The following is an 87,501-nucleotide window of genomic DNA, read 5'->3' as shown; positions in this document are numbered from 1 at the left end:
CGAATTCCCTGTAGGAGCGAGCGCAGCTCGCGATGGGGCGCGCAGCGGCCCCAACGTCTCAGCTTCGCGGCGCTTACCGCCGGGGCTGCTCTGCAGCCCATCGCGAGCTACGCTCGCTCCTACCGGGCGGCGTTGGCCTGGCGTGCGCTGTCTACCCCGACGACCCCCACAACCCGGCGCCACAGCCTGGGGTCGACAGCACCCTGAACCCGATCGAAAAGCCCATGCCACGGGACACCGACCCGCGCATACAGGGTGGAATCCGCCGGCCAAGCTGAACGATGACCGCGACCTGCCGGGAATGGATGGCAGCGGCTCGGAGGGCATGGGCCGTCAGGGTAGCGGCGACACACAGCGCTGATAGCCTACCCCCTCGCCGCGCCAGCCTAACTGCATCGCGAATTCCCTGTAGGAGCGAGCGCAGCTCGCGATGGGGCGCGCAGCGGCCCCAACGTCTCAGCTTCGCGGCGCTTACCGCCGGGGCTGCTCTGCAGCCCATCGCGAGCTACGCTCGCTCCTACCGGGGGATTGCGCGACCCGCAGGGCTGGGCAATGTCCTAGCGGGGCGGGGTTGGTTGCTGCCCAGGCATTCACCACTGCCGCTTGTCGGGCCGGCTCAACCCGAGCTTTTCAATCCGGTAACGCAGCATATCCCGCGAAAGCCCCAAAATCCGTGCCGACTTGGTCACGTTCCAGTCGGTGCGGTCCAGGGTCTTGCACACCAGGTCCCGCTCCATGTCCGGCAAGCTGGTGCACGCTTGCGGCTCGTAGCGGGGCATCTCGTACACGGTCGCCGTGGGCTGCGCCAGCGGCTCGTCAACCAGCGTCATGCACAGGTTGAGCTGGTGCGCCTGCACCACCTCGTTGGGCGCCAACAGCACCGTTTGCTCCAGCATGTTGCGCAGTTCACGCACATTGCCGGGCCAGGTGTAACTGAGCATCAGCGCTTCGGCCTCGGCACTGAAGCGCAAGTTCGGCTTGCCGTAACGGCGCCCGTGGTGGGCCAGGAAATGCCGGGCCAGCAACAGCACATCCTGCCCACGCGCATGCAGGCGCGGCACCTTCAGGGCAATGATGCGCAGGCGGAAGAACAAGTCGCGGCGAAACTTGCCCTGCTGCACCATCTGCTCCAGGTTGCAGTTGGTGGCACTGATGACCCGCAGGTCGACCTTGCGCTCCTTCACCGCACCAATCCGGCGAATGCTGCGGTCTTCCAGCAACTTGAGCAGCTTGGCCTGGAGCACCAGGTCCATCTCGCCGATTTCATCGAGGAACAAGGTGCCACCATCGGCCGCCTCCACCAGCCCGACGCGACGCTCCTTGGCATCGGTAAAGGCGCCCTTCTCATGGCCGAACAGCTCGGCTTCCAGCAGGTTGGCCGGGATCGACGCACAGTTGAACTCGATGAACGGCCCCTTGGCGCGCGAGCCATCGAAATGCAGGGCCCGGGCGACCAGCTCCTTGCCGGTGCCGGTTTCACCCTCCACCAGCACCGGCGGCAAGTCGTCGCTGGCCATGCGCCGCTCGGCGTCGAGCACCTGCCGCAGGGTGTGCTTGAGACTGACCATCGCCGGCGACTCGCCAATCAACGCCTGCAAGCCCGACTTCTGCGCCTCGCGCTCCTGGTAGAACGACAAGGTCCGTTCCATGCGCTCGGTGGCCAGCGCTTTGTCCAGGGTCAGCTTGAGCTCGGCCAGCACCACCGGCTTGGTCAGGTAGTGAAAGGCGCCCTCCTTCATGGCCTGCACGGCATCCTCGACGTTGCCGTAGCCGGTCATCATGATCACCTTCAACTCCGGCGCCTGCGCCACCAGTGTACGCAGCAGGTCATGGCCGCTCATGCCGGGCAGCGAGTTGTCGGTGAGCACCGCGTCGGGCTGCGCCCGCTTGATCTGCTCCAAGGCAAGTTCCGCGGTGTCGCAGAGCACCACTTCGTAGCCCTTGAGGCTCAGGTAGGTGCGAATGTTCTCGCCGAGAACCTCATCGTCCTCAACGACCAGAATGCTGTGGTCCATGGTCCCCTCCCGCTGCAATATTGAAAGTGAGGCTGACGCGGGTTCCTTCCTCTTCACGGCTGCTCAGGCTGACCGAGCCGCCGAAACGTTCCATGATGCGTTTGACCAGGGCAAGGCCCACGCCCAGGCCGCCCTGCTTGGTGGTGAAGAACGGCTTGAACACCATCCGCTCCTGTTGCTGGGTCATGCCCTTGCCGGTGTCGCTCAACAGCAGCTGCGCGCGCCCACCGTCCTGCACAGTCACCTGGGCACGCAGCTCGCCGCCCTTGGGCATGGCTTCCAGGGCGTTGGAGAACAAGCTGTTGAGAATCTGCGTAAGCTGCAGCGACTGGCTGGCCACCCATTGCACCTGCGGCCCTTCGAAGGCAAACCGCACGCCATTGCGCTCGATCTGCTGGGCGAACGCCAGGTAGGTGTCTTCGATGGCCGCCACCAGGTCCACCACTTCGGGGTTGTCGCTGGTCGGGCGCAGCGACACCAGCAGCTCGCGCACCCAGCGCGACATGCGGTCGACCTGGCTGATGATGTCGGTGATGTTCTTCTGCGCCAGCGGGCTGGCGATTTCCTGCGCCAGCTCGGCGCTGGAGCGAATGTTGGCCAGCGGGTTGCGCAGGCTGTGGGCCACCGCCGAGGACATTTCCCCCAGCGCCACATAGGTTTCGCTGGCGACCAACCGCTCCTGCTGGTGCTGCAGCATCAGCGATGCCCGGCGCACGATCCAGAACAGGCCGAAGTAGATCAGCGCCCCGCCCACCAGGGACGAGGCCCAGATCAGCACATAGCCGCGCTGGATGCGGCGAATCAGGTCCTGGGGCTCTTTATAGATCTCGACCATGGCCAGCACCTGCTCGCCCTGGCTGTCGAACAGCGGAATGTAGTTCTCGATGAACAGGTGGCGCGGCTCACGCTCGAACTGCTGCTCCTCGCGGTCTTCCTCAGGCTTGTGGTAACTGGCGGAAACCGACTTGCGCGAGCGGAAGGCGTGCTCCAGGTCATCGTCATCGCTGATGCGCTTGCCCACCAGTGACGGGTTGGTCGACCAGACGATACTGCGGTCCCTGGCATAGACATTGGCCAGCAAGGCGTCGGGCAGGTGCGCGACATGGTCGAGGAATTCCTCCCGTGTCGACTCGGCCAAGGCCGGGCTGAACTGCAAGTGCTGCTGGTCGAAGCGCGCGTCGATCAGCTCGCCCATGGTAGTGCCTGGCGGCAACTGCGAGTGGCGCACCTCGGCCTGGGCCATGGCCTGGATGAACTGGGCGGTGAGCATGGCGTCGCGCTGCACGCTGTCGCGCACGACGAAACGGGTGGAAACATAGCCCAGGCCACCGGCCACCGCCGTGATGATCAGCAGGCTGATCAGCGAAAACCAGCGCAGCAGGTTGAACGGCTGAAACGGCGCGGCAAGGCCACTGGCAGGCAGGCTTGCCGTTTTGCCTGGAAGGTCGTTTCCCAGCATCTGCATCGCATGGCTCCCGCTTGGGGATGTTATTCAGAAGGCCCCCACTCACTACTACGACTGGTAGCGATAGGGTGGCGCTGTCCCTGACTGACGTAACGGCCGTGTGTCGCACATGGGTAAAAGCAAAAAATCAGCCAACGGTAAACAAAATTTAAATATCCATAAATATCAATGTATTACGACTACATCCTAGATTCCTTATCATGAAAATTCCCCACATTTGGGTATTTTTCACCCAAAAACCATAAACCTTTATTTATCAGTTATTTACAAGAAATACTTGATGCAAATTATCCTGTATTCGCCAAGCGAAAGGTCAGCGATACCCGAGTGCCGTGCCCCTGGCTGCTGCTCAACCTGACCGAGCCGCCGAAGCGCTCCATGATCCGCCGCACCAGCACCAGCCCCACACCCAGGCCGCCCTGCTTGGTACTGAAAAATGGCCTGAAGGCCATGCGTTGCTGCTGCTCGCTCATGCCCTTGCCGCTGTCGGACAGGCGCAGGGTAACGCTGCGCCGGTCGCGCTTCACCAGCTCCACCTTCAGCCGCCCGCCCTCGCCCATCGACTCCAGCGCGTTGTCGATCAAGCTGCTGAACACCTGCGCGAGCAACGCCGGCTGGGCCAGCACCTGAACCGCCGGCAACGCGGGAACATCCAGGGCCACACCCGCACGGGCCAACGGCACGGCGAAGGCCTGCAGGCTTTCCTGCAGGGCCTGGGACAACTCCACCGGCACCGTCTCGTCATTGAGCGGGCGCAGCGACTGCAACAGCTGGCGAATCCACTGCGACATGCGGTCGACCTGGCTGATGATTTCGTTGATGTTGCGTTGCGCCGGGCCCTCGTCGAAGGCCTGGGCCAGCTCTGCGCTGGAGCGAATGCTGGCCAGCGGGTTGCGCAGGCTGTGGGCCACGGCCGACGACACCTCGCCCAGGGCCACATAGGTTTCACTGCCGATCAAGCGTTTCTGTTGCACCGCCATCAACCGCACGGCCCGGCGCATGATGGTGTACAGGCCGACATACACCAGCGCAGCACCAACGGCGATGGCCACCCAAAGCAGGATCAGGCCATGCTCGATACGCACGATCAGGTCGTGGGGCTCCTTGTAGATCTCCACCATGGCCATGACCTCGTCGGCGTCGGCATCGAGCAGCGGTATGTAGTTTTCGATGAACAATTGCTCGGGGGGCGTGATGAACTTCTGCTCGCTGCGCGCCTGCTCGACAGAGTGGTAGCTCGCCGACACCCGCAGGCGATACTCGAAGGCCCGGTCCAGGTCCTCGTCGCCTTCGATCAGCTTGCCCATCAACGCCGGGTTGCTCGACCAGATCACCGTGCGGTCCGGGGCATAGATGTTCACCAGCAGCATGTCGGGCAGATGGGCGATATGGTCCAGGAACTCGCCACGGGCCTTGCGCCGCGCCTGGGGGTCGACACCCGGCATGGCCACATGGTCGGTGCGCGGGTCGAGCAGTTCGCCCATGGTGCGTATATTGGGGATCGACACATGGCGCACCTCGGCATCGGCAATCGAGGTGATGAACTGCGCCGTGAGCAAGGCGTCGCGCTCGATGCTCTCATCGATGATGAAGCGGCTGGAGATCAGCCCCAGCCCTGCCGCCACCGACAGGATGAATGCCAGGCTGACCCAGGCGTACCAGCGCAGCAGGTCGAATGGCTTGCGCGCGGCGCTGGCCTCGCTGCCGGCAGGCGGCGCTGGCATGGCGTGACGGGGGGCGATGTCCATGTCGGACTCCACGGCTGGGCACCTGTTGAAGGTTATAGCCCAGTGCTGGGGAAACCCCGCGTGGTTCAGGACGAAATGCGCGCTTTATGCAGCCCTCCCCGGTTACAGCGGTGAATCGTCGGCCAGCCCCTGCAGCTTGCGGTACTCGCGCAACACCGCCGGCACGTAGCGCCGGGTTTCGGCGAACGGCGGCACCGCGCCGCGGCGCAGCACCGCGTCGGGGCCTGCGTTGTAGGCGGCCACGGCCAGGGTAATGTCATTGTCGAACAAGGTCAGCATGCGCTTGAGGTAGCGCGCACCGCCCTGCACGTTGTCCTCGGGGTCGAGGATATCCTCCACGCCCATTTCCCGGGCCGTGTCGGGCATCAGTTGCATCAGGCCCACGGCGCCGGCCCGTGAGCGGGCCTTGGGGTTGTAGCCGGACTCAGCCTTGATCAACGCATGCAACAGCGCCTGGGGCACATTGTGCGCACGTGCCGCCGCCGCCACCAGGTCGGCATAGGGCCGGCCGGTGATCAGCTGCGCATCGCGGGGGCCGGCCTGGGCCACAGGTTCGCTGATTACCCGGTCGTAATGGCGCCCCGGCCGGTGAACGTTGCTCAGTACGTAGCCGCCCTTGGCATCGATGGAAATGTACACATCGGCCTGGGCGCTTGCCGCCGCCAGCCACAGCATCACCAGGATCATCGCGCGCATGTCGGTCGCCTCCCCGCCGTGCCCCCGTTGTGGGGGAAATGCCCCGGAAAACCCGGGCTTTGCTGATACACCGCAAGCACTGTGCCGCTTGCCATGGCGCATGGCGCAAGGCCCCGAGGCAGACGTGCACGGCTGTTGCATGGGGCTGTGAAAAGCCTGTCCCCAGCAGCGGAGGTCTACACCATGCAGCGCAAACCCAACCCCCAACGCGGCTTTACCCTGCTCGAACTTCTGGTGGTGCTGGTGGTGCTCGGCCTGTTGGCCGGCATCGTCGCCCCCAAGTACTTCAGCCAGCTCGGCCGTTCCGAAGCCAAGGTGGCGCGGGCGCAGATCGAGGGCCTGGGCAAGGCCCTGGACCTGTACCGCCTGGAAGTGGGGCATTACCCCAACAGTGAGCAAGGCCTGCAGGCCCTGGTGGCCGCCCCCAGTGGCGAGCCACGCTGGACCGGGCCGTACCTGCAGAAGGCGGTGCCCCAGGACCCTTGGGGCCGCCCGTACATCTACCGGCAACCCGGCGAGAACGGCGGCGAGTACGACTTGCTGTCGCTGGGCAAGGATGGCCAACCCGGCGGCGAAGGCGAAAACGCCGAAATCACCAGCTGGCAATAAGGAGAACGACCATGCGCTATAGCCTCAAGGCCCTGGGCAGACAGGGCGTGGTGCAGATCCAGATCGACGCTGAAGACGCCGAGCAGGCCCGCCGCCAGGCCCAGGACCAGGGCTTGCGGGTGGTCAGCGTGCGCGGCCAGGGCCGCAACTGGCGGGCATTGGCCTGGCGCCGGGCAACGGTGTTCGACCTGGTGCTGTTCAGCCAGGAACTGACCACCTTGCTGCGCGCCGGCCTGCCTTTGATCGACGCGCTGGAAAGCCTGGCGGAAAAGGCCCCCCTGGGCACGCCGCGCAAGGTACTGAGCGAGCTGGTGCGCCAGCTGTACGAAGGCCGTTCGCTGTCGCAGGCATTGGCCCAGCAGCCACGGGTATTTCCCCCCTTGTATGTGGCGCTGGTGCAATCGAGCGAGCGCACCGGCGCGCTGGGCGATGCCCTGGCCCGCTACATCGGCTACCGCCAGCGCCTGGACCTGGTGCGGCAGAAACTGCTGGGCGCCTCGGTCTACCCCCTGCTGCTGTTGCTGGTAGGCGGCGGCGTGGTGCTGTTTCTGCTGGGCTACGTGGTGCCGCGCTTCAGCCTGGTGTTCGAGGGCATGGGCAGCGAACTGCCCTGGCTGTCGCGGGTTTTGATGGATATCGGCCTGTTCCTGCATGCCCAACAGCTACCCCTGGCCCTGGCCACGGCAGGCGGCATTGGCGCCTTGGTGGTGTTGCGGCGCAACCCCCAACTGCGGCGCTTTGGCTCGCGCCAGTTGCGGCGCCTGCCGGCCCTGCACCAGCGGCTGGTGATGTATGAGCTGGCACGCTTCTACCGCTCCCTGGGCATCCTGCTGCAGGGCGGCATTCCGATCCTCACCGCCATGGGCATGGCCCGCGGCCTGCTCGGCAGCACCTCGGCCCAGGGCCTGGAGCAGGCCAGCCGGCGGGTGGGCGAAGGGCTCTCGTTGTCCGATGCGTTGGAACAGGGGCAATTGGTGACCCCGGTGTCGCTACGGCTGCTGCGCGCCGGCGAGCAGTCGGGGAACCTGGGCGAGATGCTTGAGCGCTGCGCGGATTTCCACGACCAGGAAATCGGCCGCTGGGTAGAGTGGTTCGTCAAGCTGTTCGAACCCCTGCTGATGACCTTCATTGGCTTGCTGATCGGCTTTATCGTGATTTTGATGTACATGCCGATCTTCGAGCTGGCGTCGAGCATCCACTAGCCTGTGGCCGTAAGCTCAATAGTCGAAGCGGTCCACCGCCCGCCGCCGCTCATTGTCATCGCGCCGGTCATAGCTGGCCGTGGTCTGGATATTGGCATGGTGGGCCAGTTTCTGTGCAATCGACAGGTCGTGCTCCTCGATCACCCGGGTGATGAACGCCCGGCGAAAATCGTGGGGCATGATTTTCACCCCCACCTGCGCCCCGCGCTGGCGGGCGATGTAGTAGATCGCATGCTTGGTGATGCGCGCGCGGGTGATGTGGCTGCCACGGCGGATCCGGTTGAACAGGAACGGGTCGTCCGATGCGCCTTCGGGCAGGTCCTGGCGGCGCAGGTCGAGCCAGGCTTGCAGCTTGTCGAAGGCCCAGGGCGGCGCGTACTTGATCAACTGCCGGTTGCCCTTGCCGGTAACCTGCAGGCTACGGGCCTGGAAATCCACTTGGCTCAGGTCGATGTCCACCGATTCGGACTTGCGCATGCCGGTGCCATACAGCAACGCGATGATCGCCGCATCGCGAACGCCCTGGGGCCTTGGGTCGGCCGCGCAGACGTCCATCAGCTCGCGAATCAGGCTACGGCGCAGGTTGCGCCCAGGCGGCAGGCGGCTACCGCTGGCCGGCTTGACCTCGCGGATGCGCAACAGGCGCTCGTGGTCGATCAGGCCCATGCGCCAGGCTTCGTTCATCACCCCGCGCACCGCATTGACATACAACGACGAGCTGTTGGGCGCATAGCCATCGGTGCGCAAGGCTGCCACCAGGCCGATCAGGTGGCCGGGTTCCAGCAGGTGCCAGGGCATATCGGCCAGGTTGCATTCGACGAAGCCGAGCCGGTCGGCGGCGTCCTGGAGCACGTAGCGCATGGTTTGCTGGCTGGAGGGGGCCAGGCGGGCGAGGTATTGCAGCAAGGGGCTGTGCGAAAGATCGGACAAAACGTGAATCCTGAAGCGAAACGACTGCGCGCAATGGTACCGCAAAGCGCGGCGGTTGATCGAACCCGCACTGCCTGGGCGATCTGTGGTCTAGAGTTCAAGCCAAGCAAACGCCAGCGAGCCCCTATGGTTCTTCATCGCCTCACCCGTACCCACCCCCGCCTGAGCATTGCCGCCCTCGCCGGCGTGATCGGCGCCTGGTTGATACCCGCCGACGACACCGTGCAGCGTGTGCTGAGTGGCTGGAACGTCGGCGTCTGGCTCTATTTGTTGCTGGTACTGTGGTTGACCTGCCGGGCGAGCCCGGAAACCGTGCGCAAGGTGGCCCGGGTCGAGGACGAGAACGCGGGGTTGGTGTTGTTCACCGTGTGCATCGCTGCCATCGCCAGCCTTGCCGCCGTCACCTTGCAGTTGGTGTCCAGCCGCGGCCTGCAGGGTGGTGCGCTGGCGCTGCACTACCTGTATACCGGGTTGACGGTCGCCGGCTCATGGTTGCTGATCGGCTGCATCTTCAGCCTGCATTACGCCCGGCTGTTCTATACCGGCGACCGCCATGAGCCGGCACTGCGCTTCGCCGACGGTGAACGCAACCCTGATTATTGGGATTTCCACTACTTCTCGTTCACCATCAGCGTTGCCGTGCAAACGTCCGACATCGGCGTGGGTGGGCGTGGCATGCGCCGGGTGGTGTTGGCCCATTCGTTGGTGGGGTTCGTGTTCAATACAGCGATTCTGGGGTTTACCATCAATATTGCGGCTGGGTTGTTGGGGTGAGCGGTTGGGCGCCTCAACCCCTTGTAGGAGCGGGCTTGCCCCGCGAAACAGGCACCGCGGTGCATGGCACCGGCTTCGCCGGTGTTCGCGGGGCAAGCCCGCTCCTACAGGGAATTTTGGCGCCTTGCGCACGCTCTAGCCGTTCGTCCGAAACAGCCCAACCCGCCCGCTTGCGATCAGATAGCCAGCTAAGCACCTTTTCCGCCGGTAACCACCATGGAAAACGTTTGCCTGCGCACATGCCGCCCAAGCGCCTTGCATGACAAGCCTGTGAACACCGTCATGCATTAGTACATTTGTCTTATTCGCCCATCATTCTCAACGGCGCCGAGTGCTATGTTTACTATCCCGGTGCCGCGCTGTGGCCCCGATCACCCTGCCCAGGACGGGCAAGGAGGCTGGCATGAACAAACTGACGTTCCCCAACGCCTGCCAGGTGATGCGCTGGCATTTCCACCCGCTGGGTTTCGAAGCCAGCATGGATGCGCCGCGCAGCATGGTCGCACGCCTGTTCGACCGGGCCACCGGTGAAACCCTGCTGGCCATTGCCGGCATTCCCTGCACGGCGATCATGGCCGCGGCGGATGTGGAACGCATCATCGAAGCCGTCGAGGCCGAAATGGAAACCTTCGCCCCGGCCTTCAGCCTGCGCGATGCAGGCTAGACAGCCGACTCGCTTTGCACGCGCAACGCCTGCAAATTAGCCATGAACGCCTCCGCAGGTACCGGCTGCCCAAGCAAGTAGCCTTGTAGCGAATCGCAGCCCAGCCGTGTCAGAAATGCCTGCTGGCGGTCGGTTTCCACCCCTTCGGCAACAATTCGCAGGCCCAGCGCCTGGCCTAGGGCGACAATCGCCGAAACGATCGCCGCATCGTCGCTGTCCTGCTCCAGGTCGCGCACGAAGCCGCGGTCGATCTTCAGCTCGTTGGCCGGCAGGCGCTTGAGGTACATCAGGCTCGAATACCCGGTGCCAAAATCATCGATCGACAGGTCCACACCCATGTCGGACAAACGCTGCAGCACCATCAGGCTGGCATCGGCGTCATGCATGGCAGTGGTTTCGGTAATTTCCAGGGTCAGCCGGTTGGCCGGCAGGCCGTTATCGGCAAGGGCGCGGGCAACGCTGTCGACCAGGCTGGCATGGCAGAACTGGATGGCCGACAGGTTAACCGCCATGCGCCATTCGGCGTGGCCTTGGTCCACCCACTGGCGCATCTGCCGGCAGGCTTCATCCAGTACCCACTCACCAATCGGGATGATCAGGCCGGTCTTTTCCGCAAGGCCGATGAAACGGTCGGGCAACAGCAACCCATGCTGGGGGTGCTCCCAGCGCAGCAAGGCCTCGGCACCGATTGGCTGGCAGGCCTGGGCGTCGAACTTGGGCTGGTAGTGCAAGCGGAACTGCTTGTGCTCCAGGGCCTGGCGCAAGTCCTGCAGCAGTTGCAGTTGCTGGCGCGCGTTGCTGTTCATCGAGGCGTCGAAGAAGCTGTAGCCGTTCTTGCCCGCGCTCTTGGCGTGGTACATGGCGGCGTCGGCATTGCGCAGCAACTCAAGCTGGTCCTGGCCATTACCGGGGTACAGGACGATGCCCAGGCTCGCGGTCAGCTGCAGGTCGTGCTCGGCAACGCGGAAGGTACGCGACACCAGGTTCACCTGCTTGACCGCCACATCCATGGCATCGTCCGGTTCCTGCAACTCCACCAGCAGCACGAACTCATCGCCGCCGATGCGCGCCAGGGTATCCTGGCTGTGCAGGTGGCCCCGCAGGCGCGCCGCCACGGCCTTGAGCAGCAGGTCGCCGACATGGTGGCCGAAGGCATCGTTGACCGGCTTGAAGCCATCCAGGTCGATGAACATCAGGGCAAAACAGCCACCCTGCTCCGCCACCTTGCCAATGGCCTGGTCGATCCGGTCGGACAGCAACGTACGGTTGGGCAACCCGGTGAGGGTGTCGTGCAGGGCCAATTGGGTCAGTTCCTGGTTGGCCAGGGTCAGCGAATGGGCAAGCTCGGCGGTGCGCGCCTCCAGGCGTGCATCCAGCACCGAGGTCAGCAGCGCCACCGCCAACACCGCCAGGGTGGTGATCAGCACCAGGTAGACCAGGCCCTCGCCTTGCACGCCGCCGGCCAGCGCGCCGCAGAAGCTGCCTTCGGGGAAATTCGCCGCGGCCATGCCGGTGTAGTGCATGCCGACGATGGCAACCCCCATCAACATCGCCGCCAGGCCGCGGATCTGCCGCACGTAAGGCGTATGCTGGCGCAGGCGGAAGGCGATCCACAAGGCAGCGGCCGAAGCCCCAACCGCTATGGCCAGCGAGGCACCGAACAGGGTGGGGTCGTAGTCGATGCCAGGCAGCATGCGCATGGCGGCCATGCCGGTGTAGTGCATACAGGCAATGCCTGCGCCCATGATCAACGCGCCCAGGCCCAGTTGCAGGCTGGGCAGGCTCGGCTGGCTGACCAACCAGAGGGCAAAGCCTGAGGACAAGACGGCGATCAGCAACGAAAACGCCGTCAGGCCGATGTCGTAGCCCAGGCTGATGGGCAGGCTGAAGGCGAGCATGCCGATGAAATGCATCGACCAGACGCCAATCCCCATGGCCAGCGCGCCGCCGCCCATCCATAGGTACACGGCGCGTCCCTTCGCCGTGGCGATGCGGCCCGTGAGATCCAGGGCGGTATAGGACGCCAGGATGGCCACACACAGTGAGATCAACACCAGCGAGGAAGAGTAGCTACCGGTCAGCATTGGCAGTTCCAACATCGGGACAGGGGGCCCAGGAAAAACTGACGATTGTACTCAAGCTTTGGCGAAACGCACGGGGTTTCTGCGAATGGGAATGGATCCAACCGGTGTACCTGGGCGCTGTGGCGCTTGGGCTAGAGCCCGTGCAGCGGCGAATGGCGGCACATTGCCACTTGTCGCCTGACAGCAGAACGACACCGAGTTGGTAGGAGCGAGCAAAGCTCGCGATGGGGCGCGCCGCGGCCCCAGGTTTCAGCTTCGCGGCTGATAACGCCGGGGCTGCTTTGCAGCCCATCGCGAGCTGCGCTCGCTCCTACGGGTGCAGCGTGTGCGCTGCGGCTGTCACTCTTGCTGGGCAAACGCCTGCTCGGCCTGCCAACCACCGCCCAGGGCGGCAATCAGCTGCACGCTGGCCACCAGGCGCCCTTGCAGCAGGTTCAACACGCTGCGCTCATTGCTAAGCGCCGTGGTTTGCACGTTCACCACATCGAGGTAGCCGATCAGCCCTGCCCGGTACTGGTTCTCGGTCAGGCGCAACGAGTCCCGCGCAGCGTCCAGCGCTTCCTGGCGCACCACCGCTTCGTCGCCGTACACCTTCAGTTGCACCAGGTAGTTCTCCACTTCCTTGAAACCGTCCAGCACGGTCTGGCGGTACTTCGCCACCGTCTGGTCATACACCGCCCGGGTACGGTCCACCTCGGCGCTGCGCTTGCCGGCATCGAACAAGGTCAGCGCCAGTTGCGGCCCCACCGACCAATAGCGGTTGGGCAACTCGATCCAGTTGCTGAAACTGCTGCTGGAATAGCCGCCGTTCATGCTCAGGCTCAAATCCGGGAAATAGGCGGCGCGGGCCACACCGATATTGGCGTTGGCAGCCATCACGTTGCGCTCGGCCGAGGCGATGTCGGGGCGCCGCTCAAGCAGTTGCGAGGGCAGCATCACCGGCACCTGCGGCAGCGCCGGCACCTGCTTGCTGTCGGCCAGGGAGAACTCGGCCGGCGCCTTGCCCAACAACACCGCAATGGCGTTCTCGAATTGCGCCCGCTGCCAGGCCAGGTCGATCAGGTCGGCCTGGGTGCTTTTGAGCTGGGTGCGTGCCTGGGCCACCGCATCCGGGCCAGCCACCCCGGCCTGGTACTGGTTCTGGTTCATCTGCAGCGAACGCTCGTAGGTGGCCACGGTGCGTTCCAGCAGGCGCTTCTGTTCATCGATAACCCGCAGCTGCAGGTAGTTCTGCACCAATTCCGACTGTTGGCTCAGGCGAATCGCGGCCAGGTCGGCAAAGCTTGCCTCGGCGCTGGCCTGGTTGGCGTTCATGGCTTCGCGCAACTTGCCCCACAGGTCGATTTCCCAACTCACGCCAAGCTGGGCGTTATAGGTGTCGCGGATACCGCTGCTGTTGTTCGACAGGCTGGAACTGGAGCTGCCGGTTCCCTGCGCCGAACGGTTCCTGCTGGTGGTCAGGTCCAGGCTTGGAAACAGCGAAGCGCGGCTGCTGCGCACCAGCGCCTGGGCCTGGCGGTACTGGGCTTCGGACTGGGCGACGGTCTGGTTGCTGCGGTTAAGCTGCTCGACCAGCGCATTGAGCTCGCTGTCCCCATAGATTTCCCACCAGGCGCCACGGGCGATGGCGTCGGACGGGTTGGCCTGGGTCCAGCCTTCGGCCTGCTTGAACTGCGCCGGGCTGCTCAACTCAGGCCGGTGGTAGTCCGGGCTCAGGGTACAGGCGCTGAGCATCACCGCGCACAGCCCGGCACCGACCAGGCGCGAGCCACGCCCGCGGGTCAGCTGCTGCAAGGCACGGTGAAGTGGAGTCTGGGCAAAGGTCATAGCGGGGTTTCCAGGGCGGCGTCGGTGCGCACACCGCGCCAACGGTTGAATCGATGGCGCAGGCGGTCGAGGTACAGGTACACCACCGGCGTCGTGTAAAGGGTCAGGACCTGGCTGAACACCAGGCCGCCAATAATGGTAATGCCCAACGGCCGGCGCATTTCCGCCCCCTCGGCGCTGCTGATCAGCAGCGGCAAGGCACCGAGCATGGCGGCCAGCGTGGTCATCAGGATCGGCCGCAGGCGCAGCAGGCAGGCTCGGCGAATCGACTCCTCCGGGGTCAGCCCCTGGTGACGCTCCAACTGCAGCGCCAGGTCGATCATCAGGATCGCGTTCTTCTTCACCACACCAATCAGCAGGAACAGCCCCAGCAGCGAAATCAGGCTGAACTCACCGCCCGTGGCGTACAGCGCCAGCAACGCGCCGACCCCGGCCGACGGCAAGGTCGAGAGGATGGTCAGGGGGTGAATGTAGCTTTCGTACAGAATACCCAGCACCAGGTACACCAGCACCAGCGCGCCGAGAATCATGAACGGCTGGCCTTCCTGGGTCTTGGCGAAGGCACTGGCGGTGCCGCCCAGCTTGGCGATCACTTCCTCGGGCAGGCCGAGCTTGGCGACTTCGCGCTCCACCGCGGCCATGGCCTGGTCAGGGCTGTAGCCTTCGGCAACATCGAAGGCGATGTCCTCGGAAGCGAATTGGCCTTCATGGCTGACGCGGTCGTTGGCCAGGCTGTTCTCGTAATGGGCGATGGTCGACAGCGGCACCCGCGCACCGTCACTGGTAATCACCTGCACCTGCTCCAGGGTGCTGGGGTCCCAGGCGTATTTCGGGTTGATTTCCAGCACTACCTGGTACTGGTTGAGGCTGTCGTAGATGGTCGAGATCTGCCGCTGGCTGTAGGCGTTGTTGAGCACCGCCGTGACCATGTCCATGTCGATGCCCAGGCGCTTGGCCTGGTCGCGGTCGACCACCAGGGTCACCTGCTGGGTGCCGGAGCCGTCGCGGGCGTCGATGGCCGTCAGCTCGGGCAGCGCACGCATGGCCGCCACCACTTTCGGGAACCACTGGCGCAAGGCCGCCAGGTCACCGCTCTGCAGGGTGTACAGGTATTGCGAAGAGGTCTGGTCGCGGCCACCGCCGCCCAGCTGCAGGTCCTGGTCGGCCTGCAGGAACAGCCTGCCGCCAGGGACCTTGGGCATTTCCTTGCGCAGGCGCTCGATCACTTTCTGCGCATCGAGCTTGCGCTCGCTGATCGGCTTCAGGCGTACCAGCACCATGGCGTTGTTGGTGCCGCTGTTGCCGCCGATGAAGCCCGCCACGCTCTGCACCGCTGGGTCGGCGAGCAAGGCACGGCGGTAGATGTCCATCTTCGGCTGCATCACGCCGAACGACAAGCCATCGTCGCCGCGGATAAAGCCCATCAACTGGCCGGTGTCCTGCTGCGGCATCAGGGTCTTGGGCACCAGCACGTACAGGGCAATGTTCAAGGCAATGGTCGCCAGCAGGCTGACCAGGGTCAGGCGCCGATGACGCAAGGCCCAGCCCAGGCTGCGGTCATAGGCATTGACCAGGCGCTGGTGCTGCCTGTCGCTCCAGCGCTGCAGGCGCGACGGCTCGGCACGGTGTGGCTGCAGCCAACGCGCGCAGAGCATGGGCGTGAGGGTCAGCGACACCACCAGGGAGACGATGATCGCCGCCGCCAGGGTGATCGAGAACTCCTGGAACAGGTTGCGCACGATGCCGCCCATGAACAGGATCGAGACGAACACCGCCACCAGCGAAACGTTCATCGACAGCAGGGTGAAGCCGACCTCCTTGGCCCCCAGGAAGGCTGCGCGCATGGGCGGCTGGCCATCCTCGATATGCCGCGAGATGTTTTCAAGCACCACGATGGCATCGTCCACCACCAGCCCCGTGGCCAGGATCAGCGCCATCAGCGACAGGTTGTTCAGCGAGAAGCCGCACAGGTACATCACCGCAAAGGTGCCCACCAGCGACACCGGCACCGCCAGGCTGGGGATCAGCGAGGCGCGCAGGCTGCCCAGGAACAGGTAGACCACCAGGATCACCAGCCCCACGGCGATCAGCAGGGTGTGCTCGGCCTCCTTGAGGGTGGCCTTGATCACCGGCGAACGGTCCATGGCCACGTTCAATTGCACATTGGCCGGCAGCAGCGACTCCAGGGCCGGCAATTGCGCCTTGATCTGGTCGACGGTTTCGATGATGTTGGCGCCGGTTTGCCGGTTGACCACCAGCAACACGGCATTCTGGTCGTTGAAGAAGCCGCTGTTGTAGCGGTTCTCCACGCCATCGGTGATGGTTGCAACGTCCGACAGGCGCAGGATGGTGCCGTTTTCCTGGCGGATCACGATCGGCTGGTAGTCCTTGGCTTTTTCCAGCTGGTCGTTGGCCCGTACCTGCCAGTTGCGTTCGGCGTCCTCGACGAAGCCCATGGGCCGGCGCTGGTTGGCGTTGGCCACCGCGGTGCGCACATCGTCCAGCGACACACCGTACTGGTTGAGCAACTGCGGCTCCACCGCGATGCGCACCGCTGGCAGCGAACTGCCACCGATCTGCACTTCCCCTACCCCGCTGACCTGGGCCAGGCTCTGCGACAGGATGGTGTCGGCCAGGTCGTAGAGCTGGCCTTTCTGCAGCACGTCGGAGGTCAAAGACAGCACCATGATCGGTGCCTGCGCCGGGTTGATCTTGCGGTAGGTGGGCATGCTGCGCATGCCGCTGGGCAGCAGGTTGCGGGTGGCGTTGATCGCCGCCTGCACCTCGCGCGCGGCGCCGTCGATGTCGCGCCCCATCTCGAAGCCGATCACCACCCGGGTCGAGCCCTGGTTGGAACTGCTGGTCAGGGTAGTGACGCCAGCGATGCTGCCCAGCTTGCGCTCCAGCGGCGTGGCCACGGTAGCGGCCATGACCTCGGGGCTTGCCCCGGACAGGTTGGCCGACACCACGATCACCGGGAAGTCCATTTGCGGCAGCGGCGACACCGGCAGCAGGCCGAAGCTGACCCCACCCAGCAACATGATCGCCAGGCTCAGCAGCATGGTCGCCACCGGGCGGCGAATGAACGGTGCGGACAGGTTCATGCCTCGGCCTGCCGTGCGTCAGTGGCCGGGCGCCAGCGGCGGCTCAAGCGGTCGAAGTACAGGTAGATGACCGGCGTGGTGAACAGCGTCAGCACCTGGCTCACCAGCAGCCCACCGACCATCACCAGGCCCAGTGGCTGGCGCAACTCGGCACCGGAACCGGTGGCAAGCATCAGCGGCACGGCGCCGAACAGCGCGGCCAGGGTGGTCATCAGGATTGGCCGGAAGCGCAGCAACGCCGCCTGGTAGATGGCCTCGCGCGGGCTCATGCCTTGGTGGCGCTCGGCTTCCAGGGCGAAGTCGATCATCATGATCGCGTTCTTCTTGACGATGCCGATCAGCAGGATGATGCCGATGATCGCGATCATGCCCAGGTCGTTGCCGCTGAGGATCAGCGCCAGCAAGGCGCCGACCGCCGCCGACGGCAGGGTCGAGAGGATGGTCACCGGGTGAATGTAGCTCTCGTAGAGCACACCCAGCACGATGTACATGGTCACCACGGCGGCAAGAATCAGCAGCAAGGTGCTCGACAGCGACGCCTGGAAGGCGTCGGCCGCACCCTGGAAGCGGGTTTGCACGCCCAACGGCATGCCGATGTCCTGCTGCACCTGTTCGATCACCTTCACCGCCTCGCCCAGGGAGGCGCCATGGGCCAGGTTGAACGACAGGGTCACTGCCGGGAACTGGCCGATATGGGAGATGGCCAACTGGGCCTGGCGCTGCTCGATGCGCGCCAGCGCCGACAAGCGCACCTGGCTGCCGTCGGTGGCCTTGACGTGGATTGACTCCAGCGCCGCCGGGCCAATCACCGCGGCATCCCGCGCCTGCAGCACCACGCGGTATTGGCTGGCCTGGGTATAGATGGTGGAAATCTGCCGCTGGCCGAAGGCGTCGTACAGGGCGTTGGTGATCTGCGACACGCTGATGCCCAGGCGGCTGGCCATGTCGCGATCGATCACCAGGTACACCTGCAGGCCTTTGTCCTGCAGGTCACTGGCCACATCCTGCAGTTCGGGGCGCGCCTGCAGGGCCCGCACCAGCGTGCCACTCCATTGCGCCAGCAGGTCGGCGTCGGGCGACGACAGGCTGAACTGGTATTGGGTGCGGCTGACCCGGTCCTCGATGCTCAGGTCCTGCACCGGCTGCATGTACAGGCGGATGCCCACCAGTTTATCGAGCTGCGGCTGCAGGCGGCTGATGACTTCGCTGGCGGTGACGTCGCGTTCGCCGTGTGGCTTGAGGTTTATCAGCAAACGGCCGCTGTTGAGCGTGGCGTTATCGCCGTCCACGCCAATGTACGACGACAGGCTCTGCACCGCCGGGTCCTTGAGAATCAGCTGGCTCAGCGCCTGCTGGCGCTCGCTCATGGCGGCGAACGAGGTCGACTGCGGGGCCTCGGAAATGCCCTGGATCACCCCGGTGTCCTGCACCGGGAAGAAGCCTTTGGGCACCGCCATGTACAGCACCACGGTCAGCGCCAGGCTGGCCACGGCCACCAGCAGGGTCAGCGGCTGGTGCCGGAGCACCCACTGCAGGCCGCGGCCATAGTGTTCGATCAGCCAGTCGATCCAGGCACCGCTGGCGCGGTAGAAGCGGCCCTGCTCGTGGGCCTCGGGCTCGCGCTTGAGCAGGCGCGCGCACATCATCGGCGTCAGGGTCAGCGACACCACCAGGGAAATCAGGATCGCCACCGCCAAGGTGATGGCGAACTCGCGGAACAGGCGCCCGACCACATCGGCCATGAACAGCAGCGGGATCAGTACCGCGATCAGCGAGAAGGTCAGCGAGATCAGGGTGAAGCCGATCTGCCGGGCGCCCTTGAGCGCGGCCTGCATCGGCGTCTCGCCCTCCTCGATGTGCCGCGAGATGTTCTCCAGCATGACGATGGCGTCGTCGACCACGAAGCCGGTGGCGATGGTCAGCGCCATCAGGGTCAGGTTGTTGATCGAGAAACCGGCCAGGTACATCACGCCGAAGGTGCCGATCAGTGACAGCGGCACGGCAATCGACGGAATCAGGGTAGCGCTGAAGCGGCGCAGGAATACGAAGGTGACCATCACCACCAGCACGATGGCGATCAGCAGTTCATGCTGGACATCCTTGACCGCCGCGCGAATGGTCTGGGTGCGGTCGGTGAGCACCGACACGTCAAGGCCTGCCGGCAGGTTGTCGGTGATCGACGGCAGCAGCTGCTTGATGCGGTCGACCACCTCGATCACGTTGGCACCGGGCTGGCGCTGGATATTCAACAGTACTGCCTGGTTCTGGTTGGCCCAGGCCGCCAGGCGCTCGTTCTCGGCGCCATCGACGATCTCGGCCACATCCTTCAGGCGCAGGGGCGCACCGTTGGTGTAGGCCAGGATCAGGTTGGCGTACTCTTCGGGGGACCGCAGCTGGTCATTGGCATCGAGCATCGACACCCGGGTCGGGCCGTCGAAGTTGCCCTTGGGCTGGTTGACGTTGGAAGCGCCGATCAGGGTGCGCACGTCGTCAAGGTTCAGGCCATTGGCCGCCAGGGCATCGACATTGACCTTGATCCGCACCGCCTGGCGCTGGCCACCGGCAATGCTGACCATGCCCACGCCGCTGATCTGCGCAAGCTTCTGCGCCACGCGCGTGTCGACCAGGTCGTTGAGCTTGGGCAGCGGCATGGTCTTGCTGGAAATCGCCAGGGTCAGCACCGGGGTGTCGGCCGGGTTGACCTTGTTGTACACCGGCGGCGCCGGCAGGTCGCTGGGCAGCAAGTTGCTGGCGGCGTTGATGGCCGCCTGCACCTGCTGCTCGGCAACGTCCATGTTCATGTCCAGGCTGAAGCGCAGGGTCAGCACCGAGGCGCCGCCGGAGCTGGTCGAAGCCATCTGCTCCAGGCCCGGCATCTGGCCGAACTGGCGCTCCAGCGGGGCGGTGACGGCGCTGGTCATCACCTGTGGGCTGGCGCCGGGGTACAGGGTCATGACCCGGATGGTCGGGTAGTCGACCTGGGGCAAGGCCGACACCGGCAGCAGCTTGTAGGCGATCAGGCCGGCCAGGACGATGGCCAGCATGGTCAGCGTGGTGGCGACCGGGCGCAGGATGAACAGGCGGGACAGGTTCATGCGCCCGCCTTGGCTGCCGCTTTAGCCGAAGGCCGCTCATCGGCCTGGGCCGAGCCCTTGGCGTCCTGGCCCTGCAAGTGCTGGCCAGGGGTGGTGGGCACCTGCGAGCTGTCTTCGACCACTTCGACCTTGGTGCCTTCGCGCAGGCGGTCGGTGCCTTCGAGCACCAGGCGGTCGCCGGCCTTGAGGCCGTCGAGGATCACGCTGTTCTGGCCGTCGCTGGCGCCGACCTTGAGCTTGCGAACGTTGACGGTGTTCTGCGCGTTCACCACATAGGCGAAGGTGCCGTCGTTGCCGAACTGTACGGCCGCCGCCGGGGCCAGCACCACTTGCTTGAGGGTGTCGGCCAGCAGGCGCACGTTGACGAACTGGTTGGGGAACAGGGCCAGGTCCTTGTTCTCGAAGCGGCCCTTGAACTTCAGGGTGCCGGTGGTGGTGTCGATCTGGTTGTCGATGCTGCCCAGCACGCCGCTGGCCTGCAGCTTGCTGTCACTGCGGTCCCAGGCTTCGACCGGCAGGCTGGCGCCGCTGCGGTAGCGCTCAAGCACGGTGCTCAGCTCGGTTTCCGGCAAGGTGAAGGCCACGTTGATCGGCTCGGTCTGGGTGATTATCACCAGCGCGGTGGTGTCGTTGGCTGCCACCAGGTTGCCCAGGTCGAGCTGGCGCAGGCCCACACGGCCGCTGATGGGCGCGCGGATCTGGGTGAAATCGAGGTTCAGGCGGGCATCGTTGACCTGCGCCTGGTTGGTCTTGACCAGCCCCTGGAACTGCCCTACCTGGGCTTCGGCGGTGTCGAGGGTCTGCTTGGCGATGCTGTCCTGGGCGAACAGGCCTTTATAGCGCGCCAGGTCGACTTGGGCGTTCTTCAGCTGCGCCTGGTTCTGCGCCAGCGTGCCTTCGGCCTGCTGCAGGGCGATACGGTAGGAACGCGGGTCGATTTCGGCGAGCAGGTCGCCGGCCTTGACCTGCTGGCCTTCCTTGAAGTGGATCTTGACCAGCTCACCGGCCACGCGGCTACGCACGTTGACCGTATTGGTGGCGGTGACCGTACCCAGGGCCTTGTAGTAAAGCGGGAAGTCACCCACTTTCACAGGTTCCACACGCACCGGCACCGGGTCCGTGGAGCCGCCAAAGCCCGGGCGCCCGCCCATGCCCATGCCTGCGCCCTTGCCGCCACGCCCGCCACCGGCGGCCTTGTGCTCGGGCGCTGTTGCTGCGGGCCACAACCACCAGGCGAGCAACGCCACCAGAAGCAGGATCAGCAGGCCGACGAGCCAGCGACGAGGGGATCGGGAATTGGACACTTGCATGGGTTGAACGAACCTTGTTCAGAAATGGCGGCTGGGGGATGTGAACGATAAGCACTGGCACCGTTATAGCAAAGTCCCTTTACCAGAGGTTTACCTTTGCCTGACGTTGCCAAGACGCTGAACTTTAAATGAAAACGGCCCGGAAAAGGTTCCGGGCCGTTACAGGGTGTTGCTTGGAGCGATAGTGAGCTGACGAGTTCCTTGACCTGCACCGGCCTCTTCGCGGGCACAGGCTGAAGCCAATCAACCGGCCCCGATGCAATCCTTACTTCAGCACCGCCAGGGCTGCCTCGTAGTTCGGCTCGTGGGCGATTTCGCCAACCAGTTCGCTGTGCAGCACCTTGTCGTTCTCGTCCAGCACCACCACGGCACGGGCAGCCAGGCCAGCCAGCGGGCCGTCGGCAATGGCAACGCCGTAGTTCTGCAGGAACTCGGCACCGCGCAGGGTCGACAGGTTCTTCACGTTCTCCAGGCCTTCAGCACCGCAGAAGCGCGCCTGGGCGAACGGCAGGTCGGCCGAGATGCACAGCACCACGGTGTTGGCCACGTCGTTGGCCTGGGCGTTGAACTTGCGCACGGAGGTGGCGCAGGTTGGGGTGTCAACGCTTGGGAAGATGTTCAGCACCTTGCGCTTGCCAGCGAAGCTTTCCAGCGTGGTGTCGGCCAGGTCGCCGGCTACCAGGGAGAAAGCAGGTGCCTGGGCGCCAGCCTTCGGCAGCTCGCCCTTGACCTGTACCGGGTTGCCTTTGAGAGTCACTTGAGCCATGGCGGAAATCCTTATGCGGGGTTTGAAAAGGACCCTGAGTTAAGCATGAAGCAGCGCAAGTGCCTATAAGCAAACGTGAAATTGTTTTATTGCCGGACAATTATTGTGGACAAAAAAATGTCCGGGTGGCGACAGCCGACCCGGACATTGCTCATCTGGCGCGGTGTATCACGGGATCAGGCCGTACACCACCGAGGTCAGCGCCACGACGCCGATCACGACCACGAACACATTGGACAGCGCACCGCTGTACTTGCGCATCGACGGCACGCGACGAATGGCGTACATCGGCATCAGGAACAGCAGCACGGCGAGAATCGGGCCGCCCAGCGACTCGATCATGCCCAGGATGCTTGGGTTGAGCGTGGCAACCACCCAGCACACCACCAGCATCAGCGCGGCAACCACACGGTCCAAGGCCTTGGCGCCCGGGCGCGCGCCGGTCTTGGCGATGATGCCCTTGAGGCCTTCGCTGGCGCCGATGTAGTGGCCCAGGAACGACTTGGCAATGGCCACGAACGCGATCAACGGTGCGGCGAAGGCGATGGTCGGGTTGCTGAAGTGGTTGGCCAGGTACGACAGGATCGACAGGTTCTGCGCCTTGGCTTCCGCCAGTTGGGCGCTGTCGAGGGTCAGTACGCAGCTGAACACGAAGAACAGCACCATCACCACCATCAGCAGGTGGGCACGGCGCAGGATCTGGCCGCTGCGCTGGTCGGCGTGCTCGCCGTAGCTGCGCTTCTGGTCCACCGCGAAGGCCGAGATGATCGGCGAATGGTTGAACGAGAACACCATCACCGGAATCGCCAGCCACAGGGTATGCAGGAAGGCCGAGCCCGACGGCACCTGGGCGGCGCTGTCGAGGATGCCGCCGGTCCAGTGCGGCACCAGGTACAGGCCCAGCAGCGCCAGGGCAACGATGAACGGGTAGACCAGCAGGCTCATCACCTTGACCGTGGCTTGCTCGCCGCAGCGCACGATCGCCAGCAGGCCGAGGATCAGCACGAACGACAGGATCGCCCGTGGCGGTGGCGCCATGTGCAACTGGTGCTCCATGAAGCTGCTGACGGTGTTGGTCAGTGCCACGCTGTAGATCAGCAGGATCGGGAAGATGGCGAAGAAGTACAGCACCGTGATCAGCGCACCGGCCTTGATGCCGAAATGCTCCTCGACCACTTGGGTGATGTCGCCACCGCTGCGCCCGGACAGCACGAAACGGGTCAGTGCACGGTGGGAGAAGTAGGTCATGGGGAAGGCCAGCGCCGCCAGGATAAGCAGCGGCCAGAAGCCGCCGAGGCCGGCGTTGATCGGCAGGAACAGGGTTCCGGCGCCAATGGCTGTGCCAAACAGGCCCAGCATCCAGGTAGTGTCGTGACGCGACCAGCTGCCGAGGGTGGCGGGGGTCGATTCTGCAAAGCGTTGTTCAACGCTTGGGGCCTGCTCATTCATTCCGGGTGAAGCTCCACTCGCAAGACTGCAACAGGCTGAGAATGGCGAAACAGTGCGCTCGCCCAACTCAACCGGAAAAGAGGGGCGCGATTGTGCACGGAAAGGTTGCACTTGCGAAGCCCCAATCCGAGGGGCGGTTGCACTTGTCTTTACAAGCAGGTTGTGCCTGGGCCCAATTGCGTAGGAGCGGGCTTGCCCCGCGAACACGGGCCAAGCCCGTGTCAGGCACCGAGGCGCCTGCTTCGCGGGGCAAGCCCGCTCCTACACATGGCGCCTGGGTTATCGTTGAACAGCGGCGAACGCTTCGGCGACCTGCTTGAGGTTGTCAGGGCGCAGGCCCGACATGCACACCCGGCCGCTGTCGATCAGGTAAACGCCGAACTCGTCACGCAGGCGACGCACCTGCTCGACGCTGAACCCGGTGTAGCTGAACATGCCGCGCTGGCGCAGGAAGAACTGGAAGTCCTGGCCCGGCAGCAGCACCGCCAGGGCGTCGACCAGCGCCTGGCGCATGTCGAGGATACGCTTGCGCATCACTTCCACTTCCGCCGCCCACTGGGCGTTCAGGGCCGCATCGCCGAGCACGCCGGCAACCAGTTGGGCACCGAAGTTGGGCGGGCTGGAGTAGTTGCGGCGCACGGTCGCCTTGAGCTGGCCGAGCACGCTCTGGGTGGTGGCTTCGTCGTCGCAGACCACCGACAGGCCTCCTACCCGCTCGCCGTACAGCGAGAAGATCTTGGAGAACGAGTTGCTGACCAGGCACGGCACGCCGGCACGGGCCATTTCGCGAATGGCATAGGCGTCTTCGACCAGGCCTTCGCCGAAGCCCTGGTAGGCGATGTCGAGGAACGGAATCAGCTGGCGCGCCTTGACCACTTCCACCACTTGCTGCCACTGCTGCGGTTCCAGGTCGGCACCGGTGGGGTTATGGCAGCACGGGTGCAGCAGCACGATGCTGTTGGCCGGCAGGCCCTGCAGGGCTTGCAGCATGCCGGCAAAGTCGACGCCACGGCTGGCCTGGTCGAAGTACGGGTAGTTGTGCACCTTGAACCCGGCACCTTCGAAGATCGCGCGGTGGTTGTCCCAGGTCGGGTTGCTGACCCAGACTTCCGACTGCGGGAAGTAACGCTTGAGGAAATCGGCACCCACCTTCAGCGCGCCGGAGCCGCCAACGGTCTGCACGGTGGCCACGCGCTTGCCGGTCACGGCCGGGTGGTCATTGCCGAACAGCAGCGCCTGGATGGCCTGGCGGTAGCTGGCCAGGCCTTCCATGGGCAGGTACAGCGAGGCTTCGTGGGCTTGGCCGGCGATGCGTTTTTCCACCGCATCCACCGCCGCCAACTGCGGCACCACGCCAGCCTCATCGTAATACAGGCCAATACTCAGGTTGACCTTGTTGGCGCGCGGGTCGGCCTTGAAGGTTTCCATCAACGAGAGGATCGGGTCGCCGGCATAGGCATCGACATGTTTGAACACAGCGTGCAGCTCCTTGGATCAGGACAGTTCGGAAAGGCTGCCCCGAGGATACCCGCAGTTGCGCCCGAGGAACATCACATAAGTGCAAGGTTGTCTATGCAACATTGCACGCGGCGATCCTCTTGTAGGAGCGGGCTTGCCCCGCGAACACCGGCAGAGCCGGTGCCATGCATCGCGGTGCCTGCTTCGCGGGTCAAGCCCGCTCCTACAGAAATATCATTTCAATTAGTGGGCCCGTTCAGCCAAGCAACGCCCGCAACCCTTGCAACTCCCCTTCACTCACCGCCACCCCCTCGCGCCCCGCCACTTCACGCTCACGATAGCGCCGTTCTCCTGGCATCCGCGACAGCCCCGCCGCCTGCATCTGCTCAACCAGCTCCCGGCTGCGCTGGGCAAACCGATCCCCTTCGGCCTTGCTCGGGTCGATGACGATAATCAGCTGCCCGGTCCACGGCGTCTTCGCCCCGGGATGCCCCGACCAGTCGAATTCCCAGGAGAAATGCCCGCCGGTCAGCGCCGCCGCCAGCAGCTCGACCATCATCGACAGCGCCGAGCCCTTGTGCTCGCCAAACGGCAACAATGCGCCGCCTTCCAGAATGGCCTTGGGGTCGGTGGTGGGTTGCCCATCGGCATCCACGCCCATGCCTGCGGGCAGTTGCTGGCCCTCGCGCGCCGCAATCTGCACATCGCCGTGGGCCATGGCGCTGGTGGCCATGTCGAAGACGAGCGGCTCATGCCCCGCGCACGGCGCGGCAAAGGCAATCGGGTTGGTGCCGAACAGCGGCTTGCGTGCACCGTGGGGCACCACGCAGGTCATGCTGTTGACCACGCTCAGGGCCACCAGCCCCTGCTCGGCGAACGGCTCGACATCCGGCCACAGCGCGGCGAAATGGTGCGAGTTGTGAATCGCCAGCACAGCGATGCCGGCGTTGCGGGCTTTTTCCACCAGCAAGGCGCGCGCCGCCGCCAGCGCCGGCTGGGCAAAGCCGCCGCGTGCATCCACACGCACGAACCCCGGCGCCACATCGCTCACCTGGGGTACAGCGCGGCCATCGACCCAGCCGCTGGCCAGGGTCGACACGTAGCCGGGCATGCGAAACACCCCGTGGCTGTGGGCGCCATCGCGCTGGGCGCTGGCGCAGTTGTCGGCCAGCACCGCGGCCACCGCCTCGCTGCAGCCGTGGCGCTGGAAAATGGCCTGCAACAACCCTTGCAACTCAGCCAGGGGCATGCGCAAGGACGGGCCGGAAGACGATGCAGACATCTGTAGCTCCTTTATTGGAATTGGACTGGCGACAGGTGAGGCAAGCAAACCTTTGCATGACCTGGCCTGCCCAGCAAGGGCTGCCCGATCATTGCGCGGCTGCAATGAGCCGCTTGCATCGTTAAATATTATTGACCAAGCCCCCTGCCAAACCCTTGCCGGCTGAGGCTCGCAAGGGTTTAAGCCCCGTATTTAGGCGCCCGGAGGCGTTTTTGCTCGTTTGACATATCGAACGGCTCTGGCAAGCTATCCACAAGCCCCGACCGGCATCGCCCACTGACGAGCCGGCAGTGCTCGGGACTTCAGGTAGCACATCGAGGCCAAGGCCGTGCACCTGCACAACAACGACAGGCAGAGCCCTGTCATAAGGTGACATATGTCCAACAGCAACATTGGCAACAAGCAACCTTCCCTGCGCAAACCCGTCGTCCTGATGACCATGGGCAGCCAAGAGCGCAAAGGCCATGACTACCAGGTCATGACCCACAAATACATCACTCCGCTGGTCGACTTCGCCGATTGCGTGCCGGTTCTGGTGCCCACCTGCTGTGGCATCGACGACCTGGACACCTACCTGGACATGGCCGACGGCGTGTACCTGACCGGCGCTGGCAGCAACATCGACCCGGCCCTGTACGGCCAGGAGAATCAAACCCCCGGCAAGGGCCAGGACCAGAACCGCGACCTGTTCGACATTCCGCTGGTCAAGGCGGCGATCAAGCGTGGCCTGCCGATCTTCGGCATCTGCCGCGGCATGCAGGAAATCAACGTGGCCCTGGGCGGTGATATCTACCAGAAGGTGTATGCCGAGCCAGGCTTCAACGACCACCGGGAAAACCCGGAAGATCCGGTTGAGGTGCAGTACGCGCAGGTGCATGGCGTGAAGATCAAGCCGGGCAGCTGGCTGCGCGACACCCTGGGCACCGACGAAATTCGCGTCAACTCGCTGCATGGCCAGGGCCTGCGTAACCTGGGCGCCGGCATCGAGCCAATCGCCCATGCCGAGGACGGCCTGGTCGAGGCGATTCATGCGCCAAGCATTTCGCCGTTCCTGTTTGCCGTGCAGTGGCACCCGGAATGGCAAGCGGCGAAGAACCCGGACTCGATCAAGATGTTCCAGGCCTTCGGCGACGCCTGCCGCGCCCAGGTGCGCAAAGCCCAGATCAAGCGCCAACAGGCAGCCTGATCGCCCGGTTTCAGCTTCGTTAGTTTTGATCGCGGGGCGGCGCAAGGCCGCCCCCGTTTTCCCGGTCACCCTCTGCTGGTCCCAGAACACCTCCCGTGGAAGCGGGCGGCGGGCTTGTGCCTGTCTCCGCGATCGTTTTTTTATTTCCCCTTGTTAGAGATACGATGACTGCTCAGGTGGTTGTCGTGGGATTTTCTGCGCCTGCGAGATCGAGCGCCGCCCGCGCGGCGCTTCGCGAGCTGCGCTCGCTCCTACGTTTTTTTCGGGCCAATTATTCCTGCCGGAAACAAACGTAGGCGCGACCGTAGGTCGCGATGCGCCGCGCGGGCGGCGCTCGATATCCGCACCACCGCAAAACTCAAACCGATCACCCGCCCACCCAGACACCCACACAAAAATTTTCTGCCAAGGGGGACTAGCCATCGAGCAGGTTGTACGATAACTTACCTCCAACACAGAGCAACACCCTTCACCCCAAGCGCCACAGGATGCCAACAACAATGACTCCACAAGAACTGAAATCCATCCTCTCCCACGGCCTGCTGTCTTTCCCGGTCACCGACTTCAACGCCCAGGGCGACTTCCACCAGGCCGGCTACATCAAGCGCCTGGAATGGCTGGCCCCCTACGGCGCCAGCGCGCTGTTCGCCGCCGGTGGCACCGGTGAGTTCTTCTCCCTGGCCGCCAGCGAGTACAGCCAGGTAATCAAGACCGCCGTCGACACCTGCGCCAAGTCGGTTCCGATCCTCGCCGGCGTGGGCGGCTCCACTCGCCAGGCCATCGAATACGCGCAAGAAGCCGAGCGCCTGGGGGCCAAGGGCCTGCTGCTGCTGCCACACTACCTGACCGAAGCCAGCCAGGACGGCGTTGCCGCCCACGTCGAAGCCGTGTGCAAATCGGTGAAAATCGGCGTAGTGGTGTACAACCGCAACGTCTGCCGCCTGAACGCCAACCTGCTCGAACAACTGGCCGAACGCTGCCCGAACCTGATCGGCTACAAGGACGGCCTGGGCGACATCGAACTGATGGTGTCGATCCGTCGCCGCCTGGGTGACCGTTTCAGCTACCTGGGTGGCCTGCCGACCGCCGAGGTGTATGCTGCCGCTTACAAGGCCCTCGGTGTGCCGGTGTACTCCTCGGCGGTGTTCAACTTCATTCCCAAGACCGCGATGGACTTCTACCACGCCATCGCCCGCGACGATCACGCCACCGTGGCCAAGCTGATCGACGATTTCTTCCTGCCGTACCTGGACATCCGCAACCGCAAGGCAGGCTACGCCGTGAGCATCGTCAAGGCCGGCGCCAAGATTGCCGGTTACGATGCAGGCCCGGTTCGCACGCCGCTGACCGACCTCACCGCCGAAGAATATGAAATGCTCGCCGCCCTGATGGACAAGATGGGCCCGCAATAAGCGCACCCCGCGGCCTGCCAATGCCGCCTCCGGAGTGGGCCTGCCCCACTCCGGCTACAACTCGTGAGCCCGCACAAAAATAACTAGTGGGAGTATTACCAGCATGCAAGCGACTAAAAAGACGCATGTGCGCTACCTGATCCTGTTCATGCTGTTCCTGGTGACCACGATCAACTACGCAGACCGAGCCACCATCGCCATCGCAGGCTCCAGCCTGCAGAAAGACCTCGGCATAGACGCCGTTACCCTCGGTTATATCTTCTCCGCCTTCGGATGGGCTTACGTGGCCGGGCAAATTCCCGGCGGCTGGTTGCTGGACCGCTTCGGTTCGAAGAACGTCTACGCCTTCAGCATCTTCACCTGGTCACTGTTCACCCTGCTGCAGGGCTTTGTCGGCGGCCTGCCAGTGGCCTGGGCCGTGGTCACCCTGTTCACCCTGCGCTTTCTGGTCGGGTTCGCCGAAGCCCCGTCGTTCCCGGGCAACGCCCGTGTGGTTGCAGCCTGGTTCCCAACCCAGGAGCGCGGCACTGCCTCGGCGATCTTCAACTCGGCGCAATACTTTGCCACCGCCCTGTTCGCCCCGATCATGGGCTGGATCGTGTTCAGCTTCGGCTGGGAACACGTGTTCGTGGTGATGGGTGGCCTGGGGATCGTGTTCTCCATGGTGTGGCTCAAGACCATCTACAACCCGCGCCAACACCCGCGCATCAGCCAAAGCGAACTCGACCACATCGAGCAGAACGGCGGCCTGGTCGACATGGACCAGAAACGCGGCAACGACGGCCCGAAATGGGGCTACATCAAGCAACTGCTGACCAGCCGCATGCTCCTGGGCGTGTACCTGGGCCAGTATTGCATCAACGCCATCACCTACTTCTTCCTCACCTGGTTCCCGGTGTACCTGGTGCAGGAGCGCGGCATGACCATCCTCAAGGCAGGCTTCATCGCCTCGCTGCCGGCGGTGTGCGGCTTCATCGGTGGCGTGCTGGGCGGGGTGATCTCGGACTGGCTGCTGCGCCGTGGCAACTCGCTGACCTTCTCGCGCAAGCTGCCGATCGTCTGCGGCCTGTTGCTGTCGACCACCATGGTCTTCTGCAACTACGTGGATGCCGAATGGATGGTGGTCGGCTTCATGACCCTGGCCTTCTTCGGCAAAGGCATCGGCGCGCTGGGCTGGGCGGTGGTGGCAGACACCTCGCCCAAGCAGATCGCCGGGCTGTCGGGCGGCCTGTTCAACACCTTCGGCAACATCGCCTCGATCACCACGCCCATCGTCATCGGCTACATCATCAGCGCCACCGGCTCGTTCAAGTGGGCCCTGGTGTACGTGGGCGCCAACGCCTTGGTGGCGGTGTTCAGCTACCTGGTGATCGTCGGCCCGATCAAGCGAATCGAGCTGCTCGAAGACGCCCCCAAGCCACAGGCTGAGCCCGTCGCCCCAGGCGAACTGGCCAGCTCGCGCCACTGAGTGAACACGCCCGCGCGGGCCACAGCCTGCGCGGGCGGATGTACAAAAAGCCTGAGAACCTGACAAGTAGGGCCAAACCATGCAGTTGATCGAACATTCCGACTCGCCCCGCTACGTCCGCCTGCACGATGACGACAATGTCGTGGTGGTGGTCAACGACGGCGGCCTGGGCGAAGGCGCCCGCTTCGCCGACGGCCTGACCTTGGTCGAAGGCGTGCCGCAAAGCCACAAGGTGGCCACCGTTGCGATTGCCAAGGGCGAGCCCGTGCGCCGCTATGGGCAGATCATCGGTTACGCACTCGAAAACCTGCGCCAGGGCAGCTGGGTGCAGGAAACCCAACTGGCCATGCCAGCCGCCCCGGAGCTGGACAGCCTGCCACGCTGCGACGCAGTGCCAGCCCCCCTGCCGCCGCTGGAGGGCTTCACCTTCGAAGGCTACCGCAACGCCGATGGCACCGTCGGCACGCGCAACATCCTTGGCATCACCACCACCGTGCAATGCGTAACCGGCGTGCTGGAGCATGCGGTCAAGCGCATCCGCAGCGAACTGCTGCCCCAATACCCCAACGTCGACGACGTGGTCGCCCTCACCCACAGCTACGGTTGCGGCGTGGCGATCAACGCCCGTGACGCCTATATCCCGATCCGTACCGTACGCAACCTGGCGCGCAACCCGAACCTCGGTGGCGAAGCGCTGGTGATCAGCCTGGGCTGCGAAAAACTCCAGGCCGGCCAGGTGATGCACGAAGGCGACCCCTCGGTGGACCTCAGCGAACCCTGGCTGTACCGCCTGCAGGACGCAAGCCTGGGCTTTGCCGAAATGATCGAGCAGATCATGGGCCTGGCCGATACACGCCTGAAGAAACTCAACCAGCGCCGCCGCGAAACGGTGCCGGCCAGCGAACTGATCCTGGGCATGCAGTGCGGTGGCAGCGACGCCTTCTCCGGCATCACCGCCAACCCGGCGCTGGGCTATGCCGCCGACCTGCTGGTGCGCGCCGGCGCCACCGTGTTGTTCTCGGAAGTGACCGAGGTGCGCGACGCCATCTACATGCTCACCTCCCGCGCCGAAAACCAGGACGTGGCAGGCGCCCTGGTGCGCGAGATGGACTGGTACGACCGCTACCTGCAGCAAGGCGCCGCCGACCGTAGCGCCAACACCACGCCTGGCAACAAGAAAGGCGGGTTGTCCAATATCGTCGAGAAGTCCCTGGGCTCGATCGTCAAGTCCGGCAGTGGCGCCATCCAGGGCGTGCTCGGGCCTGGCGAGCGGGTCGACCGCAAGGGCCTGATCTTCTGCGCCACCCCGGCCAGCGACTTCGTCTGCGGCACGCTGCAACTGGCCGCCGGCATGAACCTGCATGTGTTCACCACTGGCCGCGGCACCCCCTATGGCCTGGCCATGGCCCCGGTGGTCAAGGTGTGCACCCGCAGCGAACTGGCCCAGCGCTGGCCCGACCTGATCGACATCGACGCCGGGCGCATCGCCAGTGGCCGTTCGAGCATCGAGGAGCTGGGCTGGGAGCTGTTCCACTACTACCTGGACGTGGCCAGCGGCCGCAAGCAGACCTGGGCCGAACGGCACCGCCTGCACAACGACATCACCCTGTTCAACCCGGCACCGATTACCTGATGACCAAGGCCAGCTCGATCTTCACGCCCATGGCAACTCCCTGTAGGAGCGGGCTTGCCCGCGAACACCGGCAAAGCCGGTGCCATGCACCGCGTCGCCTGCTTCGCGGCACAAGGCCGCTCCTACAGGGGCCAATCGAGCCGGCCGGATCACTTTTTTATTCACCCCTCTCTACAGGAGCACCCCATGCCTGAGATCCTCGGCCACAACTTCATCGCCGGCCAGCGCAGCGCCGCCGGCCCACAGCGCCTGCAGAGCCTGGACGCCAGCACCGGCGAGGCCCTGCCCTACAGCTTCGCCCAGGCCACCGAGGCCGAAGTGGACCAGGCCGCCAAGGCCGCCGCCGCCGCCTTCGCCGAGTTCCGCCAACTGGCCCCGGCGCGGCGCGCCGAATTCCTCGACGCCATTGCCGCCGAACTGGACGAACTGGACGACGCCTTCGTCGCCATCGTCTGCCGTGAAACCGCCCTGCCCGCCGCACGCATCCAGGGCGAGCGTGGCCGCACCAGCGGCCAGATGCGCCTGTTCGCCCAGGTGCTGCGCCGGGGTGACTTCCTCGGCGCACGCATCGACCTGGCCCTGCCCGAACGCCAGCCGCTGCCGCGCGTCGACCTGCGCCAGATGCGCATCGGCGTTGGCCCGGTGGCCGTGTTCGGCGCCAGCAATTTCCCGCTGGCCTTCTCCACCGCCGGTGGCGACACCGCTGCCGCCCTGGCCGCTGGCTGCCCGGTGGTGTTCAAGGCGCACAGCGGCCACATGGCCACCGCCGACCTGGTCGGTTGCGCCATCGTTCGCGCTGCCGAGCGCACCGGCATGCCCAAGGGCGTGTTCAACATGGTGTTCGGCGGTGGCGTGGGCGAGCCGCTGGTCAAGCACCCGGCCATCCAGGCCGTTGGCTTCACCGGTTCGCTCAAGGGCGGCGACGCCCTGTGCCGCATGGCCGCCGAGCGGCCACAGCCGATCCCGGTGTTCGCCGAGATGTCCAGCATCAACCCGGTAATCATCCTGCCGGGCGCCCTGGCCAAGCGTGGCGAAGCCATTGCCCGCGAACTGGCCGGTTCCGTGTGCCTGGGTGCCGGGCAATTCTGTACCAACCCGGGCCTGGTCATCGGCCTGCAGTCAGCATCGTTCAGCCAACTGCTCGCCGACCTCGGCCAGCACCTGGACCAGCAAGCCGGCCAAACCCTGCTCAACGCGGGCGGCCTGCGCAGCTACGTGGGTGGGCTTGAGCACCTGCACGCCCATGCGGGCATCGAGCACCTGGCCGGCCAGGCCCAGCAAGGCAGCCAGGCCCGCGCCCAGCTGTTCAAGGCCGACGCCCGGCTGCTGGTAGACGCCGACCCGCTGTTGCAGGAAGAAGTGTTCGGCCCGACTACCGTTGCCGTGGAAGTGGCAGACACCGCACAACTGCGCGCCGCCCTGCTCGGCCTGCGCGGCCAGCTGACGGCCACGCTGATTGGCGAGCCAGAGGACTTCCAGGCCTTCGCCTGGCTGGTGCCGTTGCTGGAAGAGAAAGTCGGCCGGATTCTGGTCAATGGCTACCCGACCGGTGTGGAAGTGTGTGACGCCATGGTTCACGGCGGGCCGTATCCAGCCACCTCCGATGCCCGTGGCACCTCGGTCGGCACCCTGGCCATCGACCGTTTCCTGCGCCCGGTGTGCTACCAGAACTACCCGCAGGCGCTGTTGCCCGAGGCACTGCGTGACAGCAACCCACTGGGCCTGCGCCGCCTGGTCAACGGGCAGTGGAGCGAAGGGACGGTCTGATTGCCCTGAAACAACAAAGCCCCGCATCTGCGGGGCTTTTCTTTGGTGCAGCTTGTGCCTACGGCGGTTACACCAACCTGGTAGGAGCGAGCGTAGCTCGCGAAGGGCCGCGCAGCGGACCCAGGGGTTTCAGCTTCGCGGCACATGATGCTGGGGCTGCCTTGCAGCCCATCGCGAGCTACGCTCGCTCCTACCAGGCCATCGGCAACGGGTGAAACGGTAAAGGGCCAGCCCTGCCTACACAGGCCTCAGGCCCCCAGCGCCTCGGCCTCTTCATGGGCCTGGCGCAGACGCTCGCGGCTGTTGCTCAGGTGCATGCGCATGGCCATCTTCGCCCCTTCGCTGTCGCGCCGGGCAATGGCTTCGTAGATGGCCTCGTGCTCGTGCATCAGCCGGCTCATGTAATGCGCCTGGTCATCATGGGCCAGGCGCGCCGAATTCAACCGGGTACGCGGAATGATGCTGGTGCCCAGGTGGTTGATGATATCGGCGAAGTAATGGTTGCCGCTGGCCTGGGCGATGCGCAGGTGGAACTGAAAATCCGCCGACACCGCATCCAGGGCATGGGCGGCCCCTTCGTTGAGCTCATCGAGCGCGGCACGCATGCCCGCCAGCTCCTCGTCACTGCGCCGCTGCGCGGCAAGGCCTGCCGACTCGATCTCCAAGGCAATGCGCAGCTCCAGCACCGCCAGCACTTCGCGCAGCGTCACCACCGTGGCCGGGTCGATACGGAACCCCCCGGTTGCCGGGGCGTCGAGCACGAAGGTGCCGATGCCATGGCGCGTCTCGACCTGCCCGGCAGCCTGCAGCCGCGAGATCGCCTCACGCACCACGGTGCGGCTGACGCCCTCCTCGGCCATGATCTGCGACTCGGTCGGCAGTTTGTCGCCGCGCTTGAGCTGGCCGCTGCGAATCCGCTCGGTCAATACCGTGACCAGTTCCTGGGCCAGACTGCGTGGCTTGCGCCGGGTCTTTGCCTGTACCTGCTGCTCTGTCATGCCCTGTGTTTCACCTTGAAAGACAGCCGTCATGATAGCGCAAGCAGTTGTACGATCACATACACCCGGCGCGCTATTTATTACAAAGCCGCCGTCGGCGCACGCCCCAGCACCCGGGCGTATTCGTCACGTGCATGCTGCTCGGTGAACTCCCCTGCCCACTTGGCCACCACCACAGTGGCCACGCTGTTGCCGATGGTGTTGCACGCAGCCATGGCCATGGACATGAACCGGTACACGCCAAACAGCAATGCCAGGCCCTCCACCGGCAGCACGCCAATGGCCGTGACGGTGGCGGCGAACACCACGAAACTGCCGCCCGACACCGCCGCAGCGCCCTTGGAAGTCACCAGCATGATGGCCAGGATGCCCAACTGCTGCTCCCAACCCAACGGCACGCCGTAGGCATTGGCAATGAACAGCACACTCAGCGACATGTACAGCGACGTGCCATCGAGGTTGAAGGCATAACCGGTTGGCAGCACCAGCCCCACGCTCTGCTTCGAGCAGCCGAACCGCTCCAGCTTCTGCAGCAGGCGCGGCAAGGCGCTTTCCGACGACGCCGTGCCCAGCACGATGAATATCTCGTCCTTGATGTACGCCAGAAAGCGCAGGAAGCTGAAGCCCGACAGGCGGCACACCGCGCCCAGCACCACGAACAGGAAGAACGCCACCGCCACGTAGAACATCAGCACCAGGTTGGCCAGCGACATCAGCACCGCCGAGCCGTTGCTGCCCACGGCATAGGCCACCGAACCGAAGGCGCCCAGCGGGGCGAACTTCATGATCAGGTTGATGAACTCGAAGAAGCATTCCGAAACACGGTTGAGGCCGTCCTCGATCACCTCCCGGCGTTCCTGCTTCAACGCCAGCAAGGCGAAGCCGAACAGCACGGCAATCACCAGCACCTGCAACAGCTGGCCACCCGCGAAGGCGCCGACGAAATTGTCCGGGAAGATGCCGTAGATGAAGTCCATGGTCGACGTCGGCGCATGGCCCTTGGCAACCGCAGCCGATGCCGCTGCCGAGGCGGCGCTGCTGGCGTGGGCACCGTGCATGCCCGAGCCGATGCCGATCAGGTTGCCCCACAGCAGGCCAATGGCCAGGGCCAGGGTCGACAGCACCTCGAAGTACACCAGGGCACGCCAACCAACCTTGCCCACCCGCTTGATGTCACCGGCCGAGGCAATGCCGTGCACCACGGTGAAGAACACCAGCGGCGCAACGGCCGTCTTGATCAGCTTGAGAAAGATATCCCCGAGCACCTTGAACGTGGCAGCGAGCTCGGGGGCGATGAAACCAAAGGCGATGCCCAGCAGCATCGCCGCCACAACCTGGAAGGTCAGGTCCTTGTAGAGCGGTTTTTTCAACGTGGAAGACATGGCTGCATTCTCATTGTTCTTGTAGAAAAACACGCCGTGGCCCGGCCATTCGCCGGGCCGCGGTGCACATCAGCGGGCGACGGCGCCCGGGCGGGCCAGGGCCAGGTCGACCATCTGCGGCGCCATGCCCAGGTAGTTGGCCGGGTCGCACAACCCCTGGAGGGTGGCCAGGTCCAGGCTTGCGGTGGCTTCACCCTGGGCCTGCAGCGCTTCGAGCAGGCTGATGCCCTGGTCGTTGGCCACGCGGCAGGCGGCGTAAACCACGTCGTGGGCCACCTGACGGCCCAAGGCCGGTGCCAGGCCCATCATCACCGCCTCGGCAACGATCAGGCCCTGGGTCATGTCGAGGTTCTTGCGCATGCGCTCGGTGCGCACGTCCAGCCCGGCGAGCATGAAGCGCGCCTGGCCCAGCGAGGCGGCAGTGAGGGCGAAGGCCTCGGGAATGGCGATCCACTCTGCCTGCCAGGGGCCAGTGGAGCGCTCGAAGTCCTGGATCATCGCATCGAGCATCAGCCCGGCTTGCTGGCGCACGCCCTTGGCAGCGGCATACATCAGCTCGCAGGAGATCGGGTTGCGCTTCTGCGGCATGGTGCTGCTGGCACCACGGCCCTTGACGAATGGCTCGTAGGCTTCGCCCAGCTCGCTGGTCATCATCATCATGATGTCCAGCGCCACCTTGCCCAGCGAGGCGCTGACCAGACCCAGGAAATTCAGGGTTTCGGCCAGGCCGTCACGGGCCACGTGCCAGGTCGCCTGGGGTACGCCCAGGCCCAGTTCGGCCATCAACGCCGCCTGCACCTCCAGGCCCTTGTCACCCAGTGATGCCAGGGTGCCGGCGGCCCCGGCGAACTGCCCCACTTCCACCCGCGGGCGCAACTCGACCAGGCGCTCGGCGTGGCGGTCGAACATGCTCAGCCACACCGCGCACTTGTAGCCGAAGGTGATTGGCAGCGCGTGCTGCAGGTGGGTACGGCCGGCCATCGGCGTGTCGCGGTAGCGCTGCGCCAGTTCGGCCAGCAGGCCACGCACGGCCTGCACGTCGCGCTCGACGATGGCCAGGGCGGCGCGCACCTGCAGCACCACGGCGGTGTCCATGATGTCCTGGGTGGTAGCCCCCCAGTGCACGTAGCGGCCAGCCTCGCCGCACAGCTTGGACAGCTGCTCGACCAGCGGCAGGATCGGGTAGCCGACGATCTCGGTTTCGTGCTGCATCAGCGCCAGGTCCAGCGCGTCGTAGCGCGACAGCTCGGCAATCTGCGCCGCAGCCTCGGCCGGAATCACCCCGCAGCGGGCCTCGGCCCTGGCCAGGGCCACTTCAACTTCGATATAGCGCTCGATCAGCGCCTGGTCAGAGAACACCGCACGCATTTCGGCGGTGCCGAACATGTCGCGGAACAGGGTGGAGTCGAAAACGGTGGTGGACATGGGCGGCCATCCTGAAATGTTGTTATTGAGCGTACATATTTTATATGTCCGTACATAATTCTTGCCCCAGCGCTGATACACTGTCAACCGGTGCATTTGACGGGACAGACCGAAGGCATGAACGAAACGCGATACGCCGTGGTGGCCAAGGACTTGATGGAAGGCATCGCCAGTGGCCGTTACCCCGTGGGCAGCCTGCTGCCTACCGAGTTCGAGCTGTGCGATTTGTACGACGTGAGCCGCCACACGGTGCGGGCGGCCATCAACCAGCTGCTCAACCAGGGCCTGGTGTCACGCCGCAAGCGGGTCGGTACGCGGGTCGAGGCCAGCAGCCCACGGGGTGGCTACTCCCAGTCGCTGGCAACGGTGGCGGACCTTGCCCACCTGGCGGAAACCCAGCAGCGGGAAATTCAGGACGTGCGCCATTTCGTGGCCGACCTGGGCGAGGCGGCGCGCCTGGGGCTGGTGCCGGGCGAGCATTACTTCTGCGTGTCGAGCATCCGGGTCGACCGCCAGCACAATGCCGCCCCGCTGTGCTGGACGGATGTCTACGCCCAGCGTGACTACGCCGAGGTCATCGACCTCGCCCGCGCGCAGCCGGGCCAATTGATCGCCAGCCTGATCGAGCAGCATTACGGGCGCGCCATTGCCGTGGTCGACCAGCAGGTACGGGCGGTGTTGCTGCCGGTGGAGTTGGCGCGTGTGTTGAAGGCCGAGGCAGGTTCGCCTGGGTTGAAGATTCTGCGTCATTACCGCGACGACAGCGGCGAGTTGATGGCCGTGTCCGAGACGGTGCACCCGGATGACCGCTTCACCCTGGTAACCCAGATGCGCCGGGACAAAGCCCCCGCCTGACCCGAAAACGGTGGTAGGAGCGAGCGTAGCTCGCGATGCGATCTACCAGGCGCCACATGCCTTGAGGTATGGGCCCGTCTGTGAGATCGCATCGCGAGCTACGCTCGCTCCTACCAAGGTTGCGTTATCGCTCGGGGTAACAATGCCAGCAAGATACTGGCCCCCAGGCCTGCGAAGCGCGGGCAAACTTCGTTCATCTTCAGATGCTTAGGACAGCAACATGCGAACATTTCTAGCAGCGATGGCCGGCTGCCTGCTTGCCACCGTCGCCTTCGCCGCCCAGGCTCGGGCACTGGACCAGAACGACCGCAACGTCTGTGGCTGGGGCTCGCAGATCGCCGCCGAGGCCCAGCACGCCAAGCTTTCCGGGGTCACCCTGTACGCCACCCGCAAGAAGCTGCAAGTGCGGCGCTTCCCCAAGCCGTGGATGCGCATGACCGCCTTCGGCATCACCGAGCAAACCTACAACAGCCGCTCGCGGCTGCAGCCTGCGGCGATCAAGCAGACGTACTACGAGCAGTGCGTTCAGCATGCCATTGCGAAAAAATAATCCATACAGAACAATAAGTTAGATCACATATGTGATCTAACTTATTTAAGATATCACTTGAGCTTTCTCCCAGCTCAAGCCACCCGGCTGTCAGCAGCCGCTGAGCGTCGCAGCCCGGCGTTCACCGGCAAAGAACAGCGGGCGCAGGCGCACGCCGATCAGGTTGCCGCCATACGCCGCCACCAGCCACAGCCAGCCATGCAGGCTGCCCGAGGCGATGCCGCTGAAGTAGGCGCCGATGTTGCAACCGTAGGCCAGGCGCGAGCCATACCCCAGCAGCAGACCACCGATCACCGCGGCAATCAGCGACGGCAGCGGAATTTTCAGGCTGGGTGCGAAGCGCCCGGCCAGGCCCGCTGCCAGCAACGCACCGAGAACGATGCCCAGGTCCATCACCGTGGTAATGTCCTGCCACAGCGGAGCGGCCAGGGCCTTGGCGTTGGCCGGGGCTTGCCAGAACACCCAGCTGCCCACGTCCACGCCGAAGCTGGCCAGGGTCTTGGCTCCCCACAGGGCAAATGCCGAGGTGATGCCCCACGGGCGCCCCGCCAGGGCCAAGGTGGCGTAGTTCAGCAGGGCCAGGGCAATGGCGCCCCACAGCAGCGGCCACGGGCCACGCAGGAAACGGCGCAGGCCTTGGTGCTCGCTGCTCACGGGAGCCTCCAGGGTGCCATGGCGGCGCTTTTCCAGCACCACGCTGGCCCAGGCGATGACCGCGAACAGCGCAACGCTCGCCAGCAACGCCGGGGCCACGCCCCAGGCCTGGACGATCGACGTCGCCGGGAACGACGGCAAGGCAAACCACCAGTCGGCGTGATGGGTGGCCGTCACCGAGCCAATGATGAAGAACAGCAAGGTCACCAGCATCCGCGCATTACCGCCACCCACCGTGAACAGCGTGCCCGACGCGCAGCCGCCGCCCAGTTGCATGCCAATGCCGAAGATGAAGGCGCCGAACACCACCGACACACCGGCAGGTGCGACCAGCCCGGTGACCGGCGTGCCGAACAGGCTGCCCGCCGACAACGCCGGGAAGAACAGCAGCACGGCCAGGGTCAGCATGACCATCTGCGCGCGCAGGCCCGCGCCCCGGCGTTCGTTGATGAACACACGCCAGGCCGAGGTAAAGCCGAAGGCGGCGTGGTACAGGGTCAGGCCCAGGGCGGCGCCGACGATCAGCAGCAACATCTGCTTGAAGCCGGCATTGAGGTTGAGGAACCAGGCCCCGGCCAGCAACAGGGCCAGGGCGATCAACGGCGCGCCGAGGCGGCGCGGTTCGGGTGTGGCGGTAACGGAAAGACCCATCGGAATACTCGGATTACAGTGAAACGGGCCCCGAGTATACCCCTGCGCCAGGCATCATGCTGCACGCAGGCCTAGCTTCAATAAGCCTGCTTGCCGGTAAAGGCATTGAGCGTTCGCACCAGGATCACGAAGTCGAGCCACAACGACCAGTTGTTGATGTACTCGATGTCCGAATCGACCCGCTGGATCATCTGCGCAACCGACTTGGTTTCACCCCTGAACCCGCGCACCTGGGCAAGGCCGGTCATGCCCGGCTTGATGTTGTGGCGGGCGAAGTACTCGACGATGTCCTGGGAGTACAACGAGTCATGTTGCAGTGCATGCGGGCGTGGGCCGACCAGGGACATTTCCCCGGTCAGCACATTGAACAGCTGCGGCAGTTCATCCAGGCTGGTGCGGCGAATGAAGGCGCCAACCTTGGTCAAGCGCGGGTCGTTCTTCTCGGCCTGCTTGACCACGCCGTTTTCCGGCTGATGAACATGCATGCTTCTGAACTTCCAGATGCGGAACGATTCGCCCGTCCAGCCAGTACGCTCCTGGCGAAAGAACACTGGCCCCGGGCTGTCGAGCTTGATGGCCAGGGCAACGGCCAGCAACACCGGTGACGCGCACAATACGATCAGCGCCGCCAGCACCCGGTCTTCGAGGTTCTTGAGGAACAGGCTCATGCCGGTCAGCGGCGTTTCCGACAGGGTCAGTACCGGAATCCCGGCAATTTCCCGCACACTGTGGTTGATCAGGCGCAGCGAGAAGATGTCCGGCACCCAGTTCACCGCAATGCACTTGTCGAGCAGCTTCAGGTAGACATCGTTGATCAGCTCAGAGCCGCCCAGTGGGGTCACCAGGTAGACCGTGCGAATGGCATGTTGCGCGACAATTTCGTCCAACTTCTTAATAGAACCCAATATGGCCAAATGCGTTTTACCGTCTGCACTTTCCTGTTCCGAACCGGGAACTTCATCGAGGCTGACACAACCGACTACGCGCTCGCCAAACCACGGGTTATTACTGATCTTCTGATACAGAAAGTTGGCCAGGTCGCCTTCCCCGATAATCAGCGCATTGTCCAGCCGGGCATGGGCGGTAAAACGCTTCTGTACTTCACGCACGGCGAAGTGCAGAAACAACTGGGCAATGTAACCAAATATAAATAACTGCCCGACCACCATCCGCGAATAGGTTTCGCTCTGCTTGGTCAGGAACGCCAGCACCACCAGGAAGCAGAACGTCGCCGACCACGCCTTGAACAGCCGGAACGCCTTGATCGAGAGCCCCACGTTGGTCCGGTAGATCGCGTAATGGTCGTAGATCACCGCCAGGGCGCCGATCAACAGCAGCAGCATGATGACGTAGTCGGAGGTGATGTAGCCGATCTGGTCGTAGATCAGGTACCAGGCCACACCGGTCACCGCGATGCCGTCGAGGCCGGCCTGGATGGCGTTGCTGACGCTGCTCCGGCGCTGAAGTAAGGAACGACTGCTTCTGGGTTCGAACACCATTGTCAGGCCTCATCAAAGTTAGCGCAGCAATTGTTTTTCACCTGGCTGGAACAATTAACTCACACACTTTTCACACTAAGCTCAACAAGGCCCGGGCCTGTTCATGCCCTCGCGGCGTTGATATCACTGTAGCAGCCATGAGTCAGCACGGCGGCGTAATTTAGCGCTGCCGCTGTTTCTGTCGCCCGCCCTGCGACGTATTACTGGCGGTTTGGCCAGCGGCGCGTCCCAGTCGCCAGGTGCGCAGCAGAAACAGCGGGTTGCCCACCACATAACGCATGAACAACCGCCGCGGCTCCTTCAACAAGCGGTAGGCCCATTCGCCGCCCAGGCGCCGTAGCCAGCGCGGCGCCCGGCTCACTTTGCCGCCGAGAAAATCCAGCACCGCCCCACCGCAGACGATCAGGCACGGCCCGGTCGTTGCCTGCAGCCGCGCGGCCACGGCTTCCTGCTTGGGCATGCCCATGCCCAGCACGATCAGTTCCGGTTGTACGGCCTGGGCCAGCGCCACGTAGCGGTCAACCTCGGCAAAGCCGTCGTGCACCGACACCGGCGCAACACCGTACAGCGCCTCGCAACGCCGGGCAGCTTCGCCAAGCACCGGCTCGCGTGTGCCCCAGAACGCCACGCGCCGGCCTTTGTAGGCTGCCAGCAGGCGCGGAATGAAATCGGTGCCGTTCATGTTCAGCCCTGGGTCGAGCCCCAGGCGCCGACACAGAATCGCCACCCCCGAACCATCGCGCAGCAGCAAGTCGGCGTTTGCCAGGGTATGGCTGAAGGCCGCATGCCCGGTGGCCATGTTGAAGCCATGGGCATTGACGAACGCCAGCACCGTCGCTTGCTTGGGCGCGCCGAGCAGCGCCAGCAGGCGCTGCTCCTCGGCCGGGTCACTGACCACATGCATGTTGCCGATCACGCTGTGCCAGCGGGCCTGCCAGGTTTGCTCTGCCATCATTGGTCATCCCGCTTGGAACGCACCCACTGCACCTGGCGGCGGATCAGGAAGCCCAGGTACAGGGGAATTTTCTTGGCCGCATACAACGGTGCATAGATCAGCACCGAGAACGGGATCACTTCCCGGGAGAAACGCCCCCAGGCCAGCAGCACCGCAGCCACCAGCAAGGCCATGCCAATACTGGCCAGCACCGCCGCGCCCCACACACCCAGCCACAGGCCGGCCAGCCAGGCCACCACGAACAGCGCCGACAGCGCCAGGGTCAGCAGCGCCAGCGGTGGCACCAGCAAATCGAGCGCCATGGCCAGCAGCGGCAGCTGGCGCCGCGCCAGGGCACTGCCGAGCAGTTTCGGCCCGTCGCTGACCAGCACCCCCAGGTGGCCATGTTCCCATCGGGTGCGCTGGTTGCTCAGGCCTTCGGGGTTAAGCGGAAACAGGCTGGTCACCTCAGCCTCTGGGCAGAACAGTGGCGGCTTGCCTTGGCGGCAGAACTCCAGGCCCAGCTTGAGGTCTTCGGCCAGGTGCCCGGTGGCCAGGTTGGCCGTGGCCAGCTCTTCCCAGCGAAACGCCATGCCCGTCCCCATCAGCTGGCAGGGCAACCCGGCGCGCGCCATACCCCGTGGCCGCACCAGGTTCTTCATGCGCCAGGCAAACTCGGCCACCTGGATTTTCAGCCCGGCGCCGGCTGGCGCACGCATCAGGTCCAGGGCCTGCACCGGGCGCGCGGTGGCAACGCACAGGTGCGCCAGGTGATCGAGCGAGCCTGCGGTAAGCTTGCAATCGGCATCGATGATAACCACCACCTGCGGCGGTGAAGCGGCCAGGTGCCGAACGCCATGGTCCAACGCATAGCCCTTGCCGCGCAGTTCAGCGTGCTGGCGTTCGGTGACCTGGGCGCCCGCCGCGCGGGCCAGGGCAGCGGTGTCGTCGCTGCAGTTGTCGGCCACCACAAGCAGTTGGTCGCCCTCCCCCAATTGCTCCTGGATGCTGGCCAGCGTCGCGCCGAGCACCGTCGCTTCATTGTGCGCCGGCACCAGCACCGCCAGGCGCGGGCGTGGCCCACGCGGCACAGGCAAGGGGCGTGCGGCCAGGCAGGCCAGCAGCACCTCGGTGAACAGCACCAGCACCGGCACCAGCATCAGCAGGGCCAGCGCGGTCAATAGCCAAGCCAGGAGCGTAATCATGCGCAAGCCTCGAAGTAGCGCGCCAGCTTGGCCGCTTCGGTGTCGATATCGTGGCGTTCCAGCACCCGCTGGCGGGCCGCCTCGCCCATGCGTTGCAGCACCTCCAGCGGCTGCGCCAGGCAGTCGGCCATGGCGGCCGCCAGCTCGTCCACCGCTCCGGCGGGGAACAGCCAGCCGTTTTCGCTCGGCCGCACCAGCTCGGGAATGCCCGCCACATAGGTGGTCAATACCGGGCGGCGCAGGGCCATGGCCTCCATGATCACCACCGGCAAGCCTTCAGCGAAGCTCGGCAGCACCAGCGCGCGGGCCGCGAGTATTTCCTCGCGCACCTGGGCGCTGCTGATCCAGCCGGTGATGCGCACCTGGGCCTGCAGCCCATGGCGGCTGACCAAGGCCTCGATCTGCGGGCGCATCTCGCCGTCGCCGGCCAGCACCAGCTCGAAGGCAATGCCTTGCACGGCCAGCCTGCGCGCCGCCTCCAGCAGCAGCAACTGGCCCTTCTGCTCGCACAACCTGCCCACGCACACCAGCCGTGGCGCCGAGGGAATGGCAACCGCCGGGATCTCATGGAAGGCCCGCTCCAGGCCGCAATGCACGACCTTGACCTTGGGCCAATGCTCGTGGTCCACCCAGCGGTACAGCTGGCTGCGCCCGTAGGAGCTTACCGCCGCGACGAACGCGGCCCGCCGCACCTTCTCGCCCACCTGCAGGAATTGCGGCTTGTCGAACTCCTCAGGCCCATGCACGGTAAAGCTGAAGGCCGGGCCACCCAGGGCGTTGGCCAGCATCACCACCTCGGCGGAATTGGTGCCGAAATGGGCATGCACGTGTTCGGCGCCAAACGCCTGCAACCACTGCACCACCTGGCACGCCTCGGCCAGGTAGACCAGGTGGTACGGCAACGGCCGGTCGGCCCGCAGGCCCAGGCGCATGGCCAGCCACAAGGCCGCGCCAAAGCGCCGGGGCTGGGCGCGCAGCAGCTGCCACAGCGGCGTGAGCAGGCCCTTGATGCCGGCTTGCAGCACGTATTGGGTCTTGTCGCGCTCGGCAAGGTCTTCGCTGTCCTGCAACTCGCCGTCCCAGCCGCGCAAGGCGATGCGTTGCACCACCACGCCCTGGCGTTCCAGGGCGAGTATTTCGCGGCGGATGAAGCTGTGGCTGACTTTCGGGTACTGATTGATGAAGTAAGCAATGCGCATTGGAAATCCATTCAAAGCTTGCTTGAGAGAGGGCCTGGCGGCCTGTTCGCGGCTCAATCCGCCTGCACAGGGTCAGTCACCCACCTGTGGCATCGAGTTGGCCCGCGAACAGGGCGCTGGGCCCTCTTGCGAAAGGGCATGAATTGCAGGGGCATTGGGCGTCGTTGTGCCAAGCACCTCCTCATAGATCCCCAGCAACTCCAGGGCCTGGTCACTGCACAAGGTGATGCCTTGCTTGAAGCTGTTGCGGTGCTGCTGGTAGCGCGCCGGGTGTTCGAGAATGTCCAGCAGCGCCTCGCGCAGGTAGGCTTCGTCTGCACTCAAGGGAATCAGCGTGCCGTTCACCCCATCGACGATGTCCTCGACCGTGCCGCCAGCGTGGGTGCTGATGACCCAGACGTCGCGTACCAGTGCCTCGCGCACCGCAAGGCCAAAGGTTTCCTTCGACTGGGTGGGGAACAGCAACACATCGATGCCGGCGAAGAACTCGTCGATGTTCGCCTGGGTATAGCCCGGCACAATGCTCACCGTACCGGGGATTTTCAGGCTGTGCCGGTTGAACGAGCGAAACCCCAGGTGCAGCAGGTTGTCGACCACCTTCAGCTCGTAGTCCGAGCGGGCCAGCGAGGCAAATGCCCGGGCGATCACGTCGATGCCCTTGATCGCGGCATTGCCGCCCACGAAGCCAAAGCGCAGGGTCTTGCCAGGGTGGCGGTGATAGCCCGCGGCAGGCGGCAGGATGCCGTTGCGGTTGACGCGAATCCTGGCGGCCTCGAAGCCATTGGCGATGTACAGGTTGCGGCAGAACGCACTGGGTGCCAGCAGCAGGCTGGCCTGCTCCAGGGTGTTGGCCAAGAGCGCCTGGCGATAGGTGTTCAGCGCCGGGTCATCGACGCACTGGGCGCACACCTGCAGGTCGACGGTGGTCTGCCCGCAGTAGTGGCCATCTCGGTCGATCATGAACTGGCGCCCGCACACCCACCAGGTGTCGTGCAGGGTCACCACGAAGGGTATCTGCGCCTGCCGGCAGCGTTCGGCCAGCTGTACGCCCAGGCCCTGAATCGAGTGCAGGTGCACAAGGTCTGGCGCCACGCGCGCCAGCACGGCGTCGAACACTGCCACTGTGGCCGGGTTGTCGAAGTCCTCCTGGGCCGAGCGCTGGTCTGGCAAGCCCATGCCCAGCACCACCGCGCCATGGGCTTCATAACGGTACAGGCTGTAGGGCTCGGCATCGGCTTGCGGCAGCGAGGTGAGAATGAACTGCTGGAACGGCGACGCCGCCACCACCAGCCGCGCCATCTGCTCGGCCACCACGGTTGCGCCACCGAAACTGCGCGGGGCGAAGAAAATATTGGCCGCCAATACCCGTCGCCCACGCTCGATGCTCAAGGCCGGCAGCACCTTGCCAAGCTGTTCGCGGGCCTGGGCGTCACCGTCTGCCTGGCTGCCCACCACGCAGACATGCGCCGTGCCCAGGTCGCTCATGGCCATGGCCAAGTTGGGCGTGGACGCGATCGCACGCTCGCACGACAGCATCGCCAGCTGGTACTGGGCCACGGCCATCATCACCGCCAGCACGGCGTCGTCACCCAGCTCGCTCATGTCGTCGCGTTGCCGGTAGGCCTGCGGGTCGAACACCAGTTCGTCGCAATCCCAGAACGAGGTCACCTTCAGCCGCCTGGCCTCCTCCACCAGCTGCACCACCCTGGCAACACCCGGCACCCGGTGCAGTATCAGCGTGCCGCACACCTGCAAGGCACTCAGGCACGCACTGTGCTCGCGCCAGTCGACTACCTGGCACCCGTAGCCCAGCGCGCACACCTGCTGCTGCAGCCAGCCCAGGCGCCCATCCAGGGGCTGTGCGGGGTCGAATTCGCCAATCAACAGCACCTCACGGGGAAACACCTCGCTGGCCGGCACCCCGGGGCTTATCAGTGGCAAGCTTTTGCGCTTGCTGTCGCCAGGCTTGAGGAACAGCCCAGGGCCATGCTTGAGCAGTTCGCGGCAGGCCTTTTTCAGGGTCGGGTACAACCCGGCCTTGCGCAGGTAGGCCCTGAACCGCTGGTCTGCCCGCGGCTCGGTCAACAGCTGACGCAACACCCCGGCAAGCTTGGCGTGCAGGGCCGCCGACTTCGAAGTGGCCAGCGCCGGCTGGCGGATCAGCATGGCGCTGCCCAGGCGCGCACGGTGCGCTTGCACCTGATGCTCGCGCCCGCTTAGCGGCAAGGCCACGGCCAGCTGCGCGAACAAGTCGTCGAGCATGGCCTGGCGGCGGCGATACATCGCCCGTTTCTTCGGCGCGATGTCCTCGACCGCACGCTGGGTGGCGGCCAGGGGGATGCGGAAGAAGCCCTCAAGCTCCGACGGCTCTGCCCCGCTTTCACTCCAGATCACGTCATAGTTGGCGGCCAGGGCCTGGGCCTTGTCGGCGCCGAAATACGGGTGGCGGTGGTGCCGGTTGTCGTCGGCCACCGCGTAGATGCGCCCGGCGCCCAGGCTGCGCGCCAGGAACTTCAACGCCTCGATCACCAGGCTGCGCGGGCGCAGCCCTTCGAAGTCCTTGGTCAGGTCACGGTAGATGTTCAGCGATGTCTCGCTGTCCACGCCCTTGTGAATGCCTTGCACCGCGCCCACGTACAGGCACAGCTCGCCTGCCATGCGGCCCAAGGTGAATGCCACCGAGGCCACGCGCAGCTCGCCCTGGAACAGGTTCAACACCAGCTCACCTTCGCGCTTGAACCAGATCGGCCGGTCCAGCACCAGGGTGCAGCCTGCCGAGTAGGCCGACAGGTCACACAGGGTGCGGCTGTCCTCGCGCCCCAGCAGCACCAGTGCGGGGAACTGCGCGGCCACCACTTCGTAATGGGTGGCCAGCACGTCCAGGCGCACCGGCGCGTCCCACTGCTTGCAGATGTAGGGCCACTGCACCACGCCAATGCAGTCGTAGCCAAGCGCGGCGAAGCCATCGTCGCCCAGCGAGCGCGACATGCGCTGCAAAAACCGCTGCAGCGCCGGCCAGTGCCTGACCACCATCACCAGCAATTTGCGCAGGTTGTTCAGTGCCCGCAGCGAGTACCCCGGCTGCAAGCTGAGCAAGCTACGGGCCAACGATCGGAAGCTCATCGACATGTCACTTGTACTCGATCAATGCAGTCTTGCTGGCAGTGAACCTGTCCAGCGCGAATTTGACCTGCCCGACCATCTCGGGAAACTTCGACAGCACCAGGAAAATGCCCTGCAACCAGTTCTCGCGCGCGGAGCGGTCGCCACGCCTGGCCAGGCGCACCGCTTGCAGCGGGTACACCAGCAACAACAACAGCCCCCAGCCGTCGAACACGGTGCAGGCCAGCAGGATCGCCACGGGCAACGCCAACCCCCACAGCCAGGCCCTGCGCGATTCGCGCCGCCAGTGCCGTTCGGGTGGGTCGCCATGCAGGTAGGCGCCTTCGGCAAAGGCGTAGCCACCGCGCACACTGCGCCGCCACCACTGGCTGAAACGGGTCATGGCGGCGTCGTGCAAGGTCATCTCCTCGCCCAGCCGCCAGATCTTCCAGCCGCGCGCACGCAGGCGCACGCACAGCTCCGGCTCTTCGCCGGCGATCAACCCTGGGCGGAAACCGGACACCCCCTGGAAGGCCTCGACGCGCATCAGTGCATCCCCTCCGCAGGCCTTGGCCTGCCCCACCGGTGTGTCCCACTCCAGGTCGCACAGCAGGTTGTACACCGAACGTTCTGGAAAGCGCTCGCGGCGCCGCCCGCACACCACGGCCACGTCCGGGTGCTGGTCAAGAAACGCCTGCCCCCGCGCCAGCCAGCCGGCCACCACTTCGCAATCGCCGTCGACGAATTGCACGTATTGCAGCGTCGGCGCCAACTGCAACAAACGGGCAAAGCCCTCGTTGCGCGCCCGCGCCGCGGTGAACGGCTGGGCCATGTCCAGCGCCACGACTTCGATACCCAGGCCCTGTGCCTTGTGCACCGAACCGTCGGTGGAGCCCGAATCGACGTAGACGATCTGCTGGGCACTGCCGGCAAGCGATGCCAGGCAACGCTCCAGGCGCAGGCCTTCGTTGCGGCCGATCACCACCACGCCGATGCCGTTCATCATGGGCCTCACTCGACACCTTGGGCTGCGCACGCGGTGTCGCGTGGTGCCCGTTGCTTGATGGTGGCCGGCACCCCCACTGCCAGGCAGTTGTCTGGCACGTCGATCAGCACCACGGCATTGGAGCCGATCACCACGTTGTTGCCGATACGAATATTGCCCAGCACCTTGGCCCCGGCGCCGATGTCGACGTTGTCGCCAATCACCGGCGCAATCGGTTCGCTGACATTCTTAAGGCCGATCACCACGCCATTGCGGATACGGCAATCATCGCCAAAGCGGGCATAGCCGCTGATGACGATGCCGCCGAAGTGGTCGATGACGAAGTTGCGCCCCACCACCACCTCGCAGGGCAGCTCGATACCAGTGATGATCTGCACGAACTTGAACAGCACCTTGTAAACGAAGGAAAACACCTTGCGCAGCAGCGCCGGGCGCACGCCGTAGCGCCAGCGGCCAAAGCGGTACACCAGCATCACCCAGAAGCCTTGGGCACCCCAGTCACCACCGTATGCGCGCAGGTCTGCGCGGATGTTCTCGAACATGGCTTCACCTACCGCGTGGGTTGGGTTGCATAACGGGTCTTGAACAGTATTGACCAAGTAGTGCTGGCATGCCGCCAGCAGGCCTTGATCGCCTCGCGGCCACGGCCCTTGAGCAAGGCCTTGAGCGCCAGGATCAGGTCGCCCAGGCACACCAGGCACATGTGCCAGGCCAGCCCTGCCACGCCGTGATGCTTGCGAAAATAGAGCAGTTCGCTTTCGATCTGGTAGGTGGAGATCTGCCGGCTGGCCGCCTCCAGTTCGGCCACTGACTTGGAGCTTTCGCCGCCGATGTGCACCACGGTGGTGTGCGGGTAGAACACCACCTTCCAGCCCGCTTCCTTGACCCGCTTGCAGTGGTCCACTTCCTCGTAATAGAGGAAGTAGCGCGGGTCGAACAGCCCCACCCGCTCCAGCACTTCGCGGCGTACCAGGTAGAAACACCCCGGCAGCCAGTCGCATTCGCGCACCGAGCCGTGGTCCCAGTTCATCTCATCGACCATCTGCAAGCCCGGGAAGAACCGCGCAAGGCCGGTGCGGGCCACGAAAGTGTTGAGGGGTGTGGGGAAATAGCGGCAGGACGGCTGCAGGTCGCCCTCGCGCCCTTCCAGGCGCACGCCCAGCACACCGCACTCGGGGTGGGCGTCCATGTAGGCGATGGTCTTTTCCAGTGAATCGCTGGCAACGAAGGCGTCGGTGTTGAGCAGCAAGGCGTAGCGGCCCTGCAGGTGGGCGAGCAACTGGTTGTTGGCCCGGCCGAACCCAACGTTGTGCTTGTTGCTCAGCAACAGCGCCTCGGGGCACACCGTGGCCATGCGTGCCACCGAGTCGTCCACCGAGGCGTTGTCCACCACCAGGTAGCTGGCCAGCCGCTCGCTGTCGGCCCGGCGCAAGGCATCGAACATCGGCTGCAGCAGTGCGGCGGTGTTGAAGTTGACCACCATCACATCGACCGGTTTGCTATCCATGGTTGCCATCCCCGAAGAAATACTGCTGGCGCACGGCCGTGAGCGTGGGTTCCAGCGCCGCGTCGTAGGCCCCCTTGCGCTGCTTGACCAAGTCGATCCACGGGTAGGCGTTGCAGCGCTGCTCGACCCGCTCGATCAATTGCTCGGTGGTGCAGATGACCTTGGCCGGGTTACCGCCCACCACCGTGCCCGGCGGCACGTCCTTGGTCACCACGGCGCCAGCGGCCACCACGGCATCCGGGCCGATGGTGACCCGCGGCATGACGATGGCGCCGTGGCCAATGAAGCAGTTGTCGCGGATATCGATGAAGCCCACCGAATCCAGGTGCTTGCCGTAGCGCACCTCGATCAGCGCCACCACCGCGTCATGGCCGATCAAGGTGCAGTCCGACAGCCCCACGCAGCTGCCGATGCGCAGCAGCTCCGGGTCGGTGATGCAGCAGCCTGGGTTGATGTGCACGTTGCTGCCCACCGAGTGAAACTTGCCCCAGCGCGACAAGTACAGGCCCCATTCACGCGCCGTCGGGTTGCACAGCTTCTTGTACATCGCGCTGCCGCGCCCGGTCGCGTTGACGTAGTGGGTGATTGCGCTCCTTAGCCATCCATACATACTGCTTGCCTCGCGAATAGAGCCTTCCTGGACTGTCCCTGAGGCGAACTGGCGTCGTTCTTCTAGGTGCTTGGCCGGTTCACGCTCAACCCCTTGCCGCTTCATGCCACCTTGCTGCTGCCCGCCTTCATCTTCTGATCCAGGTGGTCGGCCAGCCGCAGGGCGAACTGCAACAACGGCATGGTCGGGTTGGAGGCACCGCCGGTGGCGAAGATACTGCTGCCGGCGACGTACAGGTTCTGGGTGCCGAACACCTTGCAGTCGGTGTCCACCACGCCGAAGTCCGGTGAGGCGGCCATGCGCGTGGTGCCCATGTGGTGCGCGTGTGGCGAGACTTTCAGCGGCACGCTGCTGTCGTAGACGAAGTCGTTGAGCTTGACGAAGCCCAGGTCGGCCTCGGCGAACTGCTTGGCAAGCTCGGCACCGATGCACTTGATGGTGTGGCGGTCGGCCTCGTTGACCACCCAGTTGACATTGACCTTGGGCAGGCCCAGCGCATCCTTTTCCGCCAGCAAGGTGATATGGCTTTGCGGGTCGGGAAACTGCTCGATCATGGTGCTGATCACGCCGTCGCCGGGGCAGCTGAACTTGGCCACGAACTCGATCTTGCTGGCCACGCCCCATTCGCAGGCGAGGTTTTCCAGAAAGTGCTTCACCTCGGCCGTGCGGCCGTAGGTCACCACCTGGTCGAGGATGGTCATGGTGACGTTGCCCTTGCCGGCGTGGTACTCGGCGACGAAGGCATCGGTGGTGTAGTACTGGTGCGGTTCGCTGTACTGCTCGCCCTTGAGGATGAAGGTGCCCATCTCGACGTTCAGGTGTTCCATGAAGCAGCGGCCCACCAGGCCGTCGGGGCTGATGACGCCCGCCTCGCGCAACGACTGGCTGTTGAGCAGCTGGCGGGCATTTTCGATCGAACCGGTGGCGAGGATGAAGTTCTTCGCCTGCAGCCGTTGATGGTGCTTGTCGTAGTCCGTCACCTTGATGGCCTTGAGGCTGCCCGAGGCCTTGTCGAACTCCAGGTCGATGCAGTTGCAGTTGATGAACACCTCCAGCCCGGCGGTGTGGTCGAGGGCATCGGCATACTTCTGGGCAAAGCGTGTGGGCGGGCTCAGCAGAAAATGGTCGGCATCGAAGTCGCCGCCGTCCAGGGTCGCGTTCACTGCGCGAAATTCACCGTTCAGGGGCAGGTCGACGATGGCCATGGCCGCCGGCAGGTAGGGTTCTATTTCCGAATAGGGAATCGGCCAGCCCGGCATGCCCACCGGCGGTTGCACGGCGAAGTCCGAGGCGGTGAATGGCCGGCAGCGGCCCGCCCAGTGGTTGGAGGTGCCGCCCAGGTAGCGCAGGCGGGTTTCCTCGGCATACAGCTCCAGCCCCGAGGAGTTGGTTTTGTACAAGTCTTGGGAACGAGGCTCGAAGGTGGTGCCACCGCCTTCGACCAGGGCCACGCTCCAGCCGGCTGCCGCCAGGCGCAAACCCAGCGTGATACCGGCCGGCCCTGCGCCGACAATGCAGAAATCATAGGCATCGCGCAGCGTTTTCTGCGCCTGATAATCCTTGATCATGCCTGGCCGTTCCGTAAATGCCGGGAGGGTATTACCCAGCCATTGATTACCACGAAGCCCTCAGGCACCGCCGCCTTGCGTGGCACCTGCACGGCGGTGCCGAACAGGGCGCTGCCCGCGCCCAGCAGCACACAGTTACGCAGAAAGCCCCGGCGATCCAAAAGCGGCGTAAAGAACGTAAGCTTCCCCATGGTCCCAGTTCCCTGCCGATTTTCTAAGAATCCTAGCCACTTATCCGCGATGCGCTACCCTGCCCATCACCTTGCCGCACGGCATGCCACGATCATTTCACAGCCAATGGAAAAACCAGGTCAGCAACTGGCCGCACAGCGCACCGACGGCCACCATCGGCAACACCAGCAGCTCGCGCTTGAGGTTGAGCAGGCCCAGCTTGCGGTTGACGTAGACGATCAGCACCAAGGTAGGCAACGGGTGCAAGGCGACCCCCCAGATCGCCAGGTGCGGCCCGCCAATCGCCAGCAACAGCGGCAGCGCCACCCACAGGGACACCAGGCGGATGATGTTGTCCATGGCCTGGTACTTGGTATGGCCCAGGGCAATCCACACCTGATGGGTCAAGGTATAGCGCAAGGTGAGGAACGACAGCGAAAGAATTGCCAGCATCGGCCCGGCCTCGGCATAGCGGGCGTCGTACATCCAGCTGATCAGCAGCGGGCTTGCGGTCAGGAAGCCCCCGCAGATGAACAGCGTCACCACGTCGACCAGCAGCTTGAAGCGGTCGTACAGGGTACGCAGGCGGTCGTGGTCGCCTTCCCGGGTGGCCTCGCTGAACGCCGGCAGGGCCACGGCGCCAAACAGCTTCATCAGCCCGGTCTGGATTGAACCCAGAATCAACACGGCAATCGAGTACACCCCAAGTTCTGCCACCGACATGCTGGCGCCGAACCAGATGCGGTCGCCATACATGGCCAGTACGCCAACAATCGACGACAACAGGATCCAGCGGCCAAAACTGACCAGCTCGTCCAGCGCGCTACGGTCCCACTGCAAGCGATTGCTCGGCCCTTGCAGCGCGGTGTGGCCCAATACCGTCCCCACCAGCGCGGCCACCAGGCTCGCGGCCACCAGCGACCAGATCGAGCGGGTCAGCCAACCGACGACCAGCATCACCAGCAAACCGGCAACTTGCGAGGCCAGGTCTACCAGCACCACCCGTTTCTGCTGGAAGGTGCGCACGGCCACATCCATCTTGGTTGAGCCAAACCCCCAGATCACCGCCTGCAGGCCGGTAATCGCCAGTACCAGGGGCAGTTCGGGCGCGGCATAGGTGGAGCCGGCCGGCCACAGGTTGGCCAATTGCGACAGCCAGGCGCCCAGCGCCAGCAGCAAGGTGACGCCGAACAGCAGCAAACCGCGCACGATCTGCACGGTCCAGGCGGTATTGAGGAACAGCGGGTCGTCGCCACGCGGGCTCTGGATGATGTTCTGCCGCAGGCCCACATCCGACAGCAGCTGCAGCAGCACCGAGGCGGTGGTGGCAATGACCATCACCCCGAACATTTCCGGTAACAGCAAACGGGCCATGATCAGGTTGCCGCCCAGGCGCATCACCTGCGAGGCCAGCAGCGACACCAGGTTCCATGCCCCGGCGCCCAGCGCGCGCTTGCGCAGACTTCCAGCTGCTGACACATCAATCGACGGCATCGCTACGATCTCTGACTGAAATGGCTAGAAGTCACTATAGTTTCAATTAGCCATGCCGCTAGCCGTCGTCCACCGAGGGATAGGTGCCCAGAGCCCATGCCTGAACAATTTCGTGCGTTGATCGTCATTCTGTTCCTCGCCTGCGTGGTGTTCGTGCTCGCCCGCAAGCCGGCCGCCGACCTGATTCCCGACCGCGACTTCAAGCGCCGGCGCAACCTGTGGTTCCTGGTTACCCTGGTGGCGTTCTTTTCCTTCAGCTTCTGGGTGTATGCCGCTGCAGCGACGATCACCCTGTTCCTGGCCGGGCGCCGCGAGCACAACGTCATGGCGCTGTTCTTCATGCTGGTGTTCGCCATTCCGCCGGCGATGGTGCAGATTCCAGGGTTCGGGGTGATCAACTACCTGATCGAAGTCAACCATATCCGCATCCTCACCCTGTGCGTGCTGCTGCCTGCCGCGCTGGCCCTGAGCAAGCAAGGCGACACAGTGCGCCTGGGGCGTACCGGCCCCGACAAGTGGTTGCTGGGCGGCGTGGTGCTGATGACCTTGCTGTACCTGCGTGAAACCACGCTCACCGACACCCTGCGCCAGGCCGTGTCGCTGTACATCGACGTGGTGCTGCCGTATTACGTCGCCAGCCGCGCCCTGAAGACCGTGCAAGACTTCAAGGCGGCATTGCTCGCCTTCGTCATCGCGGCCTTCTTGCTGTCGATCATCGCCATGGCCGAATTCGCCCGCCACTGGCTGCTGTACAACGGCCTGATCGCAGCGCTAGGCATTGACTGGAGCATGTCCAGCTACCTCAGCCGCGGCGGCTCGCTGCGGGCCAGCGCCACCACGGGCCAGGCCATCGCCCTGGCCTATGTGATCAGCGTGGCGATCGGCTTTTTCCTGTTCGTCCAGGGTTATGTGCGCAGCAAGCTGCAGCGCTACATGGGTGCCCTGCTGCTGGCCGCTGGCCTGGTGGTGCCACTGTCGCGCGGCCCCTGGATTGGCACCGGGGTGATCATCGCGGTGTTCATCGCCACCGGCAAGGGCGCGGTCAAGCGCCTGAGCCTGCTGGCCTGCGCCGGCCTGCTGGCGTTACCGTTGCTGGCGGTGGTGCCGGGGGGCGAAAAAGTCATCGACCTGCTGCCATACGTCGGCAACGTCGACAAGGAGAACATCACCTACCGCGAGCGCCTGCTGGACAACTCGTGGATCGTCATCCAGCGCTACCCGTTCTTCGGCTCGTTCGATTTTCGCAATACCCCGGAAATGCAGGCGATGATCCAGGGCGAAGGCATCATCGACATCGTCAACAGCTACATCAGCCTGGCCTTGCGCTTTGGCCTGGTCGGCCTGGGGCTGTTCGTGGGTTTCTTCTTCAGCATCATGCTCGGCATCCACAAGGCGATGCGCGCCTTCCCCGACAAGGATGACGAACACCGAAGGCTTGGCCGGGCGCTGCTGGCCACGCTGCTGGGCATCATGGTGATCATCTTCACGGTCAGCAGCATCACGGTGATTCCGGTGGTGTATTACTCGGTCGGCGGCCTGGGCATGGCCTACATGCAGCTGGTGCGCCGCCTGCGCAACAGCGAAGCCGCGGCCCTCGCCAGCCCCGCCCTTCAACCCAGGTAACCGCCATGACTGTCGCCTCGCTGCGCCCGAGGATGCGCGCCTCGGTACTGCTTGCCCTGCTGCTGCCGCTGGCCGCCTGGGCCACGCCATGGACCGCCAGCGTTGACGAACGCAACGGCCTGCCCAGCGTCACCCGTGGCGGCGGCCCGGCCATGGTGGCGCGCTTCGACTTCTGGGGCAGTGACTGGAGCTGGACCGGCATGGGCACCGAATTCAAGGTCGATGGGCCCTTCCAGTACAGCCTCAAGGGCAAGAACCCGCAGCTGGAGTTCGACCTCACGGCCACCATCGCCAAGCCCCAGGCACAGACCTTGAGCTGGGACTTCGACCTGGATGCCCACCGCGATAAAAGCGGGGTGATGGGCGGTGGGATGGTGTTCACCTTCGACCCATCGCTGTTCAAGGACATGGGCGAACCCACACTGCTGCCTGGGAACCGTGGCTGGGCCTGGGGCAATGGGCCAAGGCACCTGGAAATGCGCTTCGAGCCGGGGCTGGCGAAGGTGTACTTCGAGCGCGGCGACACCTCCGAGGTGCGCGCCTTCTTCTATACCGACCCGATTCGTGCAGGCCAGCAGCGGATCAAGGCCACCCTGAACGTAACCGGCGATATCGAACTTGCCCCCACGCCCAGCGAACGCTTCGGCCTGGCCGACCCCGCCACCTGGCCAGACGACCAACTGCCTTGGCGCACCTCGCCGGTGGACCTGTCGTTCCTCAATGCCGGGGAGAAGCCAGCCGGCAAGCGCGGCTTCGTGAAGGCCGTAGGCGAGCAGTTGCAGTTTGCCGACAACACCCCGGTACGCTTCTGGGGCACCAACCTTGCGGCCTATGCGCTGTTCACCACCCCTGACGAAGAAGTGAAGCTGCAAGCCAAGCGCCTGTCGGCACTGGGGTTCAACCTGGTGCGGCTGCACCACCACGACTCGCCCTGGGTCAGCCCGAACGTGTTTGGCGAGCCCAAAAGCCTGCACAACACCCGGGAATTGAGCGCCGAGGCGCTGAAGAAGCTCGACTGGTGGATCAAGTGCCTCAAGGATGAAGGCATCTATGTGTGGCTCGACATGCACGTGGAGCGGGTGGTCACCGCCGGCGATGACATCTACGCCTTCGACGAACTGGCCAAGGGCGAGCAGTACGCCGGCATCAAGGGCTATGCCTACGTCAACGTGACGGTGCAACAGGCAATGAAGCGCTTTGCCGAGCAGTACCTGACCCACGTGAACAGCTTCACCGGCCTAGCCTACAAGGACGACCCGGCCATCGCCGCCGTGCTGATCACCAATGAGAACGACGTTACCCAGCACTTCGGCAACGCCCTGCTACCGGACAAGGGCGTGCCGCTGCACACCCGCCTGTACATGGACCAGGCCAAGGCCTTCGCTGCACGCAGCCAGCTGCCCGCAGACAAGACCTGGCGGGCCTGGGAGCCGGGCCCCGGCAAGCTGTTTCTCAACGACCTGGAGCACCGCTTCAATGTCGACATGATCGAGCATCTGCGCGGGCTTGGGGTCAAGGTGCCGATCGTCACCACCAGCACCTGGGGGGGCAACGGCCTGGCCGCCCTGCCGGCGCTGACCACCGGCAACCTGGTCGACGCCCACAGCTACGGCGGCATCGGCCAGCTGGAAAAGAACCCGCTGACCAGCGATGGCATGGTGCACTGGCTGGGTGCAGCCCAGGTGGTGGGCTTGCCGATGACGGTGACCGAGTGGAACGCCGAGCCGTTCCCCCTGCCCGACCGCCACTCCCTGCCGCTGTACGTGGCGGCCACGGCCAGCCACCAGGGCTGGGCGGCGGTCATGCAGTATGCCTACAGCCAGCAGGCGTTCCTTGAAGGCTGGCGCCGCGCCGACAATTGGAATGCCTACAACGACCCGGCCATGATGGCCACGATGCCCGCCGCCGCCCTGCTCTACCGCCGCGAGGACGTGCACCTGGCGAAAACCCGCTACGTGTTCGCACCAACCCCCGCGCAGCTGTTCGGCAAGGCCATTACCCCGGCCAACTCGGTGATGCTGCGCACCGCCATGGAAAAAGGCCGCCTGCAGGTTGCCATGCCGCAGACCCCAGAGCTGCCTTGGCTGCAGCCCGCCGTGGTGCCCCAGGATGCCCAGCTGCTCAGCGACCCGGACCAGGCGCTGCTGGAGGCCACTGCCAGTGAATCGGTCACCGATACCGGCGAGATCCGGCGCAATTGGCAACAGGGCCTGTACACCCTCGACACCCCGCTGACCCAGGCCGCCACCGGTTGGCTGGGTGGGCACCCGGTGAAGCTGGCCGCCATCGAGGTGCAGTTGCAAACGCCCTATGCCAGTGTCGTGGTGCAAAGCCTTGAGGCCAAGCCGCTCGGCCAGTCGCGCCACCTGCTGATTTCCCTCGGCAGCCGCGCCGTGCCCAGGCCCGAGGACGTTACGCCGTTTCATGTGGAGCCGTTGCAGGGCAGCCTGAGCATCGCAGCGCCGGCGGGGCTGAAACTGTACAGCCGCAGCGCCGAAGGCAAGGAAAGCACGTTACCGGCGGCGTACAAGGATGGCCACTACCTGATTACCTTCGACGGCCAGCACATGGCCAACTGGCTGTTCCTGAAATAGCCATCTAGAGTCAAGTCAGCCTGTATCGCAGGGCATTCGACGCTACGTCTGTTCCAGGAGGATTGGATGAAGTATTTGGTTGTCGGGGGTGCAGGTTATATCGGTTCGCACATGGTCAAGTACCTGCTGCAGGCCGGCCATGAGGTGGTGGTGGCGGACGTCGACCCGGCAACCCCTGGGGTTGAACGGGTAGCGCTGGACATCGCCGACAGCCGCGCGCTGGACGCCTTGTTCAGCGACTATGCCTTCGATGCCGTGTTTCATTTCGCATCGTACATCCAGGTGGGCGAATCGGTGCTCGCCCCTGCCAAGTATTACCGCAACAACGTCACGGCCACGCTCAGCCTGCTCGATGCCATGGTTCGCGCCGGTATCGGGCATCTGATTTTTTCTTCCAGCGCCGCGGTGTACGGCAACCCGCAGTACACGCCCATCGATGAGCAGCATGCCAAGGCGCCGATCAACCCTTACGGGCGCAGCAAGTGGATGGTCGAGCAGATCCTCGAAGACTATGACCGGGCCTATGGCTTGAAGTCGGTCTGCCTGCGCTACTTCAATGCCGCCGGTGCCGACCCGCAGGGCCAGCTGGGCGAGTGCCACGAGCCGGAAACCCACCTGATTCCGTTGATCCTGCAGGCCGCTTCCGGGCGCCGCGAGGCGGTCACGGTGTTTGGCCACGACTACGACACGCCCGATGGCAGCTGCATTCGCGATTACGTGCACGTCGAGGACCTGGCCTCGGCCCATGCCCTGGCCGTGGCGTACCTGCAGGGCGGCGGCGACAGTACTGCATTCAACCTGGGCAACGGGGTGGGGTTTTCGGTGCAGGCGGTGATCGACACGGCGCGGGCGGTGACCGGGCGGCCGATCAAGGTGATCGAGGCCCCCCGCCGTGCTGGCGACCCACCGCGGCTGGTGGCCGATGCTGGCAAGGCGCAGAGTGTGCTCGGCTGGCAGCCAGCGTTCAGTGCCCTGGAGGAGATTGTGCGCCATGCCTGGCAGTGGGAATTGAAGTACCCCTGGAAGTGAACAACAGGCGCCGCGTTGCGGCGCATCGCGAGCTGCGCTCGCTCCTACCAGGCCTACACAAAACCAACCACCCCTGTAGGAGCGGGCTTGCCCCGCGAACACCGGCGAAGCCGGTGCCATGCACCGCGGTGCCTGCTTCGCGGGGCAAGTCGGGTCGCCGCACCGCCGCTCCTACAGCGTCATATGCACCACCCCATCAACCCGCCCGCATCGGCCGCGCCAGCTGTTGTAATTCCACACCATCGAGCAACGCTTCGACCACCGCTTTGGCCGAATCCAGCCCATGATCATTGGCCAGCAGCAAGTCCCGGCAGGTACCAGTAGCTGATTCCATCGCCTTGAGGTTGGTGGCAAATGCACCTTTGAGCAGCGTCGACAGGTGCACCAGTGCATCTTCCAGGTCTACGCCCGAACGTACGGAGAACAGCGAGGGGTGACTGCATTCACAGTGGCCGAAATCGCAAGACGCCGTGGTGGCGCGGATGGGCGGGTCGGGTAAGCCTTTTGTCATTGTGTCGCTCCTTGATTCAATGGAGCCGCCACAGATCGCTACCAAACGAATGGGTGACGGCTGTACGCAGGTTGGTAGACCGGGAATCAAGGAAACCGGCGCGCACGAGGGCGCCCTACGCACAGCCGCCATAAAACGAAACAGCGGCCACAAAAAAGCGCCGACGTATCGCAATGGGGGCGCTGATGCGCCTTGATTGATCGCGGGCTACCAAACCCGGCTGCTGGATTGACAGCAGCGGGCAGAGACTACCGGGCTCGGGGGCGGGATTCAAGTTACGTGTACTTGCTGTAACACTTACCTTACCGCGGCTGGCCTCATCGCGGGCTGCGCTGTCGCGAAGAGAACATCGCCAGCGGATGCGCCGCAATCCCCCGTAGGAGCGGGCTTGCCCCGCGAACACCGGCGAAGCCGGTGCCATGCATCGCGGTGCCTGCTTCGCGGGGCAAGCCCGCTCCTACACAGGATCTCCTACCGGGCCTGCACAAATCCTGGTAGGAGCGAGCGCAGCTCGCGAAGGGCCGGCACAGGCAACGCACTCCCCACCGCGGCTGGTGGCCGATGCTGGCAAGGCGCAGAGTGTGCTTGGCTGGCAGCCTGCGTTCAGTGCCCTGGAGGAGATTGTGCGCCATGCCTGGCAGTGGGAATTGAAGTACCCCTGGAAGTGAACAACAGGCGCCGCGTTGCGGCGCATCGCGAGCTGCGCTCGCTCCTACCAGGTCTACACAAAACTACCCCCCCCCTGTAGGAGCGGGCTTGCCCCGCGAACACCGGCGAAGCCGGTGCCATCCACAGCGTCGCTTTCTTCGCGGGCAAGCCCGCTCCCACAGGGGATTGCGGCGCGGCTGCTGGCAATGTTCCCTGCGCGACAGCGCAACCCGCAGGGCTGGGTTATCTCCTACAGCGTCATATGCACCACCCCATCAACCCGCCCGCATCGGCCGCGCCAGCTGTTGTAATTCCACACCATCGAGCAACGCTTCGACCACCGATTTGGCCGAATCCAGCCCATGATCATTGGCCAGCAACAAGTCCCGGCAGGTACCAGTAGCTGATTCCATCGCCTTGAGGTTGGTGGCAAATGCACCTTTGAGCAGCGTCGACAGGTGCACCAGCGCATCTTCCAGGTCTACGCCCGAACGTACGGAGAACAGCGAGGGGTGACTGCATTCACAGTGGCCAAAATCGCAAGACGCCGTGGTGGCGCGGATGGGCGGGTCGGGTAAGCCTTTTGTCATTGTGTCGCTCCTTGATTCAATGGAGCCGCCACACAACGTGACCAAACGAATGGGTGGCGACTGTACGCGGGTTGGTCAACCGGGAATCAAGGAAACCGGCGCGCACGAGTGCGCCCCACGCACAGCCGCCATAAAACACGCCAGCCGGGCATGAAAATGCCGACTGAACTTGCAGAGCGGACGCTTGTGCGCCTCGATGATTGCGGGTGACCAAACCCGGCTGCTGGATTGACAGCAGCGGGCAGAGACTACCGGGCTCGGGGGCGGGATTCAAGTTACGTGTACTTGCTGTAACACTTACCTTACCGCGGCTGGCCTCATCGCGGGCAGCGCTGTCGCGCCGGTAACAGTGCCAGCAGATGCGCCGCAATCCCCTGTAGGAGCGGGCTTGCCCCGCGAACACCGGCAAAGCCGGTGCCATGCATCGCGGTGCCTGCTTCGCGGGGCAAGCCCGCTCCTACACAGGATCTCCTACCGGGCTTGCACAAATCCTGGTAGGAGCGAGCGCAGCTCGCGAAGGGCCGGCACAGGCAACGCGCAGTCAATAATAGGTGCGCGGCTGCTCGTCGGCCTTGTTCAGCACGGCGCCAATCAAGTTCGCCCCTGCCAGGTGGTACAGGCAATCCTCGATGTCCTTCTTGCTGTTCACCCCATTGGCCACCACCAACAACACACAATCGAACTTCGGCAACACCGTGATCGCATCGTCCGAGCTCAACAGCGGTGGCAGGTCGAAGATGCAGATCCGCGAATCATAACGGTCGCGCAGCTCCGTGATCAGGTGACTGACCTTGGGCGAGGACAGCACCTCGGTCGACATCGGAATCGGCTCGCGTGTCGGCAGCACCACGAAGCGCGGCAAGGTCGGGTTCACCAGCACCTCCTCCAGCCACGCCTTTTCGCTCAGCAGCTCGTTGAGCGCCTTGTCCATCGGCAAACCCAAGGTGGCGCCCACCCGCGGCCGGCGCAGGTCGAAATCCGCCAGCAAGGCGGTCTTGGTGGTGTGGTGGGCAATACTCATTGCCAGGTTGACCGCCAGCACCGTCTTGCCGGCCTCGGGCGTGGGCGAGGTAATGGCCAACGTGCGCCAGCCATTCTCTTCCATGGCCTGCAGCACCTGGGTGCGCAGCAGGTCGATCGGGCCGTTCATGTTCGAGTTCTTGTTGAACGAGACGATGCGGTTACGCTCCAGGTGCTCCGCACGCAGCGGCACCACCTTGGTTTGCACGTAGTCGAACTGGCCCAAGGCCTCGGGCTTGTCCTGCAGGGGGGCGGCCGGCGTGGTCGAAGGCGAAACCTGATGAATGTTCTTGCCTGAAGACTGCGGATGTCTGTCCATTACTGCGCTCCCTATGCAAACCGCGCCATGGCCTTGTACAGCAAAAGGTCCAACGGCATGTAGAACAGGTGGACCAGGACCAGCAACACCAGCAGGCCCAGCACCACGGCACCTGCCAGCAGCATCAGCCATCTGCGCCGCCGCGCCTGGTCAGCCTGGGTGGCGATGTACGGCACCGCTACCAGCACCCGCTTGCCCAGCACGCTCTCCAGCGCACCCACACCGCGAATGCGCTGGTTCAGCATCTCCAGCAGCATCACCAGCCCTGCCCCGGCCGCCGGTGCCAGCACCACGCCCACGGCGACGATTTTCTTGCGGTTGGGCTTGACCGGTTTTTCCGGCATCAGCGGCGGCTCCAGCAGCACGAAGCGCTCGGCCTTGTTTTCCTGTTCCAAGCTTTCGGTGATCTTCGCGTTCATTTCCTTGGCGCGAATTTCCTCGTACTTCTTCTTGGCGTTGTCATGGTCGCGCAGCAGCGATACCAGCCCACGTTCCACTTGCGGCGCCTCGAGAATGTCGGCCTCGTAGGCGGAAATTTTCTGGGAAATCTCGCGCTTCTGCTCAGCCAGCGAAGCAATGTTCGATTGGGTGGCGGCCATTTTGGTGCGTACCCGGGCCGCATCCAGGTTCATCGATGCAGCGGCGGCGATGCCCTTCTCGCCCGAGGCTTGCAGTACCTGGATCTTGCGCTTGATCGCCACCACGTCAGGGTGGGCTTCGGTGTACTTGGTCAGCAGGCGCGCGTACTCGGCCTTGAGGCTGGGCAGGTCCTGCGGGTCGGGCGCCACTGCCTTGCCGTTGGCCGCCTGGGTCGAGGCACCGGAATTGGCCGCCGACAGCTCCAGGTCCAGGTAACGCAACTCTTCCTGGGCCGCCTTGTAGTCCCGGTCGACTTCGCGGAAATCAAGCTCGGCACGCGACAGCATGCTCATGCGCAGCTGCTGGTTTTCCGGCAGGGCGTTGGCGTGGGCCTGCTTGAAGTCAGCCAGCTGGTTTTCCAGCGTGGCCAGTTCGGCGCCCAGCTTGTCGGCCTCCTGGGTGAGGAATTCGGTGGTTTCGGTGGCGCGTTCGGTACGCTGCTTGACGTTCTCGTTGAGGAACAGGCCCACCAGTTCGTCTGCCACTTCCTTGGCCACGTCCGCCCGCTTGTCCTCATAGGAAACCGTGAAGGCCACGGTCGCCTCGCCGCGGCCCTTGATGAAGGTGCTGAGGGTGTTGACCACGATGGCATTGCGCATCTGGTCGATCTTGTCGGTTTCGCTCAGGCGCCCGCCCTTGTCGGCGAACAACCCGTATTTATCGATGATCCGCAGCAGGTTCTCGCGGGTCATCACCCGCTGGCGGATCACCTCGATGCGCTCGTCGGCATAGGTGGTGTTGCCTTCGGAAACCAGGTCCGGGGAAATCTGCTGGGACTCCACCAGAATGGTCCCGGTGGCCTGGTAGATGGGTGGCACACTGATCGCAACCCCGATGGTCGCCGCCAGCACCACCACGATCACCACTGCCAGTAGCAGCGCGCGGCCCTTGATGATGGCGACGTAATCCTTCAGCGACAGCTCGTACTCAGCTTTCATAGTGGCCACCAGTCCGATGATCAGATGTCGGGGTATCGGTACGTCAGTGTCAAACCAGCAATCGTGGCCTCAGCATCGGGCAAGCCTTTTTGCTGACGCTCCTTGTACTGCAACGAAAGGCGCAAGTCCCAGGCGGGCGAAAATTCGCGGCTGGCCCATACGCCATAGGTGTACAGGGTGTTTGGCGTCTGGCCCTTGCTGTCCTGCCAGGACGCCTCGACACCCACCCGGTTCAGCTCGGTGAGCCTGTAGCTCCAGGCGCCGCTGACCATGTCCAGCTGGGCAAAACCGCCCTCGGCACTGGCCACCGTACTGCGCTCGGCGTTCAGGTTGGCCTCGGCGCGTTCACCGCGGTAGAACAACGACGCCCCACCCTCGCCACGCTGGCCACCGCCCGAGCCGCTGGTCTTGTTCACGCCAATATGCACCTTGCCTTCCAGCTGGTCGGTGAACTGATGCTTCAAGCCGATACTGGGAATGTAGCTGTTGGTGGCAATGGCGGTGGTGGTGCTGGTGATCTGTGGCTCGTAACGCCGGGCCTCGAAGCCTGTGATGATGTCGGTGCGCTCGCTCCAGGCGTAGGTCCAGGTGAAGTCGTTGGCATACTCGTCGTAACCGGTCAGCGTGGCGGTGTCGTAGCGAGCGTGGTTGTAGCGCAACTGGTTGGCCAGGGTACTGCGCTCGCTGATCGCACTGCTCCAGTTGCCGGTCAGGGTCGACATCTTCTGGGTGCCGTCGACGCTGGTCACCACACCGGTCTGCTGCACCGCGCCCGACAAGGTCGAGCTTTCCACATACTGCGCCAGCAGGCCAAAACCGCCGGTTTCCGTGGTCCGCTGCCAGCCCAGGCTGAGGTTGGGGTCTTCGCGGTTGCCCACCACTGAACGGTCGGAGGAATGCAATACCCGCAGCCCCATGCCCAAACGCAGCTGGTCTTGATCGAACTGGCCGATCAGGTTGTAGTCGGGCGCAATGATGGTACGCATAACACCTTTCTCCTTGGACGTCAGGAGCAATGGGTTGCTGTCGTACTCGACCGTCGTGGGGGCCACGACGGAAGACTGCCAATTGGCGGCACTGACCGCCCCGGAGAACGGCATCATCATGATTGCCGTAACAACACTCGTCGTTTTATTAATAGGCACAAGTCGTTCTTAGTTGATTGCAAGTTCAAGGTACGACCAGCGTATCGCCAGCCTGAAGTTGGAAGTTGGTGGACATGTCACGCCCGGAAACCAGATCCTTGTATCGCACCGGCATCACTTTTTGCCCACGAATCACCTTGATGGCACTTTCATCGGCGAATTTGTCCATTCCACCCGACATGCTCAAGGCCTGCAGCACGGCCGTGGGGCCGGCCATCGGCACCGGGCCGGGCTTGAGCACCTTGCCCTGCACGTACACCAGGTTGCCGGCGGTGCTGGTCACCACCACGCTGACATTGGGCTGGGCAAGGTAAGGTTTGAGCGCCGTCTCGACTTTTTTCGCCGCGGCGGTGGCGTCCAGGCCTGCCACATCGACGCGGCCGGCCAAGGGGAAGGTGATGCTGCCATCGGGCAGTACGACGGTTTCCTGGCGCAGGGTATCTTCCTGCCACACCGAAACCATCAGCTTGTCGCCGGGGCTGAGTAAATAAGAGGACGTGGCCGGGTCAGCGGCGGCAGCACCGCACCAGGCGAACAGTACGCAGAGGACGGACATCGGCAAACGTTTCATGAGGGGTCCCTCCGGCCGGGCGGCCCAGGTGAAGAGCACTGAATGAGTACAACCGCAAACCTCTCGCTCTACGTTGCAGCGGCGTTTGCGCTGCATGGGCCCCGATCGTCCCAGGGGCCCTGTTACCGCGATGCCAGCACACCTGCTGCTGCCGATTCGCGCCCACCGGGCGCTGGTCTGTGGAATATAGCAACGGTTGTAAAATTGACAAGCACTGGTGGGCGGGAAAAACGCAAATGCCCATTATTCAGCGTCAAGCCATTGGCATCGCGATAACTTCAGGGGGAAATTAAATTTTCTTTCTATTGGCAACGGCGACAAACCCGATTACAGCAAATGCAAACAACCAGCCCGCCGTGGCCAAGGGCACGATATTGGTCTGACTCATATAAGAGTCTGCAGCACGTGCAGCACCACTCAACAACACCAACAGAAAAATCGATTTGATGAAGAGCGTTGAGCGCATGATCCCCTCCTGCAAAGAGGAAAGTTAACGATTAGGGGGTGTGTCAAAAGATTTGCTGTTTGCTGATTTGAGCTTATGGGCAGAGTGACACTACGTCAATGATCCGACACCATAATAAAAATCAATGGAGATCTCGCCAATGCGTCAAGAACCCGCCGCCCGATATTGTCGCGCTAACCGGGCTTTCGACGTTTGGCGCGAGCCCTCTAGCATGCGGGTTTCAACTTAGGAGAAAAACAGGAAGGGATGCTGCTGGCGGCGCTTGCGAGGGTGCCCCCCGTCAAGGCATGCGCCGCCAATCGTGTTGCAGCCATGAAATAACGGCGTCAGGCCGGCAGCAGGTCAAGGGTACGCTCGACTTCGTCGATGTCGATGGTGTAACCCTCGCCATCCGGCGTGCCAACCACAAAGGCGAACTGCTGGCCATCACGGTCGGTGAGGAACTTGTAGTAGCTGACAAAGCGGTTTGGCGGCTGCAAGGCGAACACCGTGCCCCCCGGTTGCAGAACATTGACGCCGTGCACCAGCTGGCTGCCTTCCACCCCCATGACCACCCGGGCGCCGGCGCATGCCGTGACGATCTCGGACACGCTCATGCGCATCGGGTCGATCACCCGAAAGCCACGGCTGACGCGCAGGTGCTCGGCCAACGCCAGTTCGTTGCGCAGCATGCGCCGCTCGCCGTCACTGCCGCGCAGGATGAAAACGCCAGGGTGCGGTGCATGGGCCACGTGGGCCAGCAATTTGTTGCCCATGTCGCGATAGCGTTGGTAGCGGTTGCGGTTGTTGCTCATGTCGTCGAACAGCACCAGCTCGCGGAAGAATGCGGTGCGCAGGCGCAGCGGCTGCATGCCCAGCCAGGCCTCATAGGCCGGCGCCTGGCCGAACAGCGGGTGGCGGGCCGAGGGCGCAGTGGTCACCGGTGTGCCTTCGTTGCAAGCCAGCGCATAGGTCGGGCAGTCTTCCATCATCCAGGTGCCGAACCAGCGGTTGCCATTGTGCGAACAATAAACCGCCGCCCGCTCGATCTCATGCTCAACCCGCAGCGGCGGAAAGGTGGCGTGGCGCAGCGACAGCCACTGGCTGGCATTGCCTTTATACAAGGCGCCCTCGATCAACCAGACATCCTTCAGCAGAAAAGCTCGGGTCGGCCCATGCTCGACGGGTAGCCCGCCCTGCATGGTTGGGCCTGGGTAAACGTAGGGGAAGAACAGCCCTTCCTGCCAGCCCGTCACCCGCTCCATCTGCCCAGGCAGGTAGATCGCCGGCGGCGTTACCCCGCCCTGCTCGGCCGGGGCAATGTCCCAGGTCTTGTGCGCCAGGCTCTTGAGTTCCAGTTCGGCCCGATGGCCCAGGTGCTTCCTGACCATGTTGCGGTAGGCTGCCAGTGTCCAGCGCGGCCGCTCGATCGCGGCTGGGGTGCCAAATTGCAAAGCCTCAGTACCCATTGCGTGCCCTCCGCTGAAGGCCAGGTCAATACAGGTTCGGATGGTTGCCGCTCAGCGGCAGGCGACATGTTCGAGGATCGGCGTGCTGGGAAACCCCGCATAGCGGCTGCGCAGGGTTTGCACGAAGGCTTCGCCCGCGCGCTTGGCGCTGTAGAGGTAGATCTTGTGCAGGCCGCCGAAGACCATTTCCTGGTAACGGCTGGCAATTTCATCGTCGCTGGCGGTGTCGGGCAAGCCCAGGTGCAACGTGACCTTGCTGCCCTCCATGGCGAACAGCGGCGTCTCCCAGAGAAATTCCGCCGCCCCGGTGCGCGGCAGGCGCACGAACAGGCAGGCATGGTTGTTCAAGGTGTCCACATCGCCGCCACGCCGGCGCTTCCAGCGCAGCAGCCCGTCATCCGGGCGCGCCACGCACAGGCCGATATCGTGGTAGTCGAAGCCATTGGCCAGGGCCCACTCCAGGGTCATGAACGTGGTCATGGAATTGACTTCACGGAGCTTTTTCGGGTCCGAGAACACGGCCTCGCAATAGCCGAAACGCAGGGTGCTCCAGTAACGCTTGCCGCCACGGATCACCTCGCACCCCAGGTGGCAGGCCACCACCTCGTCGTTGAGGGTAATCAGGTCGAGCCGACCAACGCCCTTGGCAAGGCGAAACACGCCTTCGGTGGAAAACTGCGCGGCCTTGTCGCCCTGGCGCGCCGTGGCGTAGGGGCGCAGCAGGTCGCGGTCGGCCATGGCGATCTCTGCGTCCGTCAGCGCCTGGCGCATCTGGTACGCCGCCCGGTTCTTGCGAATGCTGCGGCGCAGCTCGCTGTCGTAGCGGGCGATAATCTCGTCCAGTGGCCGCCCCAGCGGCACCACGGCGCTGACAAAATGCGGCACCGACAGGGCACCGGCGGTGGGCAACTCGCTCACCAGCACCACCTGGTCGCGGGTAGCGCCAGGGGCCACCTCCACCACCGATACGTCCTTGCCGCCCAACAGCAGGCTGGCCACTTCGCGTTGTTGCTTGCGGCCGATATAGAGAAATTCGTAACGGCCCTGCTGCTCCAGGCGAAAGCGCGCCACTTCCCAGCGCCAGAAGCAGGCGCGGCCGAGCATCAGGCGTAACTTGTCCGTTACATTACGCAGTTCGTACCGCATCGAAGGCGAGATGAATTGCCGCGCCACGGCCGCCAGGTTCGCTTTCATGTCTTTTCAACGTCCTTTGATGTACCAACGGGGTTGATCGGGAAAGAACATGATGAAACTGCAAGTGCACGCATAAAGCGTTAATATTCATCGAATCAACGCTTAAGCCAAAATTCACATTCAGAAACAATTTAAGATGCAAGCGCTGGCATTGGCAAGCGGCAATTTGACAGCATCCAAGTTTAATTAATGGCGCCAATTTATCCATCTATCGACATAGTTGTGTATTGCTTTTTCTATATCGCCATTGAATGCAACATGACCTTCACGGCCCCTAGCCCGGCAACCGTACCCTGAGCGGGTTACGCGCAATCCAGCCCTGCAACTCGGCCGCCGGCATCGGCCGCCCGAGCAGGTAGCCCTGCCCCTGGTCGCAGCCGGCATTGCGCAGGAAGTCGTACTGTTCCTGGGTTTCGATGCCCTCGGCGGTGATGCGGTAGCCCAAGGCATGGCCCAGGTCGATGATCGCCCGGGCGATCGCCACGGCGTCATCGTCGTCGGGCAGGTCCTTGATGAAGGCGCGGTCGATCTTCAAGTGGTCGATCGGCAAGGCACGCAGGTACGCCAGCGACGAATAGCCGGTGCCGAAGTCGTCCACCGCCGTGGCCACGCCCATGGCCTGCAATTGCGCCAGGGCCGCGCAGGCCTGTTGCTGGCTTTCCATCAGCAGGCTTTCGGTGATTTCCACTTCCAGCAGGTTGGGCGCCAGGCCGTGACGCTCCAAGGCCATGGCCAGGCTCGAAACGAAGTCGCTGCGCTCGATCTGCAGCGCCGCCACGTTGACCGCCAGCGGCCCTGGCAAGCAATCGGCGGCGTGCCAGGCAGCCAGTTGCGCGCAGGCGAGTTCCAGAATCCGCTCGCCCAGGGGAATGATCAGGCCGCTGCGCTCGGCCAGTGGAATGAACTCGCCCGGCGGAATCAGGCCATGTTCCGGGTCGCGCCAGCGCAGCAGCGCCTCGACACCTTCCAGCTGGCCGCTGAACAGGTCGACCTTGGGCTGGTACCACAGCTCGAACTCGTTGTCCTGCAAGGCCCGGCGCAGGTTGCGCTCAAGCTCCAGGCGCTGGTGCAGGCGTGCGGTCATGTCCGGGTGGTAGGGGCGCCAGGCGTTGCGCCCGCCCTCCTTGGCCGCGTACATCGCCGTGTCGGCATGGCGCAGCAGGCTGCCAACGTCCTCGCCATGTTGCGGGCACCAGGCCAGGCCAATGCTACCGGTCACCAGCGCGGCATTGCCATTGAGGTCGAATGGCCGCTGCAGGCAGCGCAACAGGTGCCGCACCTGGTGGCTGACCTGGCCCTGGGTGCCTTGGAGCATGAACACGAACTCATCGCCACCCAGGCGGCACACCCGGTCGGCGCTGTCCAGCTCCTGCAGGAAGCGCGCGGTGGCCTGCTGCAGCAACAGGTCGCCCATGGCATGGCCCAGGCTGTCATTGACCTGCTTGAAGCCGTCGATGTCCAGCAACAGCACGGCCAGGCCATGGCCCTTGGCGCTGGCCTCGGCCAATTGCTGCTGGAACAGCACCCGGTTGGGCAAGCCGGTGATGGTGTCGTAGTGGGCCAGGCGCTCCAGTTGCTGCTGGGAACGGCGCAGTTCCTGGTTGCGCTGGTGCAGCTGGCGCTGCTTGCGGTTGATCTGCGCCGTGAACAGGCTGAACAGGCCGGTGCAGCTCAGGCCGAACCAGAACACCGGCGAATCGAACAGGCTCAACGCCTGCGCCGCATTCTGGCGCTGCACATCCATATGCCCCAGCGCCACCGAGGTGGCGATGCCGGCCACGGCAAAACCTACCGGCAGCAAGCGGTATAGGGTCTGGCGCAGCGAGCCGGGGGCCGGGGTCTGCTCAACGGGTAGCTGGGAATTTGTGGGGGTCATAGGCCTGCAGGCGAGTGCGATTGATTCTGTATCGGCGCAGCGTAGGCAATATTGAGCCAGACTGGTGTTTTTCTTTTGCCAGGCGCATGCTCGACGCTGAAGCGTTTCACCTAACCAGACCTGTGAGGTGCAGTACCCATGGATGCCCTGCTCGATTCGCTGTTTCCCAAGGCCGAAGACATTCCCGAGAACTGGCGCCTGGGCGCGCCGCTGGAGCAGCGCGACTACCTCGTCAACGGCGAGCTGCGGCACTGGGACGGCCCGCTGGCCACAGTGCGCAGCCCGGTATGGCTCAAGGAGGCCGATGGCGAGTGCCAGGTGATTCTTGGCAGCGCGCCATTGCTCGACGCAGGCACCGCGCTCACCGCCCTGGACGCAGCGGTGCAGGCCTACGACAAGGGCCGCGGCGCCTGGCCGAACATGCGCGTGGCCGAGCGCATCCAGCATGTGGAAACCTTCCTCGCCCGCATGCGTGAGCAACGCACGGCCGTGGTCAAGCTGCTGATGTGGGAAATCGGCAAGAACCTCAAGGATTCGGAGAAGGAATTCGACCGCACCTGCGACTACATCGTCGATACCATCAATGCCCTCAAAGACCTCGACCGCCGCTCCAGCCGCTTCGAGCTCGAACAAGGCACCCTCGGCCAGATCCGCCGCGCGCCACTGGGCGTGGCGCTGTGCATGGGGCCCTACAACTACCCCCTGAACGAAACCTTCACCACGCTGATTCCGGCGCTGATCATGGGCAACACCGTGGTGTTCAAGCCGGCCAAGTTCGGCGTGCTGCTGATTCGCCCGCTGCTCGAAGCGTTCCGTGACAGTTTCCCGCCGGGGGTGATCAACGTCATCTACGGCCGTGGCCGCGAAACCGTCAGCGCACTGATGGCCAGCGGCAATATCGATGTGTTCGCCTTCATCGGCACCCACAAGGCGGCCGCCGACCTGAAGAAGCTCCACCCACGCCCGCACCGCCTGCGCGCGGCCCTGGGCCTGGATGCCAAGAACCCGGGTATCGTGCTGCCCCAGGTGGACCTGGACAATGCCGTGGAAGAAGCCATCACCGGCGCCCTGTCGTTCAACGGCCAGCGTTGCACCGCGCTGAAGATCCTGTTCGTCCACGAGGATGTGGTCGAGCCGTTCCTCGACAAGTTCCAGCGCAAGCTCGCCGCGCTCAAGCCCGGCATGCCCTGGGAGCCAGGCGTGGCCCTGACCCCACTGCCGGAACCGGGCAAGCTCGCCTACCTCGACGGCCTGGTGGCCGATGCCGCGGCCAAGGGCGCACGGGTGCTCAACGAAGGCGGCGGCAGCAGCCGTGGCTCGTTCTTCTACCCAGCCCTGCTCTACCCGGTTAACCGCGACATGCGTGTGTACCACGAAGAGCAATTCGGCCCGCTGGTGCCGGTGGTGCCCTACCGCGACCTGCAAACGGTGATCGACTACGTGCTCGACTCCGACTATGGCCAGCAACTGAGCCTGTTCGGCAACGACCCGGCGACCATCGGCCAGCTGGTGGACACCTTCGCCAACCAGGTCGGGCGCATCAACCTCAACGCCCAGTGCCAACGCGGGCCGGACACCTACCCGTTCAACGGCCGCAAGAACAGCGCCGAAGGCACCCTGTCGGTGCATGACGCCTTGCGCGTGTTCTCCATCCGCACCTTGGTCGCCACCCGTTTCCAGGAAGCCAACAAGGCACTGATCAGCGAGATCATTCGCAATCGCCAATCCAGCTTCCTGACCACCGACTACATCTTCTAAGGGCCGCGCTTATAGGAAATCGTTCTAGCAGGCACGTCGATTTTCCATCGCCGTGAACGACTCTAAGCAACAGGGCGCCAACCGGCGCCCCACCCACAGGAGCGTCGAACATGGCTGCCAAACCCATTCCCGATGGCCAGCACAGCATTACCCCGTACCTGGCCATCAACAACGCCGCCAAGGCCATCGCGTTCTACCAGCAAGCCTTTGGCGCCACGGAAATGTTCCGCCTGGAAGGCCCGGACGGCACCGTTGGCCACGCCGAACTGCGCATTGGTGACTCCTCGCTGATGCTGGGCGACCCGTGCGACCGCGAAGGTGGCCTGACCGCCAGCCAGAAGCTGCCCGGTGCTGGCGTTGGCCTGCATTTGTATGTAGAGGACTGCGACAAGGTCTACGCCCAGGCCCTGGCGGCCGGCGCCACCGCGCTGCACCCGGTGACCGACCAGTTCTATGGCGACCGCAGCGGCACCCTCAAGGACCCGTTCGGCAATATCTGGTTCGTTTCCACCCACAAGGAAGACCTGACCCCCGAGGAAATCCGCGCCCGCGCCGCCAAGATGTTCAGCGCCGGGTAAGCGGTGAGTTGAAAGCGCGGCGCGTTTGCTTGAAGCTTGGGGCTCGTAGCTTGGAGCTGCTTCATGCGTATCATCGACAAAACCGCCGCGCAGGTGCGCAGCCTTACCCCGGCCGAAGAGGAACTGCTGGTCGGGTTTGCCACCGGCAACCTCGCCGGCCCTCGCCTGTTGCAGGCCAACCAGTTGCTGATGAAGGTGCGCAGCGCCAATCAGTGGTTGGCCTGCGATTGCCGCAAAGATGCCTTGCCAGTGCTCAATGTCACCTTGAATGGCAGCACCGGCACCCTGTTTCTCAAGAACAACCCCGGAACCGCCGAGCATGCCCCCGGCTGCCCGTTCACCAAGGACGAGCGCGAGGCCAGCGAGCAGCCGCACGACCCGGCCCCACCCGCCGCCTGGCTGGCCCCGGATACACCGCTGCGGCTGATTGGCGACTATCGCAAGGCCAGCGACACCGCCGGCAGCGGCGCCGAGGGCAGTGAACGCCGTGAGCAGCAGCGCCTGCTGTCGTTGCTGCTGACGTGGGTTGAAACCAGCGGCCTGAACCTCTATGCCACGCACCTGAAAAAGGACCTGACCGGCCAGTTCGCCGAACTGCGCAGCGTTGCCAGCCGCTACCCGCTGCTTGAGCGGGTGCCGGCCAGCAACTACCTGGAAACGCGCCTGGACATGAAGCACATGATGATGCTCAAGGCCCGCCTGCGCGAAGCCACGGTGTTCGGCAACCATCGCCGGCATGGGCTGATGCTCGACTGCGTCGACCAGATCAAGGGCCGCAAGCTGTTCAACAACCGCAGCGAAGATGGCTTCGACTTCCAGGGGCATCACCTGTACTGGGGCGGCAGCCGCGCATCTGGGCCGCTGCTGGCACTGGCCCTGTATTCCCCGGCGACGGCCGGCAGCCATTTCTATGAATTGATCCACGTGGCCAGCGTGCCAGTGCTGTCGCGGGCGCACCTGTTCCCGGTGTACCGCGATGAAGAGCGCGAGCCGCTGAAGGCGTTGGTGTCGCTGATCGACTGGATGGCCAGCAAGGGCGTGAAGGTGCAGATGCGCAGGCCGGTGATCGGTGGGCAGGTGATGGATGAGCTGGTGCTGACCTCGGACCAGGACCGCGTGCTGTCGGTGTCGTTGCTGGAGCAACCCATCGGGCCAGAGCCGGATGCCGAGAACTTCAAACGGTACGCCGACTTCAAGAGCCTGGAGACGTTCCGCAAGTTCGTGGCCGGGTTCTTCATGCGCGAGCGCTAGGGTTGGCTTGCTAGATCGCATCGCGAGCTAGCGCTCGCTCCTACCCAGCGGCCCGACTGCACAGGCGGGTACTGGCCTTGGTAGGAGCGAGCGTAGCTCGCGATGCGGTGCCAAAGGCGGATCGCTACCTTGAGGCAGGTTGCGTCTGCCAGATCGCATCGCGAGCTAGCGCTCGCTCCTACCCAGCGGCCCAGCTGCACAGGCGGGTACTGGCCTTGGTAGGAGCGAGCGTAGCTCGCGATGCGGTGCCAAAGGCGGTGCACTACCTTGAGGCAGGTTGCGCCTGCTAGATCGCATCGCGAGCTAGCGCTCGCTCCTACCCAGCGGCCCGGCTGCACAGGCGGGTACTAGCTTTGGTAGGAGCGAGCGCAGCTCGCGATGCGGTGCCAAAGGCGGTGCACTACCTTGAGGCAGGTTGCGCCTGCCAGATCGCATCGCGAGCTAGCGCTCGCTCCTACCCAGCGGCCCGGCTGCACAGGCGGGTACTGGCCCTGGTAGGAGCGAGCGCAGCTCGCGATGCGGTGCCAAAGGCGGTGCACTACCTTGACGTAGGTTGCGCCTGCCAGATCGCATCGCGAGCTAGCGCTCGCTCCTACCCAGCGGCCTGGCTGTCACGAAAATCAGCCAAGGAACAGCTGATAAGCCGGATTGGCGGTTTCGTTCCAGTAGCGATAGCCCATTTCATCCAGCGCCTGGGGCAGGCTGGCCTGCTCGTCGGCCGGCACCTCCAGTGCCGCAAACACCCGTGCCTCAGCCGCACCATGGTTGCGGTAGTGGAACAAACTGATATTCCAGCGCTTGCCCAACCGCTCAAGGAAGCCCAGCAACGCACCCGGGCGCTCGGGGAACTCGAAACGCAGCACCCGCTCATCAGCCCCCGGCGCGGCATGCCCACCCACGGTATGGCGCACGTGCAGCTTGGCCAGCTCGTTATCGGTCAGGTCGAGCACGTTGTAGCCCTGCTCGCGCAGGTTGGCCAGCAGCTGTTCGCGGGGGTCGTGCAGCGGGTGGGTCTGCACGCCAACGAACAACCGGGCTTCCTTGCCCGGGTAGTAACGGTAGTTGAACTCGGTGATCTGCCGCTTGCCCAGCGCCTGGCAGAAGGCACGGAAGCTGCCCGGCTGCTCGGGGATGGTCACGGCGATGATCGCTTCGCGCTGCTCACCCAGTTCAGCGCGCTCGGCCACATGGCGCAGGCGGTCGAAATTGACGTTGGCGCCCGAGTCGATGGCCACCAGCGTCTGGCCCTGCACGCCCTCGCGGGCCACGTACTTCTTGATCCCGGCCACGGCCAAGGCACCGGACGGCTCGGTGATCGAGCGGGTGTCGTCATAGATGTCCTTGATCGCGGCGCACAGCTCATCGCTGCTGACCGTGACCACCTCATCGACGAAATGGCGGCACAATTCGAAACAGTGGGCACCGACCTGCGCCACAGCCACACCATCGGCAAAGGTGCCCACCTGCGGCAGGACCACCCGCTCACCCGCGGCCATGGCGGCCTGCAGGCAGTTGGAGTCTTCCGGCTCGACGCCGATCACCTTCACCTCCGGGCGCAGGTACTTCACGTAGGCGGCAATGCCCGCCACCAGCCCACCGCCACCCACCGGCACGAAGATCGCGTCCAGCGCGCCAGGCTGCTGGCGCAGGATCTCCATGCCAACGGTGCCCTGCCCGGCGATCACGTCCGGGTCATCGAACGGCGGCACGAAGGTCGCGCCCTCGCTGTCGGCCAGCTTCAAGGCATGGGCCAGGGCATGGGGGAAGCTTTCGCCGTGCAGCACCACATGCCCGCCCCGCGAGCGCACCCCTTCCACCTTCAGCGACGGGGTGGTGGTAGGCATGACGATGGTTGCCTTCATGCCCAGGTGCGAAGCCGCCAGGGCCACGCCCTGGGCGTGGTTGCCGGCCGAGGCGGTGATTACCCCGCGATCGCGCTGGGCCTTAGTCAGGCGCGACAGCCGGGTGTAGGCGCCGCGAATCTTGAACGAGAAGGTTGGCTGCAGGTCTTCGCGCTTGAGCAGCACGTGGTTGCCCAGGCTGGCCGAGAGCGCAGGTGCCGCTTGCAGGGGCGTTTCGATGGCCAGGTCGTAGACCGGCGCGCTGAGAATGCGGCGCACCTGTTCGGTCAGCAATTGCTGGGGGGTGGACGGCGAACGTGGGCTGACGTTGAGGCTGGTCATCGGGTGCAACTCCTTGGCTTTTTTTCGTATTGCCCAGGAGTCAGAGAGAAGAAACCCGCCTCCAGGGCGGGTTCAGTGCACGTACGCGCTAGCCCGCCAAGCTGATAATGGCGGTAATAATAATGGCGTTCACGTGCAGGAAGGTATTCATGGGGTAGGAACTTATCCCGCCTCGCCTGGCCAAGTCAACACTTGGCTTGCTGCGCCGACAGCGGCACGTCGAACACCTTGTCGAAGCCCCACTGGAACACGAAGGCGTAGACGAAGAAGAACACGAACAACGCCAAGTTGGTGAGCAGCGCCGCCCACAGGCTGACACCCAGCCAGTAAGCCACCAGCGGCAACAAGATCAGCACCAGCCCCCCTTCGAAGCCCAGGGCATGCAGCATGCGCCGCAGCAGCGTGCGCTCGCGCTGGCGCTGGCGCGCCTCCCAGCGCTCGAAGGCCCAGTTGTAGGCCATGTTCCAGCTCATGGCGATGCCCGACATCAGCACCGACAGCACCGTCGATTGGGCCATGCCGGCACCGAACGCCAGCTCCAGCGCCGGCGCCACGCAGGCCACGGCGATGGCTTCGTAGAGAATGGCCTGGACGATCTTGCGGGCCTTGCCTTGCATGTTCAGCTCCCTGGAAAAATGGCCTATCAACTTACAGGAAGTGTCCTACAAGAAAAAGTAAGAAATACATTATTGACTGACCGTTCAATCAAGATCGCCTAGCATAATCGTTTCCGCAACAACCACTCCCCCTGGCCGCCCAGCGCAGCGCTGCCGCGTAATAGCCGCTGGCCACCCCCCGCCGCGTATTGGACAACTCCGCCTCCGGCTGCTTGTATCTATTCACTCGCAAGCGGTGACACGTAGCAGCACTTCGTCCAGGGAATCGAACGAGGAACAAGACGATGGCGTACTGCGTCATGATGGTATTCGGCACTCGCCCCGAAGCAATCAAGATGGCCCCGCTGGCCCGCGTGTTGCGCGCCTGGCCCGGTATCAACCTGCATATCTGCTCCACCGGCCAGCACCGCGAAATGCTCGGGCAGGTGCTTACCGCTTTTGGCCTGGAGGTCGACCAGGACCTCAAGGTGATGACCCAGAACCAGACCCTCAACGGCCTGGCCCGCGACCTGCTGAACACCCTCGACCAGGCCTACGACCAAATCAAACCGGATATCGTGCTGGTCCACGGCGACACCACCACCAGCTTCATCGCCAGCCTGGCCGCCTTCCACCGGCACATTCCCATCGGCCATGTCGAAGCCGGCCTACGCACCGGCAACCTCCAGCAGCCCTGGCCCGAGGAGGCCAACCGGCGCCTGACCGGGGTGCTGGCCGACTTGCACTTCACCCCCACCCGCGGCTCCGACGCCAACCTGATCCGCGAAGGCGTGCCGCCCGAGCATATCGAAGTCACCGGCAACACGGTGATCGATGCCCTGCTGTGGATGCGCGACCACCTGGCCGAACGGCAGTGGCAGCCGGCCGCCGACTCGCCACTGAACGTGCTGCGCGAAAACCGGCGCATGGTGCTGGTCACCGGCCACCGCCGGGAAAACTTCGGCCCAGGCTTCGAGCGCATCTGCCAGGCCCTGGCGCAGCTCGCCGAGCGCTACCCCGACGTGCAGTTCGTCTACCCGGTGCACCTCAACCCACAGGTGCAGAAGGCCGTGTACGGGGTGCTGTCGAACCGCACCAACATCTACCTGGTCGCCCCCCAGGACTACCCGCACTTCGTCTGGCTGATGAACCGCGCCCATGTCATTCTCACCGACTCAGGCGGCGTACAGGAAGAAGCTCCCGCCTTGGGCAAGCCGGTGCTGGTGCTGCGCACGGTCACCGAACGGCCATCGGTGCTCAAGGGCGGCACGGTCAAGCTGGTGGGCACCCAGACCGAAACCATCGTCGAGGAAACCAGCCGCCTGCTCGATGACCCGGTTGCCTACGCGCGCATGGCCCAGGTGTACACGCCGTTCGGCGACGGCACCGCCAGCCAGCGCATTGCCCAACGCCTGAGCCGCTGGTTCGAGGAACGCGCCGCCCTGCGAGACGACGCATGAGCCTGGCCTTCATCGACTTCCTGACCTATGTGCTGTTCGGCCTGAAAATCCTGGCGATCGTGCTCGCCAGCCTGATGTTCCTGCTCGGCCTGGACGACCTGTTCATCGACCTGTGCTACTGGACGCGCAAGCTCTACCGGCGTTTTCGCATCTACGACAAGTACCAACGGGCCGATGAGAAACGCCTGTTCGAGGTGCCGGAAAAACCGCTGGCGATCATGGTGCCGGCCTGGAACGAAGTGGGCGTGGTTGGCGAAATGGCCCGCCTGGCGGCCTCGACCATCGACTACGAGAACTACCAGATCTTCGTCGGCACCTACCCCAACGATCCGCAAACCCAGGCTGACGTCGACGCCGTGTGCCTGCACTACCCCAATGTGCACAAGGTGGTGTGCGCCCGCCCAGGCCCGACCAGCAAAGCCGACTGCCTGAACAACATCATCGACGCCATCCTGCGCTTTCAGGAGGATGCCCGCATCGAGTTCGCAGGTTTCATCCTGCACGACGCCGAAGACGTCATCTCGCCCATGGAACTGCGCCTGTTCAATTACCTGCTGCCGAACAAGGACATGATCCAGATCCCGGTGTACCCCTACGCCCCGGAATGGAAGGGCTTCACGGCCGGCCACTATGTGGACGAGTTCGCCGAAAACCATGGCAAGGACGTCATCGTGCGCGAGGCGCTGACCGGCCAGGTGCCCAGCGCCGGCGTCGGCACCTGCTTCAGCCGCCGCGCCATCAGCGCCCTGCTCGAAGACGGCGACGGCATCGCCTTTGACGTGCAGAGCCTTACCGAGGACTACGACATCGGTTTTCGCTTGAAGCAAAAAGGCATGAAGTGCATCTTCGCCCGCTATTCCATCACCGACCCAGCCCTGGCCCTCAAGCACGAATGGCGCCCCGGCATGAGCCGCGCCTTCGCCCAGGTGATCTGCGTGCGCGAGCACTTCCCGCGTGACTGGCAGCACGCCATTCGGCAGAAGTCGCGATGGATCGTGGGTATCGTCTTCCAAGGCACCAGCAACCTGGGTTGGAGCCGCACCGGCGCGCTCAATTACTTCCTCTGGCGTGACCGCCGCGGGTTGTTCGCCTACCTGCTCAGCTTCTTGGTCAACCTGTTGCTGCTGGTGCTGCTGGCCATGTGGCTGGTGACGGTGATCGCCCCCGAGTCGTGGCGTTTCATGTCGATTCTCAGCGACAGCCGGCTGCTCAGCGCACTGCTCTGGCTCAACGGCCTGATGCTGGCCAACCGTTTGTTCCAGCGCGGCTGGTTCGTGACCCGCTACTACGGCATCTTCGAAGGCCTGCTGTCGGCGCCGCGCATGATGTGGAGCAACTTCGTCAACTTCTTCGCCAACCTGCGCGCCCTGCGCCAGGTGATGGAGATGGGCGATTCGCGGCGGGTGGCCTGGGACAAGACCACCCACGAATTCCCGGCATTAACCTCCCCCGCACGCACGCCGCTGGGCCATCGCCTGGTGGAAAAAGGCTACATCACCGAGGCGCAACTGGAGCAGGCGATCACCAGCCCGGTACGCCGCCGCCTGGGCCGTGAGCTGCTGCTGCGCGGCTGGCTGACCAGCGAGCAACTGGTGCAGACCCTGGCCGAACAACTGGACCTGCCATGGGCGCCGCTCAACCCGTTCAAGCTCGACCCGCAGCTGATCGCCAAGCTGCCCCGGCGCCTGGCCACCCACTATGGCGTGCTGCCCGTGGAGGAAGACGGCGACACGTTGATCCTGGCCAGCGAAAGCCCGGTCAGCCAGGTGTCGCTGGGGGTCATCAGCCGCCAGCTCAAGCGCCCGGTCCGTTGCCGCCTGGCACCCCAGGGCCGGGTCACCCTCGGCCTGCGCCACCACTACCCAAGCCCCTGGCAGAAGGACGAAACCCGCGACATGCTGGCCGTGCTGGAACGCCACCAGGACGACGCCGACCTGCTCGAACGGGTCAGTAAGCACCAGGTGATGCTCGGCGCCCTGCTGCAGGTGCGCGGCATGGTGCCGGTCACCTTGTTCAACCAGGCGCTGATCGACTTCGACCCCGAGCGCCACAGCCTCGGCGACCACCTGATCGCCCGCGGCATCATCACCGAAGAGGTGCTGCAGCAGGCCCTGGAAGAACAGGCCAGCGAGCAGCAGGCCGCCTATGACCTGACCCGGGAGGTGGCATGAAAGCGCGCTTGTCCCTGATCCTGCCCGGCTTGTTGCTGTGCTCGACGGCGCTGGCGGCGCCGATGACCGATTTCCAGCGCTTCACCAGCTACCCGTTCATGGAACGCAGCTACCGCGAGGCGAAGCAGAACAACTGGGCGGAAGTCGAACGCCTGACCCGCCATGTGCTCGGTCGCGTGCCCAACAACGATGAAGCCCGCGCCCTGTTGGTCGAGGCCCTGGCCCACCAGCGCCGCTACCAGGAAGCCCAGGCACTGGCCGAACAGCTCGGCGATGGCCCGGAATATGCCGATGCCCTGCTGGAGTTGCGCCTGACCTGGATCGAGCAGGACCCTCCTGCCGCCAGCCAGGTGGAGGCCTGGTTGGCCAGCTCAGGCAGCATGCAGCGCATTCGCCTGTGGCAGGCCTACAGCCTGAGCCTTGCCAAGTTCGGCGGCGCCGGCAAGGCGCTGGCCTGGCTCAACCACTTGCCGCCACGGGACGACGGCCAGGTGCTGCGCCTGGCCCGGGCCAGCTTTGCCGAGCAGTTGCGCAACTGGAAGGAAACCATCGAACAGTTGCAACCCTTGGCCGAGCAAGGCCAGTTGCCGCCGCAGGACTGGCAACGGCTGGCCAATGCCTACGTGCAACAACTGGATGAGAAAGGCCTGAGCAGGCTGCTGCCGAGCGCCCCCTCCCCCGAAGTGGCCAACCAGACGCGCCTGGCCATGGCCAACCGGGCCATTGCCATGGGCCATAACCAACAGGCCCAGCGCTGGTTGCAAACCCTGCCCACCGAGCAGTTGCAACAGCCCGAGCAGCGCCAGCAACTGTGGGAACTGGCCCGTGAAGGCGACGATGCGTCGCTGGTGCGACGCCTGAGCAATGAACTGCAGCGCCCCTGCCTGGAAACCGTCGACTGGCTGTCGCGCCATGACCCCGAGGTCGCCCGGGAGCAGTTCAAGGGCTGCCCTGCCACTGCCGACCCCCGTGCCTACGCGGTGCTCCAACAGCGCCTGTACGGCGACCCGGTGCAGCCGCCCCAGCCACGCACGGCCAGCGAATGGCAACAGCGCTATCGCCAGAGCGGTGACCTGGCGGCACTGGAACAGGCCACCTACCTGCTGGTGCAGCAGGGCCAGGGCGAGCGCGCCCGCGCGTTGCTGGAGCAGGCCTTCGAGCGCCGCCAAGGCCGCCTGACACCCTCGCTGTTGCAACGCCTGGGTGATAGTTATGCACGCAACGACGGCCCATTGGACAGCCGCCGCATGCTTGCCCTGATCCCGCGCGTCAACAGCGCCACCCGCGCGCAACTGCTAGCCCGCCTGGCCGAAAACGGCCAGTGCGATGCGGTGCGCAAGGCGATACCGGCATCCCCCAGCGAAGCCGGCCAGTACCGCGCCCTGGGCCGCTGCGCCATGCCCGACCAGCCTGGCGAGGCCGTGGTCTACTACCAAGCCGCCGAACGCCTGGGCGACCGCGATAACCGTCTGCCCCTGGCCTATGCCCTGGAGGCCGCCGGCGATTCCGAAACGGCCTTGCCGATCTGGCGCAACCTGCCCGACAGCGCCTGGACCGACAACGCCCGCCTGACCGCCGCACGCGGCGCACTCAACGCCGGCGATGCCCAGGCGGCCCGCCGCTACTGGGATGCTGCTGCGCACCGCAGTGCCGACGACTGGGCACTGGGCGCCGCCATTGCCCAGCGCCAGGGCGACCTGCAGGCGGCCCTGGGTCTCCAGCGCCAGGCCCTGGCCCACAACCCGCGTGCCGAGCACTACTACGCCGCCGCCAGCACCGCACAGCTGGCCGGCGACAGCGAGCAAAGCACGGCCTGGTTGGCAGACGCCGTGCGCCTGGCCCCCGACCAGCCACGCTACCGCGCCGACTATGGCATGCGCCTGGCCGGCTCACAGGACGTGGCCGAACGCCGCCAGTCGATCCCCTACTTGGAACGCGCGACCCACGACTTCCCCGAGGACTACCGGCTCGGTGAAACCCTCGCCCTGCGCTACGACGAAACCGAGCAAAGCGCCGCTGCCCGCCGCGAGCTGCGCCGGGTACTGGACGTGGAGCAGGACCTGGTCGACGGCGACGACGAATACGGCAGCCTGGAGGCGCGCAAGTACCGCCAGCGCCGCGCCCACGAAGCCTTGTCACGGCGCGACACGGTCACCTTGGCCAGCACTTGGTCACCGGCCGGCACCTCGACCAACGACAAGTTCCTCGACAACGGCCAGCGCAGCGGAGCATCCCGCCGGGCGCAATCGCAAAACGTGCAACTGGCGATGTGGGACCACGCCCTGGGGGAAGAACCCAGCCGCAATGGCAGCACCTTGTCGGTCTACGGTCGGGTATTGTTCGGTGGCCAGGGCCGCAGCGAGTATGCCCAGAGCATGGGCACCGGCGTGGGGCTGCGCTACAAGCCGTTCGGCCAGGCCAACCTCAACCTGTACGCCGAGCTGTACCACCAGCGGCAAATCGACGACACCCACTACAATGGCCTGAGCCTGGGCGAGCTGCTGAGCCCGGCCAAGGTCGGCGGCAACTGGGGCGACCTGCGCCATCACGCCGAATCGAGCAACGACCTGCTGTTGCGCGCCACCGCCTCGTTCCTCGACCAGGGCCGTTGGCGCAACGACTGGCGGGTCGACGAAGATGACTGGAACGAACGCTTCCTGTACCTCGACGCCGCCTGGTGGACCCGCGCCGGCGACCACGCCTGGCTGTCGCGCTACCAGCAGGGCCACGCCTGGAAGCTGCCCACCCAGTCGCCGCAGACGATCATGCCCTACGGCTTCCTCGAATTCGCAAGCCAGGACCCAAGCAACGATTGGCGCCAGGACGCCCGCACCGGAGTGGGCATGCGCTGGCAATGGTGGTTCGATGACGACCGCTACAACGCCTACCGCGGTTCGTTGAAAGTACGCGCCGAGTACCAGCAGTCACTGGGTGGCAACCTTTACGAGCAGGCCAATGGCGTGCTGGTTGGCGTGGAGATGACCTTCTGATGCGTACCTTGCTGGCCATTTGCATGCTTGCCCTGTGCCTGCCGGCCATGGCCGATCAACGCCTGTTCTACCAGCCGCTCAATGCCGACGCTGCCGTCACCCCAGCACAGTGGCAGCAACTGTGGCGCGCGACCAGGGCGCAAGGCGTTGCCACGTTGATCGTGCAATGGAGCGCCTACGGCGACAGCGACTTTGGCGGCGCCCAAGGGTGGCTGGCCAACAGCCTGCGCCAAGCCCACGCCCAAGGCCTGGAACTGGTGCTTGGGCTGTACATGGACCCGGCCTATTACCAGCGCATTGGCGAGCTCGACGCTGACGGCCTGGGCAGCTACTGGAAATCACAGTTGGGGCGCTCGCTCGGGCAGTACCGACAGGTGCGTGAGCAGTGGCGGTTGCCGGTGGCAGGGTGGTACTTGCCGATGGAGCTGGATGACCTGCATTTTCGTGACAGCGACCGCCGCCAAGCACTGTTCAGCCAATTACAGGCGTTCAACCGGCAACTGGACAAGCCGCTACACCTCAGTGCGTTCAGTGCAGGGAAACTGGCGCCGCGGGTCAATGGCGCCTGGCTGGACCAACTGGCCGGGCTGGGCTTGAGGGTGTGGTGGCAGGACGGCGCCGGGACGGGGCGCTTGCCGGCGCTGGTGCGCCAGGGCTATGAGCAGGCGCTGCCGTGCCGGGTGGGCGTGGTACGCGAGGCGTTTCGCCAGGTGAGCGCGCCGGAGCAGGCGTTTCGGGCCGAGCCCGCGGAACCGAAGCTCGCTGCGGGGTGCCATGCCGAAGCGGTGTTTGCCTTGCGTTACCGGCCTTGGGCCCGGGGGTTGTTGCCACTGAATTGAGCTAGCCTGTTCCGGCCCTTTCGCTCCTACAGGGCCCCCGGTGTTGTGCGGTCCTTGTAGGAGCGGGCTTGCCCCGCGAAGAGGCCGGCCCTGCCCAAGCCGCTCTCAAGGAGCCCACCAATGTTCAAAACCATCGAGGACCACATCCGCCAACAGGTCGCCCCCGCCGCCCTGCGCGCCGAGTTTCGCCAGCACGAATTCGACGCAATGCGCCCGTTCTGCAAGCTGGTATTCTGCGTCAGCACCCTGATCTGGCTGGTCTTCGACCTGATCGTCAGCTTCCTTGGCGGCCAAGGCTTCACCTGGCTGTCCTACCTGTTCATCGCCCTGCTCGGCTGCCTCACCGTGGTGCTGCACTTCACCCGCCGCAGCCACCACTTCGACGTGCTCAACCTGCTGTTCGTGGCCGTCATCACCTTGGGCATGCGCCTGGTGATCGAAGGCATCCCGGTCACCCTGCGCCCAGTGTGGCTGGTGCTGGGGGTGTCGACCGTGCTCTACGCGGTGTCGGTGCTGCCGGTGCGGCGCTGGTCGTTCTTCTGCGCCATGGCCATTGCCTGGGCGGTGCTCAACCCCTTCTTTCACACCCGCATCGAACCCGATGAGCTCGAAGGCGCCATGCTGTTCAGCTACGCCCTGTTCCTCAGCGCCCTGGTGATCTACAGCTACCTGCAGATGCGCCAGGCCAAGCTGCACAACTTCTACCTGTCCAAGGTGCTGCTGGAGCAGGCCTATGTCGACGCCCTCACCGAAATCCCCAACCGCCGCTCGTTCATGGCCAAGGCTGAGCGCCAGCTTCGCCTGGCGTCCTCGGGCCAGTTTCTGGCGATGGTCGACATCGACAACTTCAAGCGGGTCAACGACCAGTTCGGGCATGACGTGGGCGATGAAGTGCTCAAGCGCGTAGCGGTGAATATCAAGGCGGTGGTGGCCGGGTACGAATTCGCCCGGTTGGGCGGCGAGGAATTCGCGATCTTTTTCCAGGGGCTGGACGAGGGCACGGCCGAACAACGGGTGGCGGCGCTGTGCCAACAGGTGCGCGAGGACCTGGGGGTGCCGCCGGTCACCATCAGCATCGGCTTGGCGCGGGTGCAGGCCGGTGACAGCCTGAGCATGGCACTGGTGCGGGCGGACCAGGCGCTTTATGAGGCCAAGCACAGTGGCAAGGACCGGGTTGTGTTGTGGACGGCTAGCCTTGCAGAAAGCAGTTAGCAGGCCCGGCCCTTTCGCGGGGCAAGCCCGCTCCTACAGCGAAGGGGCCGGGCCTGCCAACCTACCCACCGGCAGGCAACCGAATCCTGAACTGTGCCCCACCCAATGCCGATTGCGCCACGGTCAAGGTCCCACCCTGCCCCTCGATCGCCCGCCGGCTGATCGCAAGCCCCAGCCCGAACCCGCCGGTATTGCGGTCGCGGCTACGGTCCAAGCGGTAAAACGGCTGGAAAATCCGCTCCCGCTCCTGCACCGGAATACCAATGCCGTCATCCTCCACCGTCAACAGGCAAGCGCCGTCCTGTTCAAGGCGCAAGCGCAACAACAGGCTCTGGTCACAGTAGCGCATGGCATTGCGCACCAGGTTCTGCACCGCCCGGGCGGTCAAGCGCGGGTCGAGGACGAAGCGCGGCAGGTTGCCTTCGGCCCGCACTTCCCATTGGATACCCCGGGTATCGAGCTCCTCGGCAAAACCGCCCAGCACGCTGTCGACCAGCTCCAGCAACGACACCTCGACCCGCTCCCGCGCCTGGTCGGCGTTGTACAGCCGGCTGTACGACAGCAGTTCAAGCACCAGTTCGTCCAGCTCGCGCACATGCCCCACCAGTTCCAGCAAGCGCTTGCGGCTGGTGGGCGGCACTTCGTCGAACAGCAGCACCAGGCCGAAATCCAGCCGGGTAAGCGGCGTGCGCAGTTCATGGGAAACGGCGTTGAGCAGTTCGCGCTGCTGGTTGACGTGGCGCTCCAGGTCGCTGGCCATGGTGTCGAACACCCCGGCCAGCTCGCCAATGTTGGAATGCGCCGAAATGTGCGTACGCTCGGCCATCTGCCCCTGGCCCAGGCGCCTGGCGGTTTCCTTCAGCCGCTCCAGGTCGCGCCAGTGCGGCCATACCCACAGCAGCAGGCAGCCGAGCATGGCTGCACCGATCAACACGGTAACGCCCCACGACAGCACATTGATGTCCAGCGGGTCTGGCGGGGAATGCAGGCTCACCAGCCAGCCCTCGCCCAGCGGCGCCAGCACCGTTTCGTAGTAGCCCCAGTCGCCGATGCGCACCGCGTACAGGCCATGCTCCAGGCGCGCCTGTTCCTGTGGGC

At 64.6% G+C, this 87,501-nt stretch carries 65 protein-coding genes (1 of these 65 running past the window's edge); 22 read left to right on the top strand and 43 right to left on the bottom strand.

Going from position 1 to position 87,501, the window contains the following annotated elements:
• Positions 1 to 590 precede the first annotated feature (590 nt).
• The 4 genes from F3J44_RS02600 to F3J44_RS02585 form a co-directional block, all read right to left on the bottom strand.
• Positions 591 to 2,015, bottom strand: coding sequence for a sigma-54 dependent transcriptional regulator (locus F3J44_RS02600; protein WP_167270480.1), 1,425 nt, complete (start codon positions 2,013 to 2,015; stop codon positions 591 to 593).
• Positions 1,990 to 3,480, bottom strand: coding sequence for a PAS domain-containing sensor histidine kinase (locus F3J44_RS02595; protein ID WP_167270478.1), 1,491 nt, complete (start codon positions 3,478 to 3,480; stop codon positions 1,990 to 1,992). Before F3J44_RS02595 ends, F3J44_RS02600 begins: the two co-directional genes overlap by 26 nt.
• A gap of 287 nt (positions 3,481 to 3,767) precedes the next feature.
• Positions 3,768 to 5,228: an ATP-binding protein gene (locus tag F3J44_RS02590; RefSeq protein ID WP_167270476.1), complete on the bottom strand. Its 1,461-nt coding sequence runs from the start codon at positions 5,226 to 5,228 to the stop codon at positions 3,768 to 3,770.
• A 102-nt stretch (positions 5,229 to 5,330) separates the two neighbouring features.
• The gene (locus tag F3J44_RS02585; RefSeq protein WP_167061035.1) at positions 5,331 to 5,924 is read right to left on the bottom strand and encodes a lytic transglycosylase domain-containing protein; all 594 of its coding nucleotides are present in this window, start codon (positions 5,922 to 5,924) and stop codon (positions 5,331 to 5,333) included.
• 183 nt (positions 5,925 to 6,107) lie between these two features.
• Here F3J44_RS02585 and gspG point away from each other — a divergent pair, with 183 nt between their 5' ends.
• A complete protein-coding gene (gspG, locus tag F3J44_RS02580; RefSeq protein WP_167061031.1) occupies positions 6,108 to 6,533 on the top strand; it encodes a type II secretion system major pseudopilin GspG in 426 nt (141 codons plus the stop codon).
• 11 nt (positions 6,534 to 6,544) lie between these two features.
• The gene (locus F3J44_RS02575; RefSeq protein ID WP_167061028.1) at positions 6,545 to 7,735 is read left to right on the top strand and encodes a type II secretion system F family protein; all 1,191 of its coding nucleotides are present in this window, start codon (positions 6,545 to 6,547) and stop codon (positions 7,733 to 7,735) included.
• 15 nt (positions 7,736 to 7,750) lie between these two features.
• On the opposite strand, the gene xerC is transcribed toward F3J44_RS02575, so the two are convergent.
• On the bottom strand, positions 7,751 to 8,665 hold the full coding sequence (xerC, locus tag F3J44_RS02570) for a tyrosine recombinase XerC (RefSeq protein WP_167061024.1): 915 nt from the start codon (positions 8,663 to 8,665) through the stop codon (positions 7,751 to 7,753).
• A gap of 126 nt (positions 8,666 to 8,791) precedes the next feature.
• On the opposite strand from xerC, the gene F3J44_RS02565 reads away from it, so the two are divergent.
• The gene (locus tag F3J44_RS02565; protein WP_167061021.1) at positions 8,792 to 9,439 is read left to right on the top strand and encodes a DUF1345 domain-containing protein; all 648 of its coding nucleotides are present in this window, start codon (positions 8,792 to 8,794) and stop codon (positions 9,437 to 9,439) included.
• Between the two features lie 403 nt (positions 9,440 to 9,842).
• The gene (locus tag F3J44_RS02560; protein ID WP_167061018.1) at positions 9,843 to 10,103 is read left to right on the top strand and encodes a DUF1652 domain-containing protein; all 261 of its coding nucleotides are present in this window, start codon (positions 9,843 to 9,845) and stop codon (positions 10,101 to 10,103) included.
• Here the strand turns inward: F3J44_RS02560 and F3J44_RS02555 are convergent.
• From F3J44_RS02555 to F3J44_RS02515, 9 genes are all read right to left on the bottom strand, one after another.
• On the bottom strand, positions 10,100 to 12,187 hold the full coding sequence (locus tag F3J44_RS02555; RefSeq protein WP_167270474.1) for a bifunctional diguanylate cyclase/phosphodiesterase: 2,088 nt from the start codon (positions 12,185 to 12,187) through the stop codon (positions 10,100 to 10,102). The genes F3J44_RS02560 and F3J44_RS02555 overlap by 4 nt on opposite strands.
• Before the next feature lie 339 nt (positions 12,188 to 12,526).
• Positions 12,527 to 14,014: an efflux transporter outer membrane subunit gene (locus F3J44_RS02550; protein ID WP_167061011.1), complete on the bottom strand. Its 1,488-nt coding sequence runs from the start codon at positions 14,012 to 14,014 to the stop codon at positions 12,527 to 12,529.
• Positions 14,011 to 17,118 carry an efflux RND transporter permease subunit gene (locus F3J44_RS02545; protein WP_167061008.1) on the bottom strand — a complete coding sequence of 1,036 codons (3,108 nt, stop codon included), beginning with the start codon at positions 17,116 to 17,118 and terminating at the stop codon, positions 14,011 to 14,013. Before F3J44_RS02545 ends, F3J44_RS02550 begins: the two co-directional genes overlap by 4 nt.
• On the bottom strand, positions 17,115 to 20,213 hold the full coding sequence (locus F3J44_RS02540; protein WP_167270472.1) for an MdtB/MuxB family multidrug efflux RND transporter permease subunit: 3,099 nt from the start codon (positions 20,211 to 20,213) through the stop codon (positions 17,115 to 17,117). The genes F3J44_RS02545 and F3J44_RS02540 overlap by 4 nt, the downstream gene beginning before the upstream one ends.
• Positions 20,210 to 21,523: an MdtA/MuxA family multidrug efflux RND transporter periplasmic adaptor subunit gene (locus tag F3J44_RS02535; RefSeq protein ID WP_167270470.1), complete on the bottom strand. Its 1,314-nt coding sequence runs from the start codon at positions 21,521 to 21,523 to the stop codon at positions 20,210 to 20,212. The genes F3J44_RS02540 and F3J44_RS02535 overlap by 4 nt, the downstream gene beginning before the upstream one ends.
• A 265-nt stretch (positions 21,524 to 21,788) precedes the next feature.
• On the bottom strand, positions 21,789 to 22,289 hold the full coding sequence (gene tpx, locus F3J44_RS02530) for a thiol peroxidase (RefSeq protein ID WP_167060999.1): 501 nt from the start codon (positions 22,287 to 22,289) through the stop codon (positions 21,789 to 21,791).
• Between the two features lie 168 nt (positions 22,290 to 22,457).
• Entirely contained in the window at positions 22,458 to 23,738 is a 1,281-nt protein-coding gene (locus F3J44_RS02525; protein ID WP_167060996.1) for a serine/threonine transporter, read from the bottom strand.
• 279 nt (positions 23,739 to 24,017) lie between these two features.
• A complete protein-coding gene (locus F3J44_RS02520; RefSeq protein WP_167270468.1) occupies positions 24,018 to 25,214 on the bottom strand; it encodes an amino acid aminotransferase in 1,197 nt (398 codons plus the stop codon).
• A 238-nt stretch (positions 25,215 to 25,452) separates the two neighbouring features.
• Positions 25,453 to 26,478 (bottom strand): Ldh family oxidoreductase, encoded by a 1,026-nt coding sequence (locus F3J44_RS02515; protein ID WP_167270466.1) that lies wholly within the window; start codon positions 26,476 to 26,478, stop codon positions 25,453 to 25,455.
• 376 nt (positions 26,479 to 26,854) lie between these two features.
• Here F3J44_RS02515 and F3J44_RS02510 point away from each other — a divergent pair, with 376 nt between their 5' ends.
• The 5 genes from F3J44_RS02510 (at position 26,855) to F3J44_RS02490 (ending at position 33,944) form a co-directional block, all read left to right on the top strand.
• On the top strand, positions 26,855 to 27,664 hold the full coding sequence (locus F3J44_RS02510) for a gamma-glutamyl-gamma-aminobutyrate hydrolase family protein (protein ID WP_167060990.1): 810 nt from the start codon (positions 26,855 to 26,857) through the stop codon (positions 27,662 to 27,664).
• A 500-nt stretch (positions 27,665 to 28,164) separates the two neighbouring features.
• Complete coding sequence (kdgD, locus tag F3J44_RS02505; protein ID WP_167060988.1) at positions 28,165 to 29,076, top strand: 5-dehydro-4-deoxyglucarate dehydratase; 912 nt, start codon at positions 28,165 to 28,167, stop codon at positions 29,074 to 29,076.
• A 103-nt stretch (positions 29,077 to 29,179) separates the two neighbouring features.
• Positions 29,180 to 30,544 (top strand): MFS transporter, encoded by a 1,365-nt coding sequence (locus F3J44_RS02500; protein ID WP_167060986.1) that lies wholly within the window; start codon positions 29,180 to 29,182, stop codon positions 30,542 to 30,544.
• A 79-nt stretch (positions 30,545 to 30,623) separates the two neighbouring features.
• Positions 30,624 to 32,177: a galactarate dehydratase gene (garD, locus tag F3J44_RS02495; RefSeq protein WP_167060984.1), complete on the top strand. Its 1,554-nt coding sequence runs from the start codon at positions 30,624 to 30,626 to the stop codon at positions 32,175 to 32,177.
• A gap of 186 nt (positions 32,178 to 32,363) precedes the next feature.
• Positions 32,364 to 33,944 carry an aldehyde dehydrogenase (NADP(+)) gene (locus F3J44_RS02490; RefSeq protein WP_167270464.1) on the top strand — a complete coding sequence of 527 codons (1,581 nt, stop codon included), beginning with the start codon at positions 32,364 to 32,366 and terminating at the stop codon, positions 33,942 to 33,944.
• 248 nt (positions 33,945 to 34,192) lie between these two features.
• On the opposite strand, the gene F3J44_RS02485 is transcribed toward F3J44_RS02490, so the two are convergent.
• The 3 genes from F3J44_RS02485 to F3J44_RS02475 all read right to left on the bottom strand — a co-directional run bounded on the left by F3J44_RS02485 (position 34,193) and on the right by F3J44_RS02475 (position 37,749).
• A complete protein-coding gene (locus F3J44_RS02485) occupies positions 34,193 to 34,942 on the bottom strand; it encodes a FadR/GntR family transcriptional regulator (protein WP_167060980.1) in 750 nt (249 codons plus the stop codon).
• 80 nt (positions 34,943 to 35,022) lie between these two features.
• Positions 35,023 to 36,324, bottom strand: a complete 1,302-nt coding sequence (locus tag F3J44_RS02480; RefSeq protein WP_167270462.1) for a cation:dicarboxylate symporter family transporter — start codon at positions 36,322 to 36,324, stop codon at positions 35,023 to 35,025.
• A 69-nt stretch (positions 36,325 to 36,393) separates the two neighbouring features.
• Entirely contained in the window at positions 36,394 to 37,749 is a 1,356-nt protein-coding gene (locus F3J44_RS02475; RefSeq protein ID WP_167270460.1) for an adenylosuccinate lyase family protein, read from the bottom strand.
• 117 nt (positions 37,750 to 37,866) lie between these two features.
• Between F3J44_RS02475 and F3J44_RS02470 the strand changes: the two genes are divergently transcribed.
• Positions 37,867 to 38,604, top strand: coding sequence for a GntR family transcriptional regulator (locus F3J44_RS02470; RefSeq protein ID WP_167060976.1), 738 nt, complete (start codon positions 37,867 to 37,869; stop codon positions 38,602 to 38,604).
• Between the two features lie 220 nt (positions 38,605 to 38,824).
• Positions 38,825 to 39,154: a hypothetical protein gene (locus F3J44_RS02465; RefSeq protein ID WP_167270458.1), complete on the top strand. Its 330-nt coding sequence runs from the start codon at positions 38,825 to 38,827 to the stop codon at positions 39,152 to 39,154.
• A 90-nt stretch (positions 39,155 to 39,244) separates the two neighbouring features.
• On the opposite strand, the gene F3J44_RS02460 is transcribed toward F3J44_RS02465, so the two are convergent.
• The 13 genes from F3J44_RS02460 to F3J44_RS02400 all read right to left on the bottom strand — a co-directional run bounded on the left by F3J44_RS02460 (position 39,245) and on the right by F3J44_RS02400 (position 54,754).
• Complete coding sequence (locus F3J44_RS02460; RefSeq protein ID WP_167270456.1) at positions 39,245 to 40,459, bottom strand: YeeE/YedE family protein; 1,215 nt, start codon at positions 40,457 to 40,459, stop codon at positions 39,245 to 39,247.
• A gap of 77 nt (positions 40,460 to 40,536) precedes the next feature.
• Entirely contained in the window at positions 40,537 to 41,958 is a 1,422-nt protein-coding gene (locus tag F3J44_RS02455) for an undecaprenyl-phosphate glucose phosphotransferase (RefSeq protein WP_167060973.1), read from the bottom strand.
• A gap of 160 nt (positions 41,959 to 42,118) precedes the next feature.
• Positions 42,119 to 42,913 carry a WecB/TagA/CpsF family glycosyltransferase gene (locus F3J44_RS02450; RefSeq protein ID WP_205299630.1) on the bottom strand — a complete coding sequence of 265 codons (795 nt, stop codon included), beginning with the start codon at positions 42,911 to 42,913 and terminating at the stop codon, positions 42,119 to 42,121.
• Positions 42,910 to 44,097: a glycosyltransferase family 2 protein gene (locus F3J44_RS02445; RefSeq protein ID WP_167270454.1), complete on the bottom strand. Its 1,188-nt coding sequence runs from the start codon at positions 44,095 to 44,097 to the stop codon at positions 42,910 to 42,912. The genes F3J44_RS02450 and F3J44_RS02445 overlap by 4 nt, the downstream gene beginning before the upstream one ends.
• Positions 44,094 to 45,296, bottom strand: coding sequence for a glycosyltransferase family 4 protein (locus tag F3J44_RS02440; RefSeq protein ID WP_167270452.1), 1,203 nt, complete (start codon positions 45,294 to 45,296; stop codon positions 44,094 to 44,096). Before F3J44_RS02440 ends, F3J44_RS02445 begins: the two co-directional genes overlap by 4 nt.
• A 72-nt stretch (positions 45,297 to 45,368) precedes the next feature.
• Positions 45,369 to 48,419, bottom strand: coding sequence for a DUF535 family protein (locus F3J44_RS02435; protein WP_167270450.1), 3,051 nt, complete (start codon positions 48,417 to 48,419; stop codon positions 45,369 to 45,371).
• Positions 48,420 to 48,426: 7 nt separating this feature from the next.
• On the bottom strand, positions 48,427 to 49,404 hold the full coding sequence (locus F3J44_RS02430) for a glycosyltransferase family 2 protein (RefSeq protein WP_167270448.1): 978 nt from the start codon (positions 49,402 to 49,404) through the stop codon (positions 48,427 to 48,429).
• 5 nt (positions 49,405 to 49,409) lie between these two features.
• Positions 49,410 to 49,946 carry a serine O-acetyltransferase gene (locus tag F3J44_RS02425; RefSeq protein WP_167060963.1) on the bottom strand — a complete coding sequence of 179 codons (537 nt, stop codon included), beginning with the start codon at positions 49,944 to 49,946 and terminating at the stop codon, positions 49,410 to 49,412.
• 8 nt (positions 49,947 to 49,954) lie between these two features.
• Entirely contained in the window at positions 49,955 to 50,911 is a 957-nt protein-coding gene (locus F3J44_RS02420) for a glycosyltransferase family 2 protein (RefSeq protein ID WP_167270446.1), read from the bottom strand.
• On the bottom strand, positions 50,904 to 51,521 hold the full coding sequence (locus F3J44_RS30185) for a DapH/DapD/GlmU-related protein (RefSeq protein WP_167060958.1): 618 nt from the start codon (positions 51,519 to 51,521) through the stop codon (positions 50,904 to 50,906). Before F3J44_RS30185 ends, F3J44_RS02420 begins: the two co-directional genes overlap by 8 nt.
• Positions 51,522 to 51,622: 101 nt before the next feature.
• Complete coding sequence (locus tag F3J44_RS02410) at positions 51,623 to 53,089, bottom strand: GMC oxidoreductase (protein WP_167060955.1); 1,467 nt, start codon at positions 53,087 to 53,089, stop codon at positions 51,623 to 51,625.
• Positions 53,086 to 53,280, bottom strand: a complete 195-nt coding sequence (locus tag F3J44_RS02405; protein WP_167270444.1) for a hypothetical protein — start codon at positions 53,278 to 53,280, stop codon at positions 53,086 to 53,088. Before F3J44_RS02405 ends, F3J44_RS02410 begins: the two co-directional genes overlap by 4 nt.
• 97 nt (positions 53,281 to 53,377) lie before the next feature.
• Positions 53,378 to 54,754 carry an oligosaccharide flippase family protein gene (locus F3J44_RS02400; RefSeq protein WP_167060950.1) on the bottom strand — a complete coding sequence of 459 codons (1,377 nt, stop codon included), beginning with the start codon at positions 54,752 to 54,754 and terminating at the stop codon, positions 53,378 to 53,380.
• A gap of 96 nt (positions 54,755 to 54,850) precedes the next feature.
• Here F3J44_RS02400 and F3J44_RS02395 point away from each other — a divergent pair, with 96 nt between their 5' ends.
• From F3J44_RS02395 to galE, 3 genes are all read left to right on the top strand, one after another.
• Positions 54,851 to 56,377, top strand: coding sequence for an O-antigen ligase (locus tag F3J44_RS02395; RefSeq protein ID WP_167270442.1), 1,527 nt, complete (start codon positions 54,851 to 54,853; stop codon positions 56,375 to 56,377).
• Positions 56,378 to 56,382: 5 nt separating this feature from the next.
• Positions 56,383 to 58,971: a glycosyl hydrolase family 5 gene (locus F3J44_RS02390; protein WP_167270440.1), complete on the top strand. Its 2,589-nt coding sequence runs from the start codon at positions 56,383 to 56,385 to the stop codon at positions 58,969 to 58,971.
• A 66-nt stretch (positions 58,972 to 59,037) separates the two neighbouring features.
• On the top strand, positions 59,038 to 60,000 hold the full coding sequence (gene galE / locus F3J44_RS02385) for a UDP-glucose 4-epimerase GalE (RefSeq protein ID WP_167270438.1): 963 nt from the start codon (positions 59,038 to 59,040) through the stop codon (positions 59,998 to 60,000).
• Positions 60,001 to 60,196: 196 nt separating this feature from the next.
• On the opposite strand, the gene F3J44_RS02380 is transcribed toward galE, so the two are convergent.
• From F3J44_RS02380 to F3J44_RS02330, 10 genes are all read right to left on the bottom strand, one after another.
• Positions 60,197 to 60,511 carry a DUF3077 domain-containing protein gene (locus F3J44_RS02380; RefSeq protein WP_167270436.1) on the bottom strand — a complete coding sequence of 105 codons (315 nt, stop codon included), beginning with the start codon at positions 60,509 to 60,511 and terminating at the stop codon, positions 60,197 to 60,199.
• Positions 60,512 to 61,434: 923 nt separating this feature from the next.
• A complete protein-coding gene (locus F3J44_RS02370; RefSeq protein WP_167270434.1) occupies positions 61,435 to 61,749 on the bottom strand; it encodes a DUF3077 domain-containing protein in 315 nt (104 codons plus the stop codon).
• 541 nt (positions 61,750 to 62,290) lie between these two features.
• Positions 62,291 to 63,088, bottom strand: a complete 798-nt coding sequence (locus F3J44_RS02365; RefSeq protein WP_167270432.1) for a CpsD/CapB family tyrosine-protein kinase — start codon at positions 63,086 to 63,088, stop codon at positions 62,291 to 62,293.
• Positions 63,089 to 63,099: 11 nt separating this feature from the next.
• Positions 63,100 to 64,665 (bottom strand): Wzz/FepE/Etk N-terminal domain-containing protein, encoded by a 1,566-nt coding sequence (locus F3J44_RS02360; RefSeq protein WP_167270430.1) that lies wholly within the window; start codon positions 64,663 to 64,665, stop codon positions 63,100 to 63,102.
• A gap of 20 nt (positions 64,666 to 64,685) precedes the next feature.
• A complete protein-coding gene (locus F3J44_RS02355) occupies positions 64,686 to 65,651 on the bottom strand; it encodes a hypothetical protein (protein ID WP_205299629.1) in 966 nt (321 codons plus the stop codon).
• Positions 65,652 to 65,835: 184 nt separating this feature from the next.
• Entirely contained in the window at positions 65,836 to 66,381 is a 546-nt protein-coding gene (locus tag F3J44_RS02350; protein ID WP_167060929.1) for a polysaccharide biosynthesis/export family protein, read from the bottom strand.
• 289 nt (positions 66,382 to 66,670) lie between these two features.
• A complete protein-coding gene (gene eppA / locus F3J44_RS02345) occupies positions 66,671 to 66,847 on the bottom strand; it encodes an EPS-associated small membrane protein EppA (RefSeq protein ID WP_167060926.1) in 177 nt (58 codons plus the stop codon).
• A 326-nt stretch (positions 66,848 to 67,173) separates the two neighbouring features.
• Positions 67,174 to 68,295 carry a glycosyltransferase 61 family protein gene (locus F3J44_RS02340; RefSeq protein ID WP_167270428.1) on the bottom strand — a complete coding sequence of 374 codons (1,122 nt, stop codon included), beginning with the start codon at positions 68,293 to 68,295 and terminating at the stop codon, positions 67,174 to 67,176.
• A 51-nt stretch (positions 68,296 to 68,346) separates the two neighbouring features.
• On the bottom strand, positions 68,347 to 69,489 hold the full coding sequence (locus F3J44_RS02335; RefSeq protein WP_167270426.1) for a hypothetical protein: 1,143 nt from the start codon (positions 69,487 to 69,489) through the stop codon (positions 68,347 to 68,349).
• A gap of 274 nt (positions 69,490 to 69,763) precedes the next feature.
• Positions 69,764 to 71,365, bottom strand: a complete 1,602-nt coding sequence (locus F3J44_RS02330; protein WP_167060917.1) for a bifunctional diguanylate cyclase/phosphodiesterase — start codon at positions 71,363 to 71,365, stop codon at positions 69,764 to 69,766.
• A gap of 138 nt (positions 71,366 to 71,503) precedes the next feature.
• On the opposite strand from F3J44_RS02330, the gene F3J44_RS02325 reads away from it, so the two are divergent.
• From F3J44_RS02325 to F3J44_RS02315, 3 genes are all read left to right on the top strand, one after another.
• Positions 71,504 to 73,123, top strand: coding sequence for an NADP-dependent glyceraldehyde-3-phosphate dehydrogenase (locus tag F3J44_RS02325; protein WP_167270424.1), 1,620 nt, complete (start codon positions 71,504 to 71,506; stop codon positions 73,121 to 73,123).
• Positions 73,124 to 73,233: 110 nt separating this feature from the next.
• The gene (locus tag F3J44_RS02320) at positions 73,234 to 73,701 is read left to right on the top strand and encodes a VOC family protein (protein ID WP_167270422.1); all 468 of its coding nucleotides are present in this window, start codon (positions 73,234 to 73,236) and stop codon (positions 73,699 to 73,701) included.
• Between the two features lie 63 nt (positions 73,702 to 73,764).
• Entirely contained in the window at positions 73,765 to 74,952 is a 1,188-nt protein-coding gene (locus F3J44_RS02315; protein WP_167270420.1) for a hypothetical protein, read from the top strand.
• Positions 74,953 to 75,572: 620 nt separating this feature from the next.
• Here F3J44_RS02315 and ilvA read toward each other — a convergent pair.
• Entirely contained in the window at positions 75,573 to 77,135 is a 1,563-nt protein-coding gene (gene ilvA, locus F3J44_RS02310) for a threonine ammonia-lyase, biosynthetic (protein WP_167270418.1), read from the bottom strand.
• A 185-nt stretch (positions 77,136 to 77,320) separates the two neighbouring features.
• A complete protein-coding gene (locus tag F3J44_RS02305) occupies positions 77,321 to 77,752 on the bottom strand; it encodes a PACE efflux transporter (RefSeq protein ID WP_167270416.1) in 432 nt (143 codons plus the stop codon).
• Between the two features lie 284 nt (positions 77,753 to 78,036).
• Here F3J44_RS02305 and wecB point away from each other — a divergent pair, with 284 nt between their 5' ends.
• The 5 genes from wecB to F3J44_RS02280 all read left to right on the top strand — a co-directional run bounded on the left by wecB (position 78,037) and on the right by F3J44_RS02280 (position 86,403).
• The gene (gene wecB / locus F3J44_RS02300; RefSeq protein ID WP_167270414.1) at positions 78,037 to 79,191 is read left to right on the top strand and encodes a non-hydrolyzing UDP-N-acetylglucosamine 2-epimerase; all 1,155 of its coding nucleotides are present in this window, start codon (positions 78,037 to 78,039) and stop codon (positions 79,189 to 79,191) included.
• The gene (gene nrfB, locus F3J44_RS02295) at positions 79,188 to 81,362 is read left to right on the top strand and encodes a cyclic di-3',5'-guanylate-activated glycosyltransferase NrfB (RefSeq protein WP_167270412.1); all 2,175 of its coding nucleotides are present in this window, start codon (positions 79,188 to 79,190) and stop codon (positions 81,360 to 81,362) included. Before wecB ends, nrfB begins: the two co-directional genes overlap by 4 nt.
• A complete protein-coding gene (locus F3J44_RS02290; RefSeq protein ID WP_167270410.1) occupies positions 81,359 to 84,352 on the top strand; it encodes a phage receptor in 2,994 nt (997 codons plus the stop codon). Before nrfB ends, F3J44_RS02290 begins: the two co-directional genes overlap by 4 nt.
• Positions 84,352 to 85,191, top strand: a complete 840-nt coding sequence (locus tag F3J44_RS02285) for a DUF4434 family protein (protein ID WP_167270408.1) — start codon at positions 84,352 to 84,354, stop codon at positions 85,189 to 85,191. Before F3J44_RS02290 ends, F3J44_RS02285 begins: the two co-directional genes overlap by 1 nt.
• A gap of 120 nt (positions 85,192 to 85,311) precedes the next feature.
• On the top strand, positions 85,312 to 86,403 hold the full coding sequence (locus tag F3J44_RS02280) for a diguanylate cyclase (RefSeq protein WP_167060888.1): 1,092 nt from the start codon (positions 85,312 to 85,314) through the stop codon (positions 86,401 to 86,403).
• Between the two features lie 61 nt (positions 86,404 to 86,464).
• Here F3J44_RS02280 and F3J44_RS02275 read toward each other — a convergent pair whose 3' ends face one another.
• Positions 86,465 to 87,501: the 3' portion of an ATP-binding protein gene (locus F3J44_RS02275; protein WP_167270406.1), read on the bottom strand. It continues 265 nt past the right edge of the window; 1,037 of the gene's 1,302 nt are visible here — the last part of the coding sequence; its start codon lies off the right edge, out of view; it ends in the stop codon at positions 86,465 to 86,467.

The sequence above is a fragment of the Pantoea sp. Tr-811 genome (assembly GCF_011752535.1).
GTDB lineage: Bacteria > Pseudomonadota > Gammaproteobacteria > Pseudomonadales > Pseudomonadaceae > Aquipseudomonas.
The sequence above is the reverse complement of the archived record's forward strand: the minus strand, read 5'-3'. Positions and strand labels throughout refer to the sequence as shown.

Excerpts from the sequence above, each read along its gene's own strand:
- F3J44_RS02600 (WP_167270480.1), bottom strand. The coding sequence starts at position 2,015 with ATGGACCACAGCATTCTGGTCGTTGAGGACGATGAGGTTCTCGGCGAG.
- F3J44_RS02595 (WP_167270478.1), bottom strand. The coding sequence starts at position 3,480 with ATGCAGATGCTGGGAAACGACCTTCCAGGCAAAACGGCAAGCCTGCCT.
- F3J44_RS02590 (WP_167270476.1), bottom strand. The coding sequence starts at position 5,228 with ATGGACATCGCCCCCCGTCACGCCATGCCAGCGCCGCCTGCCGGCAGC.
- F3J44_RS02585 (WP_167061035.1), bottom strand. The coding sequence starts at position 5,924 with ATGCGCGCGATGATCCTGGTGATGCTGTGGCTGGCGGCGGCAAGCGCC.
- gspG (WP_167061031.1), top strand. The coding sequence starts at position 6,108 with ATGCAGCGCAAACCCAACCCCCAACGCGGCTTTACCCTGCTCGAACTT.
- F3J44_RS02575 (WP_167061028.1), top strand. The coding sequence starts at position 6,545 with ATGCGCTATAGCCTCAAGGCCCTGGGCAGACAGGGCGTGGTGCAGATC.
- F3J44_RS02565 (WP_167061021.1), top strand. The coding sequence starts at position 8,792 with ATGGTTCTTCATCGCCTCACCCGTACCCACCCCCGCCTGAGCATTGCC.
- F3J44_RS02560 (WP_167061018.1), top strand. The coding sequence starts at position 9,843 with ATGAACAAACTGACGTTCCCCAACGCCTGCCAGGTGATGCGCTGGCAT.
- F3J44_RS02555 (WP_167270474.1), bottom strand. The coding sequence starts at position 12,187 with ATGCTGACCGGTAGCTACTCTTCCTCGCTGGTGTTGATCTCACTGTGT.
- F3J44_RS02550 (WP_167061011.1), bottom strand. The coding sequence starts at position 14,014 with ATGACCTTTGCCCAGACTCCACTTCACCGTGCCTTGCAGCAGCTGACC.
- F3J44_RS02545 (WP_167061008.1), bottom strand. The coding sequence starts at position 17,118 with ATGAACCTGTCCGCACCGTTCATTCGCCGCCCGGTGGCGACCATGCTG.
- F3J44_RS02540 (WP_167270472.1), bottom strand. The coding sequence starts at position 20,213 with ATGAACCTGTCCCGCCTGTTCATCCTGCGCCCGGTCGCCACCACGCTG.
- F3J44_RS02535 (WP_167270470.1), bottom strand. The coding sequence starts at position 21,523 with ATGCAAGTGTCCAATTCCCGATCCCCTCGTCGCTGGCTCGTCGGCCTG.
- tpx (WP_167060999.1), bottom strand. The coding sequence starts at position 22,289 with ATGGCTCAAGTGACTCTCAAAGGCAACCCGGTACAGGTCAAGGGCGAG.
- F3J44_RS02525 (WP_167060996.1), bottom strand. The coding sequence starts at position 23,738 with ATGAATGAGCAGGCCCCAAGCGTTGAACAACGCTTTGCAGAATCGACC.
- F3J44_RS02515 (WP_167270466.1), bottom strand. The coding sequence starts at position 26,478 with ATGTCTGCATCGTCTTCCGGCCCGTCCTTGCGCATGCCCCTGGCTGAG.
- F3J44_RS02510 (WP_167060990.1), top strand. The coding sequence starts at position 26,855 with ATGTCCAACAGCAACATTGGCAACAAGCAACCTTCCCTGCGCAAACCC.
- kdgD (WP_167060988.1), top strand. The coding sequence starts at position 28,165 with ATGACTCCACAAGAACTGAAATCCATCCTCTCCCACGGCCTGCTGTCT.
- F3J44_RS02500 (WP_167060986.1), top strand. The coding sequence starts at position 29,180 with ATGCAAGCGACTAAAAAGACGCATGTGCGCTACCTGATCCTGTTCATG.
- garD (WP_167060984.1), top strand. The coding sequence starts at position 30,624 with ATGCAGTTGATCGAACATTCCGACTCGCCCCGCTACGTCCGCCTGCAC.
- F3J44_RS02490 (WP_167270464.1), top strand. The coding sequence starts at position 32,364 with ATGCCTGAGATCCTCGGCCACAACTTCATCGCCGGCCAGCGCAGCGCC.
- F3J44_RS02485 (WP_167060980.1), bottom strand. The coding sequence starts at position 34,942 with ATGACAGAGCAGCAGGTACAGGCAAAGACCCGGCGCAAGCCACGCAGT.
- F3J44_RS02480 (WP_167270462.1), bottom strand. The coding sequence starts at position 36,324 with ATGTCTTCCACGTTGAAAAAACCGCTCTACAAGGACCTGACCTTCCAG.
- F3J44_RS02475 (WP_167270460.1), bottom strand. The coding sequence starts at position 37,749 with ATGTCCACCACCGTTTTCGACTCCACCCTGTTCCGCGACATGTTCGGC.
- F3J44_RS02470 (WP_167060976.1), top strand. The coding sequence starts at position 37,867 with ATGAACGAAACGCGATACGCCGTGGTGGCCAAGGACTTGATGGAAGGC.
- F3J44_RS02465 (WP_167270458.1), top strand. The coding sequence starts at position 38,825 with ATGCGAACATTTCTAGCAGCGATGGCCGGCTGCCTGCTTGCCACCGTC.
- F3J44_RS02460 (WP_167270456.1), bottom strand. The coding sequence starts at position 40,459 with ATGGGTCTTTCCGTTACCGCCACACCCGAACCGCGCCGCCTCGGCGCG.
- F3J44_RS02455 (WP_167060973.1), bottom strand. The coding sequence starts at position 41,958 with ATGGTGTTCGAACCCAGAAGCAGTCGTTCCTTACTTCAGCGCCGGAGC.
- F3J44_RS02450 (WP_205299630.1), bottom strand. The coding sequence starts at position 42,913 with ATGATGGCAGAGCAAACCTGGCAGGCCCGCTGGCACAGCGTGATCGGC.
- F3J44_RS02445 (WP_167270454.1), bottom strand. The coding sequence starts at position 44,097 with ATGATTACGCTCCTGGCTTGGCTATTGACCGCGCTGGCCCTGCTGATG.
- F3J44_RS02440 (WP_167270452.1), bottom strand. The coding sequence starts at position 45,296 with ATGCGCATTGCTTACTTCATCAATCAGTACCCGAAAGTCAGCCACAGC.
- F3J44_RS02435 (WP_167270450.1), bottom strand. The coding sequence starts at position 48,419 with ATGAGCTTCCGATCGTTGGCCCGTAGCTTGCTCAGCTTGCAGCCGGGG.
- F3J44_RS02430 (WP_167270448.1), bottom strand. The coding sequence starts at position 49,404 with ATGATGAACGGCATCGGCGTGGTGGTGATCGGCCGCAACGAAGGCCTG.
- F3J44_RS02425 (WP_167060963.1), bottom strand. The coding sequence starts at position 49,946 with ATGTTCGAGAACATCCGCGCAGACCTGCGCGCATACGGTGGTGACTGG.
- F3J44_RS02420 (WP_167270446.1), bottom strand. The coding sequence starts at position 50,911 with ATGGATAGCAAACCGGTCGATGTGATGGTGGTCAACTTCAACACCGCC.
- F3J44_RS30185 (WP_167060958.1), bottom strand. The coding sequence starts at position 51,521 with ATGTATGGATGGCTAAGGAGCGCAATCACCCACTACGTCAACGCGACC.
- F3J44_RS02410 (WP_167060955.1), bottom strand. The coding sequence starts at position 53,089 with ATGATCAAGGATTATCAGGCGCAGAAAACGCTGCGCGATGCCTATGAT.
- F3J44_RS02405 (WP_167270444.1), bottom strand. The coding sequence starts at position 53,280 with ATGGGGAAGCTTACGTTCTTTACGCCGCTTTTGGATCGCCGGGGCTTT.
- F3J44_RS02400 (WP_167060950.1), bottom strand. The coding sequence starts at position 54,754 with ATGCCGTCGATTGATGTGTCAGCAGCTGGAAGTCTGCGCAAGCGCGCG.
- F3J44_RS02395 (WP_167270442.1), top strand. The coding sequence starts at position 54,851 with ATGCCTGAACAATTTCGTGCGTTGATCGTCATTCTGTTCCTCGCCTGC.
- F3J44_RS02390 (WP_167270440.1), top strand. The coding sequence starts at position 56,383 with ATGACTGTCGCCTCGCTGCGCCCGAGGATGCGCGCCTCGGTACTGCTT.
- galE (WP_167270438.1), top strand. The coding sequence starts at position 59,038 with ATGAAGTATTTGGTTGTCGGGGGTGCAGGTTATATCGGTTCGCACATG.
- F3J44_RS02380 (WP_167270436.1), bottom strand. The coding sequence starts at position 60,511 with ATGACAAAAGGCTTACCCGACCCGCCCATCCGCGCCACCACGGCGTCT.
- F3J44_RS02370 (WP_167270434.1), bottom strand. The coding sequence starts at position 61,749 with ATGACAAAAGGCTTACCCGACCCGCCCATCCGCGCCACCACGGCGTCT.
- F3J44_RS02365 (WP_167270432.1), bottom strand. The coding sequence starts at position 63,088 with ATGGACAGACATCCGCAGTCTTCAGGCAAGAACATTCATCAGGTTTCG.
- F3J44_RS02360 (WP_167270430.1), bottom strand. The coding sequence starts at position 64,665 with ATGAAAGCTGAGTACGAGCTGTCGCTGAAGGATTACGTCGCCATCATC.
- F3J44_RS02355 (WP_205299629.1), bottom strand. The coding sequence starts at position 65,651 with ATGCGTACCATCATTGCGCCCGACTACAACCTGATCGGCCAGTTCGAT.
- F3J44_RS02350 (WP_167060929.1), bottom strand. The coding sequence starts at position 66,381 with ATGAAACGTTTGCCGATGTCCGTCCTCTGCGTACTGTTCGCCTGGTGC.
- eppA (WP_167060926.1), bottom strand. The coding sequence starts at position 66,847 with ATGCGCTCAACGCTCTTCATCAAATCGATTTTTCTGTTGGTGTTGTTG.
- F3J44_RS02340 (WP_167270428.1), bottom strand. The coding sequence starts at position 68,295 with ATGGGTACTGAGGCTTTGCAATTTGGCACCCCAGCCGCGATCGAGCGG.
- F3J44_RS02335 (WP_167270426.1), bottom strand. The coding sequence starts at position 69,489 with ATGAAAGCGAACCTGGCGGCCGTGGCGCGGCAATTCATCTCGCCTTCG.
- F3J44_RS02330 (WP_167060917.1), bottom strand. The coding sequence starts at position 71,365 with ATGACCCCCACAAATTCCCAGCTACCCGTTGAGCAGACCCCGGCCCCC.
- F3J44_RS02325 (WP_167270424.1), top strand. The coding sequence starts at position 71,504 with ATGGATGCCCTGCTCGATTCGCTGTTTCCCAAGGCCGAAGACATTCCC.
- F3J44_RS02320 (WP_167270422.1), top strand. The coding sequence starts at position 73,234 with ATGGCTGCCAAACCCATTCCCGATGGCCAGCACAGCATTACCCCGTAC.
- F3J44_RS02315 (WP_167270420.1), top strand. The coding sequence starts at position 73,765 with ATGCGTATCATCGACAAAACCGCCGCGCAGGTGCGCAGCCTTACCCCG.
- ilvA (WP_167270418.1), bottom strand. The coding sequence starts at position 77,135 with ATGACCAGCCTCAACGTCAGCCCACGTTCGCCGTCCACCCCCCAGCAA.
- F3J44_RS02305 (WP_167270416.1), bottom strand. The coding sequence starts at position 77,752 with ATGCAAGGCAAGGCCCGCAAGATCGTCCAGGCCATTCTCTACGAAGCC.
- wecB (WP_167270414.1), top strand. The coding sequence starts at position 78,037 with ATGGCGTACTGCGTCATGATGGTATTCGGCACTCGCCCCGAAGCAATC.
- nrfB (WP_167270412.1), top strand. The coding sequence starts at position 79,188 with ATGAGCCTGGCCTTCATCGACTTCCTGACCTATGTGCTGTTCGGCCTG.
- F3J44_RS02290 (WP_167270410.1), top strand. The coding sequence starts at position 81,359 with ATGAAAGCGCGCTTGTCCCTGATCCTGCCCGGCTTGTTGCTGTGCTCG.
- F3J44_RS02285 (WP_167270408.1), top strand. The coding sequence starts at position 84,352 with ATGCGTACCTTGCTGGCCATTTGCATGCTTGCCCTGTGCCTGCCGGCC.
- F3J44_RS02280 (WP_167060888.1), top strand. The coding sequence starts at position 85,312 with ATGTTCAAAACCATCGAGGACCACATCCGCCAACAGGTCGCCCCCGCC.